This window comes from Solwaraspora sp. WMMD937 (genome assembly GCF_029581175.1).
GTDB lineage: Bacteria > Actinomycetota > Actinomycetes > Mycobacteriales > Micromonosporaceae > Micromonospora_E.
This window is the reverse complement of sequence record NZ_CP120738.1, coordinates 1,382,945-1,498,287: the sequence shown is the minus strand read 5'-3', so window position 1 is coordinate 1,498,287 and position 115,343 is coordinate 1,382,945. Positions and strand designations below refer to the sequence as shown.

General features: G+C 72.2%; 57 protein-coding genes, 4 tRNA genes and 4 pseudogenes (2 of these 65 running past the window's edge). 24 read left to right on the top strand and 41 right to left on the bottom strand.

The features are described from left to right. Positions 1-325, bottom strand: the 5' end (the start) of a protein-coding gene (locus O7621_RS06425) for a cytochrome P450 (protein ID WP_282233174.1). It extends 890 nt beyond the left edge of the window; the window shows 325 of its 1,215 coding nt (coding positions 1-325); it begins with the start codon at positions 323-325; its stop codon lies beyond the left edge, outside the window. Positions 326-2,252: 1,927 nt separating this feature from the next. Here O7621_RS06425 and O7621_RS06420 point away from each other — a divergent pair. Then, on the top strand, positions 2,253-4,883 hold the full coding sequence (locus tag O7621_RS06420; RefSeq protein WP_282233173.1) for a BTAD domain-containing putative transcriptional regulator: 2,631 nt from the start codon (positions 2,253-2,255) through the stop codon (positions 4,881-4,883). A 36-nt stretch (positions 4,884-4,919) separates the two neighbouring features. On the opposite strand, the gene O7621_RS06415 is transcribed toward O7621_RS06420, so the two are convergent. Further along, positions 4,920-6,674: an NAD(P)/FAD-dependent oxidoreductase gene (locus O7621_RS06415; RefSeq protein WP_348775309.1), complete on the bottom strand. Its 1,755-nt coding sequence runs from the start codon at positions 6,672-6,674 to the stop codon at positions 4,920-4,922. Between the two features lie 276 nt (positions 6,675-6,950). Here O7621_RS06415 and O7621_RS06410 point away from each other — a divergent pair, with 276 nt between their 5' ends. The 12 genes and pseudogenes from O7621_RS06410 (at position 6,951) to O7621_RS06355 (ending at position 69,149) form a co-directional block, all read left to right on the top strand. Continuing rightward, entirely contained in the window at positions 6,951-7,739 is a 789-nt protein-coding gene (locus tag O7621_RS06410; protein WP_282233171.1) for an alpha/beta hydrolase, read from the top strand. Next, entirely contained in the window at positions 7,736-29,545 is a 21,810-nt protein-coding gene (locus tag O7621_RS06405; RefSeq protein ID WP_282233170.1) for a type I polyketide synthase, read from the top strand. The genes O7621_RS06410 and O7621_RS06405 overlap by 4 nt, the downstream gene beginning before the upstream one ends. 156 nt (positions 29,546-29,701) lie before the next feature. Next, entirely contained in the window at positions 29,702-30,970 is a 1,269-nt protein-coding gene (locus O7621_RS06400) for a cytochrome P450 (protein WP_282233169.1), read from the top strand. 49 nt (positions 30,971-31,019) lie between these two features. Further along, complete coding sequence (locus O7621_RS06395; protein WP_282233168.1) at positions 31,020-37,205, top strand: type I polyketide synthase; 6,186 nt, start codon at positions 31,020-31,022, stop codon at positions 37,203-37,205. Between the two features lie 46 nt (positions 37,206-37,251). After that, on the top strand, positions 37,252-47,778 hold the full coding sequence (locus O7621_RS06390; protein WP_282233167.1) for a type I polyketide synthase: 10,527 nt from the start codon (positions 37,252-37,254) through the stop codon (positions 47,776-47,778). Between the two features lie 59 nt (positions 47,779-47,837). Continuing rightward, positions 47,838-52,484 carry a type I polyketide synthase gene (locus O7621_RS06385; protein ID WP_282233166.1) on the top strand — a complete coding sequence of 1,549 codons (4,647 nt, stop codon included), beginning with the start codon at positions 47,838-47,840 and terminating at the stop codon, positions 52,482-52,484. Positions 52,485-52,543: 59 nt separating this feature from the next. Beyond that, on the top strand, positions 52,544-59,653 hold the full coding sequence (locus tag O7621_RS06380) for a type I polyketide synthase (protein WP_282233165.1): 7,110 nt from the start codon (positions 52,544-52,546) through the stop codon (positions 59,651-59,653). 117 nt (positions 59,654-59,770) lie between these two features. Next, positions 59,771-60,253: a DUF1579 family protein gene (locus O7621_RS06375; protein ID WP_282233164.1), complete on the top strand. Its 483-nt coding sequence runs from the start codon at positions 59,771-59,773 to the stop codon at positions 60,251-60,253. Between the two features lie 33 nt (positions 60,254-60,286). Then, the gene (locus tag O7621_RS06370; RefSeq protein WP_282233163.1) at positions 60,287-61,513 is read left to right on the top strand and encodes a cytochrome P450; all 1,227 of its coding nucleotides are present in this window, start codon (positions 60,287-60,289) and stop codon (positions 61,511-61,513) included. A 151-nt stretch (positions 61,514-61,664) separates the two neighbouring features. Further along, complete coding sequence (gene car, locus O7621_RS06365; protein WP_282234472.1) at positions 61,665-65,162, top strand: carboxylic acid reductase; 3,498 nt, start codon at positions 61,665-61,667, stop codon at positions 65,160-65,162. Between the two features lie 93 nt (positions 65,163-65,255). Beyond that, positions 65,256-65,420: pseudogene (locus O7621_RS06360) on the top strand (transposase); the annotation flags it as partial. Positions 65,421-65,666: 246 nt separating this feature from the next. After that, positions 65,667-69,149, top strand: a complete 3,483-nt coding sequence (locus O7621_RS06355) for a discoidin domain-containing protein (protein ID WP_282233162.1) — start codon at positions 65,667-65,669, stop codon at positions 69,147-69,149. A gap of 468 nt (positions 69,150-69,617) precedes the next feature. Here the strand turns inward: O7621_RS06355 and O7621_RS06350 are convergent. Beyond that, a tRNA-Lys gene (locus O7621_RS06350) sits at positions 69,618-69,690 on the bottom strand. Between the two features lie 261 nt (positions 69,691-69,951). Beyond that, positions 69,952-70,941, bottom strand: coding sequence for a glycosyltransferase family 2 protein (locus O7621_RS06345; protein ID WP_282233161.1), 990 nt, complete (start codon positions 70,939-70,941; stop codon positions 69,952-69,954). A 211-nt stretch (positions 70,942-71,152) separates the two neighbouring features. Here O7621_RS06345 and O7621_RS06340 point away from each other — a divergent pair, with 211 nt between their 5' ends. Beyond that, positions 71,153-72,112 (top strand): sulfotransferase, encoded by a 960-nt coding sequence (locus O7621_RS06340; RefSeq protein WP_282233160.1) that lies wholly within the window; start codon positions 71,153-71,155, stop codon positions 72,110-72,112. Here the strand turns inward: O7621_RS06340 and O7621_RS06335 are convergent. The 4 genes from O7621_RS06335 to O7621_RS06320 form a co-directional block, all read right to left on the bottom strand. Next, a complete protein-coding gene (locus O7621_RS06335; RefSeq protein ID WP_282233159.1) occupies positions 72,064-73,770 on the bottom strand; it encodes a glycosyltransferase family 2 protein in 1,707 nt (568 codons plus the stop codon). The genes O7621_RS06340 and O7621_RS06335 overlap by 49 nt on opposite strands. Before the next feature lie 77 nt (positions 73,771-73,847). Further along, positions 73,848-74,645, bottom strand: a complete 798-nt coding sequence (locus O7621_RS06330; RefSeq protein ID WP_282233158.1) for a DUF427 domain-containing protein — start codon at positions 74,643-74,645, stop codon at positions 73,848-73,850. A gap of 83 nt (positions 74,646-74,728) precedes the next feature. Beyond that, entirely contained in the window at positions 74,729-75,277 is a 549-nt protein-coding gene (locus tag O7621_RS06325) for a hypothetical protein (protein WP_282233157.1), read from the bottom strand. A gap of 67 nt (positions 75,278-75,344) precedes the next feature. Beyond that, positions 75,345-76,673 (bottom strand): BTAD domain-containing putative transcriptional regulator, encoded by a 1,329-nt coding sequence (locus tag O7621_RS06320; RefSeq protein WP_282233156.1) that lies wholly within the window; start codon positions 76,671-76,673, stop codon positions 75,345-75,347. A gap of 77 nt (positions 76,674-76,750) precedes the next feature. Here O7621_RS06320 and O7621_RS06315 point away from each other — a divergent pair, with 77 nt between their 5' ends. Both O7621_RS06315 and O7621_RS06310 read left to right on the top strand, forming a co-directional pair. Next, entirely contained in the window at positions 76,751-77,389 is a 639-nt protein-coding gene (locus tag O7621_RS06315) for an NTP transferase domain-containing protein (protein WP_282233155.1), read from the top strand. Further along, entirely contained in the window at positions 77,386-77,646 is a 261-nt protein-coding gene (locus O7621_RS06310) for a DUF6457 domain-containing protein (RefSeq protein WP_282233154.1), read from the top strand. The genes O7621_RS06315 and O7621_RS06310 overlap by 4 nt, the downstream gene beginning before the upstream one ends. On the opposite strand, the gene O7621_RS06305 is transcribed toward O7621_RS06310, so the two are convergent. Then, positions 77,624-79,894, bottom strand: coding sequence for an FdhF/YdeP family oxidoreductase (locus O7621_RS06305; protein WP_282233153.1), 2,271 nt, complete (start codon positions 79,892-79,894; stop codon positions 77,624-77,626). The two genes, O7621_RS06310 and O7621_RS06305, sit on opposite strands and share 23 nt — an antisense overlap. A 185-nt stretch (positions 79,895-80,079) precedes the next feature. Between O7621_RS06305 and O7621_RS06300 the strand changes: the two genes are divergently transcribed. Further along, the gene (locus tag O7621_RS06300; protein ID WP_282233152.1) at positions 80,080-81,165 is read left to right on the top strand and encodes a hypothetical protein; all 1,086 of its coding nucleotides are present in this window, start codon (positions 80,080-80,082) and stop codon (positions 81,163-81,165) included. Between the two features lie 48 nt (positions 81,166-81,213). Here the strand turns inward: O7621_RS06300 and O7621_RS06295 are convergent, their stop codons facing one another. Beyond that, positions 81,214-81,681 carry an Lrp/AsnC family transcriptional regulator gene (locus tag O7621_RS06295; protein ID WP_282233151.1) on the bottom strand — a complete coding sequence of 156 codons (468 nt, stop codon included), beginning with the start codon at positions 81,679-81,681 and terminating at the stop codon, positions 81,214-81,216. Positions 81,682-81,749: 68 nt separating this feature from the next. Between O7621_RS06295 and ddaH the strand changes: the two genes are divergently transcribed. Further along, on the top strand, positions 81,750-82,580 hold the full coding sequence (gene ddaH / locus O7621_RS06290) for a dimethylargininase (RefSeq protein ID WP_348775289.1): 831 nt from the start codon (positions 81,750-81,752) through the stop codon (positions 82,578-82,580). Positions 82,581-82,631: 51 nt separating this feature from the next. On the opposite strand, the gene O7621_RS06285 is transcribed toward ddaH, so the two are convergent. Next, positions 82,632-83,837: an ABC transporter substrate-binding protein gene (locus O7621_RS06285; RefSeq protein WP_282233150.1), complete on the bottom strand. Its 1,206-nt coding sequence runs from the start codon at positions 83,835-83,837 to the stop codon at positions 82,632-82,634. A 236-nt stretch (positions 83,838-84,073) separates the two neighbouring features. On the opposite strand from O7621_RS06285, the gene O7621_RS06280 reads away from it, so the two are divergent. Continuing rightward, on the top strand, positions 84,074-84,739 hold the full coding sequence (locus O7621_RS06280) for a bacterial proteasome activator family protein (protein ID WP_282233149.1): 666 nt from the start codon (positions 84,074-84,076) through the stop codon (positions 84,737-84,739). Here the strand turns inward: O7621_RS06280 and O7621_RS06275 are convergent. From O7621_RS06275 to O7621_RS06255, 5 genes and pseudogenes are all read right to left on the bottom strand, one after another. Continuing rightward, positions 84,694-85,551, bottom strand: a complete 858-nt coding sequence (locus tag O7621_RS06275; protein ID WP_282233148.1) for an HAD family hydrolase — start codon at positions 85,549-85,551, stop codon at positions 84,694-84,696. The genes O7621_RS06280 and O7621_RS06275 overlap by 46 nt on opposite strands. A 4-nt stretch (positions 85,552-85,555) precedes the next feature. Continuing rightward, a pseudogene (locus tag O7621_RS06270) lies at positions 85,556-86,371 on the bottom strand (HAD family hydrolase); the annotation flags it as partial. Between the two features lie 252 nt (positions 86,372-86,623). Next, positions 86,624-87,040: a hypothetical protein gene (locus tag O7621_RS06265; protein ID WP_282233147.1), complete on the bottom strand. Its 417-nt coding sequence runs from the start codon at positions 87,038-87,040 to the stop codon at positions 86,624-86,626. Positions 87,041-87,354: 314 nt separating this feature from the next. Next, positions 87,355-88,620, bottom strand: a complete 1,266-nt coding sequence (serS, locus tag O7621_RS06260) for a serine--tRNA ligase (RefSeq protein WP_282233146.1) — start codon at positions 88,618-88,620, stop codon at positions 87,355-87,357. A 55-nt stretch (positions 88,621-88,675) separates the two neighbouring features. Then, on the bottom strand, positions 88,676-89,629 hold the full coding sequence (locus O7621_RS06255) for a hypothetical protein (protein WP_282233145.1): 954 nt from the start codon (positions 89,627-89,629) through the stop codon (positions 88,676-88,678). Between the two features lie 74 nt (positions 89,630-89,703). On the opposite strand from O7621_RS06255, the gene O7621_RS06250 reads away from it, so the two are divergent. The 3 genes from O7621_RS06250 to O7621_RS06240 all read left to right on the top strand — a co-directional run bounded on the left by O7621_RS06250 (position 89,704) and on the right by O7621_RS06240 (position 91,441). After that, positions 89,704-90,135, top strand: a complete 432-nt coding sequence (locus O7621_RS06250; protein ID WP_123606752.1) for an OsmC family protein — start codon at positions 89,704-89,706, stop codon at positions 90,133-90,135. Positions 90,136-90,311: 176 nt separating this feature from the next. Continuing rightward, entirely contained in the window at positions 90,312-90,665 is a 354-nt protein-coding gene (locus O7621_RS06245; RefSeq protein ID WP_278173063.1) for a metallopeptidase family protein, read from the top strand. A gap of 83 nt (positions 90,666-90,748) precedes the next feature. Beyond that, positions 90,749-91,441, top strand: a complete 693-nt coding sequence (locus tag O7621_RS06240) for an AIM24 family protein (protein WP_278173061.1) — start codon at positions 90,749-90,751, stop codon at positions 91,439-91,441. Positions 91,442-91,498: 57 nt separating this feature from the next. On the opposite strand, the gene pheA is transcribed toward O7621_RS06240, so the two are convergent. The 5 genes from pheA to O7621_RS06215 form a co-directional block, all read right to left on the bottom strand. Next, positions 91,499-92,455, bottom strand: a complete 957-nt coding sequence (pheA, locus tag O7621_RS06235; RefSeq protein WP_282233144.1) for a prephenate dehydratase — start codon at positions 92,453-92,455, stop codon at positions 91,499-91,501. 10 nt (positions 92,456-92,465) lie between these two features. Further along, positions 92,466-93,059, bottom strand: a complete 594-nt coding sequence (locus tag O7621_RS06230; protein ID WP_282233143.1) for a hypothetical protein — start codon at positions 93,057-93,059, stop codon at positions 92,466-92,468. A 4-nt stretch (positions 93,060-93,063) separates the two neighbouring features. Next, positions 93,064-93,462, bottom strand: coding sequence for an ACT domain-containing protein (locus tag O7621_RS06225; protein WP_278173055.1), 399 nt, complete (start codon positions 93,460-93,462; stop codon positions 93,064-93,066). A gap of 39 nt (positions 93,463-93,501) precedes the next feature. Further along, positions 93,502-93,984, bottom strand: a complete 483-nt coding sequence (locus O7621_RS06220; RefSeq protein ID WP_282233142.1) for a hypothetical protein — start codon at positions 93,982-93,984, stop codon at positions 93,502-93,504. Positions 93,985-94,164: 180 nt separating this feature from the next. Further along, positions 94,165-94,917: a hypothetical protein gene (locus O7621_RS06215; protein WP_282233141.1), complete on the bottom strand. Its 753-nt coding sequence runs from the start codon at positions 94,915-94,917 to the stop codon at positions 94,165-94,167. Between the two features lie 166 nt (positions 94,918-95,083). On the opposite strand from O7621_RS06215, the gene O7621_RS06210 reads away from it, so the two are divergent. After that, positions 95,084-96,295, top strand: a complete 1,212-nt coding sequence (locus O7621_RS06210) for an arginine deiminase (protein WP_282233140.1) — start codon at positions 95,084-95,086, stop codon at positions 96,293-96,295. 12 nt (positions 96,296-96,307) lie between these two features. Here the strand turns inward: O7621_RS06210 and O7621_RS06205 are convergent, their stop codons facing one another. From O7621_RS06205 to O7621_RS06110, 20 genes and pseudogenes are all read right to left on the bottom strand, one after another. Further along, complete coding sequence (locus tag O7621_RS06205; RefSeq protein WP_282233139.1) at positions 96,308-97,189, bottom strand: DUF5926 family protein; 882 nt, start codon at positions 97,187-97,189, stop codon at positions 96,308-96,310. An 82-nt stretch (positions 97,190-97,271) separates the two neighbouring features. Next, positions 97,272-97,697: an ATP-binding protein gene (locus tag O7621_RS06200; RefSeq protein ID WP_282233138.1), complete on the bottom strand. Its 426-nt coding sequence runs from the start codon at positions 97,695-97,697 to the stop codon at positions 97,272-97,274. An 11-nt stretch (positions 97,698-97,708) separates the two neighbouring features. Next, the gene (locus tag O7621_RS06195) at positions 97,709-99,169 is read right to left on the bottom strand and encodes a PAS domain-containing sensor histidine kinase (protein WP_282233137.1); all 1,461 of its coding nucleotides are present in this window, start codon (positions 99,167-99,169) and stop codon (positions 97,709-97,711) included. A 64-nt stretch (positions 99,170-99,233) separates the two neighbouring features. Further along, positions 99,234-99,569, bottom strand: a complete 336-nt coding sequence (locus O7621_RS06190) for a rhodanese-like domain-containing protein (RefSeq protein WP_282233136.1) — start codon at positions 99,567-99,569, stop codon at positions 99,234-99,236. Positions 99,570-99,601: 32 nt separating this feature from the next. After that, positions 99,602-100,822, bottom strand: coding sequence for an LCP family protein (locus tag O7621_RS06185; protein ID WP_282233135.1), 1,221 nt, complete (start codon positions 100,820-100,822; stop codon positions 99,602-99,604). Between the two features lie 151 nt (positions 100,823-100,973). Next, a complete protein-coding gene (locus tag O7621_RS06180; RefSeq protein WP_282233134.1) occupies positions 100,974-102,179 on the bottom strand; it encodes an LCP family protein in 1,206 nt (401 codons plus the stop codon). A 64-nt stretch (positions 102,180-102,243) separates the two neighbouring features. Further along, positions 102,244-103,221, bottom strand: coding sequence for an NAD-dependent epimerase/dehydratase family protein (locus O7621_RS06175; RefSeq protein ID WP_282233133.1), 978 nt, complete (start codon positions 103,219-103,221; stop codon positions 102,244-102,246). A 98-nt stretch (positions 103,222-103,319) separates the two neighbouring features. Next, a pseudogene (locus O7621_RS06170) lies at positions 103,320-103,886 on the bottom strand (flavin reductase family protein); the annotation flags it as partial. 17 nt (positions 103,887-103,903) lie between these two features. Next, entirely contained in the window at positions 103,904-105,583 is a 1,680-nt protein-coding gene (locus O7621_RS06165) for an ABC transporter permease (RefSeq protein WP_282234470.1), read from the bottom strand. Between the two features lie 32 nt (positions 105,584-105,615). Then, on the bottom strand, positions 105,616-106,386 hold the full coding sequence (locus O7621_RS06160) for an ABC transporter ATP-binding protein (RefSeq protein ID WP_282233132.1): 771 nt from the start codon (positions 106,384-106,386) through the stop codon (positions 105,616-105,618). Between the two features lie 131 nt (positions 106,387-106,517). Continuing rightward, positions 106,518-108,161, bottom strand: a complete 1,644-nt coding sequence (locus tag O7621_RS06155) for a cation acetate symporter (protein ID WP_282233131.1) — start codon at positions 108,159-108,161, stop codon at positions 106,518-106,520. Between the two features lie 9 nt (positions 108,162-108,170). Next, positions 108,171-108,590 carry a hypothetical protein gene (locus O7621_RS06150; protein WP_282233130.1) on the bottom strand — a complete coding sequence of 140 codons (420 nt, stop codon included), beginning with the start codon at positions 108,588-108,590 and terminating at the stop codon, positions 108,171-108,173. A gap of 138 nt (positions 108,591-108,728) precedes the next feature. Beyond that, positions 108,729-108,802, bottom strand: a tRNA-Phe gene (locus O7621_RS06145). A gap of 111 nt (positions 108,803-108,913) precedes the next feature. Next, a tRNA-Asp gene (locus O7621_RS06140) sits at positions 108,914-108,987 on the bottom strand. A gap of 31 nt (positions 108,988-109,018) precedes the next feature. Then, positions 109,019-109,094, bottom strand: a tRNA-Glu gene (locus O7621_RS06135). Positions 109,095-109,218: 124 nt separating this feature from the next. After that, entirely contained in the window at positions 109,219-110,121 is a 903-nt protein-coding gene (locus O7621_RS06130) for a polysaccharide deacetylase family protein (RefSeq protein WP_282233129.1), read from the bottom strand. 133 nt (positions 110,122-110,254) lie between these two features. Then, entirely contained in the window at positions 110,255-111,235 is a 981-nt protein-coding gene (locus O7621_RS06125) for a MerR family transcriptional regulator (RefSeq protein WP_282233128.1), read from the bottom strand. A gap of 57 nt (positions 111,236-111,292) precedes the next feature. Continuing rightward, the gene (idi, locus tag O7621_RS06120; protein ID WP_282233127.1) at positions 111,293-111,850 is read right to left on the bottom strand and encodes an isopentenyl-diphosphate Delta-isomerase; all 558 of its coding nucleotides are present in this window, start codon (positions 111,848-111,850) and stop codon (positions 111,293-111,295) included. Next, positions 111,847-113,334: a phytoene desaturase family protein gene (crtI, locus tag O7621_RS06115; RefSeq protein WP_282233126.1), complete on the bottom strand. Its 1,488-nt coding sequence runs from the start codon at positions 113,332-113,334 to the stop codon at positions 111,847-111,849. Before crtI ends, idi begins: the two co-directional genes overlap by 4 nt. A 33-nt stretch (positions 113,335-113,367) precedes the next feature. Then, positions 113,368-114,474: a polyprenyl synthetase family protein gene (locus tag O7621_RS06110; RefSeq protein ID WP_282234469.1), complete on the bottom strand. Its 1,107-nt coding sequence runs from the start codon at positions 114,472-114,474 to the stop codon at positions 113,368-113,370. Between the two features lie 131 nt (positions 114,475-114,605). Between O7621_RS06110 and O7621_RS06105 the strand changes: the two are divergent. Continuing rightward, a pseudogene (locus O7621_RS06105) lies at positions 114,606-115,343 on the top strand (phytoene/squalene synthase family protein); its annotated part runs 162 nt beyond the window's last position; the annotation flags it as partial.

Sequence of the window (115,343 nt, the reverse complement as noted above, 5' to 3'; positions counted from 1 at the left end):
TCAGCAGGCGCCGCCGCTCGGTGTGCAGGGGCGGGTCGTCACCCAGCAGGATGTACGTCCACCGGGCCACCTGGGCGACGACCGCGTCCGGGTTCGGCACCGGATACGGGAAGTTCGGGTGCTTGCGATCGACGCTGACGCGGGGCTCGGTCAGGATCTGGCGGGCCAGCGTGTGCCCAGTGACCAGCCAAGTCGGCCGGCCCGACGGCAGCAGCACCTTGGCGATGGGCTTCTCCGCCTGGATCGCGAGATAGTCGGCGGGCGGGAGCAGCGGGTCGGCGGGATCCCGCAACTTCGGGTATGTGGGCAGAGGCGGGCTGGACACGGGACATACTCCTGACTGCGGCGTCGCGGAGGGCGCCAGCGGTTGTGGTTCGGTCGCCGTGGCCGGATCGCCGGGCCACGGGCTTCGGTCGTACAGCCGTGCTTTGCCTTGTCTCGATGGCCCGCGAGGGCGAGCTCTGCTCCCGCTCGGCCGTCGTGGGTTGAATCCGCGCCCTGGAGTGGCGCAGGATGGGCGGCGCCATCACCGAGGTGACCACAGCGATGAGGACGACCACCGGGTACCTGGCCACGGACGACACCCCGGGCCGCAGACCGGCGGTGGCGACCACGACCACGCCGCGCGCGTTCATGCCGGCGCCCAGCGCGACGCTCTCCCAGCGGCCAAGCTGGTGCGGGCCCCGAGATAGGCGCCGGCGAACCTGTCGGCGATCGCCATGGTGACGAGCGCGACCGCAGCGGCCGGGACCGAGCAGGGTGTACGGTGCGAGGGCGGGCAGCGGGCTACTCACCGCCGCCGCCGAGGGCCGGGCGCGAGGGTCTATCTGTCAGAAGACGTGTCAAGAGCGATCCCCGCATACCGTTGTGGATGGTTTGATGCGTCCGCGGCCCTCACGATGATCCTGACTGCCCTGACGGCGCGCAAGACTCGGCCGGTCCTGCGGCCACGGTCCGAATACGGCTCCTGAGCTGGCCTTTCGTCGTCAGTGCCGGCGTGCCGATGGGCGCGCGGTTGCCCGCTCGTGGGTCCGGTAATCGCCTGATGGGACTCGCCGTACCGACGCCGACCGGGCAAGGGGGACCGCGTCGACCAGGGTGGATTGGTCCCGACCGACTTGTTTCCTGTGTGGACTGTCTCAACGCGGGCAGGGAAGAGGGCATGTGTGACGGCCATCCGCGCGGCGAGCGATCTGCCGATGTCAGCGCTTGCATCGAGCGCGTGGGACAGAGGTCCGGCCCGGAGACGTGATCTCAGCAAGGATTTGGTAGGTGTCGGTATTCGAAGTGGGTGAGGTGGAGGCGGCGTGGATGATGTTGCCGATCTGTCGTGGGCTGGCTGCGGTGTGTCGAAGTATCCGCCAGCCCGGTGAGGATCATGAAGCCGCGTTCTCCGGTGGTTGCCGCGTCAGATTGAGACGGTTTGGTCCTGCTGGGTTGGCTGGTTGATCTAGGCCTGGTCGGGCGGTCTCGGTGCGCGTGGGCGGCGGTTGAACCGTTCAGCGTGAGCGGCGTGGGCGGCGTCGAGGGCGCGTTGGCGGTGCTCACGGACCTGCTCGGTGGTGCTGTAGCGCACCGACGCCGGGGTGCGTCAGCCGATCCCGGAATGCCGATATTCATGATCTTAGGCGGTGGAGAACATGTCCCAAAAAGCTGTCGCGTCAGCGAGGAACCCGAGCCTGGCCGGGAAGTCCGGCACATATTTCATCGCCTTTGAACTACGCCTCGAAATACGTGCTGTCATTCGACGTGCGGGGTCGGGAATGCGACCGGAGGACACCGGAGGCCGACGAGCATCTCCGGCACCAGATTCGACACAATTGCGCCGCCACGGCGGCGTGGATGACGTAACACCGGCACAGACATCCTTGACAGGCCCCTTCACCGCGGTGATGTCCCGAACCACACCCGACCAGGCCGGGTGGCGACCGGCTCAGGACGTACCCGGGCGGGTGGGTCGCCAGCCGGCGCCGCTCGGCTCTGCCCGGCCACACCCGCAATCTGGTACATCGTGGACACGGAGCAGTGGCAGCGGCCCGTGTCACGTTCCCGCGCCCACGCCTGAGGAATCGCCAGCGTGAGATGCGCGCCCCCGGCGGAGTCCATCAGCATGACACGAAGTGCGTTGTTCTTTGAGGCGAACCGACAGCTTCAGCCCGATAAGTGTCAATCGACAATTCTTCATGTCTGCCGAGTCGGCCGGAGGTACGGTATTCGTGTCCTTCGTCCGCATTCTCAGGAGGGTCGATCACGTGCATTTCCGGCTTCTTGGTCATCTTGAGGTCGTCAACCGCGAGACCAGCCTGGCGCTCGGCGGGATCCGCTCCCGGGCGACGCTCGGCTACCTTCTGCTCAACCACAACTCGTTGATCCCGGTCAGCCGGCTGATGAAGGCGCTGTGGCCCAGTGGCACCCCGGCCACCGGTCGCAAGATGCTGCACAACGCCATCTCCCACCTGCGCGGTGTCATCGGCATGAACAGCATGACGGCCGGGGCGCCGGTGCTGCTCACCCACGCGCCCGGCTACTTCCTGCGCGTGCAGCCCGAGTCGGTGGACATGATCTGTTTTGAGCAGCAGGTGGAGGCCGCCCGGGATGATCTCGCCGCGGGGAGGTGGGAGCAGGCAGCCGGCACTCTGCGCGACGCGCTCACCCTCTGGCGCGGGCCCGCCCTGGTGGACCTGGTCGAGGCGGGGGTGAACTGGACCGAGCTGACCGCCTTGGAGAACGTCCGCCTGACGGCGATCGAGTGTCTCGTCGAGGCCGATCTGTCGATGGGCCGGCACGCCCAGGTGATCAGCGAGCTGGAGACCCAGTTGCAGACCGGTCCGCTGCGGGAACGGATGGCCGGGCAGCTGATGCGGGCGCTCTACCACTGCGGCCGACAGTCCGACGCGCTCGCGATCTACCAGCGCACTCGGACCGCGCTCATCGAGGAGTTCGGCCTGGATCCCAGCCCGGAGCTACAGCAGCTGGAACGCGCCATCCTCAATCACGACCTGACCCCGGGCGCGCCGGCGACCCCGGACACCGAGCCGATCATCCTGAAGGAGCCGGCACCGCCGCCGCCCGTTCCACCGCCGCCGGCCTTGGTGCCACCGCCGGCCGTTCCAGGTGCGCCGGACGCCCCGGACGACCCAGCGGGCCGGTCTCCCCGGGCCGGGGATGCCCCCGAGATCAAGCAGATCAGTGTGGTGCTGGTCCGCGCCCTCGAGGAGACGGCTCAGTCGCCGGACCCGGCCCCGGGGGCGTTGACGCACGAGCACATCACCCAGGTGGTCGAGGCCGAGGCTGCGCGGTGCGGCGGCACGATGGCCGGCATGCTGGGATCACTGTGGATGGTTGTCTTCGGGGTGCCCGCCACCGGGGAGTTCGACGCCTGGTACGCGACGCGCACCGCCCGGGCCATCAGTGACCGTCTCGCCTGGCAGTCGCCGGACGGCGGCGACCGGGTCGGCACGGTGGTCGTCGCCACCGGCAAAGCCCTCATCCGGCCGCTGGAGGGGGCACTGCCTGCGGTCACCGGGGCGGCGTTCGACCGGGCCATGGCCCAGCTCATCGCGGCGCGCCCCGGCGAAGTGTCGATCTGCAAGCAGACAACCGCCGCGAGCCGGGCCACCGAGCGCCGTACCCTGCCGCTGCGGGACACGCCGTCCGGCGCAGCCGCCGAGCCGTTCGTCGGGCGCGACCACGACATGCGAATCCTCCAGCACTCCTGGTCCCAGGCACGCCGGCTCAACCGCCCGCACCTGACCACCGTTCTCGGGTCCGCCGGGATGGGCAAGACCCGGCTGCTTGCCGAGTTCATCGCCCGCGTCTCGGCGGCGGACCCGGCGGCCGAGTGCCTGGTCGGCAGCTGCGACCCGACTGCGCCGGATGGCACCGGGCTCGAGGCGCTGGGCGATGTCGTCAAGGCGTGCTGCGGGATCGCCCCGGACGAGGACGAGTCCCGCACCCGAGCCGGACTGGCCTCGGCAGTCGCCGGACTGCCCGGGCTGAGCCAGCCGGACCGGGTGCTGGGACACCTCTGCGACCTGGTGACCGGCACGACGGACAGTGGCAGGGACGCCGTCGCCGCGTGGTGCTCCTTCCTGGAGGCGGCCACGGCCGGGCACCCGACCGTGCTCATCGTGGAGGACGTGCACCGCGCCGCCGACTCCGTCCTCGACCTCGTCGACAGGCTCGCCGGATCGACCGGGCCGGCAAGCCTGCTCACCATCGTCACCGCCCGTCCGGAGGCGTTGCTCAACCGGCGGCCCGGCTGGGGCGGCGGCAAGCGGTATGCCAGCACCACGGTCCTGCAAGCGCTGGACGACTGCGACATCCGGGACCTGGCCGCTGCTCGCCTGGGCCACCGCAGTCGGGGCGTTGCGCCCGCGTCGGTCGACGCGGTGGTCGCCAAGGCCGGCGGGAACCCCCTGTTCGGGCTCGAACTGGCCGGTATGCTGGCCCATGCTCCGGATCGGCCCGCCGGCACAGTACGGCAGGCGACCGGCAGCACCTCGTTGTCACTCCGGCTGCCCCCCGCCGTGCGTACCGTGCTGGACGCGCAGATCGACGCGTTGCCGCCGGTGGCCAGGACCGTCCTGCTCGACGCGGTGGTCCTCGGTGCGGCCTTCTCAGAGGACGCCGTCGCCGCGCTCGGCTCCGTCAGCGCCGCGGACGCGAAGCACGGTGTGCAGCACCTTGAGAACCTCGATCTGCTGGTCCGCACCGGCCGGGTGTCGGCGTCCGGCCGGCCGGAGTACGAGTTCCGGATCAGCGCGCTGCGCGACGCCGCGTACGAGCGGCATGTGCCTGCCGTACGCGAGCAGAAGCAACGGATCGCAGCCGAGTGGCTGTGCCGGCTGCTGGAGCTGGACGAGCCGGCCTATCAGCGCTGACAGCGAAGCGGCGGGGCCGGTCGGCCCCGCCGCTCACTAAGCGGCGGCGACGACCAGCTCGGCGCGGACCAGGCGCTTGAGCAGCTGCTGCTGTGCCGCGGTGAGCTGACCCTCGAGCTTGCGTATGGTCACGCCCGCCTCGAGGTAACCGAGCAGCTCGGCCGTGCCCTCCCGGGCCAGGCCGCGGATCTCGACGTCGCCGGCGCCGTCGGCGAAGCCGATGCGGTGCGCCGGGACCGGCCGGGCGACCGGCGAGTCGATGACGTCACGGTTGGCGACCGGGTCGGCCCAGTAGGTGGCAATCCCGGCCTTGGTCGACTCGTCCAGCTCGTCGTCGAAGGGCGGCGGGGGGAGGTGGCCCTTGAAGCCCGGCACGTCGAGCCCGACCGTCTCCCGCACGGCCACGCCCGGCGCCAGCGACAGCGTGGCGTCGGGATCGATCGGGGCGGGCTCGGCGCGATCGTTCGCCCGGGTGAACGGCCCTTCGCCGCGCATCGGCGCGCCCGTGATCAACTGCATGAGGTTGGGCGTGACCGAGGTGTTGAGCAGCACGTCGAACGTCCGCTCCTGGATGTCCAGGTCCGGGCCGCTGCCACGGTGCCGCCAGTAGACGCTCTCCGGGTCCTGCTTGCCCAGCGCGTGGTACCACTGGTCGATCGAGAGCGCGAAGGTCTCGGCCATTCCGTGCCAGCCCTCGTCGTAGTCGCGCCACAGGTCGCGGCGGCTCTGCTCGTCGAGCTCGCCGGAGAGGGTGTGCTCCAGCAGCATCGCGGCGTTCACCGCCTGGTTCGTAGCGAACGCGACGCCGGAGGAGAACAGCGGGTCGACGAAGTAGGCCGAGTCACCGACGAGCAGCCAGCGGTCGTCGTAGTCGGAGAAATGGCCGTTGATCATCGAGTAGTTCGTCGCTGTGAGCATCTTGTCGTCGATCGGCTCGGCGTTGCCGATCAGGTCCTTGAGGTACGGCACCTGGCGCACCGTCTCGATGAACGTCTGCTGGTCGGTGAAGTCAGAGCCCTTCTGCTTGAGGATCTCCGGGATGGTCACGATGCCGATCGAGTGGGTGAGCTTGCGTTCCCCGTCGATGACTTTCGGCACCGGGATGTACCAGCACCAGCCGTTCTGGAAGGCGAAGCAGCCGATCGGCGACTGGTTCTTCTCCCGGAAGATGTTCCAGTCGCCGGGCAGGTCCTGCACCGGCTCACCGCCGAGGAAATGCTGCCAGATGGCGATGTTGCGGTAGCTCGACAGCCACTCGCGCTTCTGTCTGGCGGCAATGCTGTTGCGCCGGCCCGAGGCGTCGACGAAGTACTTCGATCGCACCACCGTGCCGTCCTTGAGGGTGACCGTGCATCCGTCGGCGTCCGACTCGAACTGCCCGACCGACGTCTGCTCGAACACGTCCACGCCGCTGTCTGCCGCGTGATCGAGCAGGATCTCGTCGAACTCGGCCCGGTTGACGTGCATGGCGAAGCGCGGCACACCGTCGCCCAGGTAGTTGCGGTGGTCGAAGAAGGCGACCATCGGGACCTCGCCCCAGTTGAACACACCGCCGTACTTCTTCACCCAGCACTTGCTGGCCAGGACCTTCTCCAGCGCGCCGCTCTGCTCGATCGCCGGAATCATCTGGTGGGCGAACGACTCACCGATGTGCTCGCGGGGCATCTCCTCCTTCTCGAAGATCGCCACGCGCAGCGTCGTCCGCCGGGCCAGCAGCGCTCCGAGCGTCGAGCCGGCCGGACCACCACCCATGATCACGACGTCGTACTCGGAGCCGACTTCTCTACCCATGTTCTGACCTCCTGAGATGGCTGACGACGCTGTCGGGCCCGGCGTCCACGACAGGTCGACGCCAAGGTAGGAGCGCCTGCGCACCGACGCAGTGGTGGCATTCCGGGCTGCGCCCATCGCCTGGTAACCGCGCGAGCCCGGGCACCACGGCGGCGCGGAAGGGTTACCGGGCAGTGGGCCGGCGGTGGTCTGCGACCCATAGGAGGGCTGGGGAGCACGGTCCTAGCGTCGCCGCAGCGGGAGTCCCGGGACCCCGCCGGAGAGGGGCGAGTCCACATGCACGCTGTCCACAACGTCGTCCTGCCCAGCGTGGTCCGCGGCACGGGCCCAGGGCTGGTGCTCGTGCACGGCGCCGGGGCAACCGGGGACAGCACGTACGGGCGGCTGATCAGTGGCCTGGCCGCCGGCCACGGGGTCGTGGCGCCGGACTACTCCAAGCTCACCACAGGCGCCACGGTCGACATCGACGCCCTTGCCGACTGGCACGTCGAAGCGGCACTGCGTGCCGGGCACGAGCGGTTCGCCATGGCCGGGCACTCGCTGGGCAGCATGATCGCCACGCGGGCCGCCGTGCGCCACCCGGACCGGGTGACCGCGCTCGTGCTCACCTCCGCCTTCGCCCGGGCCCCCGCGTCCACCCGGCTCAAACTGCGGGTCTGGCGTGGCCTGCTCGACGGTGGCCGAGGGTTGCTGGCGCGCTACCTGATGTCGTTGATGCTCAGCGACCGCTACCTCGACGCCATGTCCGAGGACCAGATCGACGGCTTCGCCGAGCTCGTTGCCCTCACCACCGGTGCCGGCAGCGCCGAGCAGATCGAGCTGGCGCTCCGCCTCGATGTGCGCGCCGACCTGGCCAGGATCAGCGTGCCGACGCTGGTGATCGCCACCAGCGACGACCACCTGGTGCCGGCCGCGGTCTCCGGCGAACTGATCGACCACCTGAGCGCCGCCGTCTCCGCGACCCTGCCATGCGGGCACCTGCCCGCCCTGGAGTGCCCGCAGGAGTGGCAGCGACTGATCGAAGACTTCCTTACGGCGGTCAACTCGGACGGAGCGGCCCAGTGACGCACACCCCGAACATCACCTCGGCGGGCCACGGCCCGATCGCCGTCGTCGGCCTGTCCTGCCGGCTGCCCGGCGCCGACAGCCCCGACGCCTTCTGGCGCCGGCTCACCGGTGGCCGGACGACCATCACCGAGGTTCCCGTCGACCGCTGGGACGCCTCCGCCGACCCGACCGGTGCACGCTGGGGGTCCTTCCTCGACCGGGTCGACGAGTTCGATCCGGGCTTCTTCGGCGTCTCTCCCCGCGAGGCGGCCGCGATCGACCCGCAGCAGCGGCTGGCGCTCGAGCTCAGCTGGGAGGCGCTCGAGCACGCGGGCGTTGTGCCCGCCGCCGTCGCCGGGAGCCGGGCCGGGGTGTACCTGGCCGCCATGCACGACGACTACGCGCTCCTGACCCATCTGAACCACGGTGACGAGCCCAGTCGGCACACGTTCACCGGGGTGCAGCGCAGCCTGCTCGCCAACCGCATCTCCTATCTCCTGCGCGCGCACGGCCCGAGTCTGACCGTCGATACCGGACAGTCGTCGTCGTTGGTCGCTGTCCACCTGGCGGTGGAGAGCCTGCGCTCGGGCGAGACCGACCTCGCGATCGCCGGAGGTGTCAACCTGATCCTCGCCCCGGAGAGCTCCCGGGCGGCGGAACGCTTCGGCGCGCTGTCGCCCGACGGCCGCTGCCGGACCTTCGACGCCGCTGCCAACGGTTTCGTCCGCGGTGAGGGCGGTGGCGTGGTCGTCCTGAAGCGCCACCAGGACGCCCAGGCCGCCGGGGACACCGTCCTCGCTCTGATCCGTGGCACCGCGGTCAACAACGACGGGGGCGGCGACGGGCTCACCGCACCGTCGCAGGCGGCCCAGCGCGAGGTCCTGAGGCTGGCGCACGAGCGCTCCGCCACGCCCGCGACCGGCATCGGCTACATCGAGCTGCACGGCACCGGCACCCCGGTCGGCGACCCTGTCGAGGCCGCCGCGCTGGGCGCCGTCCTCGGCGCCGCACGTCCCGGCTCGCCGCTGCCGGTCGGCTCGGCCAAGACCGTGGTCGGGCACCTGGAGGGGGCGGCCGGCGTCATCGGACTCGTCAAGGTCGTCCTGGCGCTGCGGCACCGGGAACTGCCCCCGAGCCTGGGATTCGAGACGCCGCACCCGGACATCCCGCTCGACGACCTGAACCTGCGGGTCGTCACCGAGACGGAACCGTGGCCGCACACCGGTTCCCCCCGCACGGCGGGCGTCAGCGCGTTCGGCATGGGCGGCACCAACTGCCACGTCGTGCTTTCCGAGCCCGGCACCGAACCAGCCACCCCCCAGGAGGCACAGCCCGGGACGCTGCCGTTCGCGATCTCCGGACGTACGCCGGCCGCCCTGCGGGCCCAGGCAGCCAGGCTGCGCGAGTACCTCACCCCGGACAGCGACCTCGCCGGCGTGAGCCACTCGCTGGCCGCCACCCGGGCGGGCTTCGAGCAGCGCGCGATGGTGCTCGCCGACGACCACGACTCACTGCTGCGCGGGCTGGACGCCCTCGCCGCCGGTCGGCGGTCCGGCTCCGTCGTCCGGGGAACCACCGGTGCGGCCGGTCCCCTGGCCGTGCTCTTCTCCGGGCAGGGCAGCCAGCGCGCTGCCGCCGGGCGGGACTTGGCGGCGCGGTTCCCGGTCTTCGCCGACGCCCTGGCCGAGGTCTGCGCCGGCTTCGACCCACTGCTGCCCCAGCCGTTGCGGGACGTGCTCGACGCCGACCCCGGCACCCCGCTCGCCGCAGAGCTCGACCGCACCCGGTACACCCAGCCCGCGCTGTTCGCCGTCGAGGTCGCGCTGTTCCGGCTGCTCGAGAGCTTCGGCGCCGAGCCCGGCTTCCTGGCCGGGCACTCGATCGGCGAGCTGTCCGCCGCGTACGCCGCCGGGGTCCTGTCCCTCGCCGACGCCTGCCGCCTGGTCGCCGCGCGCGGGCGGCTCATGCAGGAGCTGCCCGAGGGCGGCGCGATGATCGCTGTCCGGGCCGCCGAGGCCGACGTGCTGCCGATCGTCGAGAGGCACGAGGACACGATCGCTGTGGCCGCCGTCAACGGGCCGGACTCCGTCGTGCTCTCCGGTGACGAGGACGTCGTGCGGGCCGTGGCCGGTGACCTCGCCGCACGCGGGCACAAGACCAAGCGGCTGCGGGTCAGCCACGCCTTCCACTCCCCGCGCATGGAACCGATGCTGGCCGCGTTCCGTGACGTCGTGGCGGGCCTCACCTTCCACGAGCCGCGCATCCCGGTGATCAGCGATCTCACCGGCGCGGTGGCCACCGCCGCCGAACTGGCGGACCCCGAGTACTGGGTGCGCCAGGTCCGGCACGCCGTCCGTTTCCACGACGTCGTACGGACCCTCGCCGAGGCCGGCTGCACCATGTTCCTGGAGCTGGGACCCGACGCGGTGCTCAGTCAGCTCGTCCGCGACAGCGTGCCCGGCGCCGTCGTCGCGCCGGCGCTGCGATCGGGGCGCCCGGAGCTGCGGACCTTCCTGGCCGCGCTGGCCGAACTGCACGTCCGCGGCCGGGACGTGGACTGGCGGCCGGTGACCGGCGTGCGGCGGGTGCCCCTGCCCACGTACGCCTTCCAGCGCAAGCGGTACTGGCTCACCGCCCGGGACACCCCCCGCCGGGTGGAACCGAGCGCCGCGCCGCGTCCGCAGCCCGTGGCGCAACCGGTTGTGCAAGCCGATCCAGAGGACCTGCTGCAGCTGGTGTGCGAGCACGCCGCTGCCGTGCTGGGCGCCGACAGCCCCGGCGACGTCGGGCCCGACGCGACGTTCCACGACCTCGGACTCGACTCGCTGATGGCGGTCGAGCTGCGCGACGCGCTCGCCGCCACCACGGGCCGACCCCTGAACCGGACCGCCCTGTTCGACCACCCGACCCCGCGCGCCGTCGCGACCCATCTCGCCGGAGCCCAGGCGTCCTCCGAGGTCTCGTCCGAGGCGGCGCCGGGCGAGCCGATCGCCGTGGTCGCCATGAGCTGCCGGCTACCCGGTGGCGTCACATCGCCCGAGCAGTTCTGGGAGCTGCTGCAGGACGGTCGTGACGCGATCACCGGCTTCCCCACCGACCGGGGCTGGGACCTCGACGCGCTCTACCACCCGGAGCCGGGCACGGCCGGGTGCACGTACACCCGGGCCGGCGGGTTCCTCGACGCCGCCGGCTTCGACGCGGCCTTCTTCGGCATCTCGCCCCGCGAGGCGACCGCCATGGACCCGCAGCAGCGACTGCTCGCGGAGACCGCCTGGGAGGCGCTGGAAAGCGGCGGCATCCACCCCGACGGGTTGCGTGGCAGCCGCACCGGGGTGTTCGTCGGCGTGACCGCGCAGGAGTACGGCCCCCGCCTGGCCGAGGCGCCCGAGGGTGTGGAGGGGCACACCCTGACCGGGACGGGCGTCAGCGTCGCCTCCGGTCGCATCGCCTACCTGTTCGGGCTGCAGGGCCCGGCGGTCACCGTCGACACGGCCTGCTCCTCGTCGCTCGTGGCGCTGCACCTCGCCGTGCAGTCGCTGCGCCAGGGCGAGTGCTCGCTTGCCTTCGCGGGCGGCGCCGCCGTCATGTCGAGTCCTGGCATGTTCGTCGAGTTCGCGCAGCAGCGCGGGCTGGCGCCGGACGGCCGGTGCAAGTCCTTTGGCGCCGCGGCCGACGGCACCGGCTGGTCCGAGGGTGTCGGCATGCTCGTGCTGGAACGGCTCTCCGACGCGCGGGCGCAGGGCCACCGGGTCCTGGCGGTGGTACGCGGCACCGCGGTCAACTCCGACGGCGCCAGCAACGGCCTGACCGCCCCGAACGGCGTGGCCCAGCAGCAGGTGATCCGGCAGGCCCTCGCCGCGGCGGGGCTGGGCGCGGCCGACGTGGACGCGGTCGAGGCCCACGGCACCGGGACCCGGCTCGGCGACCCGATCGAGGCCACCGCCCTGCAGGCCGCCTACGGCGTCGCCCGCACCGCCGAGCGGCCCCTGCTGCTCGGCTCGGTCAAGTCGAACATCGGCCACACCCAGGCAGCTGCCGGCGTGGTCGGCGTCATCAAGATGGTGCTCGCCATGAACCACGGCGTGCTCCCGCCGACGCTGCACGCCGAGGAGCCAAGCCCCGAGGTCGACTGGAGCTCCGGCACCCTGCGCCTGCTGACCCGGGAGGCCCCGTGGCCCGCGGCCGGTCGCCCGGCCCGCGCGGCGGTGTCGTCGTTCGGGATCAGCGGCACCAATGCCCACGCGATCCTGGAGGCCGGCCCGGCCGAGCCGGTCGCCCCGGCGGCCCCGGCCGGTCCGCAGGCGTGGGTGCTGTCCGGACGATCCGGACAGGCGGTGGCCGACCAGTCCGCCCGGCTGGCCGCGCACGTGGAGCGGCATCCCGCGACGAGCCTCGCCGACATCGGACGGACCCTCGCCGGCCGGGTCACCTTCGAGCACCGCGCCGCCGTGATCGCCAGCGACCCCGGTGGTTTCCGCACCGGTCTGCACGCTCTGGCCGCCGGCCGCTCTGCCCCGGATGTGGTGACCGGGCGGGCGACGCCGGGCGGCCTGGCCTATCTCTTCACCGGCCAGGGCAGCCAGCGGGCCGGGATGGGCGACGAGTTGCGCGCCACCTACCCGGTGTTCGCCGCCGCCCACGACGAGGTCCGAGCGGCCCTCGACCCCCACCTCGACGTGGCGCTGCGCGACGTCGGCGCCGACCTGCTCGGCCGGACCCGGTACGCCCAGGCCGCCCTCTTCGCCCACGAGGTGGCCCTGTTCCGGCTTCTGGAGCACTGGGGTGTGCGCCCCGGCCACCTGCTCGGCCACTCCATCGGGGAGGTCGCTGCGGCCCACGTCGCCGGAGTCCTCTCCCTCCCCGACGCGGCCGCCCTGGTCGGTGCCCGCGGCCGGTTGATGCAGTCGGCCACCGCCGGTGGTGCGATGGTCGCCGTCCAGGCCTCCGCCGAGGAGATCGCCGGCGACCTCGCCGGGCACGAAGGGCTGGTGTCGCTGGCCGCGATCAACGGTCCCGAGGCGGTCGTCGTCTCCGGTGACGCGGACGCCGCTGACCGGATCGCCGCCCGCTGGCGGGAACGGGGCCGCAAGGTCTCCCGGCTGAAGGTCAGCCACGCGTTCCACTCGCCGCACATGGACTCCGTCCTGGCCGAGTTCGACGCGGTCCTGCGCACCCTGACCTTCCACCCGCCGGCCATCCCGATCGTGTCCAACCTGACGGGAACCGTCGCCGGCGCCGAGGAACTGGCGGCACCGGACTACTGGACGCGGCACGTGCGGGAACCCGTACGGTTCCTCGACGGCGTCCGCCGGCTCGAAGCGGCAGGGGTCGGCGTCTACCTCGAACTCGGACCCGACGCCACGCTCACCGGCCTGGCCCAGGCGTGCCTGACCGGCAGCGACGGCGACGCAACCCTGATCGCGCTGAACCGCGCCGACCGCGGCGAGTCCGTCACCGTCACCGCCGCCCTGGCGACCGCCCACATCGCCGGCGTCCCGGTCGACTGGGCCACCGTGTTCGCCGGTGCCCGCCACACCGAGCTGCCCACCTACGCCTTCCAGCATCGCCGCTACTGGCTCGACACGCCGTCCGGCACCGGCGACCCCACCGGGTTCGGGCAGGGCGCCTCCGAGCACCCACTGCTCGGCGCCGTCCTGGGGCTGGCCGGCACCGGCACGACCGTCTTCACCGGCCGGCTAGGGCTGCGCACCCACCCGTGGCTGGCGGGGCACGTGATCGCCGGTACGCCCGTCCTGCCCGGCACCGCGTTCGCCGAACTGGCCGTCCGCGCCGGTGACGAGACCGGCTGTCCCGAGGTCACCGAGCTGACTGTGCAGACGCCGCTGACGATCCCGGCCGAGGGCAGCGTCCGGTTACAGATCGTCACAGGGGTGCCGGACCAGCGCGACGGCAGCCGCGCCGTGGAGATCTGGTCGGCCGCCGACGGGGGCGACGACTGGACCTGCCACGCCGTCGGCGCACTGGCGCCGGCTGCCACGCCGACGCCCGACCCGGTCAGCGGATGGCCCGGCACCGGCGCCGTGCCCGAGGATCTGTACGACCGGCTCGCCACCCTCGGGTACGGCTACGACGGGTCGTTCCGGGCCCTGGCCGGGCTCCGGGGGGCCGGTGACGACCTGTTCGCCGACGTGCAGCTGCCCCCGGACGCGCACGACGACGCTGCCCGGTTCGGCCTGCACCCCGCGTTGCTCGACGCCGTCCTGCACCCCCTCGTCCTGCGCCGGGCCGGTGCCGACGGTCAGCTCTGGCTGCCGTTCGCGTGGAGCGGGATGACGCTGCACGCCGCCGGGGCCACCGCTCTGCGGGCCCGTTGGACCCCGACCGGACCGGACACGTACGCCCTGCTCGCGGTGGACGGAGCCGGCAACCCGGTGGTGACGGTGGAGTCGCTGCTGCTGCGGCCCGCCCCGGCCGGCGTGTCGGTCACCTCCGGATCGGGCCGGCATCCCTCGTTGCGGCAGATGGCGTTCGTACCCGTGCCGTTGCCGGCCGGCCCGCACGAGCGGCGCGACGAGGTCGTCACCGCCGAGCCGGGCACCGTGCAGCAGACCACCGTCGCGGCCCTGCACCGGATCCAGCAGTGGCTGGCCGGGGACACGGCGGACACCCGACTCGTGTTCCGGACCTCGGGGGCCGTGGCCGCTGAGGGGGGCCAGGGACCGGACCTCGCCGCCGCCGCGCTGTGGGGTCTCGTCCGCAGCGCGCAGACCGAGCACCCGGACCGGTTCGTGCTCGTGGACGCCGACGACGCCTCACTGCCCGTACTGGACGCGGCACTGGCCACAGGGGAACCGCAACTCGTGCTGCGCGACGGGCTGGCCACCGCGCCGCGCCTGGTCGCCGCCCCCGCCGTCACGAGCGAGGTCACCGGCTTCACGCCCGGCGGGACGGTGCTGATCACCGGCGGCACGGGCGCGCTGGGCGCGTTGTTCGCCCGGCACCTCGTGACCGCCCACGGCGTACGGCACCTGCTGCTGACCAGCCGTAGCGGGCCTGCGGCCCCGGGTGCCGACGCGCTCGCCGCCGAACTGCGGGAACTCGGCGCCGACGTCCGCATCGCCGCCTGTGACGTGGCGGACGGGGCCCAGGTCGCGGCCCTCGTGGCCGCGATCCCCGCGGACCACCCGCTGAACGGGGTCGTCCACGCGGCGGGCGTGCTGGCCGACGCCACCGTGGAGAACCTCACCCCCGCCGGGCTCGACGCCGTGCTGCGGGCCAAGGCGACGTCGGCGTGGAACCTGCACGAGGCCACCGCCGGCACCGGCCTTGCGGTGTTCGTGCTGTTCTCCTCGATCGCCGGCATCATCGGCAACGCGGGCCAGGGCAACTATGCGGCAGCGAACCGCTACCTCGACGCGCTCGCCCAGCACCGGCACTCGAAGGGACTCCCCGCCACCTCGCTCGCGTGGGGCCTGTGGTCGCTCGGTACCGGCATGGCCGGGTCGCTCGCCCCCGCCGAGCTGGCCCGCTGGACCCGGCTGGGAATCACGGCGATGCCCGCCGCCACCGGGCTGGAGCTGTTCGACGCCGCCCTGCGCTCGCCCGAGCCGGTGCTGGTGCCCGCCACTGTCGAACCGGCCGCCGCCCAGGCACTCCCCGGCGAGCTGCGCGATCTCGTCCGCGCCCCGCGCCGGCGTGCGGCCGCCGCCACCTCCGAGGGCTCCTCCTGGATCCAGCGGACGGCCGCTCTGCCGGTCCCCGAGCGCGAACGCGAGGTGCTTGCACTGGTCCGCGGCGCGGTCGCGCTCGTCCTGGGCCTCGACGGCCCCGGCGCCGCCGACCCCGAGCACACCTTCCGCGAGCTCGGCTTCGATTCGATGACCGGCGTGGAGCTGCGCAACCGCCTGTACGCGGCCACCGGCGAACGGCTGCCCACCACGCTCGTCTTCGACTACCCGACGCCGGCCGGCGTGGCCGGGTATCTGCTCGGCCGGATGTCCGTCGCGCAACCGCAGGTCGTCGCGGAACTGCCGGCCCCGGCCGACGACCCCATCGTGATCGTCGGCATGGCCTGTGCCTATCCCGGCGGCGTACGCAGCCCCGACGACCTCTGGCGGCTGGTCGACGAGGGCGTGGACGCGATCGGCGAGTTCCCCGGCGACCGCGGCTGGGACGTCGACGATCTGTACGACCCCGACCCCGAGCGGACCGGCAAGTCTTTGACCCGCGAGGGCGGCTTCCTCTACGACGCCGCCGACTTCGACCCGGAGTTCTTCGGCATCTCACCGCGGGAGGCGCTGGCGATCGACCCGCAGCAGCGGCTGCTGCTGGAGACCGCGTGGGAGGCGATGGAACACGCCGGGATCGACCCCCAGGACCTGCGTGGCAGCCGGACCGGGGTGTTCACCGGCCTGATGTACCACGACTACGCCTCCCGGATGCCGGTCGCGCCGGACGGGTTCGAGGGCTATCTGCTCACCGGGAACACGGGCAGTGTCGCGTCCGGGCGGGTGTCCTACACGTACGGTTTCGAGGGCCCGGCCGTCACGGTGGACACCGCGTGCTCCTCGTCGCTGGTGTCGTTGCACCTGGCCGCGCAGGCGCTGCGTGCCGGGGAGTGCTCCGTCGCACTGGCCGGCGGGGTGACGGTCATGTCCACACCGCACACGTTCGTGGAGTTCAGCCGGCAGCGCGGGTTGTCCCCGGACGGGCGGTGCCGGGCGTACTCCGACGACGCCGCCGGCACGGGGTGGGGCGAGGGCGCCGGCATGCTCGTGCTGGAACGGCTCTCCGACGCCCGCCGCCACGGCCGTCGCATCCTCGCGGTCGTACGGGGCAGCGCGGTCAATCAGGACGGCGCGTCCAACGGGCTGACCGCCCCGAACGGTCCGTCCCAGGAACGGGTCATCCGGCAGGCGCTGGCCGTCGCAGGGCTCAGCCCGGCCGACGTGGACGCGGTCGAGGGACACGGCACCGGCACCCGGCTGGGCGACCCGATCGAGGCCGGTGCGCTGCTGGCCACGTACGGACAGGAGCGCTCCGGGGACCAGCCGCTGTGGCTCGGCTCGCTGAAGTCCAACATCGGCCACACACAGGCCGCGGCCGGCGTCGGCGGCGTGATCAAGATGGTGCTCGCCATGCGCCACGGCCGGTTGCCGCGCACGTTGCACGCGGGGCAGCCGTCGACCCGCGTCGACTGGGAGTCCGGGGCTGTCGCGCTGCTCACCGAGGCAGTCGAGTGGCCCGGGACGGGCCGCGCACGCCGGGCGGCAGTGTCGTCGTTCGGGATCAGCGGCACCAACGCGCACGTGATCCTGGAAGCGCCCGACCCGGCGCCACCGGCCGGCGAACCGGTGGACGAGCCGGCCGGTGTGCTGCCGTTCGTGCTCTCCGGCCGCACCGCCGCGGCCCGCCGGGACCGGGCCCGCCAGCTCCTCGACGTCGTCGGCGATCCGCGGATCCCGCTCACGGGCATCGGCCGCGCCCTCGCCGGGCGGGCGCGGTTCGACAGCCGGGCGGTCGTGCTCGCCGGTGACCGGGCCGGGCTCCGCGAGGGCCTGGCCGCGCTGGCCGTCGGGGAGCCCGCCGACGACGTCATCAACGGTACGGCCGGCGCCAGCGCCGGCGGCGCGGTGTTCGTCTTCCCCGGCCAGGGCTCGCAATGGGTCGGCATGGCCGTGGACCTGCTCGCCACCGCCCCCGTCTTCGCCGCCCGGATGGCCGAGTGCGCCGAGGCGCTGGAGCGCCACGTCGACTGGTCGCTGCTCGCCGTGCTGCGTGACGAGCCCGGGTGTGCCGACATCGGCCGCGTAGACGTCGTCCAGCCCGTGCTGTTCGCGATGATGGTCAGCCTCGCCGCCCAGTGGCGCTCCTACGGCGTCGAGCCGGCCGCGGTGATCGGGCACTCCCAGGGGGAGATCGCCGCGGCCTGCGTGGCGGGCGCGCTCTCGCTCGACGACGCCGCGCGCGTGGTGGCCCTGCGCAGCAAGGCACTCGTACCGCTGGCCGGCGGTGGCGGCATGGTGTCCGTGCCGCTACCGCTGGACCAGGTCGAAGCGAGGATCGCCGGGTTCGGCGGCCGCGTGTCCGTCGCCGCGGTGAACGGGCCGGCGTCGATCGTCGTCGCCGGCGAGAACACGGCCCTCGACGAACTGATCGCCGGCTGTACGGCCGACGACGTGCGGGCCCGCCGCGTACCGGTGGACTACGCGTCGCACTCGGCGCAGATGGATCAGCTCGAGGAGCACCTGCTCACCGATCTGGCCCCGATCACGCCGCAGCGCCCGGAGATCCCGTTCTACTCCACGGTCACCGTCGCGGCTGTGGACGAGGACGCCCTCGCTGCGGGTGCCTTCAGCGCCGCGTACTGGCACCGGAACCTGCGGCAGACCGTGCAGTTCGACCCGGCCATGCGGCTCCTGCTGGAGCACGGCCACCGGATCTTCGTCGAGAGCAGCGCCCACCCGGTGCTCACGGTGGGTATGCAGAGCGTCGCCGAGGCCGCGGGTCTGGCCGGCGAGACCGTGGTCACCGGCACGTTGCGTCGTGACCAGGGCTCCCTCACCCGGCTGCTCGGCTCGGTGGCCGAGGCGTACGCCGGCGGTCTGCGCGTCGACTGGTCCACTGCCTTCGCCCCCACAGTCCCGGTCGCCGAACTGCCGACGTACCCGTTCCAGCGCAGCCGCTTCTGGCTGGAGCCGAGCGCGGCTGTCTCGCTCGCGGGGTCGGGGCTCACCGGACTGGACCATCCACTGCTGCTCGGCGCGGTCACCGTGGCCGAGGGGGACACCGTGCTGTTCACCGGCTCGCTGTCGGTGAAGGCGCAGCCGTGGCTGACCGACCACCGGGTCGGCGACTCGATCGTGCTGCCGGGCGCGGCCTTCGTCGAGCTTGCGATCCGCGCCGCCGACCATGTCGGCGCGGCCGTGCTGGAGGACCTGACCCTGCAGGCACCGCTCTTCGTGCCGGAGTCCGGCTCGGTGCGCTTCCAACTCGCGGTGGCCGGCGCCGCCGACGACTCCGGACGCCGGTCTGTCACCGTGCATTCGCAGCCGGGTGACGACCAGCCGTGGATCCGGCACGCCTCCGGCACGATCGGCTCCGGACCGAGGGCTTCTGTGCCGGCCCTGCGCTGGCCGCCGCCTGGCGAGCGGATGGACCTGACCGGCGCATACGACCGGCTGGCCGCCCACGGGCTGGGCTACGGCCCGCTGTTCCAAGGGCTGCGCGCGTGCTGGCGCCACGGCGACGACACCTACGCCGAGGTGCGGCTGGACGCCGAACCCGGCGGGTTCGGCATCGTCCCGGCGTTGCTGGACGCGGCGTTGCATCCGCTCGCCCTGGCCGGCGCCACCGAACCGGGCACGGTCTCGCTGCCGTTCTCGTGGCGGGGCGTGCGGTTGCACGCCACCGGGGCGACCACCCTGCGGGTACGGCTCGCCGTACGCGGTGACACCACGGCGCTGACCATGACCGACGCCACCGGTCTGCCGGTCCTCGACGCCGAGGCGCTGACGCTGCGCCCCGTCCGGCTCGACCAGTTCGTCCCGGCCGGGGCCCGGCTCCCGCTCTACCAGGTCGGCTGGGCACCCGTGACCCCCCGCGACGACGGCCCGGACGTCGTCGTCGTCGACGACCTCACCGCGCTGCCCGGCGGGACGGTGCCCGGCGTCGTCGCCGTGGCGGTCGTCGTCTCCTCCGACCCGCTGACCGGCGTTCACGACCGCACCGCGGCCACCGTCGCCCTGATGCGGGCCTGGCTCAGCGACGCCCGGTTCGCCGACGCCCGCCTGATGCTCGTGACCCGCGCGGCGACGGCCCCCGGTCCCGGGGATGTCCCGGACCCGGCGGCTGCGGCCGTCTGGGGTCTCGTCCGGTCGGCGCAGTCCGAGCATCCTGGCCGGTTCCTCGTGCTCGATCTCGCCCCGGACGCCGTGCTCGACACCGACATGGTGGCGGCGGCAGCGGCCTGCGGCGAACCCCAGCTCGCGCTGCGCGGGGAGACGCTGACCGCACCGCGGCTCGCCGTCGCGGGCGGCGCCGCGGAACCGGCCGCGTCCTGGGACCCCGCCGGGACTGTCCTGGTCACCGGCGGCACCGGCCTGCTCGGCTCGCAGATCGCCCGGCATCTGGTGGCCCGGTACGGCGTCCGGCGTCTCGTGCTCGCCGGCCGCCGTGGCCCCGCAGCGCAGGGTGCCGCCGAGTTGCACGCTGAACTTACCGCGGCCGGCGCCCACGTCACCCTCGCGGCGTGCGATGCCGCCGACCGCGAGGCCCTGCGGGTCCTGCTGGCCGACATCCCCGCGGAGCATCCGCTGACGGCGGTCGTGCACACGGCGGGTGTACTCGACGATCACACCGTCGAGCGGCTCGAACCGGCGCACCTGACCGCGGTGCTGCGCCCCAAGGCCGACGCCGCATGGCACCTGCACGAGCTGACCCGAGACCTCGGGCTCAGCCGCTTCGTGCTGTTCTCGTCGCTCGCCGGCACCGTCGGGACGCCCGGCCAGGCCAACTACGCCGCCGCGAACGCCTTCCTCGACGCCCTCGCCCAGGCCCGTCGCGCCGCCGGGCTGCCCGCGACCGCCCTCGCCTGGGGTCTGTGGTCGCAGGGCAGCGCAATGACCGGGCACCTCGACAAGACGGCCCTGACCCGGATGGCGGGGGCGGGCATCGCCGGAATCGACCTCGACCAGGGGCTGGCCCTGTTCGACGCCGCGCTGCAGGCCGGCGAGCCGGTCACCGTGCCGGCCCGGCTCAACCTGGCCTCGCTGCGGGCCCTGTCCGCCGCCGGCACCCTGCCACCGATCTACGAGCAGCTGGTCCCGGGCGTACGGCGGGCCGCCGCGGTGGCCGGGGAACCCGGACGGTTCGCCGGGCTGGCGGTGGAGGACCTCGGCCGGGAAGTGCCCGACCTCGTCCGGCGCGCGGTCGCCGCGGTCCTCGGTTACGCGACGCCGGACACCCTCGACACCCGGCGCGCGTTCCACGAGCTCGGCTTCGACTCCCTCGCCGCCATCGACGTACGCAACCGTCTGAACGCGGCCACCGGGCTGAGCCTGCCCGCGACCACCGTGTTCGACCATCCCACCGTGCAGGAGCTGACCGCCCACCTCCTCGACGTGCTCGGCGGCCCTGCGGATGCCGGTGACAGGGCGGCCGCCGTGGAGGTGTCGGCCGGTGACCCCATCGCGATCGTGGCGATGAGCTGCCGTTATCCCGGTGGCGTGGCCTCCCCGGAGGATCTGTGGCGACTGGTGGACGAGGGTGTGGACGCGATCGGCCCGTTCCCGACGGACCGGGGGTGGGACGTCGACGGCCTGTACGACCCCGACCCGGACCACCCCGGCACCTCCTACACCCGGACGGGTGGCTTCCTGCACGACGCGGCCCTGTTCGACCCCGGCTTCTTCGGCATGAGCCCACACGAGGCGACCGCCACCGATCCGCAGCACCGGCTGCTGCTGGAGACCGCGTGGGAGGCGTTCGAGCGGGCCGGCATCGACCCGGGCACGCTGCACGGCACCGACACCGGCGTCTTCGCCGGGCTGATGCTGCACGACTACGAACGGGCACCCGGCTCGGCACCGGAGAACCTCGAGGGACAACTGGCCGTCGGCAGCGCCCCGAGCGTCGCCTCCGGCCGCGTCTCGTACGCGTTCGGCCTCCAGGGTCCGGCCGTGACGGTGGATACCGCGTGTTCGTCGTCGTTGGTGGCGTTGCATCTTGCTGTGCAGTCGTTGCGGCAGGGTGAGTGTTCGCTGGCCCTGGCCGGGGGTGTGACCGTGATGGCCACCGCCAACCTGTTTGTGGAGTTCAGCCGGCAGCGTGGGTTGTCCCCGGACGGGCGGTGCCGGGCGTTCGCCGACGACGCGGACGGCACCGGCTGGGGTGAGGGGGTGGGCTGGCTGCTGCTGGAGCGGTTGTCCGACGCGCAGCGTCTGGGGCATCGGGTGTTGGCGGTGGTGCGGGGTTCGGCGGTGAATCAGGACGGGGCGTCGAACGGGTTGACGGCGCCGAACGGTCCGGCGCAGCAGCGGGTGATTCGGCGGGCGTTGGCGTCGGCGGGGTTGTCGGGTGCTGATGTGGACGTGGTGGAGGCGCACGGTACGGGGACGCGGTTGGGTGATCCGATCGAGGCGCAGGCGTTGCTGGCGACGTACGGGCAGGGTCGTGATCGTCCGTTGTGGCTGGGTTCGTTGAAGTCGAACATCGGGCATACGCAGGCTGCGGCGGGGGTCGCCGGGGTGATCAAGATGGTGTTGGCCATGCAGCACGGTGTCATGCCCCGCACCCTGCACGTCGATGTGCCGACGTCCGAGGTGGACTGGTCAGCCGGTTCGGTCTCCCTGCTCGCCGCCGCGCGGCCCTGGCCCCAGGGCGACGAGCCCCGCCGGGCAGCGGTGTCCTCGTTCGGTATCAGCGGCACGAACGCGCACGTGGTTCTGGAGCAGGGTGCGCCGGTCGGGGTGGGGTCGGATCTGGTGCTTCCGGCGGTGCCTTGGTTGGTGTCGGGTCGTAGTCCGCAGGCGGTTCGGGAGCAGGCTGTCCGGTTGTTGTCGGTGTCGGCGTCGGCGGAGGATGTGGGGTTTTCGTTGGCGTGCAGGCCGGCTTTCGAGCATCGTGCGGTGGTCGTCGGGCGGGAGCAGGTGCTGGCCGGGTTCGATGTGGAGTCGGTGTCGCCGGGTTCGTTGGCGGTGATGTTCACGGGTCAGGGTGCGCAGCGTGTGGGTATGGGTGCCGAATTGTATGGGCGGTATCCGGTGTTTGCTGCTTCTTTTGATGAGGTTCGGGCTTTGTTGCCGGTGGACGTTGACGGTGACATGTCGTTGACGGGGGTGGCGCAGCCAGCGTTGTTCGCGTTCGAGGTGGCGTTGTTCCGGTTGGTGGAGTCGTGGGGGGTGCGGCCTGCTTTCGTGGGCGGGCACTCGGTGGGTGAGATCGCGGCTGCGCATGTGGCGGGTGTGTTGTCTCTGGTGGATGCGTGTCGTTTGGTGCGGGCGCGGGCGGAGTTGATGCAGGCGTTGCCGGTCGGTGGGGTGATGGTGGCCGTTGCCGCGTCGGAGGACGTGGTGCGGCCGTTGTTGTCGGGCGTGGTGGACATCGCCGCGGTCAATGGTGCCGAGTCGGTTGTGGTGTCGGGTGCTGTTGACGATGTGGATGCCGTGGTGGCGCGGTTGGGTGGGGTGCGGACGCGCCGGTTGGAGGTGTCGCATGCGTTCCATTCGCCGTTGATGGATCCGATGTTGGATGATTTCGCGGCGGTGGTGGACGGGTTGTCGTTCGGTGTGCCGCGGATTCCTCTGGTTCGTGATGTTTCTGGGTCGGGTTACTGGGTTCGGCATGTGCGCGAGTGCGTGCGTTTCGCTGATGATGTGTCGGTGTTGGCAGGGTCGGGTGTGTCGACGTTTCTGGAGTTGGGTCCGGATGCGGTGTTGTCGGCCATGGGTGAGGGACAGTGGGTTGCCGCTCAGCGTCGTGGCCACGGCGAGGCGGTGGCTCTGGCCGAGGCGATGGGCCGGTTGTGGGCACGTGGGGTCGAGGTGGACTGGGCGTCGTACTTCGCCGGGGCGCAGCGGGTGGACCTGCCGACCTACGCGTTCCAGCACGAGCGTTTCTGGCTGACCCCGCAGCCGGCGTCGCGGGCCGACACCGAGTTCTGGGACCTGGTCGACCGGTCGGCCGTCGAGGAGTTCTCCACCGAGGACACCGAACGCGTCACGCTGCAAGACGCCCTCCCGGTGCTCGCCCGATGGCGACAGCGCCGGCAGGCACACACCGACGAGCTGCTCTACCACGTCACCTGGAGGCCCGTCCCCGAACCCGCCGCCCGGCTCTCCGGCACCTGGCTCATCCTGGCGCCGGGCCAGGTGACACCACAGATCCAGCGGTGCCTCGACGCGGTGCCGGACCACCTGCCGCTGACGGTCGACGTCCACGACCGGGAGCAGGCCGCCGAAGCCCTGCGCGAGGTGGCGGGAAAGCCCTACGCCGGTGTCCTCTCGCTGCTGGCCCTCGGTGCGGCCGACGCGCTCGCCGACGCCACGACGCTCGCCACCGTCATACAGGCGCTCGGTGACGCCGCCCTCTCGGCGCCCCTGTGGTGCGTCACCAGCGGCGCCTGCGGGCCCGACGAGATCACGGCACCCCGGCAGGCCATGCTCTGGGGACTCGGCCGGGTCGCCGCCGTGGAGCACCCCGACCGCTGGGGTGGCCTCATCGACGTTCCCGCCACCCTGAGCACCGACGGATGGCGCCGCTTCGCCGTTGCTCTCGGTGGCCGCGAGGACCAGGTCGCGGTCCGCGACTCCGGCACGTACGGCCGCCGCTTCGTGCCCGCCACCGGCGCCGGCCAAAGTTGGCGGCCCCGTGGAACGGTCCTGGTCACCGGGGGCACCGGCGCGCTCGGCGTACACGTCGCCCGGTGGCTCGCCGAGCAGGGCGTCGATCGGTTGATCCTGACCAGCAGGCGCGGCGATCAGTCGCCCGGCGCCGCCGATCTCGTGGCGGAGCTGTCGGCGCTGGGTGCCACCACCACGATCGCCCGCGCGGACGCCGCCGACCCGGGTGCCATGCGGGATCTGCTCACCGGCGTCCCGCTGACCGCGGTGGTCCATGTCGCGGGCGTCCTCGACGACGGCCTGATCGACACGTTGACGCCCGACCGGTTGGCCGCAGTGACCCGGGCCAAGGCCGACGCCGTCGAGGTGCTGCATGAGCTGACCCGTGACCGCGACCTGGACGCCTTCGTCGTCTTCTCCTCGATCGCCGGAGTGGTCGGCGCCGAAGGTCAGGGCAACTACGCCGCCGCCAACGCCGCCGTGGACGCGTTGATCGACACCTACCGGGCGGCGGGCATGCCCGCTGCGGCCGTCGCATGGGGCCCGTGGGCGGGTGACGGCATGGCGCACGGCGAGGTCGGCCGGCAGCTCGGCGAGCGCGGGCTGGTCCCGATCGAACCCGCCGTCGCCTTGGCGGTGCTCGGCCGGGCCCTCGACCGGGGCGCGCACACCGTGGCTCGGGTCGCCTGGGACCGGTTCCGGCCGGCGTTCGGCGCGACGCGGCTCTTCGACGACGTCCCCGAGGCCGCGGCCCTCGCCGGCCCTCCCACCGGCGGTGGCCTCGCCGCGCGCCTGACCAGGCTGCCGCGCGCCGAGGCGGAGCAGTTCGTCGCCGAGCTCGTCCGCACCGAGGTCGCCGCCGTGCTCGGCCACACGGACGCGGTCTCGGTGGACCTCGACCAGGCGTTCCGGGACCTCGGCTTCGACTCGCTGACCGCCGTGCAGCTGCGTAACCGGTTGAGCCGGGCGACCGGGCTGGCCCTGCCCACCACGCTGGCCTTCGACCACCCCACTCCCGCCCTGCTCGCCGCCCATCTGCGGCGCGAGCTGACGGGGGAACCCGTGGATCCCGGCGCCGACGCCGTCGTCGCGGCCGTGGCCGACGACCCGATCGTCATCGTCGGGATGGCCTGCCGCTTCCCGGGCGGCGTGCAATCGCCGGAGGACCTGTGGGACCTCGTGGCCGGCGAGGTCGACGCGATCGGCCCGTTCCCGACGGACCGGGGGTGGGACGTCGACGGCCTGTACGACCCCGACCCGGACCACCCCGGCACGACGACCGTCCGGGAGGGTGGCTTCCTGACCGGTGCGGGCGACTTCGACGCGGCGTTCTTCGGGATCTCGCCGCGCGAGGCGACCGCCATGGATCCGCAGCAACGGCTGCTGCTGGAGACCGGATGGGAAGCGATGCAGCGCGCCGGCCTCGACCCCGCGTCGCTGCGCGGCAGCCAGGCCGGGGTGTTCGTCGGCAGCAACGGCCAGGATTACGCCACGCTGGCGCAAGCGGCAAGCGACGAGTACGCGGGATTCGGCGCAACCGGTGCCACCGCCAGCGTCATGTCCGGTCGCATCGCCTACACGTTCGGGTTCGAGGGTCCGGCCGTGACGGTGGATACCGCGTGTTCGTCGTCGTTGGTGGCGTTGCATCTTGCTGTGCAGTCGTTGCGGCAGGGTGAGTGTTCGCTGGCCCTGGCCGGGGGTGTGACCGTGATGGCCACCGCCAACCTGTTTGTGGAGTTCAGCCGGCAGCGTGGGTTGTCCCCGGACGGGCGGTGCCGGGCGTTCGCCGACGACGCGGACGGCACCGGCTGGGGTGAGGGGGTGGGCTGGCTGCTGCTGGAGCGGTTGTCCGACGCGCAGCGTCTGGGGCATCGGGTGTTGGCGGTGGTGCGGGGTTCGGCGGTGAATCAGGACGGGGCGTCGAACGGGTTGACGGCGCCGAACGGTCCGGCGCAGCAGCGGGTGATTCGGCGGGCGTTGGCGTCGGCGGGGTTGTCGGGTGCTGATGTGGACGTGGTGGAGGCGCACGGTACGGGGACGCGGTTGGGTGATCCGATCGAGGCGCAGGCGTTGCTGGCGACGTACGGGCAGGGTCGTGATCGTCCGTTGTGGCTGGGTTCGTTGAAGTCGAACATCGGGCATACGCAGGCTGCGGCGGGGGTCGCCGGGGTGATCAAGATGGTGTTGGCCATGCAGCACGGTGTCATGCCCCGCACCCTGCACGTCGATGTGCCGACGTCCGAGGTGGACTGGTCAGCCGGTTCGGTCTCCCTGCTCGCCGCCGCGCGGCCCTGGCCCCAGGGCGACGAGCCCCGCCGGGCAGCGGTGTCCTCGTTCGGTATCAGCGGCACGAACGCGCACGTGGTTCTGGAGCAGGGTGCGCCGGTCGGGGTGGGGTCGGATCTGGTGCTTCCGGCGGTGCCTTGGTTGGTGTCGGGTCGTAGTCCGCAGGCGGTTCGGGAGCAGGCTGTCCGGTTGTTGTCGGTGTCGGCGTCGGCGGAGGATGTGGGGTTTTCGTTGGCGTGCAGGCCGGCTTTCGAGCATCGTGCGGTGGTCGTCGGGCGGGAGCAGGTGCTGGCCGGGTTCGATGTGGAGTCGGTGTCGCCGGGTTCGTTGGCGGTGATGTTCACGGGTCAGGGTGCGCAGCGTGTGGGTATGGGTGCCGAATTGTATGGGCGGTATCCGGTGTTTGCTGCTTCTTTTGATGAGGTTCGGGCTTTGTTGCCGGTGGACGTTGACGGTGACATGTCGTTGACGGGGGTGGCGCAGCCAGCGTTGTTCGCGTTCGAGGTGGCGTTGTTCCGGTTGGTGGAGTCGTGGGGGGTGCGGCCTGCTTTCGTGGGCGGGCACTCGGTGGGTGAGATCGCGGCTGCGCATGTGGCGGGTGTGTTGTCTCTGGTGGATGCGTGTCGTTTGGTGCGGGCGCGGGCGGAGTTGATGCAGGCGTTGCCGGTCGGTGGGGTGATGGTGGCCGTTGCCGCGTCGGAGGACGTGGTGCGGCCGTTGTTGTCGGGCGTGGTGGACATCGCCGCGGTCAATGGTGCCGAGTCGGTTGTGGTGTCGGGTGCTGTTGACGATGTGGATGCCGTGGTGGCGCGGTTGGGTGGGGTGCGGACGCGCCGGTTGGAGGTGTCGCATGCGTTCCATTCGCCGTTGATGGATCCGATGTTGGATGATTTCGCGGCGGTGGTGGACGGGTTGTCGTTCGGTGTGCCGCGGATTCCTCTGGTTCGTGATGTTTCTGGGTCGGGTTACTGGGTTCGGCATGTGCGCGAGTGCGTGCGTTTCGCTGATGATGTGTCGGTGTTGGCAGGGTCGGGTGTGTCGACGTTTCTGGAGTTGGGTCCGGATGCGGTGTTGTCGGCCATGGGTGAGGGACAGTGGGTTGCCGCTCAGCGTCGTGGCCACGGCGAGGCGGTGGCTCTGGCCGAGGCGATGGGCCGGTTGTGGGCACGTGGGGTCGAGGTGGACTGGGCGTCGTACTTCGCCGGGGCGCAGCGGGTGGACCTGCCGACCTACGCGTTCCAGCACGAGCGTTTCTGGCTGACCCCGCAGCCGGCGTCGCGGGCCGACACCGAGTTCTGGGACCTGGTCGACCGGTCGGCCGTCGAGGAGTTCTCCACCGAGGACACCGAACGCGTCACGCTGCAAGACGCCCTCCCGGTGCTCGCCCGATGGCGACAGCGCCGGCAGGCACACACCGACGAGCTGCTCTACCACGTCACCTGGAGGCCCGTCCCCGAACCCGCCGCCCGGCTCTCCGGCACCTGGCTCATCCTGGCGCCAACCGTCGCCGACGTGCCAGAGGACTGCCTGAAGGCTCTCGCCGTCGCGGGTGCCCAGCCTGTCACCGTCACCGGTGACGACCTGCCCGGCGCCGCGACGGACGCGGCCGGTGTGCTGGCCCTGCCACCTCTGGACCCCGCCACCCTCGCGGCCACGGTCCGGACGCTCGGCGCGGCCGGGATCCGTGCGCCGCTCTGGGTCCTCACCCGGGACGCCACGGGCCAGGACGGGCCGCCCGCGGCCGGGCAGGCCGCGGTATGGGGCCTGGGCCGGGTCGCCGCCCTCGAGCACCCGGACCGTTGGGGCGGGCTCATCGACCTGCCCGAGACCACGGCCACCCCGGCGTGGGCCCGGGTCGCGGCCGCGCTCGGCGGCGCCGAGGACCAGGTCGCCGTACGCGCGACCGGTCTCGTCGCCCGCCGGATCGTGCCCGCCCCGGCCCGGCCCGGCAAGCCGTGGGAGCCCACCGGCACCGTCCTCATCACCGGCGGCACCGGGGCGCTGGGTGGTCACGTCGCCCGTGCGCTGGCCGCCGCGGGAGACGCCCACCTGTTGCTGGTCAGCCGGCGTGGCATCGACGCTCCCGGCGCCCGCGAGCTGGCCGCCGACCTGACCGCAACCGGCACCGCGGTCACCGTGGCCGCCTGTGACATCGCCGACCGGGACGCGCTGACGGGCCTGCTCGCCACGCTGCCGGCCGACCGCCCACTGACGGCTGTGCTGCACGCTGCCGGGACGTTGCACGACGCCACTGTGGAGACGGTCACCGCCGAGCAGGTACGCGACGTGCTGCGCCCGAAGGTGGACGCGTACGCCGCCCTGCGGGACGTGACCCGCGGCCACGACCTGACCGCGTTCGTAGCGTTCTCCTCGCTCGCGGGCGTGGTCGGTCAGCCGGGCCAGGGCGTGTACGCGGCGGCGAACGCGGCCCTGGACGCCATGGCACAGGCTTACCGGGCCGAAGGGGTGCCGGCGCTGTCCGTTGCCTGGGGCCCCTGGATCGACGGCGGCATGGCGGCGGCGCACGCCGAACGGCTGCGCCACCAGGGCATCACGCCGTTGCAGACCGGCCCCGCACTCGCGGCGCTGTGGCAGGCGATCGCCCAGGACGAGGCCACCGTGACCATCGCCGACCTCGACTGGCAACGGTTCGCCGCGGCGCGCGGCGTCACTCCGTCGATCGCGGCCCTCGTCCCGGCCGCGCCGCTCGCCGCAGTCCCCGATCCCGCGCTGCCGGAACGGCTGGCCGCGGCGCCGGAGACCGACCGCGACCGCATGCTGGTGCGGCACGTCCAGGAGGAAGCCGCCGCTCTGCTCGGCCACGCCGACCCGGCGGTCGTCACTGCGGGCGCCGCGTTCCGCGACCTGGGCTTCGACTCGCTCAGCGCCGTCCAGCTGCGCAACCGGCTCGCCGCCGCCACCGGGCTCGACCTGCCCACCGGGCTGGTGTTCGACCATCCCACCCCGGCGGCGCTGGGCGCGTTCCTACGGGCCCGGCTGGCGCCGGCGGACGTGGACGCCGGCCCGCTGGCCACCCTGGACCGGTTGACGGAGGACCTCTTCCGTGACGGTCCGGCCGGTCTCGACCCGGCGCTCCGCGACCAGCTCTCCGGGCGGCTCGAGGCCGTGCTGACCCGGCTCCGCGCGCAGTCCCCCGGCTTCGACGAGACCTTGCTGGACTCCGCCGACGACGACGAGATCTTCCGGATCATCGACGAGGACCTCGGGCTGTCCTGATCGCACCCCGTCCGATCAGCCGGGGGAGACGCCGATTACCTCGGGATGGCCCGGGCCGTGGACATCCGGAACTGTGTCGGCCCGGGTCCGGCTGGTTGGCTCGCAAACGCAAACGCAGACCCAGACAGTCGCCGAGCGGTTGAGGAGACACGGACCATGAGTGGTGAGCTCACCGAGGCGCGGACGCTGCCGGGTGCCGGCAGCAACCCGCTGCGCAGCTTGATGGATCACGGTATCCGGGCTGACCCCTACCCCCTGCTCGGCGAGCTGCGTGAGGCGGGACCCACCGCCGTCGAGAACGGATCCGTCGTGCTCTTCGGCGAGTACGAGCACTGCTCACAGATCCTGCGACACCGCGACATGGGCAGCGACACCTCCGAGGCACCGTCCATCAAGGGCTTCGTGGTCAACGACGCGGAACGGGCGGCCAGCTCCATCTTCTTCATGGACCAGCCCGGGCACGGCCGCCAGCGCAAGCTCGTGTCGAAGTCGTTCACCCCCCGGATCGTGAAGAGCTTCGGACCGCAGATCACCCGCATCGTGGACGGTCTGTTCGAGGAGTTCCAGGACCGGGGCGAGCTCGACGTGGTCGCCGATCTCGCCTACCCGGTGTCCATCGGCATCATCTGCGACCTGTTCGGTATCCCGGACGACGAGCGCGACATGCTCAAGGAATGGTCCGACGACCTGGCGCTCTCGACCGAGCTGCCCACGCTGGGCGCGGCCATCGGCGTGCTGAACGTCTTCAACCGCGACGAGATCAACCGGTTCGGCAGCGTCGCCATGGCCGCGCACGCCTACTTCGCCGACCTGATCCACCGCCGCCGCAAGAACCCCGGTGACGACCTGGTGTCGAGCCTGCTGGCCACCGAGAGCAACGGCGAACGGCTCACCCGCTTCGAGGTGACCAGCGTGCTGGCCACCCTCTTCGTGGCGGCCCACGAGTCGACCACCAACCTCATCTCCGGCGGCATCCTGGCGCTGCTGCGCAACCAGGACCAGATGACCATGCTGCGGGAGGACCCGGGCGTGATCACGAACATGGTCGACGAGGCGCTGCGCTACGACCCGCCGGTGCACCTGGCCGCCCGGATGGCCCGGGCCCGCACCACCGTCGGCGGGTACGACCTCGATCCCGGCACCATCGTGGTGGTGCTCATGGCCGCCGGCAATCGCGACCCCCGCGCGTACGAGAACCCCGACGTGTTCGACGTCCACCGAAAGATCAAGAACGTGTCGCTGGCCTTCGGGGCGGGCGCCCACTTCTGCATCGGGTCCGGCCTGGCCAAACTCGAGGCCGAGATCGCCATCTCCGCCTTCGCGCAGCGGCTCAGGAACCCCGAGGTCGACGAGAGTTCGCTGGAGTACCGGCGGCACATCGTCGTCCGCGGCCTGGAGCACATGAAGGTCTCCTTCCAGCCCTGACCCGGCGGCCCGCCGGCCCCACCCGCTCAGCAACGATCGGAGGCAGACCGTGCCGGAGAACCTGGAGGACAAGCTCCGCGGTTACCTGAAGAAGGTGACGGCGGACCTGGGCCGAGCCCGGGAGCAGGTGCAGGAACTCCGGGACGCGGCCGCCGAGCCGGTCGCGATCATCGGCATGTCCTGCCGGCTTCCCGGCGGCGTCACCGGGCCCGCCGGGCTGTGGCAGCTCGTGGCCGAGGGCGTCGACGCGATCGCCCCGGCCCCGGCCGACCGTGCCTGGGCCCCGTCCGACCTGGGCGGTGCCGCCCCGATCGGTGGCTTCCTCGCCGACGCCGGCGGATTCGACGCGGCCTTCTTCGGCATGTCACCGCGGGAGGCCCTGGCCACCGACCCCCAGCAGCGCCTGCTGCTCGAGACGGCCTGGGAGGCGATGGAGGACGCACGCATCGACCCGGAGTCGCTGCGGGGCAGCCCGACGGCGGTGTTCGCGGGTACCAACGGTCAGGACCACGGCGCCGGACTGCCCTCGTCCGCGTTCGCCGGCTTCGGTTCCACGGCCACCAGCGCCAGCGTGCTGTCCGGCCGGATCTCGTACACCTTCGGTTTCCAGGGCCCCGGCGTCACCGTCGACACGGCCTGCTCGTCCTCGCTGGTGGCGCTGCACCTGGCCGTGCAGTCGCTACGGCAGGGTGAGAGCACCCTCGCCCTCGCCGGCGGCGTCACCGTCATGACGACGCCCGAGCTGTTCGTCGAGTTCACCAGGCAGGGCGGCCTCTCCGGCGACGGGCGCTGCCGGTCGTTCGGCGCCGAGGCCGACGGCACCGGCTGGGGCGAGGGGGTGGGCTGGCTGCTGCTGGAACGGCTGTCGGACGCCCGTCGCCACGGCCGCCGCATCCTCGCGGTGGTGCGGGGCTCCGCGGTCAACCAGGACGGCGCCTCCAACGGGCTGACCGCCCCGAACGGCCAGGCGCAGCAACGAGTCATCCGGCAGGCGCTGCACAACGCCCGGCTCACCCCTCGCGACATCGACGCCGTCGAGGCGCACGGGACAGGTACCCGGCTGGGCGACCCGATCGAGGCCGAGGCGCTGCTGGCCACGTACGGACAGGACCGCGAACAACCGCTGTGGCTCGGTTCGGTCAAGTCCAACATCGGTCACACCCAGGCCGCTGCGGGGGTGGCCGGCGTCATCAAGATGGTGCAGGCGATCCGACACGGGCTGCTGCCCCGTACGTTGCACGCGGAGCAGCCGGCACCGGGCGTGCGCTGGGGCTCCGGCCGCGTCAGCCTGCTGACCGACGCGGTCGGGTGGCCGGCCACCCGATCGCCCCGCCGGGCCGCCGTCTCGTCGTTCGGCATCAGCGGCACCAACGCCCACGTGATCCTCGAACAGTTCCCCGGCGCCGAACCGGCGAACGACGGCGCGGCGCCGGCGACGATCCCGTGGCCGCTGTCGGCCCGGTCCGAGGCGGCCCTGCGCGCCCAGGCCGGCCGGCTCGCCACACACCCCGGCGCCCCCGCCGGCATCGGCCGCGCCCTCGCCGTCCGCAGCGTGCTCGACCACCGCGCGGTGGTCGTCGGCGACGGCCCCGACGAGTTGCGGCACGAGCTCTCCCGCCTGGCCGCCGGCAGACGTCCCGTCGCGAGAACGGTTGCCGGCTCCCTCGCGGTGATGTTCACGGGTCAGGGTGCGCAGCGTGTGGGTATGGGTGCCGAATTGTATGGGCGGTATCCGGTGTTTGCTGCTTCTTTTGATGAGGTTCGGGCTTTGTTGCCGGTGGACGTTGACGGTGACATGTCGTTGACGGGGGTGGCGCAGCCAGCGTTGTTCGCGTTCGAGGTGGCGTTGTTCCGGTTGGTGGAGTCGTGGGGGGTGCGGCCTGCTTTCGTGGGCGGGCACTCGGTGGGTGAGATCGCGGCTGCGCATGTGGCGGGTGTGTTGTCTCTGGTGGATGCGTGTCGTTTGGTGCGGGCGCGGGCGGAGTTGATGCAGGCGTTGCCGGTCGGTGGGGTGATGGTGGCCGTTGCCGCGTCGGAGGACGTGGTGCGGCCGTTGTTGTCGGGCGTGGTGGACATCGCCGCGGTCAATGGTGCCGAGTCGGTTGTGGTGTCGGGTGCTGTTGACGATGTGGATGCCGTGGTGGCGCGGTTGGGTGGGGTGCGGACGCGCCGGTTGGAGGTGTCGCATGCGTTCCATTCGCCGTTGATGGATCCGATGTTGGATGATTTCGCGGCGGTGGTGGACGGGTTGTCGTTCGGTGTGCCGCGGATTCCTCTGGTTCGTGATGTTTCTGGGTCGGGTTACTGGGTTCGGCATGTGCGCGAGTGCGTGCGTTTCGCTGATGATGTGTCGGTGTTGGCAGGGTCGGGTGTGTCGACGTTTCTGGAGTTGGGTCCGGATGCGGTGTTGTCGGCCATGGGTGAGGGACAGTGGGTTGCCGCTCAGCGTCGTGGCCACGGCGAGTCCGCCACCTTGCTGACCGCGGTCGGCGAGATCTGGGTCCGGGGCGCCGATGTCGACTGGGCCGCCCTCTTCCCCGGTGCCGTGCCGGAGGACCTGCCCACCTATGCCTTCCAGCACGAGCGCTACTGGCTCACAGGCACCGCGGCCGACGCTACCGCGATCGGTCTGATCGACTCCGGGCATCCGCTGCTCTCCGGCGAGAGCAGCGTCGCGGACACCGGCACGGCCCTGCTCACCGGCGCCCTGTCCCTGCCGGCGCAGCCCTGGCTCGCCGACCACGTGGTCGGCGGTGCGCCGATCCTGCCCGGGACGGCCCTGCTGGATCTCGCGCTGCACGCCGGCCACCGGCTCGGCCTGCCCGGCGTCGAGGAACTCACCCTGCACGCGCCCCTGCCGCTCGGCGACCGGGCCGTCGCCCTGCAGGTCACCGCCGGCCCGGCCCTTGACGGCGGCCGGCGCCCCGTCGCGGTCCACTCCCGCCCGGCCGGCCCCGACACGACCCTGGACTCTCCCGACTGGACCTGCCACGCGACCGGCGTCCTCACCCGCGTCGCCGCCGCGCCGCACGGCGCCGATCTCGCCGACTGGCCACCGCGAGACGTCGTCCCCGTCCCCGTCGACTACGACCGGCTGATCAGCCACGGGTACGGCTACGGCCCCGCGTTCCAGGGCCTGCGCAGCGTGTGGCGCCGCGACAAGGAGATCTTTGCCGAGGTCACACTCCCCGTCGACGCCGGCGCCTTCGGGCTGCACCCGGCCCTGCTCGACGCGGCGCTGCACGCGGTCATCGCGAGTGCCGCAGCCGAGAACTCGCCCCCGGTGACCAAGGTGCCCTTCTCCTGGAGCGGCGTCCACCTCGCCGCCGTGGGTGCCACTTCCCTGCGCGTCCGCCTCACCCTCGACAGCGAGGACACCATGGCGGTCCTCGCCGCCGACGACACCGGCAAGCTCGTCCTGGCCGCACGTTCGCTCGTTTCCCGTACGGTTGCCGCTGCCCCGGCCGTTTCCGGCCCTCCCGACGACCTCTTCCGCACCGGCTGGCAGCCATTGCCGCTGGGCACCCCGGACACCACACCGTGGCCACAGCTGTCCACCATGGAGGATAGTGTGCCACCCATCGTCCGGCTCGACGTTCCGCGGCCACCCCTGGCGGTGCTGGACGCCGTCCACGCGGTCACCGGTGAGGTGCTCACAGCCGTGCAGGGCTTCCTGACCGACGACCGGTTCGAGTCCAGCCGCCTGGTCGTGGTGACCCGCAACGCGCACGCCCCGGAAACCGAGACGGACGTGGTGTCAGCCGCCGTCTGGGGCATGCTGCGCTCGGCCCAGACGGAGAACCCCGGCCGGCTGCTCCTGGCCGATCTCGACGAGGACCCCCGTTCCGCCGTCGCACTCACCGCCGCCGTCCCCGCCGCCGTGGCCGCCGACGAGGACCAGCTCAGCCTGCGCGCCGGCGAGGCGAGCGTGCCCCGACTCCAGCGGACCAACCGCAGTGAGCTGTTGGAGCTGCCTGCAGGTGGTGGTTGGCGGTTGGCGGTGGGGGTGCCGGGGGTGTTGGAGGGGTTGGTGGTGGAGCCGGTGGGGGTGGCTCCGTTGGGTGTGGGTGAGGTACGGGTGGGGGTGCGTGCGGCGGGGGTGAATTTTCGTGATGTGTTGATGGTGTTGGGGATGTATCCGGGTGAGCCGAGTTTGGGTAGTGAGGGTGCGGGTGTGGTGTTGGAGGTGGGTCCGGGGGTATCGGGGTTCGCGGTTGGTGATCGGGTGGCGGGGCTTTTTGGTGAGGGTTTCTCGTCGGTGGTGGTGGTTGATTGCCGGGGGTTGGTGCGGGTTCCGGATGGGTGGTCGTTTGAGCAGGCCGCCGCGGTGCCGGTGGCGTTTTTGACGGCGTGGTACGGGTTGGTGGATTTGGCGGGGTTGCGTCGTGGTCAGTCGGTGTTGATTCATGCTGCTGCTGGTGGTGTGGGTATGGCGGCTGTTCAGGTGGCGCGTTTGGTGGGTGCGGAGGTGTATGCGACGGCGAGTCCGTCGAAGTGGGGTCGGGTTGAGGCGTTGGGGGTGCCGCGGGATCGGTTGGCGTCGTCGCGGTCGTTGGAGTTCGCGGATCGGTTTCCGGTTGTTGATGTGGTGTTGAATTCGTTGACGGGTGAGTTCGTTGATGCGTCTTTGGGGTTGTTGAGGCCGAGTGGTCAGTTTTTGGAGATGGGTGTGGCTGATGTGCGGGATTCGGTGCCGGGGGTGGTTTATCGGCCGTTTCAGTTGTTGGAGGCCGGGCGGGAGCGGTTGGGTGGTTTGTTGGGGCGGTTGATGGGTTTGTTCGCGTCGGGGGTGTTGAGTGTGCCGCCGGTGCGTGTCTTTGATGTGCGGCGTGCGGTGGAGGCGTTGCGGTTCATGTCGCAGGCGCGTCATGTGGGCAAGGTGGTGTTGCGGGTGCCGCGGGGGTTGGATCCGGGGGGGACGGTGTTGGTGACGGGTGCTTCGGGGTTGTTGGGTGGTGTTGCGGCGGAGCATGTGGTGCGTCGTGGCGCGCGGCGGGTGGTGCTGGTGAGCCGGCGGGCGGCGCCGGTGGAGTTGGTGGAGCGGTTGGTGGCGGCGGGTGCGTCGGTGACGGTGGCGCAATGTGATGTGGCTGATCGTGGTGGGTTGGCTGAGGTGATCGCGGGGGTGCCGGTGGAGCATCCGTTGACCGCGGTGGTGCACACCGCCGGCGCCCTCGACGACGCCCCCTTCACCGCCCTCACCCCGGCCCGCGTCCACGATGTCCTGTCCGCCAAGGCCGCCGGCGCCTGGAACTTGCACGAGCTCACCGCCGACGCCGATCTGGCCTACTTCGCGATGTACTCCTCAGCCGCCGGTGCCCTCGGCTCGGCGGGGCAGGCCGCCTACAACGCCGGCAACACGTTCACCGACGCGCTCGCCGGCCTGCGCCATCACCGAGGGCTGCCCGGCACGGCGCTGGCCTGGGGACCCTGGGCCGCCACCGGGGGCATGACCGAGCGGCTCAGCGACGCCGACCGCGCCCGCCAGGAACGCACCGGCGCCCGGCCCATCACCGAGTCCGACGGGCACGCGCTGCTCTCCGCAGCGCTCGACCGGGACGAGCCCGTCGTGGTGCCCATCCGGCTCGACACCGCCCGGCTCGCCGCCGCGCCCGACGTCCCCGCACTGCTGCGCGGGCTCGTCCGCCAGCGCCGCCCCAGCGCCACCACCCCGGACACCGATGCCGGGCAGACACTGACCCGGCGCCTGCGCGACCTGCCGCCCGCCGAGGCTGCTCACATCGCCCTCGAGCTGGTCCGGGAGCAGGCCGCCCTCGTGCTCGGGCACACCTCCGCCGCCTCCATCCCGCCCGGCGACGCCTTCCGGGACCTGGGCTTCGACTCGCTGACCGCCGTCGAGCTGCGCAACCGGCTCAAGGTGGCCACCGGCCTCACCCTCCCGGCGACCGTGGTCTTCGACCACCCGACCGCCGAGGCACTGAGCCGGTTCGTGCTCGACCGGCTCACCCCCGACCGTCCCGCCCCAGGAACGGACGTGCTCGCGGAGCTGGACCGGCTGGAGGCGACGCTGGCCGCCGCGCCGCCCGACAGCGAAGTGGACGGCCGGCTCGTCCGCCGACTACGGAGAATCATCGACGAGCGCTCCCGGACAGCCGCCCCGGCCGCCGGTGACCCGGCCGGATCCCGGCACTTCGCCGACGCGCTCGAGTCCGCCGACGCGGAGGACGTTCTCAAGCTCATCGACGCCCGGCTGGGCCGCGGCTCCCGTTCCTGATTCCCCTCACGCTCGCCTTCCGCTCGCAGAGAATGGTAGGAGATCCATGCCTGACGACAAGACGCTGCTCGACTATCTGAAGTGGGTCAGCGCGGATCTGCACGACACCCAGGAGCGCCTGCGCGAGCTCGAGCAGGCTCAGCGGGAGCCGATCGCCATCGTCGGGATGTCCTGCCGGTTCCCGGGCGGGGTCGACTCGCCCGACGAACTGTGGCGGCTGGTCGAGGCCGGCAGCGACGCCATCACCGGCTTCCCCACGGACCGCGGCTGGGACCTCGACACGGTCGCCGGCTCAATCGCCGTGCACGAGGGCGGGTTCCTCGCCGGCGCCGACCGGTTCGACACCGGCTTCTTCGGCATCAGCCCGCGCGAGGCCACCGCGATGGACCCACAGCAGCGGCTGCTGCTGGAAGGCGCGTGGGAGGTTCTGGAGACGGCCGGCATCGACCCCCGCTCGCTGCGCGGCACGCGTACCGGGGTCTTCGTCGGCAGCAACAACCAGGACCACGTCATCGTGCTGTCCGGGACCGACGCCGACATGGCCGGGCAGGGCCTGACCGGCGCCACCGCCAGCGTGCTCAGTGGACGGGTCTCCTACTTCCTCGGTCTCGAAGGGCCGGCGCTGACCGTCGACACCGCCTGCTCCTCCTCCCTGGTCTCGCTGCACCTGGCGGTGCAGTCGCTGCGGCGCGGCGAGTGCACGATGGCGCTCGCCGGCGGCGTCGCGCTGATGGCCACTCCGGCGATGTTCCTCGAGTCGAGCGGGCAGGGCGCCCTGGCGTCCGACGGACGCTGCAAGGCGTACGCCGAGGGCGCCGACGGCACCGGCTGGGGCGAGGGCGTCGGCTGGGTGCTCGTGCAGCGACTTTCCGACGCCGTCCGCGAGGGACGGGAGATCTTCGCCGTCGTGGCCGGCACGGCCGTCAACCAGGACGGCGCCTCCAACGGCCTGACCGCCCCGAGCGGCGTCGCCCAGCAACGCGTCATCCGGGCCGCCCTCGACGACGCCGGGCTGAACGCCGCCGACATCGACGCCGTCGAGGGACACGGTACCGGCACCGCGCTGGGCGACCCGATCGAGGCGGGTGCGCTGCTCGAGACGTACGGCCGGGAACACACCGCGGAGCGGCCGCTGTGGCTCGGCTCGCTCAAGTCGAACATCGGCCACACGCAGGCCGCCGCCGGGGTCGGCGGCATCATCAAGATGGTCCAGGCAATCCGGCACGGGCTGCTGCCCGGCACGCTGCACGCCGGGCAGCGCACCAGCCGGGTCGAATGGGAGCGGGGCGGTCTCGCTCTACTGACCGAACCCACCCCGTGGCCACAGACCGGTGCCCCGCGTCGCGCCGGCGTCTCCTCCTTCGGGGTCAGCGGCACGAACGCCCACGTGATCCTCGAGCAGGCGCCCCCCAGGGACGAGACCGGACCGGAGGTCACCCGGACGCTCGGGCTGCTGCCGTGGGTGCTCTCCGGCCACAGCCAGGAAGCCCTGCGCGGACAGGCCAGCCGCCTGCTCGCCCATGCCGAGGAGCATCCGCGGCTGTCCGCGCTGGACATCGCCTACTCGCTGGCGACCACGCGCGGCCGGCTCGAACACCGGGCTGTCGTGCTCGGCTCCGACCGGGCCGCTCTGATGCAGGGCCTGGCCGACCTGGCCGCGGGCGAGCCCTCCGCCGCGGTCGTCCAGGGTGCCGCCCACTTCGGTGACAAGGTCGTCTTCGTCTTCCCGGGCTACGGCTCCCAGTGGCGCGGCATGGCGCTTGAGCTGCTCGAGCAGGAGCCGGTCTTCCGCGACGAGTTCCTGGCCTGCGAGGCGGCGTTCCTGCCGTGGCTGGGCTGGTCGCCGTTGGCGGCGCTGCGCGGGGATCCCGGTGCGCCGGACCTGGACGAGTTCGAGACCACCCAGGTGCTGCTCTTCGCCGTGATGGTGGCCCTGGCCGCGCTGTGGCGCTCGTACGGACTCGAACCGTCCGGCGTCATCGGTCACAGCCAGGGCGAGATCGCCGCCGCGTACGTGGCCGGTGCCGTCTCCCGCGACGACGCCGTCCGCTACGTCGCCGGCCGCGCCCGCTTCATGCACCAGCACCTGGACGGCCGGGGCGGCATGGTCGCCGTCCAGCTCAGCGCCGACGAACTGGGTGAACGCCTCGCACCGTACGGCGACCGCCTCGCCCTCGCCACGATCAACGGTCCCCACGCGGTGGTCATGTCCGGGGAGGTCGCCGCCCTCGACGAGCTGGCCGGGCAGCTGGCCGCCGAGGGCGTCCGCGTCCGCAGGCTCACCCTGAACGTCGCCGCCCACTCCGCCCAGCTCGACCCGCACCGTGCCGGGATCGAGGAGATGATCGCCACCCTGCGACCCGTCACCAGCGACGTGCCGTTCTTCTCGACCGTCACCGGCGACCGGATGGACACCGCCGGGCTCGACGCCGGGCACTGGTACCGCAACCTGCGCCAGACCGTCCGGTTCGAACAGGCCGTGCGGGCCGCGCTCGCCCAGGGCTACCGGCTGATGCTGGAGGTCAGCGCGCACCCGGTCGTGGCGATGGCGGTCCAGGACATCATCGACGACACCGGCGCCACCGCCGTCCCGCTCGCCACCCTGCGCCGTGGCGATGGCGGGCGCGACCGGTTCCTGCTGGCCCTGGCCCAGGCGCACGTGCAGGGCGCCCCGGTCGACCTCGGCGTGGTGTTCGAGGGCACCGGCGCGCGACGGGTGCCCCTGCCGACGTACGCCTTCCAGCACGAGCGGTTCCGCCTCGAACCCGGGTCCACGAGCGGCGACGCGTCCTCGCTCGGGCTCACGCCGCTGGATCATCCGCTGCTCACCGCAGCGATCGCGCTGCCGGAGCCGGACGGGCTGCTGCTGACCGGGCGGCTCTCCCGCCGTACGCATCCGTGGCTGGCCGACCACGTCGTGCTGGGTGCCGCGCTGCTCCCCGGCACCGCCCACCTTGAGCTGGCGTTCCGGGCCGGCGATCAGGCCGGCTGCGACACCGTGGAGGAACTGACCCTGCAGACGCCGCTGACGCTGCCCGAGCACGACGGCGTCGCGGTGCAGGTCTTCGTCGGCGGCCCTCAGGACGACGGCCGACGCTCCGTGGCGGTCTGGTCCCGCCCCGACATCCCCGGCGCGGTGGCCGGCGGCGACGAGTGGACCTGCCACGCCACCGGACTGCTCGGGCACGCCGCAGCCACCCCCACCGACGAGCTGACGTCGTGGCCCCCGGCCGCTGCGACCGCGGTGGACACCGACGGCCTCTACGGGCGGTTCACCGCCGCCGGATACGGCTACGGGCCCTCCTTCCAAGGGCTGCGGGCAGTGTGGTCGCACGGCACCGACATCTACGCCGAGGTCGCCCTGCCCGAGGACATCGCGGCCGACGCCGGACGCTTCGGGTTGCACCCCGCCCTGCTCGACGCCGCGTTCCACGCCCTGATCGCCGCCCGTCCCCAGGAGGGCGGCGCCATGCGGATGCTGTTCTCGTGGACGGGTGTCCGGCTGCTGGGCGCCGGTGCGTCCGCGCTGCGGATCCGGTTGCGCCCGCGCTCCGACGGCTCGATCGCGTTGCTGGCCACCGACGTGGCCGGTGAGCCCGTGGCGACCGTGGACGCCCTGGTGATGCGGGAGGTGACCGAGGCGGGCCTGGCCCCGGATCCCGCCAGCGAGCTGTTCGGGGTGCGAATGCGGCCGCTGGCCGTACCCGGGGAAGCCGGTGACGAGCCGGTCACCTGGACCGATCCGGCGGCGCTGGTGGACTCCCTCACCGGGCCGGCCGCCGGGTACGCCGTCTTCGCCGCGCCGACGCTCGACGGCACCGGCGCCGAGGACGCCGCCCAGGTCACCGAGCAGCTGCGGACGCTGCTCGGCTCCTGGCTGGCGAACCCGCGTGCCGAGTCGACGACGCTGGTCATCCGCACCCGTGACGCCCGGGCCGAGCTGCCCGATCCGGTCCAGGCGGCCGGACGCGGCGTGGTCCGGTCCTTTCAGGCCGCCCACCCGGGCCGCATCCTGCTGCTGGACACCGGCTCCGCCGACGAGCCGATCGCCGCGGTCATCGCCGCCGCCCTCGCGGCCGGGGAGGACGACGTCGCCTGCCACGCCGGGACCGCCACGGTTCCCCGGCTTGCCCGCGTCCCGGCGGGTGCCGCGGACGCGCCGTGGTCCGGCACCGTGCTGGTCACCGGCGACGCCGGCACCCGCGCCGCCGAGGTCGCGCGGCACGTGGCGGCCCGGGGCGCGAAACGCGTGGTGTTGGCCGGCACATCGGACCAGGACCAGCCCGGCGTCGAGGTCGTGGTCTGCGACCTCACCGACCAAGACGCGCTCGCCGCCCTCGTCGCCGCCGTGGCGCCCGATGCCGTCGTGCACGCCGCCGACTCCATCGCCACGGCCGGGGCACTGGACCGGGCGACCAGCGGCTCGGCGCTGACCGCCTTCGTGCTGTTCTCCACCGTCGACGGTGTGCTCGGCGCCCCCGGGCGTGCCGAGCGCAGCGCCGCGAGTGCATTCATCGACGCGCTCGCACAACGACGACGGGCTTCCGGACTGCGTGGACAGTCGATCGCCTGGGGCCGGTGGACCTCCACCGCCCAGGGCCTGGCCCTGTTCGACGCCGCCGTCGCCGTGGACGAGCCCGTCGTGGTGCCGTTCCGCGTCCGGGTCCGGGGCGCCGTGCCGCCGCTGCTGCGCGGCCTTGTGCAGACACCCCTGCGGCGTACGGTCGACGCCGTCGCCCAGTCGTCGTCCGCGCTGGCCCAGCGGCTCAACGGGCTCGACCCGGCCGATCGCGCCCGGGTGCTCCTCGACCTGGTGCGCGCCGAGGCGGCCGCGGTGCTCGGCTTCGCCGACACCCGGGCGGTCCCGGTCACCCGGGCCTTCCGCGACATCGGCTTCGCCTCGATGAGCGCGGTGGAGCTGCGTAACCGGCTCAAAGCGGTCACCGGCCTGCCCCTGGCGACCACCGTCGTCTTCGACCACCCCTCCGCCGCCGCGCTGGGCGCGCACCTGGGCACGCTGCTGCTCGGCGACGCGGGCCCGGACACCGTACGGCCGGTCGCTGCCCGTGCCGTCGACGAGCCCATCGCCGTCATCGGCATGTCTTGCCGCTTTCCAGGGGACGTGCGGTCGCCGGAGGAGCTGTGGCGGCTGGTCGCCGACGGCGTCGACGCCACCGGCGACCTCCCGGGGGACCGCGGCTGGAACGTGGACTCGTTCTACGACCCCGCTCGCGGGCTGCCCGGGCGCTCGTACGTCCGCCGCGGCGGTTTCGTCCGCGACGCCGACCGCTTCGACGCGGGCTTCTTCGGCATCAACCCCCGGGAAGCCCTGGCCATGGACCCGCAGCAGCGGCTGCTGCTGGAGACGGCGTGGGAGGGCCTGGAGCACGCCGGTCTCGACCCGGCCGGACTGCGCGGCAGTGACACCGGAGTGTTCGTCGGCAGCAACGGTCAGGACCACGCCCTGCTGCTGTCCGGCGCGGCCGGCGACCTGTCCGGCTACCGGCTCACCGGCACCAGTGCCAGCATCATGTCCGGCCGGGTCTCCTACGAGCTCGGCTTCGAGGGCCCGGCGCTGACCGTCGACACTGCCTGCTCCTCGTCGCTGGTCTCGCTGCACCTGGCCGCGGAGGCGCTGCGCGGCGGGGAGTGTTCGCTCGCCCTGGCCGGCGGCTGCTCGATCATCTGCACGCCCACCCAGTTCATTGAGTTCAGCATGCAGAACGCGCTCTCGCCGGACGGCCGGTCGCGGGCCTTCGCCGCCGGCAGCAACGGGTTCGGCCTCGCCGAGGGCGTGGGCTGGCTGGTGCTGGAACGGCTGTCCGACGCCCAGCGCCACGGCCACCGGGTGCTGGCCGTGATCCGGGGCAGCGCGGTCAACCAGGACGGCGCCTCGAACGGCCTGACCGCCCCCAACGGTCCCTCCCAGGAACGGGTCATCCGGCAGGCGCTGGCCGTCTCGGGCCTGGCCCCGGCCGACGTGGACGCCGTCGAGGCCCACGGCACGGGCACCCCGCTCGGCGACCCGATCGAGGCCGGCGCGCTGCTCAACACGTACGGCAGGGACCGCACCGGCCCCCCGCTCCTGCTCGGCTCGCTCAAGAGCAACTTCGGGCATGCCCAGGCCGCGGCGGGTGTCGGTGGCGTCATCAAGTCGGTCATGGCGCTGCGGGCCGGGGTGCTGCCGCCCACCCTGCACGCGGACGAGCCGACCCCCGAGGTGGACTGGTCGTCGGGCGGCGTCGAGCTGCTGACCGAGCGCAGGGACTGGCCGCGTAGCGACCGGCCGCGGCGCGTCGGCGTGTCCGGCTTCGGTATCAGCGGCACCAACGCCCACGTGATCCTCGAAGAGGCACCCGGCACGCCCGCCGAGGAGCCGGCCACCCCGCCCGGGGACCTGCCGGTGGTGTGGACGCTGTCCGGCCGTACCAGGGAGGCGCTGCGGGCCCAGGCCTCCCGGCTCCACGCCTTCGCCGAGGAGCACCCGGAGCTGGCCCCGCGGGACATCGGGCGCTCGCTCGTGGAGAGCCGGGCGGTCTTCGACCACCGGGCGGCGGTGGTCGCCCGGACCCGCGCCGAGCTGCTGCTGGGGCTGCGTGCCCTTGCCGACGGCGAGTCCGCAGCCGGTCTCGTCGAGGGACGCGCCGTCAGTGGCGGCGGCGTGGTCTTCGTCTTCCCGGGGCAGGGCTCGCAGTGGGCCGGGATGGCCGCCGAGCTGCTCGACAGCTCCGAGGTCTTCGCCGCAGAGTTCATGGCGTGCTCGCTGGCGCTGTCGGAGTGGATCGACTGGTCACCGGTGGATGTGCTGCGCGGTACCGACGACACCATGCTCGGCCGCGTCGACGTTGTGCAGCCCACGCTGTGGGCGGTGATGGTGTCGCTGGCCGCGCTGTGGCGCTCGTACGGGGTCGAACCGGCCGCCGTGGTCGGGCACAGCCAGGGCGAGATCGCCGCCGCCTGCGCGATCGGGGCACTCTCCCGCGACGACGCGGCCAAGGTCGTGGCCCTGCGCAGCCGCGCCCTCACGCGGCTCGCCGGCCTCGGCGGCATGATGTCGGTGCAGCTGGGCCGGGCGGAGCTCGAGCCGCGGATGCTGCCGTGGGCCGGCCGCATCTCGGTCGCCGCGATCAACAGTCCCCGGACCGTGGTCGTCTCCGGCGAGGTCGAGGCGCTGCACGAGTTGCGCGCCGTGCTCGTGGGCGACGGGGTCACCGCCCGGCTGATCCCCGTCGACTACGCCGCCCACTCCGCCCAGGTCGATCAGATCCGCGACGAGCTCGCCGGCCTGCTCGCCACGGTGCAGTCCACCGCCGCGAGCATCCCGTTCTTCTCCTGCGTCGAGGGCGACGAGCGCTCGACCGGCGACCTCGACGCCGTCTACTGGCACCGCAACCTGCGCGAGACCGTGCTCTTCGAGGACTCGGTCAAGGCAGCCCTGGCCTGCGGGCACCGGCTGGTGCTCGAGGCCAGCCCGCACCCGGTGCTGGTGATGGCGGTGCAGGATCTCCTCGACGAAGGCAACGTCGAGGCCCACAGCTGGGGCACGCTGCGGCGCTCCGAGGGCGGCCTGGACCGCTTTCTGCTCTCCCTGGCACAGGCCCACGTCAACGGCGCGGAGGTCGACTTCGGACCGCTGTACGCCGGCGCCCGGCTGGTCGCCCTGCCCACGTACGCCTTCCAGGGCGAGCGCTTCTGGATCGAGGCCGCCGCCCCGGCCGGTGACGTGTCCTCACTGGGCCTCGTCGCCACCGGCCATCCCATGCTCGCCGCGGAGGTCCCGTTGCCCGACAGCGGCGGACTGCTGCTGACCGGCCGGCTCAGCGTCCACGACCAGACCTGGCTCGGCGACCACGTGGTGTCCGGCATGACGATCGTTCCGGGTACGGCCTTCATGGAGATCGCCTTCCGGGCCGCCGAACGGGTCGGCTGTCCCCGCGTCGAGGAACTGGCCGTCCAGGCGCCGCTGCTGCTCGACCCGGACGTCCCCACCGCCCTGCAGGTGGTGATCGGCGCGCCGCTCGACACCGGGCAGCGCCAGCTCACCGTCCACGCCCGTCCCGAGCCCACCGGCGACGGCCTCGACGAGGACTGGACCCTGCACGCGACCTGCTGGCTGGCCACCGCGACCCCCGCCGCTCCCGATCCGTCCGACCTGCTGACCTGGCCGCCGCGCGACACGGTGCCCTTCGCCGCCGAGGAGTGCTACCGGCAGCTGGTCGTCGCCGGGTACGCCTTCGGACCGACGTTCCAGGGGCTGCGCGAGGTGCACGTCCGTGGCAAAGAGGTCTTCGCCCTGGTCTCCGTCCCGCCGGCGGGACGCGCCGACGCCGCCGTGTTCGGACTGCACCCGGCCCTGTTCGACGCGATGTTCCACTCGCTGATCTCCGCCCGGCCGCAGGGCAGTGACGAGGTGCTGCGGCTGCCGTTCACGTGGACCGGGGTGCAGCTGCATGCCGAGGGCGCCGTGACGATGCGGGTCAAGATGACGCTCACCAGTGCCGACTCGCTGACGCTGGTCGCCGTCGACGAAGCGGGCAACCTCGTCGTCTCCGCCGACGCCCTGCTGCTGCGTGAGGTCTCCGGGGAGGCCACCCCGGCTGCCTCCGGCCGCCGGCACCGGTCCCTGTTCCGGCTCGACTGGGTGCCGCTGCCCCTGGGCAGCTCCGTCCCGGGTGACAGCCAGTGGGCGGTGCTCGGTGACTCGCCGGTCACCGTCTCGCTGACCCGCCACGACAGCTCGGTGCGGCGGCACGACGACTGGTCCTCGCTGGCCTCCGCCGACCGGGTGCCCGACCTCGTGGTGCTGCCGGTCGACACGCTCGGGGGCGCCTTCGAGGGCACCGACGTGCCCGGGGCCGCCCGCCGGCTGCTGACCCGGGTGAGCGGGCTGGTGCAGGACTGGCTGGCGGAGGAGCGGTTCGCCGGTTCACTGCTGCTGGTGGTGACCCGGGAGGCCGTACCGGTCGGGGACGGGGAACCGCTCGACATCGTCCAGTCGCCGCTGTGGGGGCTGCTGCGCTCGGCCCAGTCCGAGAACGCGGACCGGCTGCTGCTGGTCGACATCGACGACGACGACACGTCGCTGGAGGTGCTGCCGCGCGCGGTGGCCGCCGCCGTGGCGGCCGAGGAGTACCAGGCCGCCGTCCGCTCCGGGGAGGTGTCCGTGCCGCGGCTCGGTCTCGTGCCGGCGACCGGGTCCGAGCGGTCCGGTGACCTGAACCCCGACGGCACCGTGCTGATCACCGGCGCGTCGGGTCTGCTCGCCGGTCACGTGGCCCGGCACCTCGCGGCGCGAGGCGTGCGCCATCTGCTGCTGCTCAGCCGCCGGGGTGAGCAGGCCCGCACCACCGCACCGCTGGTCGCCGAGCTCGCCGCCCTGGGTGCCCGGGCCACCGTCGCCGCCTGTGACGCCGCGGACCGGGCGGCGCTGGCCGCGGTCCTGGCCGCGATCCCCGGCGAGCATCCGCTGACCGGGGTGGTGCACGCGGCCGGGGTGCTGCGGGACGGCACCGTCGCCGGCCTCACCCCGGAGCAGCTCGACACCGTACTGCGCCCGAAAATCGACTCGGCCTGGAACCTGCACGAGCTCACCGCCGGCACCGATCTGGCGATGTTCGCGATGTTCTCGTCGGCCGCAGGAACCCTCGGCGGCAGCGGGCAAGGAGCGTACGCCGCAGCGAACGTCTTCCTCGACAGCCTGGCCGTCCGTCGGCGCAGCCTCGGGCTGCCCGCCACGTCACTGGCCTGGGGCGCCTGGGAGGCCAGCGCCGACCCGCACAACGTCGGCATGGCCGGTCACCTGGCGAGTGCCGACGCCGGTCGGGCACGCCGCGGCGGCCTCCTGCCCGTCACCTTCGAGCAGGGCATGGCGCTGTTCGACACGGCGGCCACGCTCGACGAGGCGTTCGTGCTCCCTATGCGGATGGACCTGGCCGGCGTACGAGCCTCCGGCTCCCCGGTTCCGCCGCTGCTGCGGGCCCTCGTCAAGGCTCCGGCGCGGCGGACCGCCGACGCCGCGCCGGCCTCGCCGTCCTCCCTGCGCGACCGGCTCGGTGAGCTCCTCGGCGAGAACCGGGAACGGTACGCCGTCGACCTCGTCCGCGGGCAGGCCGCCGCGGTGCTCGGGCACGTCTCCGCCCAGCTCGTGCCCACCGACGAGGCGTTCCGTGACCTGGGCTTCGACTCACTGACCGCGGTCGAGCTGCGCAACCGGCTCAAGACCACCACCGGTCTGACACTGCCGGCCACCCTCGTGTTCGACCACCCCACCCCGCGCGCGCTGGCCCGGTTCCTGCTGACCGAGCTGGTGCCGGAGGCGTCCGGGCCGGTGCTGCCCGCCCAGGCCGAACTCGACCGGCTCGAGGCCGCGCTGGCGGCTGTCCCCGCCGGGCCGCCCGCGGCGGGTGACGACGCGGTGGCCGAGCGGCTGCGCCGGATCCTGTCCGACTGGCTGCGCAACCGGCCGGCGGCCGATCCCGCGACCGAGCCGGAGACGGGCACCGACCTCGGGACCGCCACGACCGACGAGATCTTCGCCTACATCGACAACGAGCTGGGACGTAGCCGGGCGTGACCGCCCGGCCGCCGCTTCCCCGCACTCTGGCCGCCGTCCGGACGAAGGAATGAGGGCAGATGACGAACGAAGACAAGCTGGTCGACTACCTGCGCTGGGTGACGGCCGACCTCAAGGAGGCCCGGGAGCAGCTGCGGGTCGTCGAGCAGCGCGAGAACGAGCCGCTCGCGATCGTCGGTATGTCCTGCCGGCTGCCCGGCGGGGTCAGCACCCCGGAGCAGCTGTGGCAGCTCGTCGACGAGGGCGTGGACGCGATCTCCCGCTTCCCGGCCGACCGCGGATGGGACATCGACGACGTGTTCGATCCGGAACCGGGCCGGCCCGGCAAGTCGTACGTCCGCGAAGGGGGCTTCCTCGACGCCCCGGGCGACTTCGACGCCGCCTTCTTCGGAATGAGCCCGAAGGAAGCCGTCGCCACCGATCCGCAGCAGCGGCTGCTGCTGGAGACCGCCTGGGAGGCGCTGGAGCGCGCCGGGCTCGACCCGCATTCGCTGCGGGGCAGCCAGACCGGCGTCTTCGTCGGCAACAACGGCCAGGACCACGTCATCGGGCTCTCCCGGGCTCCGGCCGAGCTGTCCGGCTACACCGTCAGCGGCGCGACGGCCAGCATCCTGTCCGGGCGGGTGTCGTACACGTTCGGCTTCGAGGGCCCCTCGCTGGCCGTGGACACCGCCTGCTCGTCGTCGCTGGTCGCGCTGCACGTCGCCGCGCAGGCGCTGCGGGGCGGCGAGTGCTCGCTCGCGCTGGTCGGCGGCATCACGGTGATGACCACCCCGACGCTGTACATCGGCTTCAGCCAGCAGCGCGGACTGTCGGCCGAGGCGCGGTGCAAGGCGTTCTCCGACGATGCCGACGGCACGTCAATGGCGGAGGGGGTGGGCTGGCTGGTGGTCGAGCGGCTCTCCGACGCCCAGCGTCTCGGCCACCGGGTGCTCGCCGTCGTCCGGGGCAGCGCGGTCAACCAGGACGGCGCGTCCAACGGCATGACCGCCCCCAGCGGCCCCGCCCAGCAGCGGGTGCTCAGCCGGGCGCTGGCCAACGCCGGCCTCGCCGCGTCCCAGGTCGACCTGGTCGAGGCGCACGGCACCGGCACCGCGCTCGGCGACCCGATCGAGGCGCAGGCGCTGCTGGCCGTCTACGGCAAGGACCGGCCGGCGGGACGGCCGCTGCGGCTGGGCTCGCTCAAGTCGAACATCGGTCACACCCAGGCGGCCGCCGGGATCGCTGGGGTCATCAAGACGGTGTACGCCATCGGGCGCGGCGTACTGCCGAAGACCTTGCACGTCAAGGAGCCGTCCACCCGCGTCGACTGGAGCGCCGGCGACGTCGAGCTGCTGACCGAGGCGAAGGCCTGGCCCGAGACCGGACAGCCGCGCCGGGCCGGGGTGTCCTCGTTCGGCGCGAGCGGCACGAACGCGCATGTCGTCCTGGAGCAGGCACCGCCCCTCGAAGCCGGGTCCGAGGCCGTCACCGGCAAGCCCCTGCCGGTGGTGCCGTGGGTGCTGTCGGCCAGGTCGGTAAAGGCGCTGCGCGCTCAGTCGGACCGTCTGCTGGCGCACGTGACGGACCGTCCGGAGCTGTCCCCGCAGGATGTGGGGTTCTCGCTGGCGCGGACCCGGGCGGTCTTCGAGCACCGCGGTGTGGTGCTGGGAGCCGACCGTGACGAGCTGCTGCGCGGACTGGCCGGTCTGGCCGCCGGGGAGCCGGCGGCGGGTGTGGCGACCGGACGGGCCTGCGGCGGACTGGGTGTCCTGTTCACCGGGCAGGGCGCTCAGCGTACGGGCATGGGCCGCGAGCTGTACGAGACGTTCCCGGTCTTCGCCGCCGCCTTCGACGCGGGTTGTGCGCACCTGCGGCCGGGGCTGAAGGACGTCGTCTTCACCGGTGGCGGCGAGCTGTCCGAGACCGGTTGGGCGCAGCCCGCGTTGTTCGCGTTCGAGGTGGCGCTGTTCCGCCTGGTCGAGTCCTGGGGCGTACGCCCGGATGTGCTCGGCGGTCACTCCGTGGGCGAGATAGCCGCCGCCCATGTGGCGGGCGTGTGGTCGCTCGAGGACGCCGCCCGGCTTGTCTCGGCCCGCGCGCACCTGATGCAGGCGTTGCCGGCCGGCGGGGCGATGGCCGCCGTGGCGGCTACCGAGGACGAGGTACGCGCGGCCGTCGCCGCTCACCCGCACCTGGACATCGCGGCGGTGAACGGGCCCGCTTCGGTCGTGGTGGCCGGCGCCGCGGACGCGGTCCGGGCGGCGGCCGAGGGACTGGCCGCCCAGGGGTACAAGACCAAGGCGCTGCGGGTGAGTCACGCCTTCCACTCGTCGCTGATGGAGCCGATGCTGGCGGCATTCGGGGACGTGCTGCGCTCCCTGACGTTCCACCAGCCACGGATCCCCGTGCTGTCCCTGCTCAGCGCCACGGTCGGCGACCCGGCGGTGGCCACGGCGGACTACTGGGTGCGGCACGCTCGCGAGGCGGTCCGGTTCGCCGACGGGATCCGGGCCGCGCAGGAGGCCGGCTGCACCACGTTCCTGGAGCTGGGCCCGGACGCGGTGCTGGCGGGGATGGGCCGTGAGAGCCTGCCGGACGCCGCGTGGATCCCGTCCGTACGGGCGACCCGCCCCGAGGCCCTCGCGGTGCTCGACGCGGCCGCCCGGGTCGCTGTCCGCGGGGCGGCCATCGACTGGGCGGCCCTGCTGCCGGGCGGCCGCACGGTCGACCTGCCCACCTACGCCTTTGAGCACGAGCGCTTCTGGCTCGAGTACGACGCACAGCCCCGGGTTCCGGCGTCCTCGGCCCGGCGCTACCGGGTCGGGTGGACGCCGGTTTCCGACCCGGGTACTCCGGTGCTGCTCGCGGGCACCTGGCTGGTCGTCGTGCCGGCCGCTCTCACAGCGGAGCGGGACAGCTGGGCCCGTACGGTGATCGAAGGCCTCGCCGCGACCGGCGCCCGGACCGAGCTCCTGACGATCCCGCCCGGCTCCGCACGCGCCGATCTGGCGTCTCTGCTGACCACGGCCGGGGACGCGGCCGGCGTGCTCAGCCTGCTGGCCCTCGCCGATCCCGGGGACGCCACGGCACCCGCCGGTCTCGCCCTCACCATGGCCCTCGTGCAGGCGCTGGGCGACACCGGCCGCGACGCGCCGCTGTGGTGCGTGACCCGGGAGGCCGTGCACACCGCCGCCGACGAGGACCAGGCGATGATCTGGGGCCTCGGCCGGGTGGCCGCCCTCGAGTACTCCGGGCGCTGGGGTGGACTCGCCGACCTGCCCGCCCTGCTCAGCCCTGCCGCAGGCCGGCGCCTGGCCGCCGTCCTCGCCGGCGCGACCGGGGAGGACCAGGTCGCCGTCCGCTCCGACGGCCTGTACGCGCGGCGCCTGATCGCCGTGCCCGAGCCGCCCGCCCCGGACACCGGCGTCTGGGAGCCCGCCGGAACCGTGCTCATCACCGGGGGCACCGGCGGTCTCGGGGCCCACGTCGCCCGCTGGCTCGCCGGCCGCGGCGCCCGGGACCTGCTGCTAACCAGCCGCTCGGGGCCGGCCGCGCCGGGCGCGGCCGAGCTGGTCGCCGAGCTGGCGGCGCTCGGCGCCACGGCCACCGTCGCCGCCTGCGACGTCGCCGATGCGGAGGCCCTCGCCGCCCTGCTGGCCACCGTTCCGGCCGACCGGCCTCTAGGAGCCGTCTTCCACGCCGCCGGCCGCATCGAGACGACGGCCTTCGACGCGACGACCCCCGACCTGCTCGCCGAGGTGCTGGCCGGCAAGGTGGCCGGCGCCCGCAACCTGAACGCCATGGCCGGCGCCGTCGACCGCTTCGTGCTGTTCTCGTCCGTCGCGGGGGTGTGGGGAAGCGGCGGGCACGCCGCGTACGCCGCGGCCAACGCCTACCTCGACGCCCTGGCCGAGCGGCGTCGGGCGGCCGGCCTGCCCGCCCTCGCGATCGCCTGGGGCCCCTGGGCCGACGGCGGTATGAGCGCCGGGCCGGACACCGTCCGGGAGGCGGCCCGGCACGGCCTGCCGGTGATGCCGACGACCGACGCGCTCGGCAACCTGCGCGCGGCTCTGGACTCCGGTCTGCCGTGCGTGACCGTTGCCGACGTGACGTGGGACCGGTTCGCGCCGCTGTTCACCAGCACCCGGCCGAGCCGCCTCTTCGAGCCCGTGACCGGGCCGGCGGACGCCGAACCGGACGACCACGCCGGCCCCTGGCTGGACAGGCTGCGGGGCCGCAGTGGACCGGATCGCGAGGCCGAACTGCTCGCCCTGGTGCGGCACGAGGTGGCACTCACCCTCGGCCACCCCGACGACCGTGCCGTCGAGACCGATCAGGCCTTTCGCGACCTCGGCTTCGACTCGATGGCGGCCGTGGAGCTGCGCGACCGGATCACCGCCGGCACCGGGCTGTCCCTGGCCAGCAGCCTCGTCTTCGACCACCCGACGGTCCACGCGCTGGCCGGCCATCTCGCCGGCGAGCTCGGCCAGTACGGCGGCGACCCGGTCGCCGCCGTACTGGCGCACCTGAACGTGCTGGAGGCGGCGGTGGCCGGGCTGGCCGGCGGCGACGACGTCCGGGAGGCCGTCGAGCCGCGGTTGCACGCCCTTCTCGCCCGGCTGGCCCGCCCGGCCGGGCACCCGGCGGAGGCGGTGGCCGACCACCTCCGTGCCGCGAGCGTCGAGGACCTCTACGCCTTCGTCGACGAGCAGTTCGGCCGATGACCCCGCACCCTCCGCCGGCCGCACCCACGCCTGCCTCTCTGATTGGCGGTAACTCACCGATGCCCGAGAACCAGAAGCTCGTCGAGTACTTCAAGCGCGTCACGGCCGACCTCTACGAAACCCGCGAGCGGCTGCGCGAGGCCGAGGACCGCGGCACCGAGCCGATCGCGGTCATCGGCATGGCATGCCGCTTCCCCGGGGGCGTCCGGTCGCCCGAGGACCTGTGGCAGCTGGTGGCCGACGGTGTCGATGCCGTGTCCCCGTTCCCGGCCGACCGCGGCTGGGACGTCGATGCCCTCTATGATCCCGACCCCGAGCAGACCGGCACGGCGTACGTCCGCGAGGGTGGCTTCCTCACCGGGGCCGACGCCTTCGACCCGGTCTTCTTCGGGATCAGCCCTCGCGAGGCAACCGCGATGGACCCGCAGCACCGCCTGCTGCTGACCACCGGCTGGGAGGCGCTCGAACGGGCCGGCATCGACCCGGCCGGGCTGCGCGGCAGCCGTACGGGCGTCTTCGCGGGCGTCACCCACAACGACTACATCTCCCGGCTCGGAACGGCCCCCGAAGGGTACGAGGGCCAGCTGCTCACCGGCGGAGCGGTGAGCGTGGCGGCCGGCCGGGTGTCGTACACGTTCGGCTTCGAGGGCCCGGCGGTCGCGGTCGACACGGCGTGCTCCTCCTCGCTGGTGTCGGTGCACCTGGCCGCCCAGTCGCTGCGCTCCGGGGAGAGCACGCTGGCCCTGGCCGGTGGCGTGACCGTGATGGCCACTCCATCCACCTTCACCGAGTTCAGCCGGCAGCGCGGGCTGGCGGCGGACGGCCGGTGCAAGCCGTTCGACGAGTCGGCCGACGGTACGGCGATGGGCGAGGGCGCGGGGTGGCTGGTGCTCGAACGGCTCTCCGACGCGCACCGCCACGGCCACAAGGTGCTCGCGGTGGTCCGTGGCTCGGCGATCAACCAGGACGGCGCCTCCAACGGGCTGACCGCCCCGAGCGGCCCGTCGCAGCGGCGGCTCATCCGCCGGGCGCTGGCCGGCGCGGGACTCGCCGCCCATCAGGTCGACGTGGTCGAGGCGCACGGCACCGGCACCGCGCTCGGCGACCCGATCGAGGCGCAGGCCGTCCTGGCGACGTACGGCCAGAACCGGCGGCGACCCCTGTGGCTCGGCTCCGTGAAGTCCAACATCGGGCACGCGCAGGCGGCTGCCGGAGTAGCCGGGCTCATCAAGATGGTCATGTCGATGCGCCACGGGGTGCTGCCCCGGACCCTGCACCTGGACACCCCGACCAGCCACGTCGACTGGTCCGCAGGCTCGGTGGAGCTGCTGCGGGAGACGCAGCCGTGGCCGGTGACCGGTGAACCGCGCCGCGCCGGTGTCTCGGCCTTCGGGGCGAGCGGGACGAACGCCCACGTGATCCTGGAGCAGGCACCCGAACCGGCCGCGCCGGACGCCGCTGCACCGCCGCCGTCGGCGGCGGTGCCGGTGGTGCCGTGGGTGCTGTCGGCCAGGTCGGAGACGGCGTTGCAGGAACAGGCGCGGCGGCTGCTGACCCACGTGACGGCTCACCCGGAGCTGTCCCCGGCCGACATCGGCTTCTCGCTGGTCAACGGGCGGGCCGCCTTCGAGCACCGGGGTGTGGTCCTGGGCGGGAGCCGGGACGAGCTGCTGCGTGGCGTGGCCGCGCTGGCCGCTGGGGAATCCACGCCGGGGGTCGTGGCCGGACGTGCTTGCGGGGGACTGGCCGTGCTCTTCCCCGGGCAGGGCGCCCAGCGCGCCGGGATGGGCCGCGAGCTGTACGAGGCGTTTCCCGTGTTCGCCGGGGCCTTCGACTCGGCGTGTGAGTTGCTGCGCCCGGGACTGAAGGACGTCGTCTTCGACGCGGGCGCCGAACTCGCCGAGACCGGGTGGGCGCAGCCGGCGTTGTTCGCCTTCGAGGTCGCGCTGTTCCGGCTGGTCGAGTCGTGGGGGGTGCGCCCCGACCTGGTCGGTGGCCACTCCGTGGGCGAGATCGCCGCCGCGCACGTGGCGGGGATGCTGTCACTGCCGGACGCCGCCCAGCTGGTGAGCGCGCGAGCCGGGCTGATGCAGGCGCTGCCGCCCGGCGGCGTGATGGTGGCGGTCGCCGCCCCGGAGGACGAGGTGCGGGCGGAACTCGCCGGACACGCCGACGTGGACATCGCCGCCGTGAACGGGCCCGCCGCGGTGGTGCTGGCCGGTGCGGCGGAGGCGGTGGAGAAGATCGCCGGGGTACTCGCGGGGCGTGGGTACAAGACCAGGGCGCTGACGGTCAGTCACGCGTTCCACTCGCCGTTGATGGAGCCGATGCTCGACGGGTTCGCCGAGGTGTTGCGTTCGCTGACGTTCGCCGAGCCGACGATCGGCCTGGTGTCGATGCTCAGCGGCACGGTAGGAGATGCGTCGATGGCGTCCCCGGAGTACTGGGTGCGGCACGCCCGGGCGGCGGTCCGGTTCGCCGACGGCATCCGGGCCGCCGCCGACGCGGGCTGCGCGACCTTCCTCGAGCTGGGAGCGGATGCGGTGCTCACCGGGATGGGGCACGAGAGCCTGCCGGAGGCGGACTGGATCGCGTCCGTCCGTGTCAACCGGCCGGAGGTCCGCACGGTGCTGGACGCGGCCGCCCGGGTGGCCGTCCGGGGCGTCGCGGTCGACTGGGCGTCCTGGCTGCCCGGCGCGCGCGTGGTCGACCTTCCCACCTACGCCTTCCAGGAGGAACGCTTCTGGCTCACCGATCCGAACCCGCGCCAGGACGCTGCGGCCCTCGGCCTGCTGGCGACCGGGCACCCGCTGGTCACCGGGGAGATCGCGGTTCCCGGCTCGGGCAGCGTCCTGCTCACCGGACGGATCTCCCGGCACAGTCACCCCTGGGTGGCCGACCACAGCGTCGCGGGCGCCGTCCTGGTGCCCGGCACGGCCCTGCTGGAGCTGGCCTTCCGTGCCGGCGAGGCGGCCGGGTGCGACCGGATCGAGGATCTCACCTTCCAGGCACCGCTGATCCTGCCCGAGACCGGAGGAGTGCTGCTGCAGGTCGTGGTCGGTGCTGCGGACGACGACGGCGCCCGGGAGCTGACCGTCCACTCGCGTCCTGAGTCGGCCGAGGAGGCCCTCGAGGACGAGTGGACCAGCCACGCGAACGGGCTCCTCGCCCCGGCGCCGGTCCCCGCCCCGGACGTCGCGCCCAACCCGTGGCCGCCCTCCGGCGTCGAGCCGCTGACCGTCGACGACCTCTACCCCCGGCTCGCCGCCGGCGGCTACCGCTACGGCCCGGCGTTCCAGGGCCTGACCGCGGCGTGGCAGCACGGCGACGACGTGTACGCCGAGGTCGTCCTGCCCCCGTCGGTGGCCGGGGACGCGGGTCGCTTCGGCATCCATCCGGCCCTGCTCGATGCGGCCCTGCACGGGATGCTCGCCCCCGCCGGCCGGGTGGAGGAGGGCTCCCCGGCCCGGCTTCCGTTCGCGTGGACGGGTGTGCGCCTGCACGCGGCCGGTGTCACCGCCGTCCGGGCGAAGCTGACCACAGTGTCCGCCGACTCGGTGGCTGTGCGGCTGTACGACGCCGAGGGCGGCCCCGTGCTGACAGCCGAGTCGATCGTCTCTCGCGAGGTGGCCGTCGATCAGCTGACGGCGGCGCGCACCCGCGGCCACCACCGGTCGCTCCTCCGCCCGGAGTGGGCACCGTTCCCGGTCTCCGGCGCCCGGGCCGGTGAGGGACGCTGGGCCTCGCTGGGCGACACCCCGGTCACCCGCGCGCTGTCCGCCTCCGGCACCCCGATCCGCCCGTTGCCGGACTGGCAGGCAGTGGTCGGTTTCGTCGCGGGCGGGGCCACGGCTCCCGACATCATCGTGTACGCCCTCGACGGCGTGGCCGCCCCGGGAGACACCATCGGCGCGCAGGTCCGGTCGGTGACCACCGAGGTGCTCGACATCGTGCAGTCGTGGCTGGCCGACGAGCGTCTCGCCGCGACCCGCCTGGTCGTGGTGACCCGCAACGGCGTCGCGGTGGACCGCATCGAACTGCCCGACCTGGCGTACGCCCCGGTGTGGGGCCTGCTGCGCTCGGCGCAGTCGGAGAACCCGGACCGGCTGCTGCTCGTGGACGTCGACGACACCGCGGAGTCTGCCTCGGTGCTCTCGGCGGTGGTCACCGCGGCCCTGGCGGCGGGGGAGCCGCAGGTCGCCGTCCGCGCCGGCCAGGCGACCGTCGCCCGGCTCGGCCGCACTCCGCTCGGCGAGATGCTCGAGCTGCCTGCAGGTGGTGGTTGGCGGTTGGCGGTGGGGGTGCCGGGGGTGTTGGAGGGGTTGGTGGTGGAGCCGGTGGGGGTGGCTCCGTTGGGTGTGGGTGAGGTACGGGTGGGGGTGCGTGCGGCGGGGGTGAATTTTCGTGATGTGTTGATGGTGTTGGGGATGTATCCGGGTGAGCCGAGTTTGGGTAGTGAGGGTGCGGGTGTGGTGTTGGAGGTGGGTCCGGGGGTATCGGGGTTCGCGGTTGGTGATCGGGTGGCGGGGCTTTTTGGTGAGGGTTTCTCGTCGGTGGTGGTGGTTGATTGCCGGGGGTTGGTGCGGGTTCCGGATGGGTGGTCGTTTGAGCAGGCCGCCGCGGTGCCGGTGGCGTTTTTGACGGCGTGGTACGGGTTGGTGGATTTGGCGGGGTTGCGTCGTGGTCAGTCGGTGTTGATTCATGCTGCTGCTGGTGGTGTGGGTATGGCGGCTGTTCAGGTGGCGCGTTTGGTGGGTGCGGAGGTGTATGCGACGGCGAGTCCGTCGAAGTGGGGTCGGGTTGAGGCGTTGGGGGTGCCGCGGGATCGGTTGGCGTCGTCGCGGTCGTTGGAGTTCGCGGATCGGTTTCCGGTTGTTGATGTGGTGTTGAATTCGTTGACGGGTGAGTTCGTTGATGCGTCTTTGGGGTTGTTGAGGCCGAGTGGTCAGTTTTTGGAGATGGGTGTGGCTGATGTGCGGGATTCGGTGCCGGGGGTGGTTTATCGGCCGTTTCAGTTGTTGGAGGCCGGGCGGGAGCGGTTGGGTGGTTTGTTGGGGCGGTTGATGGGTTTGTTCGCGTCGGGGGTGTTGAGTGTGCCGCCGGTGCGTGTCTTTGATGTGCGGCGTGCGGTGGAGGCGTTGCGGTTCATGTCGCAGGCGCGTCATGTGGGCAAGGTGGTGTTGCGGGTGCCGCGGGGGTTGGATCCGGGGGGGACGGTGTTGGTGACGGGTGCTTCGGGGTTGTTGGGTGGTGTTGCGGCGGAGCATGTGGTGCGTCGTGGCGCGCGGCGGGTGGTGCTGGTGAGCCGGCGGGCGGCGCCGGTGGAGTTGGTGGAGCGGTTGGTGGCGGCGGGTGCGTCGGTGACGGTGGCGCAATGTGATGTGGCTGATCGTGGTGGGTTGGCTGAGGTGATCGCGGGGGTGCCGGTGGAGCATCCGTTGACCGCGGTGGTACACACCGCCGGCGCCCTCGACGACGGCGTGATCGGGTCGCTCACGCCGGGACGGATCGACACCGCCCTGCGCTCCAAGGTGGACGGCACCTGGAACTTGCACGAGCTCACCGCCGACGCCGATCTGGCCTACTTCGCGATGTACTCCTCAGCCGCCGGCGTGCTGGGCACGCCCGGCCAGGGCGGGTACAACGCGGCCAACACGTTCGAGGACGCCTTCGCCGCCTGGCGCCGCGCGCAAGGCCTGCCGGCGACGTCACTGGCCTGGGGCATGTGGGAGCAGGCCAGCGCGATGTCCGGGAACCTCGGCGCGGCCGACCGGTCCCGGATGAGCCAGGGTGGCATCAGCCCGCTCAAGACCGAGGAGGGCATGGCGCTGTTCGACGCGGCACTGGCCGCCGACGAGCCGGTCGCGGTGCCCCTCACCTTGAACCCGGCGGCCACCCGCCGGGGCGACGGCAGCGTTCCCGCGCTGCTGCGCGGCCTGGTCCGGACCCGGACCCGGCGGGCGGCCGGCGGTCCCGCCCGCGCGGCCGAGGTGGCCGGCACCGCCGCCGCCCTGCTGACCCGGTTGTCCGGGCAGAGCGTCGAGGAGCGTGAGGGCACGCTCGTCGAGGTGCTGCGTGCGCAGGTGGCCACCGTGCTCGGCTACTCCTCGGCCGACCTCGTCCCGCTCGACGGCACCTTCCGGGACCTGGGCTTCGACTCGCTGACCGCGGTCGAACTGCGCAACCGGATCGACTCGTCGACCGGTACCCGGCTCATGGTGACCACGGTCTTCGACTACCCCACTGTCAACGAGCTGGCCGGACACCTGGCCGAGGAGATCGCCGTACCCGAGCCGGACGCCCCCGTGGCGGTGGAACCCCCGGCGCAGCAGGCGAGCCCCGCCGACGACATCGTGGCCTCGCTCTACGCCGAGGCCGTGGCCACCGGGCGCGGCGAGGAGGCGGTCACCATGCTGTCGTCCGCCGCACGGCTGATGCCACGCTTCACCGACCGTGAGTCGGCCGGGCAGCCCAGGACCACGTCGCTCGCTGAGGGTGCCGCCCGGCCCGCCCTCGCCTGCATCGTGCCCCCGATCGCGCCGATGATCGACACGGCGTACGCCCTGTTCGCCGAGGGCCTGCCGGAACCTCGCGAGGTGAGCGCGGTCCGGCCGCTGGGCTTCGCCGCGCGGGAGCCTCTGCCGGCCGACCTGCCGAGCCTGTTCCGCGTCTACGGCGACGTGCTGCTGGAGGAAGCCGGCATCGACCCGGTGGCGGTCGTCGGGCACTCGTCCGGCGGCTGGATCGCGTACGGCGTCGCCGCGTACCTGTGCGACATCGGTCGTCCGCCCGCGGCGCTGATCATGTTGGACACGTACTGGCCGGGAGAGTTCGTGATCGACGTGCAGCGCGACTTCATGCGCGCGCAGGCCAGGCGGCACGAGTTGATGCCCTCGGGCGGCGCCCCGCTCGGCCATCAGCTCATCGCGATGGGCGGCTACCTGAGCATGTTCGACGGCTGGAAGCCGCAGCCGATCGAGGTGCCGAGCCTGCTCATCCGGGCGGCCGAGTACATGACCGGCGCCGCCAAGCCCGACGAGGTCCTGCGAGCCAACGACGGCACTGTCCGGAATGTCACCAGCGTGCCCGGCAACCACTTCACCATGATGTCGAAGTTCCCGGAGAAGACGGCGACCACAGTGCACACGTGGCTCGAGGATGTGCTCTGAGCCGGCGGTCGCCGATTACCCGCCGATGAGCGCGCCGTGGCGCCGTGACCTGTTCGCGGCGCCACGGCCCTGCGTAGCTTCGCCGCATCGTCGCCCGCCAGACAGGATCGAGCCGCCATGCCTGAGACCCCGGTACTGCCTCCGACCGACGTGCCGCCGCCCGAGCAGCTGCGCGCCCTCGATTTCCTGCTCGGGCACACCAGGTGCGTGGGCGAGACCCCGGCCGACGGATCGGCGCCGACGGTCATGCACATGTACGGCGAGCCGACCCTGGGCGGGCACTACCTCAACGTCGATGTGGCGTGGCCGGGCACCATGTCCGGCCGCTGGATCTTCGGCTGGAACCCGCTCGACGGGCTCATCAACATCTACTACGTCGCCGACTCCGGCACCCAGGGCACGGCGGCGTCGGCGGGCTGGCAGAACGGAGAGCTCACCGTCACGGGCTCCTACTCGGTGGTCGAGGTGGGCGGACGCCGTACGGTCCGGGACGTGTTCCGCCTGGTCGATGACGGCCACTTCACCATCACCTCGTTCGTGCGCTCACCGGACGACGACCGCTGGGTCCCGCTCGATGTCTACGACTGCCGCCGCGTCTGATCCCGAAACGATGAACCTGACAGGAGACCTTCGGTGACCATCGGTCGAACCCTGCCGGAGCAGGTCTACAGCCCCGATTTCACCCGCGATCCGTACGCGGTTTTCGCCCAGCTGCGCGAACAGGCTCCGGTCTGCCGCGTGACCACCCACCGGGGCATGAACGCCTGGCTGGTGACCCGCCACGCCGACGTGCGCGCGTTGCTGGCCGACAGCCGGCTGGCCAAGGACGGCAACCGCATCGGCGAGCTGATGCCCCGGCACAGCAGGCTCACCGGCGCCGTCACGGGCTTCCCGCCGGGCCTCACCACCAACATGGTCAACAGCGATCCGCCGGACCACACCCGGCTGCGGCACCTGGTCGGCCGGGAGTTCACCGGGCACCGGGTGGAAAGCCTGCGTCCGCGGATCGAGGACATCGTCGACGAACTGCTCGACGATGTCGCCGCCGGAGGGGACACGGCGGACCTGGCCGAGACGCTGTCGCGGCGCCTGCCGATCGCGGTCATCGGTGAGCTGCTGGGCGTGCCCGAGGCCGACCGGGTGGAGTTCTTCCGCTGGGCCGACACCCTGTACGGCGGCACGGCGTCGCCGGAGGAGCTCGGCCAGGCCTACAACTCGATCGTCGACTACCTCGGCCGGCTTTGCGACGCCAAGCGCGACGTGCCCGCCGAAGACCTGCTCACCGCGCTCGTCCAGGTCAGCGCCGACGAGGACCGGCTGTCGCGCGAGGAACTCGTGTCGATGGCGTTGCTGCTGCTGGTGGCCGGGCACGAGACGACCAGCAAGCAGATCAGCAACGGGGTGCTGGCCCTACTGCTCAACCCGGAGCAGTGGGAGCTGTTGAAGGCCCAGCCCGCGCTCACCGCCGGCGCGGTCGAGGAGCTGCTGCGGTTCGAGGGGCCGAGCCTCTCCGCCAGCCTTCGCTTCACCACCGAGCCGGTGGAGGTGGCCGGCGTGGTCATCCCCGAGGGCGAGTTCGTCCTCCTGTCGCTGGCCTCGGGCAATCGCGACCCTGAGAAGTTCCCCGACCCCGACCGGCTGGACATCACCCGCTCGACGCAGGGCAACCTGGCGATGGGCCACGGCATCCACCACTGTGTCGGCGCCGCGCTCGCCAGGCTCGAGTTGGAGATCGTCCTCGGCCGTCTGGTGTCCCGGTTCCCGCAGCTGAAGCTGTCCATCGCGCCCGGCGACCTCGACTGGCTGGTGAACTCCTTCTTCCGCGCCCCCCTGCACCTACCAGTGTCGCTCACGGGCTGACCGCCGCCGGTCACACCGCTGTCCAGGACCCTCAACCCCGTCGGTCGATCCGATGTGGCGTCGCGACCCGGTCGCAGCGCCACCGACCGGCGTAGCTCCGCCGCCCCGGCGGCACAACAGACAAGAGGCTGACTTGGAAACCCCCGAAGATGTGACCACCACGGAGCAGACCCTCACCGAGCGGCTCGTCGCCGGGGACGAGCAGATCCGGCGGGCCCAGGTCAGTGCCGAGGTCTCGGCCGCGATGCGGGTGCCGGGCCTGTCGCAGGCCCAGATCGTGGCCGCCGGCTTCACGGGGTACGCCGACCGTCCCGCCCTGGGCGAACGTGCCCGCGAAGCCGTCACCGACCCGGTCACCAGGCGCACCACCCACCGGTTGCTGCCGCGCTTCGACACCATCACCTACGGCGAGCTGTGGTCGCGGGTGCTCGCGACCGCCGCCGGCTGGTCACACGACCCGGACGCCCCGCTGCGCCCTGGCGCCTTCGTCGTCTCGGTCGGCTTCCCCGGCGCCGACCTCGCGACAGTCGAGCTCGCGGTCCTGCACACCGGCGCGGTCAGCGTGCCGCTGCAGGTGAGCTCCTCGGCCGAGCAGTTGCGCCCGATCCTCGACGAGGCCGCCCCGCTCATCGTGGCCACGAGCGTCGACCGGGTCGCCGTGGTGACCGCGGCGGTGGCGGGCAGCACGTCCGTACGCCGGATCCTGGTCCTCGACCACGACGCCGCGATCGACGACCACCGGGAGGCCGTGGCCGCAGCGCGATCGGCGCTCACCGGCAGCCTGATCGTCGTCCACACGCTCGCCGAGATGATCGATCGCGGGCGCAATCTGCCCGCCCCGGAGCCGTACGCGGCACCGGAGGGAGAGGACCCCCTGTCGCTGCTGATCTACACCTCGGGCAGCACCGGCACGCCCAAGGGCGCCATGTTCCCGGAGAGCATGACCCGCGCCAACTGGGTGCGTTTCGACCCCAAGCCGACAGACATGGCGGTCATCCGGCTCCACTACATGCCACTGAGCCATAACGTCGGCCGTATCGTGCTGTTCGAGGCGCTCGCCGTGGGCGGCACCGCCTATTTCACCGCGCGTAGCGACCTGTCCACTTTCCTGGAGGACGCCGCCCTTGTCCGCCCCACCGACCTGTTCCTCATCCCGCGACTGTGCGACATGCTCGCCCAGCGCTACGACAGCGAACAGGCCCGCCGCGGCGTCACGCCCGCCGACTCAGACGGCGTTCAGCGGATTCTCACCCACCTGCGCGAGGTCGTCCTCGGTGGCCGGGTGACCCGCGCGATGTCGCTGTCCGCCCCGCTGAGCCCGCAGCTGCGCCGGTTCGTGGAGTCCTGCCTCGGCTTCGCGGTGCACGACGTCTTCGGGTCGACCGAGGCCGGCGGGCTGCTCGTCAACGGCCGGGTGCTGCGCCCGCCGGTGCTCGACTACCGCCTGGTCGACGTCCCCGACCTCGGCTACTTCACCACCGACCGCCCCTATCCCCGCGGCGAGTTGCTGGTGAGGACGGCGACCATCATCCCCGGCTACTACAAGCGCCCTGAGCTCAACGCCACCCTGTTCACCGAGGACGGCTTCTACCGCACCGGCGACATCATGGCCGAGTACGGTCCCGACCACCTCGGCTACCTCGACCGCACCAAGAGCGTGCTGAAGCTGTCGCAGGGGGAGTTCGTGGCCGTGTCCCGGGTGGAGGAGTTGTTCGCGGCCGACCCGCTGATCCGGCAGATCTACGTCTACGGCAACAGCGCACGGCCGTACCTGCTCGCCGTGGTCGTACCCACCGATAGAGCGTTGGAGTCCTTGTTGGACGAGCGGGCGCTCACGACAGCGCTCGGCCAGGCGCTGCAGCGGATCGGGCAGGAGCACGGGCTGCACGCGTACGAGGTTCCGCGTGACTTTCTCGTGGAGACGACTCCGTTCAGCACTGCCAACGGGCTGCTCTCCGACATCCGCAAGCCATTGCGCCCGAAACTCAAGGCCCACTACGGCCCCCGCCTCGAAGCGCTCTACACGGAACTCGCCGAACGCGAGGCAGAGCGGATCCACGCCCTGCGCGACGCCGGCCCCGGGCAACCCGTGCTGCCCGCCCTGCGTGAGGCCGCCCGGGCGCTCCTCGGCCGCCCCGCGGCGGCGCTCGCCCCGGACGCCCGCTTCGTCGACCTGGGCGGCGACTCCCTGTCGGCCCTCGCCCTGTCCCAACTGCTGAGCGACATCTTCGAGGTCCCCGTCCCGGTCGGCATCCTGATCAGCGCCACAGGCACGCTGAGTTCCGTGGCGGCCTGGATCGAGGCCGAGCGCGCCGCTGCCGGATCAGACACCGGCCGGGCGACGTTCGCCTCCGTGCACGGCCCGAGCGCGACCCGCGTACGCGCCGACGATCTGACCCTCGACAAGTTCCTCGGTGTGGCAATCCGCGCTGCGGCGCCCTCGCTCCCCCGGGCGTCGTCGTCCGACCCGGATGTGGTGCTGCTGATGGGTGCGACCGGCTACCTGGGCCGGTTCCTGGCCCTCGAGTGGCTGGACCGGCTCTCCCGTACGGGCGGCACGCTCGTCTGCCTGGTGCGCGCCGCCGACGACGCCGAGGCCGCGCGGCGCCTCGAGCGGGTCTTCGACTCCGGCGACCCCGAGCTGCTCGAGCGCTTCCGCTCACTGACCGGGCATCTGCGCGTGCTGGCCGGCGACGTAGCCGAACCCGGGCTCGGTCTGCCCTGTGCGGCGTGGCAGGAACTCGCCGAGACAGTGGACCTGATCGTGCACGCCGCAGCCCTGGTCAACCACATTCTCCCGTACGAGCAGCTGTTCGGGCCCAACGTGGCGGGCACGGCGGAGCTCGTACGCCTCGCTGTCAGCGAACGGGTGAAGGGCATCGCTTATCTCTCCACCGTGGCCGTCATCGCGTCGCAGACCTCGGCCCCCGACGAGGACGCAGACATCCGGCTGGCCAGTCCGGAGCGGGTCCTCGACGACAGCTACGCGAACGGCTACGCGGCAAGCAAGTGGGCCGGCGAGGTGCTCCTGCGGCGCGCCCACGAGGAATGCGGCGTGCCGGTCAGCGTCTTCCGCTCGGACATCATCCTGGCCCACTCCCGGTACGCCGGGCAGCTCAACGTCCCGGACATGTTCACCCGCCTGCTGCTGAGCATCCTGGCGACCGGCATCGCCCCAGCGTCGTTCTACCGCACCGGCCCCGACGGCGAACGCCGGCCCGCGCACTACGACGGCCTGCCGGTCGACTTCACCGCAGCGGCGGTCACCGCCCTGGGCGTCACCGGGGAGTACCGCACCTTCAACGTGCTCAACCCGCACGAGGACGGCATCGGGCTGGACACCTTCGTGGACTGGCTCATCGCTGCCGGCCATCCGGTGCAGCGCATCGCGGACCACGACGAGTGGCTGATTCGCTTCGCCGCGGCCATGCGTGGACTGCCCGAACGCCAGCGCCGGCACTCGGTCCTGCCGCTGCTGCACGCGTACGCCGAGCCCACCCCGCCGATCCCCGGAGTCGGACTGCCGACCAACAGGTTCCGCGCTGCCGTCGAGGCCGCCAAGGTGGGCCCCGGCAACGACATCCCGCACCTCGACGCGGCCCTCATCACCAAGCACGCCGACGACCTGCAGCGGCTCGGCCTGCTCTGACCGCCGGCCCGGACGGCGAGAAGCGTGGGTGCCATGCTTGAAGTCCGTACCGTGCGGTGGTGACGGACGGTATCGCCACAGAGCTTGCAGCACTACCACCGGGCCAACGAACTCTGGTCGGGCTCGTACTTCGCGGGCTCCGTCGGCGGCGCGCCACCGAACAACGTGAAGCAGTACATCGAGCAGCAGAACCGTCCGGTTCAGAGCACTGCTCGGACCCTGGCGGCCCTCCCAGCGCGGGCCTCACCCCCAGCCTGAAGGCCGGAGCACTGGCCCGCATTCCGGTAGCAACCGGTGGTCGACCCCTGAGTCCCTCACCAACGACCAGCCTCGATCGGGCTCGGCGAACGCGGCTCCGCAGAACCGGCCCGCCCGACAAGATCACAGTCTGGTCGTGAACCTCGGGGCAGGGTCGGTTCGTCATGTTGATGAAGCCTGCTGGCGGGCACGGACGATGCGGGCCGATCAAGGTTCGGCGACGGAAGCAGAGATGACGACATGCAGATGGACCGAACACAGGCATCGGGTTCGGCGGCGCTCCGCTGGCTCCGCGACACGGTCGCCATCGTCGGCGATGCCGAGGGTGGGACGATCGCGGAACTGGCCCGGTCGATCCCTCCGGTCGCCGGCGTTGTAACGGTCGTTGGGCAGCTCAGCGGACCGGCGGACTGGCGAGCGGTTACCGAGTCGCTCCCGATCGCGGTTCCCCCGCGCACCTCGGCGATGCTGGCTGTCGCCGGCGCCGGCTCAGCGGCGGTCGGCGTGGCGGGCCCGGCCCCGGCGGCGGTGGTCGCCGAACAGCTCGGGTCCGAGGTGCTGGCCCCGGCCGGTAGGCTACTCCTGGTTCCCGGTGCTGCACTGTTCGCCGCCGAAGGGTTCCGACGGTTCCGCCCGGGGGCAGCGCCGGTTCCCGCCGGGCGGCGGCACCCGGCGCCCGCCTGGGAGGCCACCATAGATTCTCTCTCGGCGGGCGGCAGCCACGGTCTGACCCGGGTCGCGATCCCGGCTGGCCTGTGGGTCTATCCGCAGCGACCGGATACGACCGCACCGGGACCGGACGATCTGGCCTACGCCATCCCGGTCGATGTGGAGCGGCCGGTCCTGCTGGTCGGGCGCCCCGGTCACCCGACACCTGATGTGGACGAGGTGGCGGCAGTGGTCGACGCCCTCCCGGTCGAGCTCCGTACCCGCCTGATCGTCGTGCCCTACGGCCCCGGAGCGATGGTCTGCCGAGAGCTGACCCGGACACTGTGTGACCGCTGGCGCGGCACCGTCACGATGGCTACCGGTCTGCCGACGCTGGACACGGCTGGCCGGACGGTGGCGATCGCTGTCGACGCCGAACCGGCACGCTGCTGGCCGCAACCCGTCCGCCAGATTGTCTTCCCGCCGTCCGGGGTGCCTCGGGTGATAGGGCCGGTCGAGGCGCTCGCCAGCCTGGCCTCTGCTGGATCCGCTCCGGCCGAGACCACCATCTACCGGTGGAACGAGCGATGGGTGGTCGAGGCCGTACAGTGCGGGTTGTGGGTCCGCCCGCCGTTCGCCGGCCGACACGGTCCGGTGGTGCGTGACCGACCGTGGAATCCGGGCAGACTGGAAGTCTTCGTCGGAGTGCCCGGCAACCCGCCAGGCGACGACGTCCGGTCGGTGATACACGAACTGTTGGCCCGGCTGCCTGCCGCGGCTCGTCGGCGGGTCGTCATCTCCCCGGTGGAGGTGGCGAGAGACCTGGGGCTGGGCCTCGCACCGAGTAACGACGCGCCCGACATCGTGCTCGTCAACGACGGAACTGAACCGCCCGAGTGGTGGCGGGCCGATCCGCGGCTGTTCTCCGTACTGGTTGGCTCCGCTGCCGGTGACCAGGTGGTGACCCAGGCCGGTGAGGTAGGACCGGGCGAGCTCGGCGAGATCGTCGCGACGCACGATGGATGGGCCGGGCGGCCGATCCTGTTGCTGTCGGCTGATCCGGTGCCACGCGAGTTCTGCCAACGGCTGTCCGACCAGCTCCAGGCAGCGGTGGTCAACGGCGGCCCGCCCAACGGTGACTGGTCAGCAGTCCTGCCCCGGCGGATCGGGCGGGACGAGCCGAGATCGGTTCAGCTCACCGGCGCGTTTCCGTTTTCGGACGACGACCTGACGGCACTGGTCGAGGTGCCGCTGGGAGAATCGGCTCGGGCGGGCCGACCGGCGGACTTCGGTATCCGGTCGACGCTGGACCTACGAGTCAAGCGGGATGCTGCCGGCGAGGTGCATCACCGGGACGCAATGCCGTCGACCACCACGCCCATGCCCGACCCGGTACTCGTGGTCGGTCGGGGCCCGGACGCCGACCGACCGTTCCGATTGTTCGACATCCCGGCCGGAGTGTGGTTCGTAGCCACCGCGGTCGCGACGCAACGGCCGGGATGGGCGCACAGTGGCGTCCGGATCAGGCTGGACGTCGAGCAGATCGACCAGGTGAACCTTCAGTTGCTCGCCAACTACCTCGGTGCCGAGGTCATGGTGCCTGCTGACCGGCTCCACGACCATCCAGGCGGAGACACCGCAGGCATGTGGCATACGCGATCCCGCTCGCCAGCAGCGCACCGCAGTGATCCGGCGCGGGCGTACGCCGACCTACCACAGGCCGAGCATCCGGACGTCACGGCCGGCATCCGGTACGCAGTCGCCCTGCGCGGCCTACCAGATCGTGCGGTACCTGCGGGTCCGCCGGTCGTGTCGAATCCGCCGGTCGTGTCGAATCCGCCCGTCGCGCGCGCCCTGCTCGAACGGCCGGCACCGGTCTCTCGGCCCGCCGCGCGTGGCGAACAGGCGTGGGCCCCTGTCGAGGCGCCGGGCGACCGAGTCGGTCCGGCGCCCGGCGGTCCGCTCGTCAACCGTCTCCACCAGCGAGCAGATGACGCCGGTCTAGCCGACCCTGAGACTGACGACGTCACCGAGCCGTCGGCTCATCCGACATCTGAGGTGGTCCCCGCCGGGGTGGCCCCGACGGAAGTCGGGGCTGGGGAACCAGACGAAGTCGAGTCCGGGCCGGCGGCGGCCATCACCGAGCGGGACGCCGGGACGCCCGAGTCGCTGGTGACCCCGGGCCCGACGCGGCAGAAGCCGGTCACCGACCGGCCGCCGGCTCTGATCCCTGTGCCGGTACCGGCACTGTCCGCTCCCACGGTACCGCTCCGGGTTTCGGCACCCGCCGAACAGCCGGCCACACTGCACACCCGGCGGCATGTGCGGGCTGGTCTCGTGGCGGCGGCATTCGTCGCGATCGTGGCGCTAGCCAGCGGTGCTGCGACGCAGATGCTGGATGCCGACGACGCGGTGGCCGAGCCACCCCCGTCGGACCTTCAGGTGACGACCGCACTGGCACCGACACTGGCGGCCATGCCCGGGGCCGACAGCGTCGAATCGGCTACCCCGCCGGTCACCCCGGTCGGGTCCACCCCGGCCGCCGCGCCGTCGACGGTTGCAGTCGGCCGGACAGAACCGGCACCGGGGCCGACGACCGCCGGCCCGCCGGCTCCGGACCGGACCAGCGCCCCGGCACCGGCCCCGGTCCGGACGACCGCCCCTGCCACGCCGGTCAGCGGGCGGACGAACTCGGGCGGTCGCAATCTGGCCCTCGGTGCCTCGGCGACCGCATCCAGCATCGAGGGCACGAACTGGGCGGCGAAGCTCGCCGTCGACGGCGACGGGAGCACCCGGTGGAGCAGCGCGTGGCAGGACCCGCAGTGGATCAAAGTTGATCTCGGTGAAAACTGGGTCGTTACCGAGGTACGCCTGTCCTGGGAGTCCGCTCACGCGTCGGCCTACCGTGTGGAGTTGTCCCGCGACGGGGTGAACTGGACGACGGTGTTCAGCACCAGCAACGGGACGGGCGGCAGCCTGGTCGTCGATGTGCCGTCGCTCGTTGCCCGCTATGTACGCATGTACGGCACCTCCAGATCGGGCACCTACGGGTACTCGTTGTACGAGTTGGAAGTACGTTGACGCCGAGGGGTTCGTGCGCCGCCGCCTGCGGCGGTGCACGAAGCCCAAGCACGGGAACGGATCTGGAACCGGCATGACGCGCGTTTGGTACTTGGACTGCGACGCCCGACGACGAGCGGTACCCGGAGCTGCTGAAGGACCGAGGCCAGCGGACAAGACGTGCGCCGACGGTGCGGCCGTGATGTCGCCGATCACGCGCAACCGCAGCTCGGTAGTGGACGAACTTCTAAATGAAGCCGCCCGGAATGGCCGGGTTGCAATCGGCGGCGAGCATGCTCACCCGGCCCGGCCTTCCCCCGCACTGCGTACCACCCTGCAGTCCGGGCTGCAGCCGTCAACGCCGACACGGTCGTGGGCGCCTGGGGTGTTCGCCGGGTGCTCCCCGCATAACGGACCATATCCGGCAAGTCTGGCCGGGTAGAGGGTGGACCAAAGATTGATTGAGAACTATTTTCCCTGTTCACACAGTGGGCCGCCTGGGACTCGAACCCAGAACCTAAGGATTAAAAGTCCTCAGCTCTGCCGATTGAGCTAACGGCCCGTCAAGGGCCAACCCTACTCTGCCTGGCCGTGGCCTCTGCATCCGCCCGTCTGCTGCCCGGGTCTCGGCCGGTCAGGCGGCCTTTGTGCGTCGGCGGCGGGCAACCAGCGCGGCCGCCGCCGCCTTGTCCGATCGACCTGGAGCTCGACGATGACGGAGGTGCAGCTGGTGCTGGTGGAGTGGCCGAGGCGTTTCCTAGACGTCGGTGAGGTCGGGGTCAACCCAACTGCAAAACGGGCGAAGCTGATGGGTGAAGCGGAGCTACCGCTGGAGCGCGTCCGTTTCAATCCCCGCCGACTGCTCGGGCTGCGTCTGGCGGCGACGGCGCTTGAGGATCATGTCCCGCACAGTACGGCGCAGGTCCGGTGGGATCAGCCAGATCTGGGCGAACGTGAGGTAGTCCAACGTACCCGGCTGCCCGTGCCGGCGCGCCTCACGCAACAGTGTCGCGAAGATCTTGCCACTGCGGGTCGGTGCCGCCATCGAGCTGATCACGCTCATTGTGAGCGCGGCGTACGCGCGGGGCGTCATCAGCGGACGGCTGCGCCGCAGCCACTCGAACTGTGCCTGCCACGGCGAGTCCAGGCTGATCCGTGGCCGGTTCTCATCCTGATGCCAGATGACCAGCGGCTCGTCGGCGAAGGTGAGCGCGACGTCGTCGTGACTCAGCGCGCGCAGCGACCAGTCGAGCTCCTGCATCCGGGGCACCGTCGGATCGAACGGCACCCGGCGGAACAGCTCGGTCGGCGCCATGATCGTCGACGTCTGGATGAAACCGTCGCCGTGGAACAATCCGCGCCGGACGGTGAAGTACTCGCTCGGCGGCTCACCCGGATCCGGTAGCCGCCGGGGAATCACGAACTCGGCCCGTGGGGTCCGGTTGACCAGCCGGCTGGCGACGATCGGCAGCGGCGCGGACGCCTTGCGGGCCACGTCGAGCTGGGCGGCGATCTTGTGCGGCAGCCATTCGTCGTCGTCGTCGAGCAGCGCCACCCAGGGTGCGCGGGCCTGTCGTACCCCCGCGTTGCGGGCCGCCGGCGCGCCGCCGCTGGCCGACAGCTCGACCACCCGCAGCCGGGCGTCGGCGACCGCGTCGAGCGCGGACCGGGTCGCCGCATCGGGCCCGTCAACCACGACGATCACCTCGATGTCCTCGACACTCTGCGCTAAGGCGCTGTGAGCGGCGCGGGTCACGAGGTCCGGGCGGTTGCGGGTCGGGATGACCACGCTGACGGCTGGGGTATCGGACATCACGCCTGACGATGGCGACCGTGAGCGACCATTGGGTGAAATCTGGGTAGTCATCATCCGTACGGGTCGGGAACACCCTCGGCGACCGGACGACGCACCGGCACCGACCCGGCATCGCGTCCCGGCGCCCGGCTTGTCGAGGCCCGAGGAGTGGACCGGGCCGGCACCGCCCCCTGGCTAGACTCCGGCCGCAGCCTGTGGAGGGAGCGGAGTGACCAAGGTTCTGTTCATCGCGGCGTGGGGACGCAGCGGCACCACCATCTTGGACAACATTCTGAACTCGTACGAGTCGGTCTTCACCGTCGGTGAACTCACCTACCTCTGGCTCCGCGGGCTGCAGCAGCGCCGGCCGTGCGGCTGCGGCGTCCCGGTCACCGAATGCCCGCTCTGGCAGGAGATCCTCCGCGCCGCGTACGGGGACGACCCGCCGTCGGCCACCGAGGTGTACGCGCTGCAGCGGCGCGCGCTGCGGGTCCGCCACACGCCCACCCTCCTACGCACCCGGCCCGCCCCCGACGTCGAGCGCTACCGACGGCTGATGGCCTCGCTCTACCGTGCCGTCGCGGACGTCACCGGGGCCACGTTGATCGTCGACTCGTCCAAGTCGCCCGCCGACGCCGCGATGTTGTCGGGCGTCGCCGGGGTGCAGCCGTACCTGCTGCACGTGGTGCGCGACCCACGGGCGGTGGCGTACTCCTGGTCCCGGACGACCTCCCACCACGATGCCTCGACCCCCGGCCTGACCCACCACCACAGCCCGGCCGAGAGCAGCCGGCTGTGGCTCGGCTGGAACCTGCTGATCGAGCGGACCGCCCGTGCCTTTCCCGGCCGGCACCGACGGCTGCGGTACGAGGATTTCATGGTCGAGCCCCGGGACACCGTCGAAGGTCTGCTCCGCTTCGTCGGCCTGCCGGAGGAGATCGTGTCACCGCCGGCCGGCGGGCCGTTCGTCGACCGGCGTACCGTGCGGTTGCGCCCCAACCACACGGTCTCCGGCAACCCGAGCCGGTTCCGTACCGGCGAGGTGTCGCTGAAGTTGGACGATCGCTGGATCGACCAGCAAGCCCGGGGCCAGCGGCTGATCTCGACCACGGTGTCGATGCCGTTGCTGCCCCGCTACCGCTACCCGCTGTGGCCGGCTCTGCGCCGCACCGCCGACCCGGCCCACTGAGCACGGACCCGCCGGCCCGCCATCCAGGCAACCACCACCGTCGCCTTGGCCAGCGACCGTACGCCTGCCACCTCGACCGTCGTCGGCACCAGCGCGGCAGATGTCCGGCGACGCCGGGACGGCCGGGGCATGCCGTTCGCCAGGTCGGCCACCTCGAACCGGGTGAGATCCACGACGCCGACCTCCTCGGCGGGCACGTCGCGGTGCCCGTACACCGAGGTCACCGCGTCGAACAGCGGCTCGTCGGCGGACCGCACCCAGCGCGCCCGCCCGAGCGCCGCGGTCCGCCACAGCCGTACGCCGGCCTCCCGCACCGGGTCCGCTCCGGGCTCGCCGACGCCGACCCGGACCACACCGGCCTGGTGGCGGTCGGCGACGTCGATCAGCCGGCGCAGGGCGTCCGGTGCCAGGCCGTACGCGGCCGGCAGGTCCAGCAGGTACGGCGCGGGAAAGACGCTGGCGGGCCGCTCGGCGGCCAGCCGGACCCGGGGTTCACCCCGGTAGGTCGCGGTGATCAGTCGCAGGTCGCGCAGCGGGTCGGTGAGCACCCGTATCCGCGCGTCGTCGAGCTGGTCCCACGGGCCGACCAGGGTGACCCGGATGTCGTGTTCGGTGCCGCGCAGCACCGAGTCGACGGCCGCCCGTACCCGTTCCAGCGGCTGGTCACCGATTTCCGTCACCACCTCGACGAGCGGGACCGACCAGGATGTCCCGCCCACCTTGCGCCAGCTGCGTGGGTACGGGATCCGGTCGGCGAAGAACGGGCGGTTCCAACGGGCGATTTCTTTGCGGGCGCGCATCACGTGGGTCCGCCCCAGATGCCAGCTCCGCGCGGCCGGCTCCGGCACGAACACGGCACCCGCCTGGGCCAGCCGGTAGCCGAACTCGGTGTCCTCGCCCAGCCGCAGCTGCGCGTCGAACCCGCCGGCCCGCTGGTACAGCTCGCGGCGCAACGCGGCGGTCGCGCCGACGTGGATCTTGAACGCATGATGGTCGGCGATGCGCAGCTGGTCGGTCTGGTTGACGTACCGCTCGACGTAGCTGTGCGGCTCACCTGGGTCGCCACCGAACAGGTCCGTTGCCGCGCCGCGAGCCAGCGTCCGCGCGACTGTCTCCACCGAAGGCCACCGCCCGTCGCCGTCCGGGTCGACGAAGCGCTTGTAACCGAGGGTGACCGCGTACGGCAGCACATGCTGCCAGCGGACCTGGGCCGCCACATGCTCGGGGAAGGCGATCATGTCGGCGTCCAGCCAGTGCAGGATCTCGCCGGTGCTGTGCGCGACGCCGCAGCGCAGGGCGGCGGCCCGTCCCCAACCGGCCTCGCCGTCGGCGCCGACCCGGACGATCTTCGTCCGCGCCGGCCGGACCTCGGGCAGGGTCAACGGCGGGTCCGAGCCGTCGTCGGCCACGACGACCTCGAGCAGGTCCGCCGGGTACGTCTGCCGGCTCAACGACGCCAGGGTCAGATCCAACGTGGGCTGGCAGTTGTAGGCCGGGATGACGACGCTCACCGTCATCGTGGGCCGCCAGCTGTCCAGATCGGGTACGGCCACCGACGACCAGTCGTTGCGGACGACCCGTGGGACACCGCCCGCCGGCTGCCCGACTGCCCCGGAACCGGTTCCGTCCGCCGTGGTTGATCCGTCTGCCTGCGCCACGGGCAGAAGTTAGCAGGGGAAGGTGACCACCGGACGACACGCACCGCACGTACGGCCGGCGGGGTGTCGCGCCGGCTTCAGCTGAACTGCGTACGCGGCCGTTGCTGGGCGACGCCGTCGACGTACAGGTCGACCTTTTCGCTGTAGAAGCAGGCCAGACCGGCGATCTTCTGGCTCTCCGGCAGCGGCGCGCGGTAGATCCAGACCAGGTCGTCGTACGTCCGCTCGCCGAGCCGCACCGACCAGTACTCGGCGGTACCCTTGTACGGGCAGTGGGTGCGGGTCTGCGACGGCATCAGCAGGTCCCGCCGCAGGTCGGTCAGGGGCAGGTAGTAGCGCGGCGGCAGCCCGGTCTCGAACAGGATCCGGGGAGAGCCGGAATCGGCCAGCGTCACCCCGTCGAGCTCCACCCGCACCCGCCGGCTGCTGGCCAGGATGTCTACCCGGGTGTACGGATCACGCGGGTGCGTGTAGACCAGCTCATCCTCCTCCAGCCAGTCGTCCATCGCCGCCCAGTCCAGCCGTACCGCGTCGCGTAGCTGCGGCAACGGTGAGTCGGGGTAGCGGCGGGCGGCTCCGGCGGCGGTCCGGCCGTCCCCGGTGACCACGTCGAGGATCTCGGCGGTGCCCCGGCTCGGCGACCGCTCGGTGGCACCGGTCACGACGAGTGACGCGCGGACGTCCGCCGCCGGCAGGTAGTAGGTCGGATAGTAGGGCTTCTCCCAGACCAGGAGCGGGGCGGTCGTGTCGGCCACCACCTCACCGTGCAGGTACACCCGGACCCGTTTCTGGCCCGGTTCCACCCGGACCGCGCCACGCCGGCCCGGGGCCGGGCCGGCGTGGGACGTCTCGTCTCCGCTGTCGGGTCCGTTCACCCCGGAATCGTCCATACCACCGGCAACGATCATCGGGGGGTGGTTGTTTCCCGCTGGCGGAGTCCGGGCTGGGCTCCCGCAGGTCAGGGCTGAAGATCGTCGCAGATGTTGTGCGCGCTGCCGACGGTGAAGCGCAGCGTCCGGTACCCCGACTTGCTGACATCCACGGTGTAGATGCCGTTCGGGACGTACATGCCCCTCGGATAGTTGCCCTTTCCTCCGTGCATGCCCAGCAGGATCGGGCCCCAGACCCGCCAGGTCACGTTGTTGGAGTAGGAGCCGCCCGGCCGGATGTTCAGCACCGAGGTGCCGCTGATGTCCACCTCGACCGACTCCCCGGTAGACGTGTTGGTGATCCGGTAGATGAGCGCTCCGGTGTAGATCTCCCGCTTTGACGAGCCGTCCGGGTACGTGGCCAGCACCATCTTGACCACCCGGTCCAGCACGGGCTCGCCGCGGATCGGGAAGTCACAGGTGATGCCGGCTTCCTGCTCGAAGGGAGCCGATGGCACCGGCACCCAGTCGTCATCGCCCGAAGGTGGACGACCGTTGTCGAGGGCCGCCGATGCGGGTACGGCGGCGAGGAGCACGGCGGTGGCCGTGGCCACTGCGAGGTAAGTGAATCGACGCATGGACCGAGTCTCGAGGGCGGCCCTCACCATCGACTCACCACGATCTTGCCGAACGTGGGCCAGGAGGTCAGGTCGCCGCCGGGTGGCCGCAGGTGGCCTGACTGCAGAACCGACGACGGCCACGCTGGTCGAGGAACAACCAGCCGCAGTGCGGGCCGGGGCAGGCGCACACGGTCGACCGGCGCGGGTCGGCGAGCAGTTCGCCGGCGCTGCGGGCCGCGGCGTGCAGCGGCGCGCTCAGCCCGGCCCGACGGGACGGGTGCCAGCTGCCCAGCCCGTCCGTTCCCCGACGGAACACCGCGTCCCGGGCGGCGTCCTCCACGTACCGGGCGACGGCGGCGAAGGCGCGCGGATCCGCCGGGTCGGTGAGGCAGACGTAGAGCCGCTCGCGCAGCTGGCGGGCCTCGTCCAGCACCGTCGCGGCACCGACCGGATCCTGCGCGGCGGCGGCGAGCAGGCCGGTGACGACGCTGTCGTCGAGCAGATCCTGATGGCCGGCCCAGACAGCGAGCGACGAGTAGCTGCGCAGCCACTCCGCGCCGGGGATCCGCTCACCTCCCCAGCCGGCGTACGTGTTGCAGAACTCCAGCGCTGGATGGCCGCCCACGCTCCACGGCAGCCAGTGGTCGCGGACCCGGACCGCGTACACCGGGGCCGCCGGCCGTTCGAGGCGCGGGTCGCCGACGAGGATTCGCTGGTACACGGTTTCCAGGTCGGGGCCGGGCTCGACGCCGAGTTCGCCGATCAGGGTCTTGCGGGCGCGGTCGTACAGGCGCAGCGCGTCGGCCTGCCGGGCGGACCGGTACAGGGCGGTCATCACGCTCGCGACCAGCGCCTCCCGGCCCGGATGCTGCTCGGCCAGGTCGGTGAGCTCGCGGACCACGCGCTCGTGGTGGCCCATGTCGAGCAGCGACCGCGCGCACGTCTCGGCGACGCTGAGCCGCAGCTCCCGCAACGGTTCGCCGAGCCGTTGCCGCAGCGGCTCGTCGACCAGGTCGGCGAGGATCGGCCCGCGCCACAGGGCCAGGGCGGCACCGCCGAGAAGGACCCGCTCGGCCGGGTCGGTGGTGCCGGCGACCTCCCGGGCCAGGTCGGTGAAGCGGGTCGCGTCGACCTGCCCGGCCGGCACCGCGTAGCCACCACCCTTCGTGGTGATTCGCACCCCGTACGGCGACAGGGCGGCCCGCAGCCGCCCGACGTACGTGTGCACGGCACCGCGGGCGTTCGGCGGCGGTGCACCGTCCCACAGCAGGTCGGTCAGCCGATCGGTGGCGACCGGACGACCGGCTGCCAGCAGCAGGATGGCGAGCAGCAGGCGTTCCTGCCGGCGCCGGCCCACCGATACCGGCCGACCGTCCCGTACCACTTCGAAATTCCCGAGCAGCCTGAACTCCATACTGGAAGGACGCCCCGGCCGGCCGGCTTCGATGTCAACCGCACCGACGGGTTTCACCTCGCGGTACCGTCGGCGACGTGACCGGATTCGCGGCGGTGGTGCTGGCCGGTGGTGCGGCCCGACGGATGGGCGGCGTCGACAAACCGGACGTACCGGTGGGTGGGGTGGCCATGCGGGACCGGGTGCTGGCCGCCGTCGCGGGCGCCGACCCGCGCGTCGTCGTCGGCCCGCTGGCCGACCCGCCGCCGGGTGTCCTGGCGGTACGCGAGGAGCCGCCCGGGGCCGGTCCGGTCGCCGCCACCGCCGCCGGCCTCGCCGCGCTCACCGCCCCGGCCGCGTTCGCCGAGCCGACCGGTCTGGTCGCCGAGCCGGCCAGTCTGGTCGCGCTGCTCGCCGGCGACCTTCCGCTGCTCACCGCCGACGCGGTGGACCTGTTGACGCGGACCGTACGGGCGGGTGGTGTCGACGGGGCGCTCTACGTCGACGCCACCGGTCGGCGGCAACTGCTCTGCGGTGTGTGGCGTACCGAGCGGCTGCGTGCGGCGGTGGCCCGGCTCGCCGCGCAGTGCGGCGGCGGCCTCGTCGGGGCGTCGATGCGGGCGCTGTTCGGTGGCCTGTCCGTCGCCGAGGTGACCTGGTCCGGCACCGGCGCGGCGCCGTGGTTCGATTGCGACACCGACCAGGACGTCCGGCAGGCACGGGAGTGGGTGCGATGAGCGACACGATGACGAGCTGGGTGGCGTCAGCCGCCGCCGAACTCGGGCTCGACCCCGGCGAGGTGCCGGTGCCGGTGGTGCTGGACCTGGCCCGCGACGTGGCGCACAACGTGCTGCGACCGGGTGCGCCGGTCACCGCGTACCTGTTGGGGTTGGCCGTCGGCCGTGGCGCCGATCCGGTAGAGGCCGGTGCCCGGTTGGCCGCCCTGGCCCGTGCCTACGGTGACGGCGAGGTCAGGCCGGCTCCAGGCGGATGACGATCTGCTTGGACGTCGGGGTGTTCGACCCGGCGGCGGTGGAGTCCAGCGGCACCAGCACGTTCGCTTCCGGGAAGTACGCGGCCGCGCAGCCGCGCGCCGTCGGGTAACTCACCACCCGGAAGGCGCTGGCCCGGCGCTCGACCTGATCCGACCACTCCGACACCAGGTCGACCTGGTCGCCGTCAGTGAAGCCGAGCGCGGTCAGATCGTCCGGGTGGACGAAGACCACCCGGCGCCCGCCCCGAATGCCGCGGTAGCGGTCGTCGAGCCCGTAGATCGTGGTGTTGTACTGGTCGTGGCTGCGCATGGTCTGCAGCAGCAGCCGGCCCGGCGGCACCTCGATCACGGTCAACGGGCTGACCGTGAACGCGGCCTTGCCGGACGCGGTGGCGAAGGTCCGCCGGTCCCGGGGCGGATGCGGCAGCACGAATCCGTCCGGCTCGGCGACCCGGCGTTCGAAGTCGGCGAAGCCCGGTACGACGTCGGCGATGGTCGCCCGGATCGCCCGGTAGTCGCCCTGGTACGCCTCCCACGGCACCGGCGAGTCGGGCAGTGTGGCGCGGGCCAGCCGGGCGACGATCGCCACCTCGGAGAGCAGTTGGTCGGAGGCGGGGGCGAGCCGACCCCGGGAGGCGTGCACCGCCGACATCGAGTCCTCGACGGTGACGAACTGGTCGCCGGCGGCCTGCCGGTCCCGTTCGGTGCGGCCCAGGCAGGGCAGGATCAGCGAGGTCGCGCCGGGCACGGTGTGCGAGCGGTTCAGTTTGGTCGACACGTGCACAGTCAACGCGCACGACGCCAGGGCGGCGACCGTCACGTCGGTGTCCGGGCTGGCGGCGGCGAAGTTGCCGCCGAGGGCCATGAAGGCACGTACCTCGCCGTCGCGCATCGCCCGGATCGCGCCGACCGTGTCCAGTCCGGTCGCGGTCGGCATCGGTACGCCGAGTCGCCGGCCGAGCGCCGGCAGCCAGGCCGGCGGCTCGTGCCAGATGCCCATGGTGCGGTCACCCTGCACGTTGGAGTGTCCGCGCACCGGGCAGAGGCCGGCCCCCGGCTTGCCGATCATGCCGCGCAGCAGTTGCACGTTGACGATCTCGCGGATGGCGTCGACCGAGTCCTGCCGCTGGGTCAGCCCCATCGCCCAGCAGACGATGGTCGCGTCGGAGGCGGCGAACAGCTTCGCCACCTCGACGATCTGGGCCCGGTCCAGCCCGGTGGCGGCGGTCACCGCCGACCAGTCGAGCCCGGCGCAAGCCGCGCGGTACTCGGCGTACCCGCTGGTGTGGGTGTCGACGAAGTCGGTGTCGACCGCGTCGTCGGCGACCAGCAGCGCGCCGATCGCCTGGAACAGCGCCAGGTCGCCACCGATACGGATCTGCAGGAAGTGGTCGGCCAGCGGGGTGCCGGCCCCGACCAGGCCGCCGGGGCGTTGCGGATTTCGGAACCGCATCAGCCCGGCTTCGGGCAGTGGGTTGACGGCGACGATGGTGGCGCCGTCCCGTTTGGCCCGCTCCAGCGCGGACAGCATCCGGGGGTGGTTGGTGCCCGGGTTCTGCCCGACTACGAGGATCAGTTTCGCCCGGTGCAGGTCGTCCAGGGTCACCGAGCCCTTGCCGATGCCGATGGTGCTGAGCAGCGCCACCCCGGACGACTCGTGGCACATGTTGGAGCAGTCCGGCAGGTTGTTGGTGCCCAGTGACCGGGCGAACAGCTGGTACAGGAACGCGGCCTCGTTGGAGGTGCGGCCGGAGGTGTAGAACGCGGCCCGGTCCGGGGTGTCCATGGCCCGCAGCTCGTCGGCAACCAGCTGGAACGCGTCGTCCCAGCTGATCGGGGTGTAGTGATCGGCACCCGGTCGGCGCACCACCGGGTGGGTGAGCCGGCCCTGCTGGCCGAGCCAGTGGTCGGAGCGGGTGGCCAGCTCGCTGATCGGGTGCTCGGCGAAGAATTCCGGGGTGACCCGGCGCAGGGTCGCCTCCTCGGCGACCGCCTTGGCGCCGTTTTCGCAGAACTCGGCGTGCGCGCGGCGCTGCGCGGCCGGCTCCGGCCAGGCGCAGCCGGGGCAGTCGAAGCCGCCGGCCTGGTTGACCCGCGCCAGGGTGAGCGCGGTACGGCGTACACCCATCTGGGCGACGCCGGCGCGCAGCGCATGGGTGACGCCCGGCAGTCCGGCCGCGCTGGTCGCCGGCCGGCCGACCCGCAGGTCGCGGTCGCCGGCGTCGTCTCGGGGGGCGGAACGTGCCATGCTGTCACCTTCTCACGTGCTGCGATCCGCCGGCTACGTCGAGAAGGCGCAGGCCAGCGGCGGTACGGCGAGTTGCGATCGGCCAGTGCCGGTTATCCGACGGCAACCGGGGCTAGCCGGTGTGGTGGCTCATCTGGGTAGGGTGTGCGCACAACGGGACTGAGTTGATCATCGTGGGGGAGCAGGTGCCGGCATCAGGGGATCAGGCGTCCGGGAGTCAACCGGCGGCGCACGAGCCGCTCCTGCTCGACGAGCCGAGCACGGCCGACCTGCGGGAGAAGGTGACCCAGGCGTGGCGGGACTTCGCCGCCGCGCTGGCCGCCATGCTGCCGACGCTGCCGGCCGGTGCACAGGTGGAGCTCACGCTCGATCCGACAGCGTCCGGCACCGGCGACGCGATCTACTCGGTGGATGTCTCGATCGGCCTGCAGGACCGGTTGACCGCGTCGGCGGTGAGCAACGCCACACTGCCGCCGGACTACCGGATGGACCGCGACGCCGTCGCCGAACTGGTCGCGCTCGGCTGGTCGCCGCCCGGGGTGGTGCCGGGTTGCGGTGACAACTTCGGGCTGGCCACGACGACCACCGACGTCGCCCGGCTGGCCTCGGTGATCACCCACACGCTGCGCCAGGTCTACGGTGCCCCGCATCCGGCCTTCGTCGTCTACTCGGTGGGCGACGACAGCGACTCGCCGATCGAGGTCGAGCCGCTCGGCACCGCCCGACCGGCGTCGTCCCTCGGTGACCATTTCGGGCTGCCGACCGGCGACCCGGTGCCCGGGGACGGTGACGACGGTCCGGGTGACGCGCTGCCGCTCGACGATCGGGTCCGTACGGTGGTCGCGACGATGATGCGCAGCACCCCGGAGCACCTGCACGTGGACGCGGACGGCGACATCGGGATCCGGGCCGGCTCGGCGATGGTTTTCGTCCGGATCCGGGACAATCCACCGCTGGTGGACGTCTTCTCACCGGTGCTGACCGAAGTGGAGCCGACCGAGCAGTTGTACGTGAAGCTGTCCGAGTTGACCAACCGGATGCCGATCGGTCGGCTGTACTGCACCAACGACACGGTGTGGGCGTCCGTACCGGTGTTCGGCCGCAACTTCCAGCCCACTCATCTGATGCTCGCGGTGCAGGTGATGACCGGTCTCGCCGACGAGTTGGACGACCGGTTGCACGGCGAGTTCGGTGGCAAGCGGTTCTTCGGCGACGGGGACAAGCCGTCCCGGGGCGACACCGGGGATCACCGCACCGGCATGTACCTCTGACCTGACCGGGCACTTGCCGGACAGGTCAGAGGGTCGGGCACGGGCCGGTCAGGCCGGTGGGTCGGGGACGGCGACCGGCGGTGGTGCGTCGACCAGCCGGGAAAGCACGATCATGCTCTTCGTGGCGGTGACGAACGACTCGGCCCGCAGCCGTTCGAGGGCCTGTTCCAGGTGCGCGATGTCGGCTGCCCGCAGGTGCACCAGGGCGTCTGCCTCGCCGCTGACCGTGTACGCCCCGACCACCTCCGGGTGCTGGCGGGTGGCCGCCGCGATCTGGGCCGGTGTGGTCCGCCCGGTGCAGAACAGTTCGATGAACGCCTCGGTGGTCCAGCCGACGGCGGACGGGTCGACGACGGCGGTGAAGCCGCGGATCACCCCGGCCGCCCGCAGCCGGTCGACCCGGCGTTTGACCGCCGGGGCGGACAACGACACCCGGGCGCCGATGTCCGCGTAGGACGAGCGGGCGTCGGCCACCAGCGACGCAATGATTCGCTGATCCACGGCGTCGATCTGCAACGTCTAGCCCTTCAGGCGCAACGATCAAGACTTCTTATTGTGTGACAGCATACCTACTCTTGGTTCCCGTGACCCACGTGCGCGCTGCCGCCGGGCAGCCCCGGACGTACCTGATGTGTCCGCCGGAGCACTTCGCCGTCGAGTACGCAATCAATCCGTGGATGAACCCGCAGTTGCCGGTGGATACCGAACTCGCCGTCAAACAATGGGAAGGGCTGCGCGAGACGCTGACCGGTATCGGGCACCAGGTCCGGCTGCTGCCGGCCCGCGCCGACCTGCCCGACATGGTGTACGCCGCGAACGGTGCATTTTCCGTCGACCGCACCGTCTTCGGTGCCCGGTTCACCTATCCGCAGCGGGCCGCGGAGGCCATCGCACATCGGGAGTTCTACGAGGAACTCGGCTGGCGGTACGTGCGGCCCACCGAGACCAACGAGGGCGAAGGCGACTTCACCTACCTCCCGGGGGCCTACGGCGGCACGATCCTCGCCGGCTACGGGTTCCGTACCGACCCGGACGCGCACCGCCGGCTCCAGGAGACGCTGAGCCGGCCGGTCGTGTCGTTGCGCCTGGTCGACCCGCACTTCTACCACCTGGACACCGCGCTGGCCGCCCTCGACGACGAGACTGTCGCCTACTACCCGCAGGCGTTCTCCCCCGCGTCACAACGGGTACTCCGGCAGTTGTTCCCCGGCGCGGTGATCGCCGACCGGTCCGACGCGCTGGCCTTCGGGCTGAACTTGATCAGCGACGGCCGACATGTGGTGGTCAACAGCGAGGCGACCGGGATGGCCGGCAAGCTGGCCGCCGCCGGCTACCAGCCGCTGCTGGTCGAGTTCACCGAGCTGCACAAGGGCGGCGGCAGCGTGAAGTGCTGCGTCGCCGAACTGCGCGGCTGACCACGGCACCGGGCCAGCCCGGCGCGTGCCTGGCCCAGCGTGGCGTGGCGCTCAGCCCAGCGTGGCGAGCTCGGTGATCAGCACGTTCGACAGCACCGGACCGTCGCGCAGCACCTCACGCAGATACCACTTCTGCTGCGGCGTACGCGGCTGGTTGAACTGCCACAGCCCACGCGGGCTGTCGATCTGACCCACCCGACCGAGCGCCAGGTTCAGCTCCTGGGACGAGACACCCGGTCCGGCGGACCGGATCGCCTTGTCCAGTACCTGAGCCGCGTCGTAGGACGACATCGCGTACGTTGTCGGCGACGCCCCGTACCGCTTGCGGTAACCGGTAGCGAACTGCAGGTTAGCCGAATTGTCCAGGTCAGCCGAGTAGTTGAGAGCGGTGACGATGCCACTTGCCTCCTCGCCCAACTGGTCGATGACGTTGCCCTCGGTGAGGAAACCCGGACCGTAGATCGGACCTTCGAAGCCGGCGTCGCGCAGTTGCCGGATGAACTCGACAGCCGCCGAGCCGGTGAAGTGGCAGTAGACCGCCTCCGGATCCCGGAAGATCACCTCCTGGATCGGCTCGGTGAAGGTGTCCCGACCCGGATTAGGGGTGGCGTTGGCCCAGATGACCGCCCCGGAGATCCGGTCGTCGCTGGCGCCGAAGCCTTCCCGGAACCCCTGCACCACGTCGCGGCCGGCGGGCTGGTCGGCGGCGACGATCGCCACCTCGCCGTTGGCGGACACCTCTTGGGCCAGGTAGCCGCCGAGGGCGAGGCCGGGCTCGTCGGCGACGTACGAGGTGCGCCAGATGTAGACGACGCTCTGCAGGCTGCGTGGCGAGGCGTTCGAGCCGATCAACGGCACCCGGGCCTCTTCCACGGCGTCCCGGATGGCGAGCATCACCGCGGAGTTGGCCACCCCGGTGAGCGCCAGCACCTGCTGCTGGAGCAGCGAGTCGACCGCCGCCCGCCCGGACTCGGGGGTCTCCCCCTCGTCGGCGATCACCAGGTCGACCGGGCGGCCACCCAGCCGCTGCTGGTGGGTGTCCAGGTAGAGCTGGAAGCCGTTGAGCATCTCGTCGCCGATCGGCTTGTAACCGCCGGTCTGCGGGACGATCAGGCCGATGCGTACCGGCCGGTCGCTGACCAGGCCGTCGTCTTCGCTCGAGTCGTCACCCGCGCCGACGCTGCAGGCACTGGCCAGCCCGGTGGCGCCGAGCGCGGCCAGCAGCTTCAGGGCTTGCCGGCGGTCGATGTGCGGCACAGGGGTGGTCCTCTCCCATGGGTACGACGGTCGGTCGCGCAGGTGGAGTGCGCCGACGGTGGCGAGCTGGTCGACGGTCCACTCGGCGTTCTACCCGCTCGACTGCGTCCAGTCAATGCTAGGTGATCTGCCGGTTCACGCCGCCGACGGGCAGGCAGCGTGACCGGGGACCGACGGGCGGCGTGATCGGGGGACCGGCGAGCGGCCGGCCCTGGTGCTGCGTCAAGATGGAGCCTATGACCGAGACGTCAGGCTCCCCGGAAGAGACCAACGAGTCCGGCCCGGCGGCTGGCCGGCCCGGCGCGGTGGTGGTGGTCGGCCCGGACGGGCGACCGGTCGGCACGGTGAACGCCGGCGGTGCCGGCACCGGTGCCCCCGGCGACGCCAGCGGGGCCACCGGTGCCGGCGACGAGCCGGTCGACCCGGAAGACCCGTCGCAGTTGATCGAGCAGCCGGCCAAGGTGATGCGGATCGGCAGCATGATCAAACAGTTGCTGGAGGAGGTCCGCGCCGCCCCGCTCGACGAGGCGAGCCGGCAGCGGCTGCGCGAGATTCACCAGCGTTCCATCACCGAGCTGGAGGACGGCCTGGCACCGGAGCTGCGCGAGGAGCTGGCCCGGATCTCGCTGCCGTTCGAGGACGGCGCCACCCCGAGTGAGAGTGAACTGCGGGTCGCCCAGGCCCAGTTGGTCGGCTGGCTGGAAGGGCTGTTCCACGGCATCCAGGCGGCGCTGATGGCCCAGCAGATGGCGGCGCGGCTGCAGCTGGAGCAGATGCGTTCCGGCGGGCGGCCGGCACTGCCGGTCGGCCCTGGTGGGATGATCCCCGGCATGCCGGGGCAGCCGGGCCAGGCCGGTCAGCCGGGCGAGGGCGGCGGCACCCGCACCGGCCAGTACCTCTGACTCTGCGCCAGCAACTGCTCCAGGTAGGCAGCCACCCCGTCGTCGGCGTTTGACGCCGTCACCGCGTCCGCGATGTCCTGCACCGTCGGGTGGGCGTTCGCCACCGCGACCGCCTGCCCGGCCCAGGTCAGCATCGGGACGTCGTTCGGCATGTCGCCGAAGGCGACCACGTCGGCGGCACCGATCTGCCAACGGGCGCAGAGCCAGGCCAGCCCGGCCGCCTTGGTGACCCCGGCAGCCGATATCTCCACCAACCCGGACTTCGACGAGTGGGTGGCCTCGGCCAGCCCGGCGAGCGCTCCGGCGACGATCCGGACGAACACTTCCGGGTCGTCGGTGAAGCTGCTGCGGGCCAGCAGTTTCACCGCCGGCGCGGTGAGCAGCTCCGCCGAGTCGGTGACCTGCCGGGCAGTGGGGTGATCGCTGTTCCAGTGCGCCGGCCAGTCGGTGCCGTGCCGCATCAACCGGCCATCATCCACCTCGACGGCGAAGACCACGTCCGGGACTTCGGCGCGCAGTCGCCGGGCGACCTCGGCCATGATCTCCGGGGCGAGCGGGTCGGCGCGCAGCACGGTGTCGGTACGCGGCTCGTAGACCACGGCCCCGTTGGCACAGACCGCCGGCACCGGGGCCTGTAGCTGTTCGTAGACGGCCGGCAGCCAGCGCACCGGCCGGCCGGTGACCAGCACCACCTGCCCGCCGCGCAGCTGGAACTCGTCGAGCGCGGCGGCGGTCCGGGCACTGAGCGACTTATCGGGCCGCAGCAGTGTCCCGTCGAGGTCGGTGGCGACCAGACGTGGATGCACTTCCATCTCCGGACAGTAGCCGGTCGAGGTAAATCGCTACGCCGTCATCATCATTACGCAGTGTAACCTCATCGGCGGCGCGGCGTACTGTCGGGTGGGCGTTCGACACCGCCACCCGCGACCACCCAGCCCAGGCGAACATCGGCAGGTCGTTGGGCATGTCGCCGAAGACCAGCACGTCCGCCGGGTCGACGCCGAGCGACTCGGCGACGACCGCCAGACCGCTGGCCTTGTCGACGCCGGGCGGACAGATCTCGATGAAGCCCAGCCCGGCCTGGGTGACCGTCGCCAGCGTCGGTGGGACGATCTGCACCGCGGCGGCGAGCAGCGCGTCCACGTCGTGCGACGGCGTCCGGGCGAACGCCTTGATCACGTCGGTGGCCAGGCACTGCTCCCGGGTACGGGCCTCGAACCGCTCCGGGTAGCGCCACTGCGGGTCGAAGTCGCCCCACAGCGGCGCCTCGTGCTCGTCGGACGCTTCGACCATCACGATCAACGGACCCACTGCCGCCTCCAACTCGGTGATCAGCTGGGCCAGCACGTCGGCGGGCAGCCGCTCGTCGCGCAGCACCCGTACGCCGGTCGGGTCGCTCTGGTCGACCACCCGCCCGCCGCCGGCCATCACCAGATAGTCGGCGGCTCGGATGTCGTTGCGGGTCAATTCGATCAGCCGGGGTCCGCGGCCGGTCGCCCCGACGACCGGGATGCCGAGGTCGCGGGCACGGTCGAGCACCTCATGGGTGTACGCGGAGACGGTCTCGTCGCTGCGGACCAGAGTGCCGTCGAGGTCGGTCGCGATCAACTTGGGTAGACCGGGGCGCGGCATGCTGTCCTCCTTGATCCCCCCATGGTCGACGGGTCAGCAACCGTACCTCGCGTACCGTGACCTGACCATGACTTCCGTGCAAAGACCGCGTGCACACTGACCGGGCGCCAAATCCGCCGGCCACCCGGTCACCCGGTCACCGTCGACGATCCACCGGAACACGCAAGGGTGCCGCTGATCACCCGGCGAGTGGAGGGCTGGGGTACGTAGTTCCGCAAGAATTACGTACCCCAGCCCTCCACTCGATGTCACTCAGCCGGGGTCCGGCGGCCGCCAGAGCCAGCGCAGCGCATCCGGCAGCAGTACCCCAGGGTGGTTCGGGTGGTGCCCGCCGTCGCCGAGCACCAGCCGGAAGTCGTACCCCGCTTCCGCCAGCGCGGCCGCAATACGCAGGTTGCTGGCGAACCAGTTGTCATCCGATTCGTTCCAGTTGATGTCCCGGTGTCCGGCCTGCAGGAAGATCCGCAACGGCTTGCCTAGGGTGTCCCTGATGAGCTGCGGATAAAGGTTGCCAGTTGGCATCTGGACGAAGCTGGACAGGCAGCAGAGCACCCGGCGGAACCTGTCCGGGCTCAGCCAGGCGACAGTGAAGGCGCAGTTGCCGCCGCTGCTGATGCCGCAGAGCCCCCACTGATCCGGGTCATCGGTGATCGAAAAACGCTCTGTCACCTGCGGGATGATCTCGTTCAACATCGCCGGCCGGGTCCAGGTTCCACCAGCCGTCCTGGAACACCAGCAGGGCGGCAGGGCGGGATGGGTCGTAATGCGCCGGCAGGTGCACCCAGAACTTGCGCACCTACCCGGGTAGACGGCGCTGTCCGTCCAGTCGAACTCGATGGTCCGGCCGGCCGGGACACCAGGTAGGCGTAGCGAGTCGGGGCCGTGCAGGTACCTGACGTCGGACTGGTCGACCGGCAACTGCCGGAACGGCACGTCCACCCGCATCGTCCGTACCCCCAGTTGCGCCGCCGCGCCGGGAGCGGTCAGGCGGTGGCCTGGGGTTCGAGGACGTCGCGGCCGCCGAGGTAGGGCTGCAGCGCCTTCGGTACCCGTACCGAGCCGTCCGGCTGCTGGTGGTTCTCCAGGATCGGGATCAGCCACCGGGTCGTCGCCAGGGTGCCGTTGAGGGTGGCCACCGGCTGGGTACGGCCGTCAGCGTCGCGGTAGCGGATGTTCAGCCGGCGGGCCTGGAAGGTGGTGCAGTTCGACGTCGACGTCACCTCGCGGTAGCGGCCCTGCGACGGCACCCACGCCTCGCAGTCGTACTTGCGGGCCGCGCTGGTGCCGAGGTCGCCGGCGGCGACGTCAATCACCCGGTACGGGATCTCGACCTTGGCCAGCATCTCCTCCTCCCAGGCGAGCAGCCGCAGATGCTCGTCGTGGGCCTGCTCCGGCGGGCAGAAGGAGAACATCTCCACCTTGTCGAACTGGTGCACCCGCAGGATGCCGCGCACGTCCCGGCCGTACGACCCGGCTTCCCGCCGGAAGCACGACGACCAGCCGGCGTAGCGCACCGGCCCGTCGAGGGTCAGGATCTCGTTCGAGTGGTACGCCGCCAGCGGCACCTCGCTGGTGCCGACCAGGTACAGGTCGTCGGCTTCCAGCCGGTAAATCTCGCTGGCGTGCTCGCCGAGGAAGCCGGTGCCTTCCATCGACTCCGGCTTGACCAGCACCGGGGTGATCGTCGGGGTGAGGCCGTACTCGACGGCCTGGGCGATGGCCAGCTGCAGCAGACCGAGCTGCAGGAGCGCGCCGACGCCGGTCAGGTAGTAGAAGCGGCTGCCGGAGACCTTCGCGCCGCGCTCGACGTCGATCGCGCCGAGCGCCTCGCCGAGCGCCAGGTGGTCGCGGGGATTGTCGATGTCGGGGCGCTCGCCGACCTCCCGTAGGACGACGTAGTCGTCCTCGCCGCCGGCCGGCGCACCCGCCTCGATCAGGTTGGGGAAGGCCAACTGCGCCCGGCGCAGCGTCTGCTCGGCCTCGGTGGCGGCGGCTTCGGCCGCCTTCACCTGGGCCGACAACTCCTTGGTACGGGCGAGCAGCTCAACCTTCTCGGCCGGTTCCGCCCGGGGCAGTCGCTTGCCGAGCTGCTTCTGCTCGGCGCGCAGCGCCTCGAAGGCCTGCACCGCCGCGCGGCGGGTCTCGTCGGCGGCAATCAGATCGTCCACCCGGGACTCGGACTCGCCGCGGGCACGCTGGCTGGCACGGAAGAGGTCCGGGTCGTCACGGAGCAGTCGGAGATCGATCACGGGATTCAACGATACCGGCCCACCGCGTCGACCCGCGCGCAGGTTTTCGGCCGGCTCACCAGCGGGGCGTCTGGTGCGGCGGGTTGTCCGGCCGGACGAACGGGGCGGTCGGCCCGACCGTCAGATCGGCGGGCGCACCCCCGCCCGGTTCCGCAGCGGTGTCCTGTGGCCGACTCCACGGCAGGTCGGTCGGGGCGGGCGCCGGATCGTCGGTCGTCGGCTGCCCGCTTTCCTCAGGCACCCGACCAGGGTCGACGCCGCCGTCGATGGCGATACCGCCACTCCCAGTGATGCCGCCACGACCGGCCGTGGTCCGCCCGGCCAGGTACAGCGCCAGCAGCAGCGCGCCGACGCCGACCAGGCCGGCGGTCACCGCAGTACCACGGCTGACCAGCACCTCCATCTCGGTGGGAACCTGCAGCGACGACCTGATCAGCTCGTCGCTGTTCAGCATCACCGTGACCAGCAGCGCGACCAGCCCGGCGCCGATCGTCAGCCCGGCGATCCGGGTGTCGGGGCGGTTGCGGTGGGAGCCGAACAGCGTCAGGGCCGCACAGACCAGCAACGCCAGCAGGCCGAGCAGGTACCCGGTGCCGAAAGTGCCGAGGTCGGCGAGCCGCACAGCGGCGGCGTAGGGACTGCCGGTTCCGACGTCGACCCCGGGGATCTCGAACGCCAGCCACTCACCGCCGAGCGAACCGGCAGCGGCGAGCACCCCGACGGCGGCGAGCAGCAGGCTCGGCAGGTTGCCGCGGCCAGCCGGGCCGAACCGGGTACCGGCAGCGGCGCGGGCCCGCTCGACGGTCGAGGCGGTGGCTGCGGTCGCGCCGGACAGCCGCTCACCGATGGCGGTCCACCTGCCGGGGCCGGGGCCGGGGCTCGGTCCGGACCCAGGACCTGGGCCGTCGGCCGGCGGGGTGGCGTCGCCGCCGAGCTCGATCACGGCCGGCTGGTCGGCCGGCGGGCGGGGCAGGGCGGGTTCCGCGCTGCGGCGGCCGTCGTCGGGCATCGGGTCCTAGCCTCCTCGGTGACCTTGCACGGGCATCGTCGCGTCGGGCATCGAGGTGAGCTAGCGTCATGCCCATGCCTATCCGTACCGCATCTGCCCGCTGGCAGGGCAATCTGACCGAGGGTTCTGGCACTATCCGCACCGGGAAGGGCGGGTACGAAGGGAACTACTCGTTCCGGTCCCGCTTCGAGGAGGGCGAGGGCACCAACCCCGAGGAGCTGATCGGCGCCGCCCACGCTGGCTGCTTCTCGATGGCGTTCTCGAAGGGTCTGGCGGACGCCGGGTTCACCCCGACGTCGGTGCAGACCACCGCAAGTGTGCACCTGGACAAGACGGACGCCGGGATGACCGTCACCCGGATCGACCTGGAGACGGTGGGCGAGGTGCCCGGCGTCGACCCGGAGACCTTTCAGAAGCTGGCCGAGGCGGCGAAGGCGAACTGCCCGATCTCCCGCCTGCTGTCGCCGGGTGCCGAGATCACTCTGAACGCCAGCCTCTCCGTCTGACCGCCCGCCCACGACTCCACCCTGACGATCCTGGGCTTGTCCGGCACCGTCGGACGATTTCGCGTTTTGCCGATACCTGGACAAGCCCGGGATCGATACCAGAGCAAGCCCGGTGATCGATACCCTTGCAGGCCCGGAAACGCCTCGGGGAGCCGGTGGTGCGGCAGAATGGACCGATGCCGGTCGACATGAGCCGCGAGCGCTTCGAGGAGCTGGTCGGGGAGGCGCTGGACGAGGTCCCGGCGGAGCTGCTGCGGCTGATGAGCAACGTGGTGATCCTGGTCGAGGACGAGACCCCGCCGGGCGAGCCGGAGCTGCTCGGTCTGTACGAGGGACACGCGCTCACCAGTCGGGGCTGGGACTACGCTGGCGTACTCCCGGACCGGATTCTCATTTTCCGGCACCCGATCCTGCGGATCTGCGCGACCGAGGCCGACGTGGTCGACGAGATCGCGATCACCGTGGTGCACGAGATCGCCCATCATTTCGGCATCGACGACGAACGGCTGCACGACCTGGGCTGGGGTTGACCCAGGATGGTCCGGCCGGGCGATGACGTGCGGTTGCGCGGGTTACCTACCCTTCGGTCGATCAACCTGACCAGGAGGAACCCATGCGCAGTGCCCTGTTCTCCGCCGATCACCTGGAGAAGGAGTCCGCCCAGCCCGGGTTGCGGCTGCAGAACTCCAAGCTGCTGAAGATCGAGCTCAACGGCGAAGCGATGGCCCGGACCGGTTCGATGGTCGCCTACCAGGGCCACGTGCAGTTCCAGGCGCTCGGCTCCGGCGGTCTCGGCAACTTCATCAAGCAGAAGCTCACCGGCGAAGGCGTACCGCTGATGAAGCTGACCGGCCAGGGTGACGTGTTCCTCGCCAACGAGGCCGCTGACGTGCACCTGATCGACCTGGAGCCGGGCGACGCGCTGTCCATCAACGGCTCCAGCGTGCTGGCCTTCGACTCCACGCTGCAGTACGACATCCGGATGGTTCAGGGGATGGGCTTCGCCTCCTCCGCAGGGCTGTTCAACTGTGTCTTCACCGGGCAGGGCCGGCTCGCCATCACCACCAAGGGCACTCCGGTCGTGCTCTCCGTCGACCAGCCGACCTACGTCGACCCGCAGGCCGCCGTCTGCTGGTCGGCCAGCCTGCAGACCGGCTACCACCGGGCCGAGCAGCTGGGCATCGGTACGCTGCTGGGCCGGCGAACCGGGGAGGCGTTCACGATGAGCTTCGCCGGTCAGGGCTTCGTGATCGTGCAGCCGTCCGAGGAGCCGCCGGTGCGCGGCGCCGGCCAGATCCCCCAGTAGCCCGGCCGACGCGCGGGACGCGCCGGTGACTGACCCCGCTGGCGGTGTCCGCTCGGCTCAGTCCAGTTGGCCGGCGCGGATCCGGGCCAGCCAGGCGGCTGCCTGCGCATACTCGTCGTCGTGCCGGCCGGCCGGCCCACCCGTGGTGCGGCCGCCGGCCGCCGGCGGCCAGTCGTGTCGCGGGTAGGAGCCGAGGAACCGTACGTCGGCGCAGACCCGGCGGAGCCCGCGCAGCGCGTCGCCGAGCCGGTCGTCGGCGACGTGCCCGGAGCAGTCCAGGAAGAAGGCGTACCGGCCGAGTGCCTCCCCGGTCGGCCGGGACTCGATCCGGGTGAGATTGACCTCCCGGACGGCCAGCTCCATCAGCACCGCGAGCAGGGCGCCGACCCGGTCGTGGGCGATGTAGACCGCCAGGGTGGTGATGTCGTCGCCGGTCGGGGCCGGCGGCGGTCCGGGGCGCCGGACCAGGACGAACCGGGTCACCGCGTCGGCGTGGTCGGCGATCTTGTCGGCCAGCACGGTCAGTCGGTGGCCGCTGGCACCGATCGGCGCGCAGATCGCCGCGTCGTACTCACCGGCCGCCGCGCCGACGGCCGCCGCGCCGTTTGACAGTACGTCGACCACGGCGGCGTTAGGCACCTGCCGACGCAGCCAGGACCGGCACTGGGTGGACGCCTGCGGGTGGGCGGCGACGGTGCGGATCTGCTCCAGCGTCGTGCCGGCGGGTGCGGCCAGCACGAAGTCGACCGGCAGCACCACCTCCTGGGTGATCACGAGCGGCTGGCCGTTGGTCAACTCGTCGAAGGTGACGCCGACCGCTCCGCCGACCGAGTTCTCCAGCGGCACCAGGGCCGCGTCGACGCTGCCGGCCCGGACCGCGTCGAGCGCCTCCGGCACGCTGCGCGCCGCGACCCGCTCGCCCTGTCGAGCCGCCGGAATGGTCAGCAGAGCCTGCTCGGCGAAGGTGCCCTCGGGGCCGAGGAAGGCGAATCGGGTCGGCGCGGGGACGGACATGCCGGCCAGCTTACGGAGTGCTGGGTGGGATCGGCACCGACTCGCAGGCGAGGGTACGGATCCCGGCCGGCGCGCCGACCCGGACCGGGATGACGCAGACGTCCGTACCGGCGGTGACCAACGTGAACGAGGTCGGCGACCCTTCGGTGACCACCTGCAACGGCTCCCTGGACGGGATCTGCACCACGGTGTACTGCCAACTGCCGGCGCAGCGGGGTGCCACCGGCACACTGACCTGGACGCCGGCCGGTAGCAGCCCGTCGGTGCGGCGCAGCAGCGCCACCACCTGGGCGGCGGATGGCCGCCCGGCGCAGTCGACGGCGACGGCGACCGGGAAGCCATCGGCCGTCGGGGAGCTGCTCGGGGTGGCCGACGGCGGGTTGGACGGCTTCGGTGTGGAGGTACCGGACGGTACGGTCGGCGACGGCGTGCCGGTCGGTGCCGGCACCGCGTCCGCCGTCGGTGCGCCGATCCCGGGCGGCCGACCGCAGCCGGCGACCATCGATACGCCGACGAGTGCCGCGCTGATCAGCAGCAGTCCGCAGCCGGCGCGCCGGCTGGGGTGCCGGCTGCCAACCCAGGACCGTCGACGTGCGGACAGCACCAACTCATGGTACGGCTGCGCCGGCGACCCGGTGGCCGCTGCCGGTCAGCGTAGCCAGAGCTTCGGACAGTCGGACGGTCGGCACCAGCAGATAGTCTGTGTCGAAGGTCGAGAATGCCACGATGTTGACCCGGGCTTCAGCCAGCGGACCGGCGAGCGACGCGAGGACCCCGGTCAGCGCGAGGTCCAGCGGCCCGACCACCCGCAAGCAGCGCCACGGCGTCTCGACTTTGGCACCGGGCGGCACCCGGTCGGTGCGGCAGATCACCGACACCTCGTCCTCGGTCCAGGTCACCGAGACGACCCCGGCGGTGGGGCCGGCCAGGTATTCGGCTGGCAGCGAGGACCCGGCCGGTAGGCGGCAGACGGCGTACTCCGCTGGCAGCAGGTCCAGGTCGAGCATGAGGGCAGCGTACGGCAGAGGCGTCGACCGGCGGGCCGGTCATCCGGCCGAGTACGCGGTGGTGATCGGTGCGAAGAAGGTCAGCGACCCGGTCACCTTCTTGCCGATCCACACCGGGGTGGCGATCGCGTCCACCGTGCCGTCGCCCTGGGCGGTGGCCGCGGCGCTGTCGACTCGCAGCAGGCCGCGGGCGAGCCGCCCGGAGCTGAGCGCGAGCAGCGGCGGGATCTTGTCGATCTCGGTCTCGTCGAGCTCGCCGCGTTGCGCGGTGAAGTCGACCAGCCGCAGGCCGGCCAGCAGCGGCCGGCCTTCGACCTGGCCGGGTTCGCCGAGACCCAGCAGGTCGCAGCAGGACCGGGAGATCGCGGCGACGGTCAGATCCTGGCGCAGGACGAGACACGGCTCCAGTGCGGTAGCGGCGGTGGCCACCCACAGCTGGAAGTTGTCCACGCGCATCGGCTCGATCGGCTCGCGGGCCTGGGGGACCAGCGGTTCCGAGATCGAGAGCTCGACGTGCGCCACCCGCGCCTCCCCTGACTCAACCGGACAACAGCAACGCTATCCGGTCTCTGCCGGGTCCGTCGACTGATGCCGAGCAGGCTCCGGATCGGACAGACCGGGGTGAACGGGTGCAGTCGTCACAAGCTGGTCGGCAGCGGGACGTACGCCGTAGTGAGGTCGTCAGCGCCTTCGTCCCGAAGGCTACCGCCGGCTGGTCGGCTTGTCAGCGGCTGAACGGCCGGCCCCGTACCACCGGTAGTCGGTCGCCGAGCGGTACGGAGCGTTCAGCCAGGTCTCCGGGTGCCGGGCCACCTGGTACAGCTTCTCGGCGGTGGCCGAACTGATCCGGGTGCCCCCGGCGATGAGCAGCCGGTCCAGCTCCCGATGGGTGGTGACCATGCACTCCTTGGGCAGCCCGTACACGCTGATCACCCCGGAACCGACGAAGGTGAGCACCGGGGCGACCGGGATGGTGTGCCCGACCGCGGCGGACATCGCCTTGCTCGCCCGCTTGGCGTCCCGGCGGGCCTCGGCGACGTACGTCGGTCGCTTGCCGTTGATCTGCACCACGTCACCGGCGACCAGGACCCGGCTGCGGCCGTGGTCGACGACGGTGACCGCGAAGAGCCCGCTGGGCCCGATGGCCAGGAACCCGGCACGTTCCTCACGGCCGGCGGTCTCCAGCCCGAGCACCCGATCCGGGCTGTCGGTACGCGGCCAGTTCACCACGTGCCAGGACGGGCCGAGCTGGTCCAGGCGGTTCAGCGCGCGGGCGCCGGCCGCCTCGATCCGCTTGGCGCCGCGCTCGGCCCGACGGCGTCGGGCCCACTCCATCGGCGACGGCCGGATCGCCTCCAGCGTGCCAGGTGGGGACTCCTCCATGGCCCGTTCGTCCGCTCGGTGGGGCAGCGCCCGTTGGGCGGGCAGCACGCGGCGCTCATGGAAGACAGTCATCACGACCTCCGGCAAAGGTCCCCTGGACGATGGACTACCAACTACCGTACGTGGCGACACCGGTACTGAAGCAAGACGCCAGGCCGGAGTGAGTAGGGATGAATGCCCTATTCACCCCACGACTCTTTCAACAGATGGTGCCAAACGACTGCCATAGGCTGCGAGTGTGACGCACTACGTCGACAGTGAGGTAGGCCACCTCCGGGTGGTCATGCTGCACCGTCCGGGCAGCGAACTGGCCCGGCTGACCCCCCGCAACAGCGGGGCCCTGCTCTTCGACGCGATCCCCTGGGTCGCCGGCGCCCAGGCCGAACACGACGCGTTCGCCGCAGTGTTGCGCGAGCGCGGCGTCGAGGTGCTCTACCTGGAACAACTGCTCGCCGAGACGCTCGCCGCCACCCCGGCCCGCGCCGAGGCCGTGGCGACGGTACTGGCCGGCCGCCGGTTGGGCGAGACCCTGCGCGACCGGGTCGCCGAGCAGCTCGCCTACCTCGACCCGGCCGGGCTGGCCCGGGTGCTCGTCGCCGGCCTGGCACGTGGCGAACTGCCCCGCCGCGACGACCGGCCGGCCGGTCTGGTGCATGCCCTGCTGCGCGAGCACGACTTCATCATCGACCCGCTGCCCAATCTGCTGTTCACTCGCGATTCATCGGTCTGGATCCGCGACCGGGTCGCGGTGACCAGCCTGGCGATGCGCGCCCGCCGCCGGGAGGGCCGGCTCACCGACCTGATCTACCGGCACCACCCCCGGTTCGCCGGGACCGAGCTGATCCACCGGCCGGACCAGGAACACGTCGAAGGCGGCGACGTGCTGCTGCTCGCCCCTGGCGTACTGGCCGTCGGCGTCGGCGAACGGACCACACCCGCCGGGGTGGAGCGGCTGGCCCGGCGGGTGCTCGGCGACGGGCTGGCCCACACCGTCCTGGTGGTGCCGATCACCCAACGGCGGGCGACCATGCACCTGGACACCATCTGCACGCTGGTCGACGTGGACGCGGTGCTGATGTACCCGCCGATGGCTGAGGAGCTCGCCGCGTACACGGTGATCCGTACCGCCTCGGGCGACCTGCAGGTCGCCGGACCCGCGCCGTTCCTGCGGGCCGCCGCCGACGCGATGGACATCGACCGGCTCCGGCTGGTCGGCACCGGGCTGGACCCGGTCACCGCGGAGCGGGAGCAGTGGGACGACGGAAACAACACTCTGGCGCTGGCCCCGGGGGTGTGTGTGGCGTACGAGCGGAACACGGCGACCAACACACAGCTGCGCCGGGCCGGGATCGAGGTGGTGACGATCCCCGGCGCCGAGCTCGGGTCCGGCCGGGGCGGCCCACGGTGCATGTCGGCACCGCTGGTCCGCGATCCGCTCCGGCCCGACTGACCGGCTGCCGGGTCAGCGCAGCGTGAGCTGCCGGCCCAGCAGGCCCTGCCGGGACCGGCGGGCGGCGGCGTCGAGCGGATCGGTGACGCTGGCCGCCGCCGCGAGCCGCTCGGCGAACTCGGCCAACGGCTGCTCCCACTCGGCGGCCTCCGGCCCGGACGGCAGGTCCCACACCGGCACCAGCAGCCCGTGGGCCCGGAACATCCCGGCGAACCGGGTCTGCGGCCCCATCGGCAGGTCACCGGCGGCGCTCAGCCGGGCCAGCGTGTCCAGCGTCCGGTCCTCGTCACCGGGCAGCACCCAGCGCACGTGCGCCCGTTCCCCCACCCGGCACCAGTACGCGGCGGGTGCCGCCGCCATCCGGGTCGTCGGATAGATGGACGCGTCGGCCCGCTCCAGGGAGGCCTGCACCGCCGGGTTGGCGGCCGCTTCGGGCTCCACCCAGAACGCGAAGCTGTCGTGCACCTGGACCGTCAGCGCCCCGTCGGCGAGCACGTCCTGCAGCCGAGGGCCGGGGCCGGGCAGCGGCGGCACCGGCACCGTGCCGCCCGGTTCGGTCTCCAGCGCGGCCAGCAACGCCGCCGCCAGGTCGCGGGAGACGTCCCCGGACTGGGCGTGCCGCTGAAGCCCGATCATGATCTGGCCGTCGGCTCGGACTACGGCCGGGGCCGCCATCGGCAGTACGGTGGACAGCGTCACCGTCCGGTCGGCGTACTTGCCGGCCAGCTCGGGTTCGAGGGTCAGCGGCGCGGTGGCCGCCGGGACGAGTTCGCGCAGCGCGACCCAGTCCGGCTCGTCGGCCAGCCCGGCGAACGGCCGGGGCACGAATACGTCGCGGATCTTCTCCCGCTTGCCGCCGCTGGCGGCCCGGTCCTGCTTTCGGCGCTTGCCCACGGCCAGACAGCCTAGAGGAACCGGCCCGCCGCCGAGGGATCCGCCCGGGTCCAGGTGGGGCGCGACCCGGTTCCGGCTCGGCTCAGCCCGGATCCGGCTCGCCGATCTCGGCCCAGACGCAGCGGCCGGAGCCGACGGGTTCCACCCCCCACCGGCGAGCCAGGGCGGCGACGATGCCCAGGCCGCGGCCGTTGGGCGCGTCCGACGGGGCGGTCCGGACCTGCGGCACGTCCCCGGACCCGCCGTCGGTCACCCGCAGCAGGACCGTGCGGCTGTGCCGGCGCGGGGTCAGCTGCCAGGTCACCCGGATCATCCCGTCCGGCAGCGGCCGGGCGTGCCGTACGGCGTTGCCGACCAGTTCGGCCACGACCGTCATCACGTCGGACAGGAGATCGGGGCGGATCCGGTCGGCCAACGTCCGGGCGAGCTGGTGACGGGCGGACCGGGCGCCGCTGGCATGGTGCGGTACCAGCACGCTCCATGCCCGTCCCGCCAGTGCCGAGGTCACGCCGCCTCCTCTCAGCTGCGGGGCAGCCGCACCTCGGCGACCGTACCCCCGCCGTCACGGGGCCGCAGGGACACCCAACCGTGCTGGCGCTCGACGATCTGTCGGACCAGGTACAGGCCGAGTCCGGCACCGGGGTAACGGCGCTGGTCGCCCGATTCGCCCTGCCAGAACCGGTCGAACGCTCGTTCCACGTGTTCCGGACGTACCCCGATGCCGCGATCACTAATCCGCAAGGCCACCGAGCGTTCGTCGGCGATGGCGGTGACCTCGATCGGGCTGCCCGACGGCGAGTACTTGTCGGCGTTGGTGGCAAGTTCGGTGAGTACGGTGGTCAGGCTCGCCCGGTCTCCGACCGCTTTCGGCAGGTCGTCTGGCAGCTCGACGGTGAGCCGCTGACGCAGTCCGGCGGGCAGATTCTCGACCGCGGCCCGTAGCGTCTCGACCAGATCGAACGGGGCGGACGGCGCGCCGACTGCCGGTCCCGAGTCGTTGGCGGCGGAGAGTAGCCGGTCGACCAGTCGGGCCAGTTCGGTGGCCCGCTGCCCCAGCACCCGGGCGGCCTCCCGTCGGTCCCGGTCGGTCAACGACTCCCAGTGGTCGCTGAGAGTCTCCGCGTACCCTTTGATCACGGTGACCGGGGTGCGCAGCTCGTGGCTGGTGACCGCGATGAACAGGTCGACGTCGTGGTCGCGGTGGTGCTGGTCGGTGATGTCCCGGAAGGTGACCACCCGGGAGGCGACGAAGCCCGGTAGCTCCCCGGAGGTGATCCGCAGCCACCGGCCGTCCGGCAGCTGATGGTCCACGACCTGTCCGGGGGGTGGCACCGGGAACGGGATCGGTCGGTGCAGCCGGTCCTGTGCGGTGCTGCCGGTGAGTCGCTCAGCCGCCGGGTTCCACAGCCGTACGCAGGACTCGTCGTCGACGATGGCCAGTCCGTCGGCGAGCGCGGCGACCACCGGCCCGTCGCCGTGCACCGGCAGCCCGGTCTGGTCGCCGTACAGGTGGGCGATGCAGGACGCCAGGTAGGCGATCAGCGTGTGATGGTCAGGGCCGGCGCTGCGGTCCGGATCCGGGTAGTAGGCGTGCAGGCTGCCGATCAGCACCCCGCCGATCTCGGCGCGTGCGATCAGCATCCGGTGCAGGCCTCGGCCGGCGATCTGGTCGGCCACGGCAGCGGTGAGCGCCGTCACCGGGAACTCGACGGTCCGCGGTCCGGTGAGCAGCCGGGCGGTGGCGGGGTCTGCGAGGTCGACGGGTCGGCCGACCGACCATTCGGCGGCGCCGGTGGCGGCGATGATCCGTCCCCTGCGTGGCCCGTACTCGGCGAACGAGGTCCCGGCGGCGCCGAGTGCACGCTGCGCGAGCCGCAGCAGGTGGTGCAGGATCGGCAGCCCCGACTCACCGCTGTTGATCATGTCGAGGACGACGGTGTGTCCAGCGATCAGACTCGGATAGTCGGGGCGTTCCGGCATGCTTCGAGTCTGCCCGGTGCCGGCGATTTTGGGCAGTGCCGGGCCGCCGGCGCCGGGCCACCGATCAGAGGACCCGGGGCGGTTCGCCGGACTCGCTCACCATCGCCCGGGAGTGCGCCGCCCAGTCCTGCATTCCGCCGGCGAGGTTACGGACGTTGTCCCAGCCGTGCTGGTTGAGGTAGGCGACGACCTGCCCGGACCGGCCGCCGGACCGGCACACCACCACCACGTCGCCCTCCTTCGGGACGTCGGCCAACCGGTGCGGGATCTCCATCATCGGCAGGTGGTGGGCGCCCGGCGCGTGCCCGGCGGCCCATTCCTCGGGCTCGCGCACGTCGAGCAGGTACGCGTCGGCGGAGACGTCGGGGACGTCGACGGTGGGGATCGGTGATCCGTGCATGCCGAACAGCCTATGGGACAGCCGGCTTCCGGCTATTCCTGGCCGGCCAGCACCGTCGGGTTGGCGAGGATGAACTCGGCGAGATTGTCGTTCTTGACCGCCTGGAACATGTCCTGGCTGAGCGGATCGATGTTCTCCCGGCCGGCGCTGTTGCCGTTGAAACTGCCGCCGTTGGTCCGCAGCATGACCAGGTCGTTGGCGGCCACCCCACGCAGGGTGAAGACGAAGTCCGGCAGCGGCACCTTGCCGGTGTCCAGCACGAACGCCTTGCCGGCCGCGTCGATCAGCTCGTTGAGCTTGAGCGGGTTGGTCATCACCCCGTTGGCCATCGCCTTCTTGGCCATGGCCTTGATCAGCTTCTGCTGGTTCTTCTGCCGGTCGTAGTCGCCGTTGTCCAGCCCGTACCGCTGCCGGGAGAAGTCCAGCGCCTCCCAGCCCTGCATCTCGCGGCAGCCCTTCTTGTGCACGACCTGCTGCTTCTCCCCGCTGACCTTGGCAGCGTCGGAGTTCCACATCGGCTGGCCGTCGACCAGGGTCATGTGGATCGACGGGGTGTCCTCGTCGACGCAGAGCCGGACGCTGCCGAGGCTGTCGATGACCGACTTGAAGCCGCTGAAGTTGATGATCGCGGCGCCGTCGAAGCTGACCCCGGTGAGGTTCTTAATCGTCTCCGCCATCAACTGGGCGCCACCGTCGTGCCCGGCGCCGTTCTGCGCGCCGTGGAAGAACGCCTCGGTCGCCTTGCCGACCCCACCCGGCCACCCGCTCTTGTCGAACGGCGGGATCTCGACCTCGGTGTCCCGGGGGACGGAGATCAGGTACGCCTGGTCGTGGGTGGCGGGAATGTGCAGGATGATGATCGTGTCGGCCCGGGTGTCCGACTCTGCCCAGCTGCCCCGGTGGTCGATGCCGAGCAGCAACATGTCGATCGGGCCCTCGAGGCTGTCACCGCCCTCGGCGTCGGTCTTGCCGGCGACGCCGAGCAGGTTCGACTGCTCGATCCCACTGGTCGCCTGGGCGATCAGCCACTTGCTGCCGACGATCGTGGTGCCGCTGAGCATCATCAGCAGTGCGCCCAGCACGACCATGGTGCGGGCCCAGATCGGGTCCTTGCGGCGGGGACGCCGGCCGGAGCCGCTGCGGCCGGAGCCCGGACCCGACCGGCCACTCGACCGACGCCCGGCCGCGCCACGGGTGGCGAGCGGGTTCCCCGACTCGGTCGACGTCGAACGTCGGCGGGTCTGAACCGGCATGCCTGCTCCTGGGGGGCGTGACAATAGGGCGAGCCCACTGTACGGAAACTTGGTCGATTTATCGACCCTGCTCGGGTTTCAAATTTGTGTCGGATTGGCCAGTCACCGACCGACCACCAACGATGCCCACTCAGTAACCGACCCGGAGCAGTCAGTCGCTGGCACCCGGGCTGGGCGTGACATTGGCCTGGACCCAGGCGGTCATCTGATCGGCCGCCATCGCCTGGTACATCGACAATGCCTGCTCCCGGTCGGAGACGACCACCGATTCGCCGTTGATCGTCTCGCTGCCGTTGTGCGGGCTGGTCAGGAAGTGCAGGTTCTCCCCCCGTAGCTTGCGGAACTGCAGTGCCATGTCGACCAGGGAGAAGCCCTGGTCGACCGTTACCGCCTGGGTCGTCGCCTTGAGAAACGCATTCAGTTTGACCGGGTTCGACAGTGTGCCCGAACTCACAGCCTTGTCCATCAGTGCGCGCAGGAACTCCTGCTGGTGACGCATACGCGCGAAGTCACCGTCCGGAAACTGTTTGCGTTGGCGGACCCAGTCCAGCGCCTCGGCGCCGTTCATGTGATTGACGCCCGCACTGAACTGCCGGTACGGCTTGTGGATCGACGTCGTGTCCTGCTCGACGGTCAGGTCGACCCCACCGAGCGCGTCTGTGACCTCGACGAAACCAGCGAAGTCGATCGACATCACGTGATTGATCCGCACGTCGGTGAAACACTCCACGGTCCGTACCGCCAGCGGCATGCCGCCCCAGGCGAACGCGGCGTTGATCTTGGCCCGCTCGCCGGTCTCGCAGGCCGCAGCGGCGTCCGACGGAATCGGCACGTACAGGTCACGCGGGATCGACACCAGATAGGCGCGGTCGTGTGACGACGGAATGTGCATCACGATGATCGTGTCCGCCCGCCACTTGCCGGCCTGGTCGACCGGGGCGTCCGGATCCCGTGAGTCGGTGCCGATCAGCAGGATGTTCAGCGCGCCGTCCACCGCAGCCGGCGGCCGCCCCTGCGTGATCTGCGAGAACGGATCGGTCCGCCCCAGGTCCTGGTCCAGCCCACGGGCGTACGCCCAGAGCCCACCGCTGGCGAGCAGGGCCAGCACCACCAGCGCCACCCCGCCGACCAGGGCGATGCGCCCCCAGCGGGGCCGCGGCCGGCGTGGCGGGCCACCGCCCTGAACGCCGGCACGACCGCCGTACTGGTTGCCGGCACGACCGCCGACCGGCACCTGCGCCCGGCCGGTCGAGGACCCGTACGCGGCGCCGGCCGGAGCGGTCGTCCGGCCGGGGACGGCCCGGCCAGCGTGGCGGCTGCTGGCTGACCGGTCACCGTGCTGATTGCTGGCTGACATGCCTCCAGCGTACGTACCGGGCGCTCGCCCGCCGACGACTCGACTGCCGGACCGACGCCGCCGATCAGCCGAGTCGCTGGCGGAAGTAGGCGATGGTGCGGCGCAGCCCGTCCTGCGGGTCCACCGTCGGTTGGTAGCCGAGCCTGGTGCGGGCCAGGGTCAGGTCCGGACGGCGCATCTCCGGGTCGTCCGAGGAGCGGGCGACCAGGTTGATCGTCGACGAGCTGCCCACCAGCTGGACGATCTGCTCGGCCAGCTCCCGCATGGTCAGCTCATGCTCGGTGCCGCAGTTGATCGGCCCGGTCTCGGTGGAGTCGAGCAGCGCGACGATCCCGGTCACCAGGTCCGCCACGTAGCAGATCGACCTGGTCTGCGTGCCGGTACCGTGCACGGTGATCGGCTCGCCGCGCAGCGCCTGGCTGATGAAGGTGGGGATGGCCCGGCCGTCGTCCGGCCGCATCCGGGGCCCGTACGTGTTGAAGATCCGCACGATGCCGGCGTCCAGGCCGCGGTACCGGTGGTACGCCATCGTCGCCGATTCGGCGAACCGCTTGGCCTCGTCGTAGACGCTGCGCACCCCGATCGGGTTCACGTTGCCCCAGTAGGTCTCCGGTTGCGGGTGCACCAACGGGTCGCCGTACGCCTCTGAGGTCGACGCCATGATGAACCGGGCCCGGTCGGCGACCGCCCGGTCCAGCAGATGCAACGTGGCGAGGGAGCCGACCCGCAGGATCTCGATCGGCAGGGTCGCGAAGTCCGTCGGGCTGGCCGGCGAGGCGAGATGCATGATCGCGTCGAACCGCTGACGCACCGCCGGGTGATGATCCGGCAACCCGTCCGAAATATCCGCCTCGACGAGGGTGAACCGGGGTTCGTCGGTGAGGTGGGCGACGTTCTCCTTGGAGCCGGTGACGAAGTTGTCCACCGCCACCACCGCACAACCACGCCCGACCAACCGGTCGACGAGGTGGCTTCCGACGAAACCGGCACCTCCGGTGACCAGCACTCGATGGCCGTCGCCGAATCGGGGAACAGGCAGCATGCCCCCGAGCCTAGTGGTAGTGCCCCGGCCGGGCAGCGGTTGCCACCCGGGTCGGGCCGGTGTGCGCTAGGGACGCTGCGGAACGTGCCCGGACCGAGCTACCGGCCGCGCGGCTCGCCGAGCTCCCGGTACCGGCCGCGATAGTGGATCAGCGGCCCGGCGTCGCCTTCGTCGCCGACCGTGACCGTCTCGACGGTCGCCTCCACCAGCATCGCCCATCCGTACGGTCGGGCGTCGTCGAGCCGGCAGCCCGCCCACCCACTCGCCCCCGCGAGGACCGGGCCGTACCCGGTGGGCTGCCACTCCGCTGCCTTGAACGGTCCGCCCGGTGCCGGCATCAGCCCGGCGAACCGGTCCGCGAGCTGTCGGTGCGCCGGGCTCAGCGGAACCATCGCGAACCTGCCCGACTCGCGGAGCACCTCCCACAGCTGCGACTCCTCGTCGAGCAGCCCGAGAAGTCGAGGCGGGTCGCCCTCGGCCAGCACCGTCGACGACACGGTCAGTCCGGCGAGCGGAGCCGACCCACCACCGGCCGTCCACAGCGTCACCGGTGCGGCCAGCCGGCCCCGTAGCCGCCGCGCGGGCGAACGGTCCTCGTTCGCCGTGGCGAACGGGTCGCGATAGTGGATCTCGGCACCGGGCTCGGGATGATTCACGTGAAACATTGTGACCCAGTCGGGAGTCACCGGCGCGGCGTCACCGTGGCGAGCAGCTCCGGCATCCGTCGTTCCAGCAGGTCACCGGTGATGTACAGGCCGAGGGCCACCGCACCCAGGCCGTATCCGACGCCGACCGGCAGGGCAAACCAGTACCAGACCTCGCCGAGCAGCGCGGTGGCCAGCACGATCGGCACCGCGGCCGCCGCCGACGCGACCATCGCCACCAGCGCCAGCATGCTCTTCGCCACGCCGGCACCGCTGTTCAGCGCGAACGGGTTCGACGTCTCCGGCAGCGAGTAGGCACCGACAACCGAGACGATCAGATTGACCGCCAACCCGGCACCGTACGCGGCGAACAGCGTCCCGGCGGCGACCGGGATCCAGCCAGGTTCACGCAGGAACAACCCGAGGCCGGCCGAGATCACCACCAGCAGCGGCACGATGTACACGGAGAACCCGACCACCCGGGCGCGCAGCTCCAGCCGCCCCGGCACGCCGGCGATCACGTTCGCCGCGTACGCGCTGCCGTCGAATCCGAACTGGTTGGCCAGGGTCACGGCGGCGAGCGCACCGACGAAGAGCATCGAGATACTGACGCTGGTCGCCGACGCGGTCGGTCCGGCGCCCACTGAACCGTCCGGGTCGTAGGTGAAGGCGCTGAAACCGCCGACGTTGATCAACGCCGGGATGAACACCCCGACCACGGCGACGGTGATCAGGTTGGCCCGTCGCCGCATGTCCCGCCACCAGTAGCGCACCTCCCGGGCGACCAGTGCGCCGTACCGGTCGCGGGGGGTCCGGGCGAGCAGCCGGGGGAACAGCTGACTCACCGGGGTACCGGACGCAGCGGCCACCGCCCTGGCCGGGCCGCCGCTCGCGGTGCCGACCATCGCCGACTCCAGCGACCTCGACCACCACCGGTACAGGCCGGCCAGGGTGGCGGCGGTGACCGCCAGCTTGATCGGCACCGCCCAGAGCCGTCCGTCGACCACGTCGGACCCCATCGTGTACGGGGCGGCCAGCGGAGTCCAGCCGAGAATTCCCGCCACCTCAGCCAACTGGTCCCAGTCGGCGTTGCCCAGTCCACCGATGACCAGCAGTTGCAGCGGGCCGAGCAACGCGGCCAGCACGGCGAGCAGCACCGCGGCCAGGTCACGCACCCGGCGTGACCGCAGCATGCCGGCGAACGCGCTGGTTATCGCCCGGCTGCCCAGGACGCAGAGCAGCAGACCGGCGGCGACCCCGACCAGTTGGACGGTGCCGGCCAGCGGGCCGCCGAGCAGCGCCGCGCTGAGCACCAGCCCCAGGGTGGCCAGCCCGGTGGCGATCGACGGCACGCCGATCAGTCCGGTGACCAGCAGCCCGGTGACCATGGTCCGCCGACGCAGCGGAAGCAACGCGAACCGGGCCGGGTCGAGCGTCTCGTCCACCCCGAAGAAGGCCAGCGGCAGCAGCAGCCAGCCGAGCACCAGCAGGGTGCCGCCGAACCCGGCGGCCAGCAACATGCCCTGTTCGCTGTCGACGAACCCCGGCGCGGCGAGGATCAGAAAACCGTTGCCGGCGAACCACAGCCCGGCGATGATCCCGCCGATGAACAGTGCGATCCGCCAGCCCTGGCCACGCAGGTTGTTGCCCATCACCCGCAGCTTGAGGTGGACGAAGTGCCGGGCCCGCACCGGACGTCGGCCGGCGGTGGCGGGCATGTCGGTGGCGGGCACGTCGGCGGTCGGCCCGGTCACAGCCATGCCAGTTCCTCGCCGGTGGCCGTGCGACCGCCGACGACGTCGACGAAGACCTCTTCCAGTGACCGCCCGGCCCGGACCTCGTCCAACGTGCCGACCTTCTTGATGACTCCGTCGGCGAGGATCGCCACGTGGCTGCAGAGCCGCTCGACCACGGCCATCACGTGGCTGGAGAAGATCACCGTGCCGCCGCCGACGACGTACCGCTGCAGGATGTCGCGGATCAGCGCGGCGGAGACCGGGTCGACCGCCTCGAACGGCTCGTCGAGCACCAGCAGCCGGGGTCCGTGCAGCAGCGCACAGGCCAGCCCGATCTTCTTCTTCATGCCCGCCGAATAGTCGACCACCAGGGTGCGTCCGGCGTCGTCGAGCGCCAGCACGTCGAGCAGTTCGCCGGCCCGCTGGTCGACCACCGCCGGGTCCATCCCGCGCAGCAGACCGTGGTACGCGAGCAGCTCGGCACCGGTGAGCCGGTCGAACAGCCGCACCCCGTCCGGCAGTACGCCGAGCAGTTGCTTCGCCCGCACCGGGTCGGCCCAGACATCGTGGCCGAGGACGTGGGCGTGACCGGCGTCCGGCCGTAGCAGCCCGACCGCCATCGACAGCGTGGTGGTCTTGCCGGCACCGTTCGGGCCGAGCAGTCCGTAGAAGGAGCCGACCGGGACGTCCAGCTCGACCCCGGCGACCGCGACCTTGTCGTCGAATCGTTTGGCCAGGCCACGCAGGACGAGCGCCTGCCCGCCGGGCTGGGCAGCATCTGTCATGGTCCGACGGTAACCAGCGGGACCTCGGATACGCTCCCGCTGAGGGACGATCCGGCTCTCATACCCGGGCACGACGGCGACACCGATCCGACCGACCTCGCCGCGGGCACGTCACGGCAGCCGAAGGCATCTCACGGGCGCAGACTCTCCGGCGCGTGCAGTCGCAGCATGAGGGCGTTCACCTGACCCGGCAACCGCCGCCGGGTGACCACCGACACCAGCATCATCACCGCGAACGCCAGCGGCACCGTCCAGGCCGCCGGCTGCGCGACCAGGACCGCCGGCCAGCCGGTCAGTGGCGGACCCAGCACGGTCCACAGCACCGCGCCGACGGCGGCGCCGCCACCGGCGACGATGCCGGCGGCGGCACCGGCGTCGGTCAGGCCACGCCACCAGATGCCCAGCACCAGCAGCGGGCAGAAGCTCGACGCGGCCACCGCGAACGCCAGCCCGACGACCTGGGAGACGTCCAGGCCCGAGACGTTCAACGCGAGGACCATCGGCACCGCCCCGGCGACCAGGGTCGCCAGCCGGAACCCGCGTACCGAGTTGCGCCGCAGCACGTCGGTCGAGACCGCCCCGGCGACGCTGGTCAGCAACCCGGACGAGGTGGACAGGAAGGCGGCGAACGCCCCGGCGGCTACCAGCGCGGCGAGCAGTTGCCCGAGCAGTCCGCCGCCGAGCGCCGCCTCCGGCAGCAGCACCACGACCGCGTCCGAGCGTCCGGTCATCAGCAGCTGCGGTGTGTACACCCGGCCGAGCACCCCGTACAGGGTGGGGAAGAGGTAGAACAGGCCGACCAGGGCGAGCACCACCAGCGTGGTGCGGCGGGCGGCGGCACCGTCGGGGTTGGTGTAGAACCGCACGAGTACGTGCGGCAGCCCCATCGTGCCGAGGAAGGTCGCCAGGATCAGCGAGTAGGTGGCGAACAGCCCCTGGTCGCCCCGGTCCGGGTCACCGGGCAGCAGCCAGGCGGCTCCCCGGTCGGCTTCGGCCCCGGACACCTCGGGGACCCGGTCCCCGGCGGCGAAGGTCAACTCGGTGCCCGGGATCACCTGCTCGGTCCGGCCGTCGGCGTAGTTGAGCGTCGCGGACCGCTCGACCACCACGGTGGTCGCCTGGGTGAAGGTCAGCCCGTCCGGTGGGCTGACCGGCGGCCGCCCGTCGGACTGCCACTGCATGGCCAGGAAGACCGCCGGTACGGCGAGCGCGGTCAACTTGAGCCAGTACTGGAACGCCTGCACGAAGGTGACCGCCCGCATACCGCCGAGCGCCACGTTGGCGGTGACCACCCCGCCGACCAGCAGCGCTCCCAGCGGATACGGCGCGCCGGTGACCGTAGCCAGGGTCAGCCCGGCGCCCTGCAGCTGGGGCAGCAGGTAGAACCAGCCGATGAAGATCACGAAGACGGTGGCGAGCCGGCGCAGCCGCCGGGAGCTGAGCCGGATCTCGCAGAAGTCCGGCAGGGTGAACGCCCCGGACCGGCGCAGCGGGGCCGCGACGAACAGCAGCAGGGCCAGGTAGCCGGCGGCGAAGCCGACCGGGTACCAGAGCACGTCGACGCCGTACTTGAGGATCAGGCCGGCGATGCCGAGGAACGATGCGGCAGACAGGTACTCGCCGCTGATCGCCGCCGCGTTCCAGGACGGGCTGACGGTACGCGAGGCGACCAGGAAGTCGGACGTGGTCCGGGCCAGCTTCAGCCCGTAGAAGCCGATCGCGACGGTCACCAGGGTGACCACGACCAGCGCAGGGATCACGTACGGGTTGGTCATCGGCGCCGCTCAGCGCTCCGGCCGGCGGACCAGCGCGACGAAGTCCTGTTCGTTGCGTTCGGCGAGGTGGACGTAGGTCAGGCCGACCGCGACCAGGAACGGAAACGCGGCCACCCCGAGTAGCAGCCACGGCAGGTTGACGCCGACGATCTTGATCTCCGCGACGCCCGGGGCGATCGCGAACAGCATCGGCAGCGACCCGAGGCCGACCACGACCACCACCGCCAGCCGCATCGCCAACGCCAACTGTGCCCGGACCAGGCCGCGTACCAGTGCCTCGCCGATCTGGGTCTGCTCGGCCAGGTCGGTACGCAGCCGGTCGGCGTCCCCACGCCGGCCGACCTCGCCCAGCACGACCCGCACCCGCCGGGGTGGCGGGTCGGCGGGCGCGGGCGCCGCAGCGGGCCCGGTGCCGTCGTGTTCGGCCATGCCGGCAGTCTCACGGCCCGTCGCGGAAAGTCAAGAGCGAGCGCCGGCGTGGGCGTGATCCGTTACGCGTCATCCCACAGCGAAGCGCCCAACCGCAGGAGGCGATTGGGCGCTGCTGAAGCCCGGCGAGAGGCTTTGTGGCCAGGGGCGGGGTCGAACCGCCGACCTTCCGATTTTCAGTCGGACGCTCGTACCAACTGAGCTACCTGGCCGGGCACTGGGGTCATGATACCCATCCGGCGACCTCAGCAGCCGGACCGGTTGCCATGGGCCCCGGAACGCACAACGCCGCGCGTGGGAAACGCACGGCGATCGGCGTTGCGCGGTCCTGACGGGACTTGAACCCGCGACCTCCGCCTTGACAGGGCGGCGAGCACTCCGACTGCTCCACAGGACCTCGGTGTTGCTCCGGCCGGTCGGTCGGCCGGTGGTGCCCCCAACGGGATTCGAACCCGTGCTACCGCCTTGAAAGGGCGGCGTCCTGGGCCGCTAGACGATGAGGGCGGCCCCGTCATCATCGCACATCACGACTCCGACGGTAGTGCTCCCATCCGGCCCCGCCGGAAGCTTGCGAAAGCATACGTGACGAGTATGCCCCGGACCAAACCAGATCGGCGAACCGGACGGATCAGGGGGAAAGGCTAGCACCGAGCAGGGTGATGCCGTACCGCTGCCTCAGCTCCTGGACCACGACCGGCAGCGCGGCGACGGTGGCCGACCGGTCGCCACCACCGTCATGCAGCAGAATGATCGACCCGAGCCGGACCTCGGTGGTGACCTGCGCCACCAGCTCATCCTTGGTGGGCTTGCGCCAGTCCTGCGGGTCGACGTCCCAGTCCAGCGGGACCATTCCCAGCTCCTCGACCACGGTGACCACCTTCGGCGTCCACAGGCCGCCGGGGTGCCGGAAGTGCTCGATCGGCACTCCGGGCACCACCTTCTGGATCTCCTTGTTGGTCCGCAGCAGGTCGGCCCGGATCTCGTCGGTCGACTGCGACCCGAGGTCGAGCTCGTGGCTCCAGGTGTGGTTGCACAGGGCGTGTCCCTCCCGGACCATCCTGACGACCAGCGCCGGGTACCGCCGCACCTGGGCACCGACGACGCAGAAGGTTGCCCGCGCCCCGGCCGCCCGCAGTTCGTCGAGGATCAGCGGCGTCCACCTCGGATGTGGCCCGTCGTCGAAGGTCAACGCCACCTGCCGACCACCGGTACGCCGATGCAGCAGGCTCTCGTCGACGGCGGGCCGGGCGGACGCCCCGGGTGAGCCGCCGGTCACGGCGGCCGAGGGCCGCTGGTCGGCGGGGTCGTCCGTCGACGCCGGCACCGGGTCGCGAGGGCCGGGTGAGGGCACCGGTTCGGGGGTGGGAGCAGCGCGCTCCGGTGCGGAACCGAGAGCGGCGGTGGCCGGTACCTGCGCCGGTGTCTGCCGGGCACCACGCAGCGCGGCGATGCTTTCGCTGCCGACCAGCAGCGCGAACACCGCCAGGCCTGCCGCGACCATGGCACGTTTCGACACGGTGCGTTTCGACATGTCGACTCCGGGCGAGGGGGTGGACGGAGATCGAGCGAAGCACACGTTAGTCGATCAATCCGCACAACTCGACCCCGCACATCGGACACCAGCACTGCCGACCATCGGCGGTGACGGGCCGTACCGCCGACAGCTACGGTAAGTGCTGTTGGCCGACCGACCGGTCGGCGGACCGGCAGAGCGTGAATGCGTCTGTCAGGTCGGCGCAGTGCCGTACCCCGTCCGGCAGCTCGGGGACCGGCCAGCCCGGCCCGACCGCGAGGACCAGCACCGGACGGTGCCGTCCGGAGCGGGCCGCAGTCAACTGCCCGAGGTCCGCGGTCGCCAAGGTGTGCGACCAGAGCACCACGGCGGCCGGACCCGTCCGGTCGACGGCGGCGACCAGCGCGGTCACCGGTACCCGGGCACCGAGCAACCGGGCGACCACGCCGGCCTCGACGAGTGCGGCGGCCAGCGCCTCCAACGGCAGGGTGTGCTGCTCGTCGTCGGTGCAGGCAAGCAGCACACCGGAACCAGCGCCGGCAAGCGGGCCCGAAGAATCACCCGGCAGGGCCGCCGGGACCGGACCGGTCACCGACGCCGGACCGGTCACCGACGCGAACGCGGCGGAGACGCACCGGGACAGCAGATGCTCCACCTCGATGAAGCCGGCGGTGGCCGCGTACCGGTCACCGACGCCGGCCAGCACCGGGCGGACCACCCGGTCCCAGGTGGCGATCACCCCGTCGGTACGCAGCCCACGCTCGATGATCTCCCGCATCGCCAGGTCGTCCAGGCGTACGGCGGCCCGGGCCAGACCCCGGGCGGCCGGGCCGGCGGTGCCGACGGCGATGGTGTGCCCGCCGCCGGCCCGGCCCTGCCCGGGGCCGGCGGGGGCGGGTGGAGCCGCGTTGCCGCGTGCCCATCGCGCCGCCTCGGCCGGGGACACGCCTTCGGCGGTGAGCCGACGCATCACCTCCAGCCGGGCCAGATCCTCCCGGCTGTACCGGCGATGGTGCCCCTTGACGTGCCGGGTCGGGCCGAGCCCGTACCGCTGGTGCCAGGTGCGCAGCGTGGTCACCGCCACGCCGAGCCGGCGTGCCACGCTGCCCGCGCTCAGCGCGTCATCGCTCACCTGGCCGCTCCGCAGCCCCGCCGTGCCGCTCCGCGTTCACACCGTTCCGCTCCGCGTTCACGTCATGGTCCCGCCGGCCCGACGCGACAGCTGGTCGACGACGCCGGCCAGCCACGGGGCGTAGGCGTACGGGTCATCGGTCAGGCCGGCCCGCAGCTCATCCGGCGGCATCCAGCGCAGCTGCGCGATCTCCGCCGGATCGGGCCGCAGCGGGGTGGCCGGGTCGAGATCACCCAGCAGTACGTGGTCGTACTCGTACTCGGTCCGGCCGGTGACCGGGTCGGTGGCCTGGTAGGTGTGCACGCCGAGCTCGGTCAACGGCACCGGCGCGACGCCCACCTCCTCGCCGAGCCGGCGGTTGGCCGCCTCGGTCACCGATTCGCCGGGCAGCGGATGGCCGCAGCAGGTGTTGGCCCAGCGCAGCGGGAACCGGGTCTTCACCGCGGCCCGCTGTTGCAGCAGCAGCCGGCCGGCCGGGTCGACCAGGATCACCGAGAAGGCCCGGTGCAGCTGGCCCGGCGGCTGGTGTGCGGCGGCGACGGTGGCCGATCCGACCGGTCGCCCGGCCGGGTCGACCAACTCGACCAGATGGCTCTCCCGCGACGTCCCGGTCATCGGGCACCCCCCGCACCGGTGATCCGACCGGCGGCCAACTTGCCGGAGATCAGCACCATCGGCACGCCGACCCCCGGCTGGGTGCCGGAGCCGACGAAGACCACGTTCTCCAGGGTGGGATGCAGGTTGCCGGGTCGGAACGGGCCGGTCTGGAACAGGGTGTGCGCGGCGGCGAACGGTGTCCCGGCGGCCATTCCGGCGTCGGCCCAGTCGGCCGGGGTGATCATTTCGCGGACCTCGATCCCGTCGGCCAGGCCCCGGTAGCCGCGCTCGGCCAGGGTGGCGATCAGCTCGTCGGCGTACCGCTGCGGCAGGTCGCCGCGCCAGTCCAGCCGCCCGCTGTCCAGGTTGGGCACCGGAGCGAGGACGTAGTAGGTGTGCCCGCCGGGCGGGGCCACCGACGGGTCGGTCCGGCTCGGGTTGGTGACCAGCAGCGAGGGGTCGCTCATCAGCTCTCCCCGGCGGATGACCTCGTCGAAGGTGCCCTTCCACAGCCGACCGAAGTGGACGTTGTGGTGGGCGATCTGCTGGTAGCCCTGCCGGGCGCCGAGGTGCAGCACCACGCAGGACGGCGAGTAGCGCAGCCGCCGGCGGCGGGCCGGTGGCAGCAGTTCGGCGTAGGCGACGGGTAGGTCGGGGTTGAGCACCACGACGTCGGCGGGAATCCGGTCACCGGCGGCGGTGAGCACCGCGCGCGCCCGACCACCGGTGGTCTCCACCCGGGTGACCGTGGTGTCGTAGCGGATCTGCACGCCGTGCTTCTCGGCGGCGCCGGCCAGCGCCCGGGGTACGGCGTGCATCCCGCCCCGGGGGAACGACACCCCGGCCACCGAGTCCAGGTAGGCGATGACGGTGTAGATGGCCAGCGCGTCGTGCGGGGCCAGGCCGGCGTACATCGCCTGGAACGAGAAGATCCGCTGGGTACGGGGGTCGGTGAAGAACTGCTCGATCTTGGTCTGCATCCGCCGGAACGCCCCGGCGGCCAGCAGCCGCAGCAGGTTGCCGGTGAGCAGGTCCGGCGGGCTGTCCAGGTTGCGGTCGATGAAGTCGGCCCGCTCCAGCTGCCACAGCCGCCGCGCGTAGTCGACGAAGCGCAGGTAGCCGTCGGCTTCGCGGGGGCCGCAGACCCGGGCCACCTCGGCCGCCATCCGGGCGGTGTCGGTGACGACGTCTAGTGTGGACCCATCCGGGTAGTACGCCCGGTAGGCCGGGTCGAGCGGGATCAGCTCCAACCAGTCGGAGAGCTCCTCGCCGACCGCGCCGAGCGCCTCGGCGATCAGCTCGGGCATGGTCAGCACGGTCGGCCCGGTGTCGAACTCGTAGCCGTCGAGTGCCAGCCGCCCGGCCCGTCCACCCGGCACCGACTCGCGTTCCAGCAGGGTGACCTGCCGGCCGGCACCGGCCAGGTGCAGGGCACAGGCCAGCCCGCCGAGCCCGGCACCGACCACGACGACGCGTTCGGTCGCCCCGGTCACGGTACGCATGCCGCGACCACCTCCTTCTGAACGATGCTCACATCATGCCTGCCGAGTGGTGGCGGTCACCGCCAGGCCGGTGAGCGCGCGACGGGCGGCCGGGTCGATCGGGGCGTCGGCCAGTGCGTCGACCGCCTCCCGTACCCGTTGCTCGATCAGCTGTTCCACCTGGTCGGCGGCGCCGGTCTCGACGACGATCTCGATCAGCCGCTGCACCCGTCGATCGGCATTCCGACCGGACTGCCGGTCGGTGGCGGACGGCGGCCGGTTGAGTTCGGCGCGTTGCGCCTCGGTGGCCAGCTCGCGGGCGATCAGCAGCAGCACCGTCGGCTTGCCGGTCCGCAGGTCGTCGCCGGCCGGTTTGCCGGTGGTGGCCGGGTCACCCAAGACGCCGAGCAGGTCGTCGCGCAGTTGGAACGCCTCGCCGACGTTGGTGCCGTAGCGCCGGTAGGCCTCGTGGATCGCCGGGTCGGCGCCGGGTCCGGCCAGGGCCGCACCGAGGTGCAGCGGCCGCAGCACGGTGTAGCTGGCGGTCTTGTGCCGGGCCACCCGCAGCGCCCGGTCGACCGACCAGGTGTCGGCCTCGGTCTCGCCGAGGACGTCCAGGTACTGCCCGGCGATCGTCTCGACCCGCATCTGGTCGTAGCGGCGCCGCACGTCCAGCAGGGTCCGGGGTGGCACGCCGGCCTGGCCGAGCAGCCGGTCGGCCCAGACCAGGCAGAGGTCACCGACCAGTACGGCGGCACCGTCGCCGAATCGGTCGGGGTCGCCGTCGCGGCCGGCCGACCGGTGCTGCCCGGCCAGCCGGCGGTGGGCGGTGGGGCGGCCGCGACGGGTCGCAGAGCCGTCCATCACATCGTCGTGCACCAGCGCGAACGCGTGCAGCAGCTCCAGCGCGGCCAGCGCCGGCAACACCGGGGCCAGCGGCGCGTCCGGGCCGACCACCCCGCGCCAGCCCCAGTGGGCGAAGACCGGCCGCAGCCGCTTGCCGCCAGCGAGCACGGTGTCCCGGGCGACCTGCGCGAACGGGCGCAGCGCCGGATCGATGCGGTCGAGCGCGTCGATCTCGACGGAGAGGAAGTCGATCAACGTGTCGTCGACAGCCGCGGTCAGAAGGTCACGGCGGCGGGGCGGGGGCGAGCCGGGGATGGCCGACCCTGCCGGCTCGTCGACCGACGCGCTGCGGTCGGTGCCGGCAACTGTGTGATTGGCCACGCGAACGAGCGTACCCTAGGGTCTGAAGTTGCGTCGATTCTTGCGTCGATAGCCGAGGAGGCCCGGTGAACGTCGATCTGCCCGCTGCCTACGCGAACTGCCGTGACCTGCACCGACGACACGGGCGCACCTACTATCTCGCGACCCGGCTGCTGCCGCAGTGGAAACGCCGGCATGTTCACGCTTTATACGGATTCACCCGGTACGCGGATGAGATCGTCGACCGCACCGACCAGCTGCCGCTTGCCGACCGGGCAGCCGCACTCGACCATTGGGGGCAACGGTTCCTCGCCGGGCTGCACGGTGCCCCGGTCGACGATCCGCTGCTGCCCGCCGTACTGCACACCATCGCGGTGTTCGACCTGGACAAGGCGGACTTCACCGCGTTCCTGCGCAGCATGGCGATGGACCTGACCCTCACCTCGTACCCGCGCTACACCGACCTGCTCGACTACATGGAGGGCTCGGCGGCGGTGATCGGCACCATGATGCTGCCGATCCTGGGCAGCACCGACCGGGCCGCCGCCCGGGAACCGGCCCGACAGCTCGGCTTCGCCTTCCAGCTCACCAACTTCATCCGCGACGTCGCCGAGGACCTGGACCGTGGCCGTACCTACCTGCCGGACGAGGACCTGACGCGGTTCGGGGTGGCCCGGGCAGACCTGGTCGACGCCGCCCGACGCCGCCAGGCGACCCCGCCGATCATCGAGCTGATCCGGTACGAGGTCGGCCGCGCCCGGGGCCACTACGCGGCGGCCGCCCCCGGCGTCACCCTGCTCGAACCCGCCTCGCAGGCCTGCATC

What these genes read in the sequence shown, in the direction of transcription:
- O7621_RS06380 (WP_282233165.1), top strand. Translation starts at nt 52,544, where the DNA reads ATGCCCGAGAACCAGAAGCTCGTCGAGTACTTCAAGCGCGTCACGGCC.
- O7621_RS06305 (WP_282233153.1), bottom strand. Translation starts at nt 79,894, where the DNA reads ATGGCACGTTCCGCCCCCCGAGACGACGCCGGCGACCGCGACCTGCGG.
- O7621_RS06165 (WP_282234470.1), bottom strand. Translation starts at nt 105,583, where the DNA reads ATGCCCGCCACCGCCGGCCGACGTCCGGTGCGGGCCCGGCACTTCGTC.
- pheA (WP_282233144.1), bottom strand. Translation starts at nt 92,455, where the DNA reads ATGTCCGTCCCCGCGCCGACCCGATTCGCCTTCCTCGGCCCCGAGGGC.
- O7621_RS06325 (WP_282233157.1), bottom strand. Translation starts at nt 75,277, where the DNA reads ATGCGTCGATTCACTTACCTCGCAGTGGCCACGGCCACCGCCGTGCTC.
- O7621_RS06385 (WP_282233166.1), top strand. Translation starts at nt 47,838, where the DNA reads ATGACGAACGAAGACAAGCTGGTCGACTACCTGCGCTGGGTGACGGCC.
- O7621_RS06240 (WP_278173061.1), top strand. Translation starts at nt 90,749, where the DNA reads ATGCGCAGTGCCCTGTTCTCCGCCGATCACCTGGAGAAGGAGTCCGCC.
- crtI (WP_282233126.1), bottom strand. Translation starts at nt 113,334, where the DNA reads ATGCGTACCGTGACCGGGGCGACCGAACGCGTCGTCGTGGTCGGTGCC.
- O7621_RS06175 (WP_282233133.1), bottom strand. Translation starts at nt 103,221, where the DNA reads ATGCTGCCTGTTCCCCGATTCGGCGACGGCCATCGAGTGCTGGTCACC.
- O7621_RS06375 (WP_282233164.1), top strand. Translation starts at nt 59,771, where the DNA reads ATGCCTGAGACCCCGGTACTGCCTCCGACCGACGTGCCGCCGCCCGAG.
- O7621_RS06215 (WP_282233141.1), bottom strand. Translation starts at nt 94,917, where the DNA reads ATGACTGTCTTCCATGAGCGCCGCGTGCTGCCCGCCCAACGGGCGCTG.
- O7621_RS06150 (WP_282233130.1), bottom strand. Translation starts at nt 108,590, where the DNA reads ATGGCCGAACACGACGGCACCGGGCCCGCTGCGGCGCCCGCGCCCGCC.
- O7621_RS06275 (WP_282233148.1), bottom strand. Translation starts at nt 85,551, where the DNA reads ATGGAAGTGCATCCACGTCTGGTCGCCACCGACCTCGACGGGACACTG.
- O7621_RS06355 (WP_282233162.1), top strand. Translation starts at nt 65,667, where the DNA reads ATGGACCGAACACAGGCATCGGGTTCGGCGGCGCTCCGCTGGCTCCGC.
- O7621_RS06410 (WP_282233171.1), top strand. Translation starts at nt 6,951, where the DNA reads ATGCACGCTGTCCACAACGTCGTCCTGCCCAGCGTGGTCCGCGGCACG.
- O7621_RS06310 (WP_282233154.1), top strand. Translation starts at nt 77,386, where the DNA reads ATGAGCGACACGATGACGAGCTGGGTGGCGTCAGCCGCCGCCGAACTC.
- O7621_RS06245 (WP_278173063.1), top strand. Translation starts at nt 90,312, where the DNA reads ATGCCGGTCGACATGAGCCGCGAGCGCTTCGAGGAGCTGGTCGGGGAG.
- O7621_RS06255 (WP_282233145.1), bottom strand. Translation starts at nt 89,629, where the DNA reads ATGCCCGACGACGGCCGCCGCAGCGCGGAACCCGCCCTGCCCCGCCCG.
- O7621_RS06345 (WP_282233161.1), bottom strand. Translation starts at nt 70,941, where the DNA reads ATGTCCGATACCCCAGCCGTCAGCGTGGTCATCCCGACCCGCAACCGC.
- O7621_RS06130 (WP_282233129.1), bottom strand. Translation starts at nt 110,121, where the DNA reads ATGTCGAAACGCACCGTGTCGAAACGTGCCATGGTCGCGGCAGGCCTG.
- O7621_RS06160 (WP_282233132.1), bottom strand. Translation starts at nt 106,386, where the DNA reads ATGACAGATGCTGCCCAGCCCGGCGGGCAGGCGCTCGTCCTGCGTGGC.
- O7621_RS06195 (WP_282233137.1), bottom strand. Translation starts at nt 99,169, where the DNA reads ATGCCGGAACGCCCCGACTATCCGAGTCTGATCGCTGGACACACCGTC.
- O7621_RS06185 (WP_282233135.1), bottom strand. Translation starts at nt 100,822, where the DNA reads ATGCCGGTTCAGACCCGCCGACGTTCGACGTCGACCGAGTCGGGGAAC.
- O7621_RS06415 (WP_348775309.1), bottom strand. Translation starts at nt 6,674, where the DNA reads ATGGGTAGAGAAGTCGGCTCCGAGTACGACGTCGTGATCATGGGTGGT.
- O7621_RS06390 (WP_282233167.1), top strand. Translation starts at nt 37,252, where the DNA reads ATGCCTGACGACAAGACGCTGCTCGACTATCTGAAGTGGGTCAGCGCG.
- O7621_RS06280 (WP_282233149.1), top strand. Translation starts at nt 84,074, where the DNA reads ATGACCGAGACGTCAGGCTCCCCGGAAGAGACCAACGAGTCCGGCCCG.
- O7621_RS06250 (WP_123606752.1), top strand. Translation starts at nt 89,704, where the DNA reads ATGCCTATCCGTACCGCATCTGCCCGCTGGCAGGGCAATCTGACCGAG.
- O7621_RS06400 (WP_282233169.1), top strand. Translation starts at nt 29,702, where the DNA reads ATGAGTGGTGAGCTCACCGAGGCGCGGACGCTGCCGGGTGCCGGCAGC.
- idi (WP_282233127.1), bottom strand. Translation starts at nt 111,850, where the DNA reads ATGACCGGGACGTCGCGGGAGAGCCATCTGGTCGAGTTGGTCGACCCG.
- O7621_RS06155 (WP_282233131.1), bottom strand. Translation starts at nt 108,161, where the DNA reads ATGACCAACCCGTACGTGATCCCTGCGCTGGTCGTGGTCACCCTGGTG.
- O7621_RS06320 (WP_282233156.1), bottom strand. Translation starts at nt 76,673, where the DNA reads ATGGAGTTCAGGCTGCTCGGGAATTTCGAAGTGGTACGGGACGGTCGG.
- O7621_RS06225 (WP_278173055.1), bottom strand. Translation starts at nt 93,462, where the DNA reads ATGCTCGACCTGGACCTGCTGCCAGCGGAGTACGCCGTCTGCCGCCTA.
- O7621_RS06180 (WP_282233134.1), bottom strand. Translation starts at nt 102,179, where the DNA reads ATGTCAGCCAGCAATCAGCACGGTGACCGGTCAGCCAGCAGCCGCCAC.
- O7621_RS06190 (WP_282233136.1), bottom strand. Translation starts at nt 99,569, where the DNA reads ATGCACGGATCACCGATCCCCACCGTCGACGTCCCCGACGTCTCCGCC.